Annotated in this window: 102 protein-coding genes, 1 tRNA gene, 1 other RNA gene and 3 pseudogenes (2 of these 107 running past the window's edge); 69 read left to right on the forward strand and 38 right to left on the reverse strand. The window is 61.5% G+C overall.

The genetic code is table 11. The features are described from left to right. Window positions 1-102, forward strand: the end of a protein-coding gene (locus FGK64_RS09735) for a cytochrome P450 (RefSeq protein ID WP_138863617.1). It extends 1,281 nt beyond the left edge of the window; only the last 102 of its 1,383 coding nucleotides appear in the window; the start codon falls outside the window, past its left edge; the stop codon is at window positions 100-102. A gap of 36 nt (window positions 103-138) precedes the next feature. Here the strand turns inward: FGK64_RS09735 and FGK64_RS09740 are convergent, their stop codons facing one another. The 4 genes from FGK64_RS09740 to fumC are packed head-to-tail and all read right to left on the reverse strand — an operon-like array spanning window position 139 to window position 2,172. After that, on the reverse strand, window positions 139-369 hold the full coding sequence (locus FGK64_RS09740; protein ID WP_138863618.1) for an N-(5'-phosphoribosyl)anthranilate isomerase: 231 nt from the start codon (window positions 367-369) through the stop codon (window positions 139-141). 23 nt (window positions 370-392) lie between these two features. Then, window positions 393-608, reverse strand: coding sequence for a ribbon-helix-helix domain-containing protein (locus tag FGK64_RS09745; protein WP_138863619.1), 216 nt, complete (start codon window positions 606-608; stop codon window positions 393-395). Further along, a complete protein-coding gene (locus tag FGK64_RS09750; RefSeq protein WP_138863620.1) occupies window positions 605-781 on the reverse strand; it encodes a DUF4169 family protein in 177 nt (58 codons plus the stop codon). Before FGK64_RS09750 ends, FGK64_RS09745 begins: the two co-directional genes overlap by 4 nt. Continuing rightward, the gene (fumC, locus tag FGK64_RS09755) at window positions 781-2,172 is read right to left on the reverse strand and encodes a class II fumarate hydratase (RefSeq protein ID WP_138863621.1); all 1,392 of its coding nucleotides are present in this window, start codon (window positions 2,170-2,172) and stop codon (window positions 781-783) included. Before fumC ends, FGK64_RS09750 begins: the two co-directional genes overlap by 1 nt. A 209-nt stretch (window positions 2,173-2,381) precedes the next feature. Here fumC and FGK64_RS09760 point away from each other — a divergent pair, with 209 nt between their 5' ends. After that, the gene (locus FGK64_RS09760) at window positions 2,382-2,921 is read left to right on the forward strand and encodes a hypothetical protein (protein ID WP_138863622.1); all 540 of its coding nucleotides are present in this window, start codon (window positions 2,382-2,384) and stop codon (window positions 2,919-2,921) included. A gap of 73 nt (window positions 2,922-2,994) precedes the next feature. Here the strand turns inward: FGK64_RS09760 and FGK64_RS09765 are convergent, their stop codons facing one another. From FGK64_RS09765 to FGK64_RS09780, 4 genes are all read right to left on the reverse strand, one after another. Then, window positions 2,995-3,471, reverse strand: coding sequence for an SspB family protein (locus FGK64_RS09765; protein ID WP_138863623.1), 477 nt, complete (start codon window positions 3,469-3,471; stop codon window positions 2,995-2,997). A gap of 121 nt (window positions 3,472-3,592) precedes the next feature. Next, window positions 3,593-3,994, reverse strand: coding sequence for a hypothetical protein (locus FGK64_RS09770; protein WP_138863624.1), 402 nt, complete (start codon window positions 3,992-3,994; stop codon window positions 3,593-3,595). Between the two features lie 123 nt (window positions 3,995-4,117). After that, window positions 4,118-4,467: a transfer-messenger RNA gene (gene ssrA / locus FGK64_RS09775) on the reverse strand. Further along, window positions 4,459-4,836: a DUF4345 family protein gene (locus tag FGK64_RS09780; protein WP_171054024.1), complete on the reverse strand. Its 378-nt coding sequence runs from the start codon at window positions 4,834-4,836 to the stop codon at window positions 4,459-4,461. The genes ssrA and FGK64_RS09780 overlap by 9 nt, the downstream gene beginning before the upstream one ends. A 95-nt stretch (window positions 4,837-4,931) precedes the next feature. Between FGK64_RS09780 and FGK64_RS09785 the strand changes: the two genes are divergently transcribed. From FGK64_RS09785 to FGK64_RS09845, 13 genes are all read left to right on the forward strand, one after another. Next, window positions 4,932-5,726: a DUF2182 domain-containing protein gene (locus FGK64_RS09785; protein WP_246057719.1), complete on the forward strand. Its 795-nt coding sequence runs from the start codon at window positions 4,932-4,934 to the stop codon at window positions 5,724-5,726. Window positions 5,727-5,748: 22 nt separating this feature from the next. Beyond that, window positions 5,749-6,456, forward strand: a complete 708-nt coding sequence (locus tag FGK64_RS09790; protein ID WP_138863625.1) for a DUF1326 domain-containing protein — start codon at window positions 5,749-5,751, stop codon at window positions 6,454-6,456. Then, entirely contained in the window at window positions 6,453-6,959 is a 507-nt protein-coding gene (locus FGK64_RS09795) for a DinB family protein (protein ID WP_138863626.1), read from the forward strand. Before FGK64_RS09790 ends, FGK64_RS09795 begins: the two co-directional genes overlap by 4 nt. Window positions 6,960-6,993: 34 nt before the next feature. Then, window positions 6,994-7,986 (forward strand): acryloyl-CoA reductase, encoded by a 993-nt coding sequence (gene acuI / locus FGK64_RS09800; protein ID WP_138863627.1) that lies wholly within the window; start codon window positions 6,994-6,996, stop codon window positions 7,984-7,986. 248 nt (window positions 7,987-8,234) lie between these two features. Next, entirely contained in the window at window positions 8,235-9,875 is a 1,641-nt protein-coding gene (locus tag FGK64_RS09805; protein WP_138863628.1) for a BCCT family transporter, read from the forward strand. Window positions 9,876-9,981: 106 nt separating this feature from the next. After that, window positions 9,982-11,205: an aminotransferase class V-fold PLP-dependent enzyme gene (locus FGK64_RS09810; protein WP_138863629.1), complete on the forward strand. Its 1,224-nt coding sequence runs from the start codon at window positions 9,982-9,984 to the stop codon at window positions 11,203-11,205. Window positions 11,206-11,262: 57 nt separating this feature from the next. Then, a complete protein-coding gene (locus FGK64_RS09815) occupies window positions 11,263-12,690 on the forward strand; it encodes a cryptochrome/photolyase family protein (RefSeq protein WP_138863630.1) in 1,428 nt (475 codons plus the stop codon). Between the two features lie 71 nt (window positions 12,691-12,761). Next, a complete protein-coding gene (locus FGK64_RS09820) occupies window positions 12,762-13,970 on the forward strand; it encodes an SAM-dependent methyltransferase (protein ID WP_138864278.1) in 1,209 nt (402 codons plus the stop codon). Window positions 13,971-13,981: 11 nt separating this feature from the next. Beyond that, window positions 13,982-14,422, forward strand: a complete 441-nt coding sequence (locus FGK64_RS09825) for a TrgA family protein (protein ID WP_138863631.1) — start codon at window positions 13,982-13,984, stop codon at window positions 14,420-14,422. Window positions 14,423-14,439: 17 nt separating this feature from the next. Further along, complete coding sequence (locus tag FGK64_RS09830) at window positions 14,440-15,558, forward strand: NUDIX domain-containing protein (protein ID WP_138863632.1); 1,119 nt, start codon at window positions 14,440-14,442, stop codon at window positions 15,556-15,558. Window positions 15,559-15,699: 141 nt separating this feature from the next. Then, window positions 15,700-16,734: a cysteine synthase A gene (locus tag FGK64_RS09835; protein WP_138863633.1), complete on the forward strand. Its 1,035-nt coding sequence runs from the start codon at window positions 15,700-15,702 to the stop codon at window positions 16,732-16,734. Beyond that, window positions 16,734-19,145, forward strand: coding sequence for a DUF3772 domain-containing protein (locus FGK64_RS09840; RefSeq protein ID WP_171054025.1), 2,412 nt, complete (start codon window positions 16,734-16,736; stop codon window positions 19,143-19,145). The genes FGK64_RS09835 and FGK64_RS09840 overlap by 1 nt, the downstream gene beginning before the upstream one ends. A 104-nt stretch (window positions 19,146-19,249) precedes the next feature. Continuing rightward, window positions 19,250-19,339 (forward strand) — tRNA-Ser (locus FGK64_RS09845). A gap of 389 nt (window positions 19,340-19,728) precedes the next feature. Here FGK64_RS09845 and FGK64_RS09850 read toward each other — a convergent pair. Together FGK64_RS09850 and FGK64_RS09855 are read right to left on the reverse strand one after the other, a co-directional pair. After that, window positions 19,729-20,589, reverse strand: coding sequence for an ImmA/IrrE family metallo-endopeptidase (locus FGK64_RS09850; RefSeq protein WP_138863635.1), 861 nt, complete (start codon window positions 20,587-20,589; stop codon window positions 19,729-19,731). Window positions 20,590-20,593: 4 nt separating this feature from the next. Beyond that, window positions 20,594-20,923, reverse strand: a complete 330-nt coding sequence (locus FGK64_RS09855) for a helix-turn-helix domain-containing protein (protein WP_138863636.1) — start codon at window positions 20,921-20,923, stop codon at window positions 20,594-20,596. 435 nt (window positions 20,924-21,358) lie between these two features. Here FGK64_RS09855 and FGK64_RS22490 point away from each other — a divergent pair, with 435 nt between their 5' ends. After that, window positions 21,359-21,496, forward strand: a complete 138-nt coding sequence (locus FGK64_RS22490) for a hypothetical protein (RefSeq protein ID WP_246057765.1) — start codon at window positions 21,359-21,361, stop codon at window positions 21,494-21,496. A gap of 6 nt (window positions 21,497-21,502) precedes the next feature. Here the strand turns inward: FGK64_RS22490 and FGK64_RS22710 are convergent. Both FGK64_RS22710 and FGK64_RS22715 read right to left on the reverse strand, forming a co-directional pair. Beyond that, window positions 21,503-21,712, reverse strand: a pseudogene (locus tag FGK64_RS22710) (oxidoreductase); the annotation flags it as partial. Then, complete coding sequence (locus FGK64_RS22715; RefSeq protein ID WP_281280399.1) at window positions 21,709-22,188, reverse strand: oxidoreductase; 480 nt, start codon at window positions 22,186-22,188, stop codon at window positions 21,709-21,711. The pseudogene FGK64_RS22710 and the gene FGK64_RS22715, both read right to left, overlap by 4 nt. Before the next feature lie 121 nt (window positions 22,189-22,309). On the opposite strand from FGK64_RS22715, the gene FGK64_RS22495 reads away from it, so the two are divergent. The 9 genes from FGK64_RS22495 (at window position 22,310) to FGK64_RS09905 (ending at window position 27,677) form a co-directional block, all read left to right on the forward strand. Next, the gene (locus FGK64_RS22495; protein ID WP_246057756.1) at window positions 22,310-22,543 is read left to right on the forward strand and encodes a MerR family transcriptional regulator; all 234 of its coding nucleotides are present in this window, start codon (window positions 22,310-22,312) and stop codon (window positions 22,541-22,543) included. Beyond that, a complete protein-coding gene (locus tag FGK64_RS22500; protein ID WP_171053999.1) occupies window positions 22,483-22,653 on the forward strand; it encodes a hypothetical protein in 171 nt (56 codons plus the stop codon). The genes FGK64_RS22495 and FGK64_RS22500 overlap by 61 nt, the downstream gene beginning before the upstream one ends. 240 nt (window positions 22,654-22,893) lie before the next feature. After that, window positions 22,894-23,718: a DUF6692 family protein gene (locus FGK64_RS09875; RefSeq protein ID WP_138863637.1), complete on the forward strand. Its 825-nt coding sequence runs from the start codon at window positions 22,894-22,896 to the stop codon at window positions 23,716-23,718. A gap of 10 nt (window positions 23,719-23,728) precedes the next feature. Next, complete coding sequence (locus tag FGK64_RS09880) at window positions 23,729-24,490, forward strand: glutaredoxin family protein (RefSeq protein WP_171054026.1); 762 nt, start codon at window positions 23,729-23,731, stop codon at window positions 24,488-24,490. Window positions 24,491-24,568: 78 nt separating this feature from the next. Further along, complete coding sequence (locus FGK64_RS09885; RefSeq protein WP_138863638.1) at window positions 24,569-24,886, forward strand: hypothetical protein; 318 nt, start codon at window positions 24,569-24,571, stop codon at window positions 24,884-24,886. A gap of 85 nt (window positions 24,887-24,971) precedes the next feature. After that, complete coding sequence (locus FGK64_RS09890; RefSeq protein ID WP_138863639.1) at window positions 24,972-25,400, forward strand: c-type cytochrome; 429 nt, start codon at window positions 24,972-24,974, stop codon at window positions 25,398-25,400. Between the two features lie 13 nt (window positions 25,401-25,413). Beyond that, window positions 25,414-26,793, forward strand: coding sequence for a multicopper oxidase family protein (locus FGK64_RS09895; protein WP_138863640.1), 1,380 nt, complete (start codon window positions 25,414-25,416; stop codon window positions 26,791-26,793). 24 nt (window positions 26,794-26,817) lie between these two features. Continuing rightward, window positions 26,818-27,252 carry a c-type cytochrome gene (locus FGK64_RS09900; protein ID WP_138863641.1) on the forward strand — a complete coding sequence of 145 codons (435 nt, stop codon included), beginning with the start codon at window positions 26,818-26,820 and terminating at the stop codon, window positions 27,250-27,252. After that, on the forward strand, window positions 27,249-27,677 hold the full coding sequence (locus FGK64_RS09905) for a c-type cytochrome (RefSeq protein ID WP_138863642.1): 429 nt from the start codon (window positions 27,249-27,251) through the stop codon (window positions 27,675-27,677). The genes FGK64_RS09900 and FGK64_RS09905 overlap by 4 nt, the downstream gene beginning before the upstream one ends. Window positions 27,678-27,710: 33 nt before the next feature. On the opposite strand, the gene FGK64_RS09910 is transcribed toward FGK64_RS09905, so the two are convergent. The 6 genes from FGK64_RS09910 to FGK64_RS09935 all read right to left on the reverse strand — a co-directional run bounded on the left by FGK64_RS09910 (window position 27,711) and on the right by FGK64_RS09935 (window position 32,132). Next, window positions 27,711-28,016 (reverse strand): copper-binding protein, encoded by a 306-nt coding sequence (locus FGK64_RS09910; RefSeq protein WP_138863643.1) that lies wholly within the window; start codon window positions 28,014-28,016, stop codon window positions 27,711-27,713. Between the two features lie 61 nt (window positions 28,017-28,077). Further along, a complete protein-coding gene (locus FGK64_RS09915) occupies window positions 28,078-29,430 on the reverse strand; it encodes a multicopper oxidase family protein (protein WP_138863644.1) in 1,353 nt (450 codons plus the stop codon). Further along, window positions 29,427-30,839 (reverse strand): TolC family protein, encoded by a 1,413-nt coding sequence (locus tag FGK64_RS09920; RefSeq protein WP_138863645.1) that lies wholly within the window; start codon window positions 30,837-30,839, stop codon window positions 29,427-29,429. Before FGK64_RS09920 ends, FGK64_RS09915 begins: the two co-directional genes overlap by 4 nt. Continuing rightward, window positions 30,836-31,054 carry a hypothetical protein gene (locus tag FGK64_RS09925; RefSeq protein WP_138863646.1) on the reverse strand — a complete coding sequence of 73 codons (219 nt, stop codon included), beginning with the start codon at window positions 31,052-31,054 and terminating at the stop codon, window positions 30,836-30,838. The genes FGK64_RS09920 and FGK64_RS09925 overlap by 4 nt, the downstream gene beginning before the upstream one ends. 60 nt (window positions 31,055-31,114) lie before the next feature. Further along, window positions 31,115-31,510 (reverse strand): hypothetical protein, encoded by a 396-nt coding sequence (locus FGK64_RS09930; protein WP_138863647.1) that lies wholly within the window; start codon window positions 31,508-31,510, stop codon window positions 31,115-31,117. 142 nt (window positions 31,511-31,652) lie between these two features. After that, window positions 31,653-32,132 carry a hypothetical protein gene (locus FGK64_RS09935; RefSeq protein WP_138863648.1) on the reverse strand — a complete coding sequence of 160 codons (480 nt, stop codon included), beginning with the start codon at window positions 32,130-32,132 and terminating at the stop codon, window positions 31,653-31,655. A gap of 457 nt (window positions 32,133-32,589) precedes the next feature. Here FGK64_RS09935 and FGK64_RS22800 point away from each other — a divergent pair, with 457 nt between their 5' ends. From FGK64_RS22800 to FGK64_RS22720, 3 genes are all read left to right on the forward strand, one after another. Then, complete coding sequence (locus FGK64_RS22800; protein ID WP_210236557.1) at window positions 32,590-33,117, forward strand: site-specific DNA-methyltransferase; 528 nt, start codon at window positions 32,590-32,592, stop codon at window positions 33,115-33,117. Next, on the forward strand, window positions 33,117-33,587 hold the full coding sequence (locus FGK64_RS09945; protein ID WP_138863649.1) for a phage terminase small subunit P27 family: 471 nt from the start codon (window positions 33,117-33,119) through the stop codon (window positions 33,585-33,587). Before FGK64_RS22800 ends, FGK64_RS09945 begins: the two co-directional genes overlap by 1 nt. Before the next feature lie 476 nt (window positions 33,588-34,063). Beyond that, the gene (locus FGK64_RS22720; protein WP_138863650.1) at window positions 34,064-39,766 is read left to right on the forward strand and encodes a calcium-binding protein; all 5,703 of its coding nucleotides are present in this window, start codon (window positions 34,064-34,066) and stop codon (window positions 39,764-39,766) included. Between the two features lie 171 nt (window positions 39,767-39,937). Here FGK64_RS22720 and FGK64_RS09955 read toward each other — a convergent pair. Continuing rightward, window positions 39,938-41,124: pseudogene (locus FGK64_RS09955) on the reverse strand (IS3 family transposase). A gap of 277 nt (window positions 41,125-41,401) precedes the next feature. Here FGK64_RS09955 and FGK64_RS09960 point away from each other — a divergent pair. Continuing rightward, the gene (locus FGK64_RS09960; RefSeq protein ID WP_138863651.1) at window positions 41,402-41,755 is read left to right on the forward strand and encodes a hypothetical protein; all 354 of its coding nucleotides are present in this window, start codon (window positions 41,402-41,404) and stop codon (window positions 41,753-41,755) included. Window positions 41,756-41,874: 119 nt separating this feature from the next. Then, a complete protein-coding gene (locus FGK64_RS09965) occupies window positions 41,875-43,383 on the forward strand; it encodes a bifunctional AfsR/SARP family transcriptional regulator/alpha/beta hydrolase (protein WP_246057721.1) in 1,509 nt (502 codons plus the stop codon). A 4-nt stretch (window positions 43,384-43,387) separates the two neighbouring features. On the opposite strand, the gene FGK64_RS09970 is transcribed toward FGK64_RS09965, so the two are convergent. Beyond that, window positions 43,388-44,536, reverse strand: coding sequence for a S8 family serine peptidase (locus FGK64_RS09970; protein WP_138863652.1), 1,149 nt, complete (start codon window positions 44,534-44,536; stop codon window positions 43,388-43,390). Between the two features lie 140 nt (window positions 44,537-44,676). On the opposite strand from FGK64_RS09970, the gene FGK64_RS09975 reads away from it, so the two are divergent. Further along, on the forward strand, window positions 44,677-45,255 hold the full coding sequence (locus FGK64_RS09975; RefSeq protein WP_138863653.1) for a hypothetical protein: 579 nt from the start codon (window positions 44,677-44,679) through the stop codon (window positions 45,253-45,255). A gap of 101 nt (window positions 45,256-45,356) precedes the next feature. On the opposite strand, the gene FGK64_RS09980 is transcribed toward FGK64_RS09975, so the two are convergent. Then, window positions 45,357-45,917: an RNA polymerase sigma factor gene (locus tag FGK64_RS09980; protein WP_246057722.1), complete on the reverse strand. Its 561-nt coding sequence runs from the start codon at window positions 45,915-45,917 to the stop codon at window positions 45,357-45,359. A 404-nt stretch (window positions 45,918-46,321) separates the two neighbouring features. Here FGK64_RS09980 and FGK64_RS09985 point away from each other — a divergent pair, with 404 nt between their 5' ends. Continuing rightward, complete coding sequence (locus tag FGK64_RS09985; protein WP_138863654.1) at window positions 46,322-49,729, forward strand: calcium-binding protein; 3,408 nt, start codon at window positions 46,322-46,324, stop codon at window positions 49,727-49,729. A gap of 242 nt (window positions 49,730-49,971) precedes the next feature. Continuing rightward, window positions 49,972-50,592 (forward strand): annotated as a pseudogene (locus FGK64_RS22525) (IS6 family transposase). Here the strand turns inward: FGK64_RS22525 and FGK64_RS09995 are convergent. Next, window positions 50,589-51,557: a GlxA family transcriptional regulator gene (locus FGK64_RS09995; RefSeq protein ID WP_138863655.1), complete on the reverse strand. Its 969-nt coding sequence runs from the start codon at window positions 51,555-51,557 to the stop codon at window positions 50,589-50,591. The pseudogene FGK64_RS22525 and the gene FGK64_RS09995 sit on opposite strands and share 4 nt — an antisense overlap. A 340-nt stretch (window positions 51,558-51,897) precedes the next feature. Here FGK64_RS09995 and FGK64_RS10000 point away from each other — a divergent pair, with 340 nt between their 5' ends. From FGK64_RS10000 to FGK64_RS10010, 3 genes are all read left to right on the forward strand, one after another. Further along, a complete protein-coding gene (locus FGK64_RS10000; RefSeq protein WP_138863656.1) occupies window positions 51,898-52,836 on the forward strand; it encodes an alpha/beta fold hydrolase in 939 nt (312 codons plus the stop codon). A gap of 79 nt (window positions 52,837-52,915) precedes the next feature. After that, window positions 52,916-53,713, forward strand: coding sequence for an alpha/beta fold hydrolase (locus FGK64_RS10005; protein ID WP_138863657.1), 798 nt, complete (start codon window positions 52,916-52,918; stop codon window positions 53,711-53,713). Between the two features lie 103 nt (window positions 53,714-53,816). Continuing rightward, window positions 53,817-54,242: an organic hydroperoxide resistance protein gene (locus FGK64_RS10010; RefSeq protein ID WP_138863658.1), complete on the forward strand. Its 426-nt coding sequence runs from the start codon at window positions 53,817-53,819 to the stop codon at window positions 54,240-54,242. Between the two features lie 60 nt (window positions 54,243-54,302). On the opposite strand, the gene FGK64_RS10015 is transcribed toward FGK64_RS10010, so the two are convergent. After that, entirely contained in the window at window positions 54,303-55,226 is a 924-nt protein-coding gene (locus FGK64_RS10015) for a LysR family transcriptional regulator (RefSeq protein ID WP_138863659.1), read from the reverse strand. A gap of 112 nt (window positions 55,227-55,338) precedes the next feature. Between FGK64_RS10015 and FGK64_RS10020 the strand changes: the two genes are divergently transcribed. Continuing rightward, window positions 55,339-55,668, forward strand: a complete 330-nt coding sequence (locus FGK64_RS10020) for a nuclear transport factor 2 family protein (protein ID WP_138863660.1) — start codon at window positions 55,339-55,341, stop codon at window positions 55,666-55,668. Then, entirely contained in the window at window positions 55,665-56,444 is a 780-nt protein-coding gene (locus FGK64_RS10025; protein WP_138863661.1) for an SDR family oxidoreductase, read from the forward strand. Before FGK64_RS10020 ends, FGK64_RS10025 begins: the two co-directional genes overlap by 4 nt. Before the next feature lie 192 nt (window positions 56,445-56,636). Here FGK64_RS10025 and FGK64_RS10030 read toward each other — a convergent pair whose 3' ends face one another. Further along, on the reverse strand, window positions 56,637-57,650 hold the full coding sequence (locus FGK64_RS10030) for an AraC family transcriptional regulator (RefSeq protein ID WP_138863662.1): 1,014 nt from the start codon (window positions 57,648-57,650) through the stop codon (window positions 56,637-56,639). Window positions 57,651-57,764: 114 nt separating this feature from the next. Here FGK64_RS10030 and FGK64_RS10035 point away from each other — a divergent pair, with 114 nt between their 5' ends. From FGK64_RS10035 to FGK64_RS10065, 7 genes are all read left to right on the forward strand, one after another. Then, window positions 57,765-59,528 (forward strand): acyl-CoA dehydrogenase family protein, encoded by a 1,764-nt coding sequence (locus FGK64_RS10035; RefSeq protein WP_138863663.1) that lies wholly within the window; start codon window positions 57,765-57,767, stop codon window positions 59,526-59,528. A 21-nt stretch (window positions 59,529-59,549) separates the two neighbouring features. Then, window positions 59,550-60,359, forward strand: coding sequence for a methylthioacryloyl-CoA hydratase (dmdD, locus tag FGK64_RS10040; protein ID WP_138863664.1), 810 nt, complete (start codon window positions 59,550-59,552; stop codon window positions 60,357-60,359). A 147-nt stretch (window positions 60,360-60,506) separates the two neighbouring features. Continuing rightward, complete coding sequence (locus FGK64_RS10045; RefSeq protein WP_138863665.1) at window positions 60,507-61,610, forward strand: dimethylsulfoniopropionate demethylase; 1,104 nt, start codon at window positions 60,507-60,509, stop codon at window positions 61,608-61,610. A gap of 478 nt (window positions 61,611-62,088) precedes the next feature. Next, complete coding sequence (locus FGK64_RS10050) at window positions 62,089-63,144, forward strand: type III polyketide synthase (RefSeq protein ID WP_138863666.1); 1,056 nt, start codon at window positions 62,089-62,091, stop codon at window positions 63,142-63,144. After that, window positions 63,141-63,638, forward strand: a complete 498-nt coding sequence (locus tag FGK64_RS10055; RefSeq protein WP_138863667.1) for an isoprenylcysteine carboxyl methyltransferase family protein — start codon at window positions 63,141-63,143, stop codon at window positions 63,636-63,638. Before FGK64_RS10050 ends, FGK64_RS10055 begins: the two co-directional genes overlap by 4 nt. A gap of 14 nt (window positions 63,639-63,652) precedes the next feature. After that, window positions 63,653-65,809: an efflux RND transporter permease subunit gene (locus FGK64_RS10060; protein ID WP_138863668.1), complete on the forward strand. Its 2,157-nt coding sequence runs from the start codon at window positions 63,653-63,655 to the stop codon at window positions 65,807-65,809. A gap of 245 nt (window positions 65,810-66,054) precedes the next feature. Beyond that, a complete protein-coding gene (locus FGK64_RS10065) occupies window positions 66,055-66,588 on the forward strand; it encodes a hypothetical protein (protein ID WP_138863669.1) in 534 nt (177 codons plus the stop codon). Window positions 66,589-67,148: 560 nt separating this feature from the next. Here FGK64_RS10065 and FGK64_RS10070 read toward each other — a convergent pair. Next, complete coding sequence (locus FGK64_RS10070; RefSeq protein WP_138863670.1) at window positions 67,149-68,033, reverse strand: LysR substrate-binding domain-containing protein; 885 nt, start codon at window positions 68,031-68,033, stop codon at window positions 67,149-67,151. Window positions 68,034-68,166: 133 nt separating this feature from the next. On the opposite strand from FGK64_RS10070, the gene FGK64_RS10075 reads away from it, so the two are divergent. Next, the gene (locus FGK64_RS10075; protein WP_138863671.1) at window positions 68,167-68,835 is read left to right on the forward strand and encodes an FMN-dependent NADH-azoreductase; all 669 of its coding nucleotides are present in this window, start codon (window positions 68,167-68,169) and stop codon (window positions 68,833-68,835) included. A gap of 74 nt (window positions 68,836-68,909) precedes the next feature. On the opposite strand, the gene FGK64_RS10080 is transcribed toward FGK64_RS10075, so the two are convergent. The 5 genes from FGK64_RS10080 to FGK64_RS10100 form a co-directional block, all read right to left on the reverse strand. After that, a complete protein-coding gene (locus tag FGK64_RS10080; protein WP_342773948.1) occupies window positions 68,910-69,689 on the reverse strand; it encodes a DUF1989 domain-containing protein in 780 nt (259 codons plus the stop codon). 208 nt (window positions 69,690-69,897) lie between these two features. After that, window positions 69,898-71,016: an ABC transporter ATP-binding protein gene (locus tag FGK64_RS10085; protein WP_138863672.1), complete on the reverse strand. Its 1,119-nt coding sequence runs from the start codon at window positions 71,014-71,016 to the stop codon at window positions 69,898-69,900. Further along, entirely contained in the window at window positions 71,013-71,834 is an 822-nt protein-coding gene (locus FGK64_RS10090; RefSeq protein WP_138863673.1) for an ABC transporter permease, read from the reverse strand. Before FGK64_RS10090 ends, FGK64_RS10085 begins: the two co-directional genes overlap by 4 nt. A 3-nt stretch (window positions 71,835-71,837) precedes the next feature. Beyond that, a complete protein-coding gene (locus FGK64_RS10095) occupies window positions 71,838-72,635 on the reverse strand; it encodes an ABC transporter permease (protein ID WP_246057723.1) in 798 nt (265 codons plus the stop codon). A 147-nt stretch (window positions 72,636-72,782) separates the two neighbouring features. Then, window positions 72,783-73,898 (reverse strand): polyamine ABC transporter substrate-binding protein, encoded by a 1,116-nt coding sequence (locus tag FGK64_RS10100; RefSeq protein ID WP_138863675.1) that lies wholly within the window; start codon window positions 73,896-73,898, stop codon window positions 72,783-72,785. 106 nt (window positions 73,899-74,004) lie between these two features. On the opposite strand from FGK64_RS10100, the gene FGK64_RS10105 reads away from it, so the two are divergent. After that, window positions 74,005-74,877 (forward strand): LysR substrate-binding domain-containing protein, encoded by an 873-nt coding sequence (locus tag FGK64_RS10105; RefSeq protein ID WP_138863676.1) that lies wholly within the window; start codon window positions 74,005-74,007, stop codon window positions 74,875-74,877. 442 nt (window positions 74,878-75,319) lie between these two features. On the opposite strand, the gene FGK64_RS10110 is transcribed toward FGK64_RS10105, so the two are convergent. The 3 genes from FGK64_RS10110 to FGK64_RS10120 all read right to left on the reverse strand — a co-directional run bounded on the left by FGK64_RS10110 (window position 75,320) and on the right by FGK64_RS10120 (window position 77,324). Then, window positions 75,320-76,213: a pyridoxamine 5'-phosphate oxidase family protein gene (locus tag FGK64_RS10110; protein WP_138864283.1), complete on the reverse strand. Its 894-nt coding sequence runs from the start codon at window positions 76,211-76,213 to the stop codon at window positions 75,320-75,322. Between the two features lie 18 nt (window positions 76,214-76,231). Next, a complete protein-coding gene (locus FGK64_RS10115) occupies window positions 76,232-76,696 on the reverse strand; it encodes a nuclear transport factor 2 family protein (RefSeq protein ID WP_138863677.1) in 465 nt (154 codons plus the stop codon). A 73-nt stretch (window positions 76,697-76,769) separates the two neighbouring features. Further along, the gene (locus FGK64_RS10120; protein ID WP_138863678.1) at window positions 76,770-77,324 is read right to left on the reverse strand and encodes a carboxymuconolactone decarboxylase family protein; all 555 of its coding nucleotides are present in this window, start codon (window positions 77,322-77,324) and stop codon (window positions 76,770-76,772) included. Between the two features lie 103 nt (window positions 77,325-77,427). Here FGK64_RS10120 and FGK64_RS10125 point away from each other — a divergent pair, with 103 nt between their 5' ends. The 5 genes from FGK64_RS10125 to FGK64_RS10145 all read left to right on the forward strand — a co-directional run bounded on the left by FGK64_RS10125 (window position 77,428) and on the right by FGK64_RS10145 (window position 81,818). Continuing rightward, a complete protein-coding gene (locus tag FGK64_RS10125; protein WP_138863679.1) occupies window positions 77,428-78,324 on the forward strand; it encodes a LysR family transcriptional regulator in 897 nt (298 codons plus the stop codon). A 360-nt stretch (window positions 78,325-78,684) separates the two neighbouring features. Beyond that, window positions 78,685-78,891 (forward strand): cold-shock protein, encoded by a 207-nt coding sequence (locus FGK64_RS10130; protein WP_138863680.1) that lies wholly within the window; start codon window positions 78,685-78,687, stop codon window positions 78,889-78,891. 70 nt (window positions 78,892-78,961) lie between these two features. Next, window positions 78,962-80,008, forward strand: coding sequence for a fatty acid desaturase (locus FGK64_RS10135; protein ID WP_138863681.1), 1,047 nt, complete (start codon window positions 78,962-78,964; stop codon window positions 80,006-80,008). Between the two features lie 278 nt (window positions 80,009-80,286). Then, a complete protein-coding gene (locus tag FGK64_RS10140) occupies window positions 80,287-81,183 on the forward strand; it encodes a class II glutamine amidotransferase (protein WP_246057724.1) in 897 nt (298 codons plus the stop codon). Between the two features lie 59 nt (window positions 81,184-81,242). Continuing rightward, the gene (locus FGK64_RS10145; RefSeq protein WP_138863683.1) at window positions 81,243-81,818 is read left to right on the forward strand and encodes a poly-gamma-glutamate hydrolase family protein; all 576 of its coding nucleotides are present in this window, start codon (window positions 81,243-81,245) and stop codon (window positions 81,816-81,818) included. An 89-nt stretch (window positions 81,819-81,907) separates the two neighbouring features. Here the strand turns inward: FGK64_RS10145 and FGK64_RS10150 are convergent, their stop codons facing one another. From FGK64_RS10150 to FGK64_RS10160, 3 genes are read right to left on the reverse strand one after another with little or no spacing between them, the layout of a single operon-like run. Beyond that, a complete protein-coding gene (locus FGK64_RS10150; RefSeq protein WP_138863684.1) occupies window positions 81,908-82,966 on the reverse strand; it encodes an acyl-CoA dehydrogenase family protein in 1,059 nt (352 codons plus the stop codon). 10 nt (window positions 82,967-82,976) lie between these two features. Beyond that, window positions 82,977-84,161, reverse strand: coding sequence for an acyl-CoA dehydrogenase family protein (locus tag FGK64_RS10155; protein WP_138863685.1), 1,185 nt, complete (start codon window positions 84,159-84,161; stop codon window positions 82,977-82,979). Then, window positions 84,158-85,375, reverse strand: coding sequence for a CaiB/BaiF CoA transferase family protein (locus FGK64_RS10160; protein WP_210236558.1), 1,218 nt, complete (start codon window positions 85,373-85,375; stop codon window positions 84,158-84,160). Before FGK64_RS10160 ends, FGK64_RS10155 begins: the two co-directional genes overlap by 4 nt. Before the next feature lie 350 nt (window positions 85,376-85,725). Between FGK64_RS10160 and FGK64_RS10165 the strand changes: the two genes are divergently transcribed. Beyond that, window positions 85,726-87,393, forward strand: a complete 1,668-nt coding sequence (locus FGK64_RS10165) for a tetratricopeptide repeat protein (protein WP_138863686.1) — start codon at window positions 85,726-85,728, stop codon at window positions 87,391-87,393. 261 nt (window positions 87,394-87,654) lie between these two features. Here FGK64_RS10165 and FGK64_RS10170 read toward each other — a convergent pair whose 3' ends face one another. Next, window positions 87,655-88,425 (reverse strand): histidine utilization transcriptional repressor HutC, encoded by a 771-nt coding sequence (locus FGK64_RS10170; protein ID WP_171054027.1) that lies wholly within the window; start codon window positions 88,423-88,425, stop codon window positions 87,655-87,657. Between the two features lie 186 nt (window positions 88,426-88,611). On the opposite strand from FGK64_RS10170, the gene FGK64_RS10175 reads away from it, so the two are divergent. The 3 genes from FGK64_RS10175 to FGK64_RS10185 all read left to right on the forward strand — a co-directional run bounded on the left by FGK64_RS10175 (window position 88,612) and on the right by FGK64_RS10185 (window position 91,586). Next, window positions 88,612-89,637, forward strand: a complete 1,026-nt coding sequence (locus FGK64_RS10175; protein WP_138863688.1) for a TRAP transporter substrate-binding protein — start codon at window positions 88,612-88,614, stop codon at window positions 89,635-89,637. A gap of 76 nt (window positions 89,638-89,713) precedes the next feature. Then, window positions 89,714-90,271, forward strand: coding sequence for a TRAP transporter small permease (locus FGK64_RS10180; RefSeq protein WP_171054028.1), 558 nt, complete (start codon window positions 89,714-89,716; stop codon window positions 90,269-90,271). Window positions 90,272-90,281: 10 nt separating this feature from the next. Beyond that, window positions 90,282-91,586, forward strand: a complete 1,305-nt coding sequence (locus tag FGK64_RS10185; RefSeq protein WP_138863690.1) for a TRAP transporter large permease — start codon at window positions 90,282-90,284, stop codon at window positions 91,584-91,586. Between the two features lie 51 nt (window positions 91,587-91,637). On the opposite strand, the gene FGK64_RS10190 is transcribed toward FGK64_RS10185, so the two are convergent. Further along, entirely contained in the window at window positions 91,638-92,459 is an 822-nt protein-coding gene (locus FGK64_RS10190; RefSeq protein WP_138863691.1) for an IclR family transcriptional regulator domain-containing protein, read from the reverse strand. A 165-nt stretch (window positions 92,460-92,624) separates the two neighbouring features. Here FGK64_RS10190 and FGK64_RS10195 point away from each other — a divergent pair, with 165 nt between their 5' ends. The 13 genes from FGK64_RS10195 to FGK64_RS22530 form a co-directional block, all read left to right on the forward strand. Next, window positions 92,625-93,104 carry a MaoC family dehydratase gene (locus FGK64_RS10195; protein ID WP_138863692.1) on the forward strand — a complete coding sequence of 160 codons (480 nt, stop codon included), beginning with the start codon at window positions 92,625-92,627 and terminating at the stop codon, window positions 93,102-93,104. Window positions 93,105-93,116: 12 nt separating this feature from the next. Next, window positions 93,117-93,572 carry a MaoC family dehydratase gene (locus FGK64_RS10200; RefSeq protein WP_138863693.1) on the forward strand — a complete coding sequence of 152 codons (456 nt, stop codon included), beginning with the start codon at window positions 93,117-93,119 and terminating at the stop codon, window positions 93,570-93,572. 63 nt (window positions 93,573-93,635) lie between these two features. Continuing rightward, window positions 93,636-94,619, forward strand: a complete 984-nt coding sequence (locus FGK64_RS10205; protein ID WP_138863694.1) for a TAXI family TRAP transporter solute-binding subunit — start codon at window positions 93,636-93,638, stop codon at window positions 94,617-94,619. A 42-nt stretch (window positions 94,620-94,661) separates the two neighbouring features. Then, window positions 94,662-96,587, forward strand: a complete 1,926-nt coding sequence (locus FGK64_RS10210) for a TRAP transporter permease (protein WP_138863695.1) — start codon at window positions 94,662-94,664, stop codon at window positions 96,585-96,587. Further along, window positions 96,580-96,765 (forward strand): hypothetical protein, encoded by a 186-nt coding sequence (locus tag FGK64_RS10215; RefSeq protein ID WP_138863696.1) that lies wholly within the window; start codon window positions 96,580-96,582, stop codon window positions 96,763-96,765. The genes FGK64_RS10210 and FGK64_RS10215 overlap by 8 nt, the downstream gene beginning before the upstream one ends. Then, complete coding sequence (locus tag FGK64_RS10220) at window positions 96,758-97,924, forward strand: CaiB/BaiF CoA transferase family protein (protein ID WP_138863697.1); 1,167 nt, start codon at window positions 96,758-96,760, stop codon at window positions 97,922-97,924. Before FGK64_RS10215 ends, FGK64_RS10220 begins: the two co-directional genes overlap by 8 nt. 557 nt (window positions 97,925-98,481) lie before the next feature. Beyond that, window positions 98,482-99,084: a superoxide dismutase gene (locus FGK64_RS10225; protein WP_138863698.1), complete on the forward strand. Its 603-nt coding sequence runs from the start codon at window positions 98,482-98,484 to the stop codon at window positions 99,082-99,084. Window positions 99,085-99,144: 60 nt separating this feature from the next. Next, window positions 99,145-99,516 carry a DoxX family protein gene (locus FGK64_RS10230; RefSeq protein ID WP_138863699.1) on the forward strand — a complete coding sequence of 124 codons (372 nt, stop codon included), beginning with the start codon at window positions 99,145-99,147 and terminating at the stop codon, window positions 99,514-99,516. Between the two features lie 103 nt (window positions 99,517-99,619). Beyond that, the gene (locus FGK64_RS10235; protein WP_138863700.1) at window positions 99,620-100,819 is read left to right on the forward strand and encodes an efflux RND transporter periplasmic adaptor subunit; all 1,200 of its coding nucleotides are present in this window, start codon (window positions 99,620-99,622) and stop codon (window positions 100,817-100,819) included. 9 nt (window positions 100,820-100,828) lie between these two features. Then, window positions 100,829-103,954, forward strand: coding sequence for an efflux RND transporter permease subunit (locus tag FGK64_RS10240; RefSeq protein WP_138863701.1), 3,126 nt, complete (start codon window positions 100,829-100,831; stop codon window positions 103,952-103,954). A 33-nt stretch (window positions 103,955-103,987) separates the two neighbouring features. Continuing rightward, window positions 103,988-105,349, forward strand: coding sequence for an efflux transporter outer membrane subunit (locus tag FGK64_RS10245; protein ID WP_138863702.1), 1,362 nt, complete (start codon window positions 103,988-103,990; stop codon window positions 105,347-105,349). Window positions 105,350-105,529: 180 nt separating this feature from the next. Next, complete coding sequence (locus tag FGK64_RS10250; RefSeq protein ID WP_138863703.1) at window positions 105,530-105,946, forward strand: hypothetical protein; 417 nt, start codon at window positions 105,530-105,532, stop codon at window positions 105,944-105,946. A 398-nt stretch (window positions 105,947-106,344) separates the two neighbouring features. Next, window positions 106,345-115,343, forward strand: the 5' portion of a protein-coding gene (locus FGK64_RS22530; protein ID WP_281280401.1) for a lectin-like protein. The gene runs 664 nt beyond the window's last position; only the first 8,999 of its 9,663 coding nucleotides appear in the window; it begins with the start codon at window positions 106,345-106,347; the stop codon falls past the right edge of the window.

Consider the following 115,343-nt stretch of genomic DNA (forward strand, 5'->3'; position numbering starts at 1 on the left):
CCCCACAAGCCCCCAGTGCCATCTGCACATCTGACCGTGCGCTCCAGAGACGGGATCCGGCTGACCGTAAGCCGCAGAACCGCGGGCGAAAACTTTCCCTGAAAGTTTTGACAAAAGTCTCGAAGAGACTTTTGGGTGTCACACCCAAAGACGGATAGGTTGATTGTTGCAGAAGATCACGACCTGATCGCCGTTCATCACAGCATGGTACCCACGTCTTTGCAGTTCGCGTTGAAAAGCCTCACGGCCCACAATAAGGTCGATGTCCTTGAGTGACCGACGCACAACTTGCCCCTGGCGCGCTGCTTTGGCTTCGAAGATGCGTTGCATCCAGATCGTCGGTGGCAGATGTGGCAAAATATGGGTCATGCGGCCACAATGGCGATTGTTGGTTAACGTTGCTTTAAGCGCTCAAGAACATAGAGCCGGATCGCCGATGCCAGTCCTGTACCCACATCGCGGCTGGCATCAATTTCTGCAGCAAGCACGTTGACAGGTTTGCCCTGATCGGCCGCGATCTCGCGGAAACTGTCCCAGAATGCGTCTTCGAGTGAGACGCTGGTGCGGTGGCCCCGTAAAGTCAGCGATCTTTTCCGTGGAGGGCTCATTCGTCGATCTTGTGTCCGTCCAACTTGCGATCCGCGCGCACGCGGTCGTGTTCCGCTGCCGATTTTTCTGCTTTGCTTCTGCCGAACTTGACCGAATTGGCATCCGCACGGGCCGTTTTTTCGGCCCGCGCCTTTTGCTTTCGAAACCGGTTCAGGTTGACCGGCTGGGCCATCACTTGGGCCCGATCATATCTTCTGGACGCACCACGCGGTCAAACGTCTCTTCATCCACGAATCCAAGGGCAATCGCCTCTTCCTTCAGCGTTGTGCCGTTCTTGTGCGCCGTCTTGGCCACCTTGGTCGCGTTGTCATAGCCAATGGTGGGCGCCAGCGCCGTGACCAGCATAAGCGACTCTTTCATCAGCTTCTCGATCCGGGCTTCATTGGCCTGAATGCCCACCACCATGTTGTCGGTGAAAGCGCTGGCCGAGTCGCCGAGCAACTGCATCGATTGCAGCACGTTGTAGCTCATCATCGGATTGTAGACGTTCAGCTCGAAATGACCCTGCGAGCCGGCCATGCCGACGGCGGCATCGTTGCCCATGACATGCGCGCAGACCATGGTGAGCGCTTCGGCCTGGGTCGGATTGACCTTGCCCGGCATGATCGAACTTCCGGGTTCGTTTTCCGGCAGGATCAACTCTCCCAGACCCGAGCGCGGGCCAGAGCCCAGCAGACGGATGTCGTTGGCGATCTTGAACAGGCTCGCCGCTACCGTCTTCAGCGCACCCGAGAACATGACCATCGCGTCATGCGCGGCCAGCGCCTCGAACTTGTTGGGCGCGGTGACAAAGGGGAGGCCGGTGATTTCGGCCATGTTGGCGGCCACGGCCTCGCCCCAGCCCTTTTTCGTGTTGAGCCCGGTGCCCACGGCGGTGCCGCCCTGCGCCAGTTCGTAGATGTCGGGCAGGCAGGCGTTGACCCGCGCGATTCCCTTGCGCACCTGATGCGCATATCCGGAAAACTCCTGCCCCAGCGTCAACGGGGTGGCGTCTTGGGTGTGGGTCCGGCCGATCTTGATGATATCCTTGAACTCGTCCCGCTTGGCTTCAAGCGCGGCGGCCAGTTTTTCCAGCCCCGGCAGCAGCACATCGCGGGCCTGCATGGCGATGCCCACATGCATCGCGGTCGGGAAGGTATCGTTCGACGATTGGCCCATGTTGCAGTGATCGTTCGGGTGCACGGGCTTTTTCGAACCCATCTCGCCGCCCAGCATCTCGATCGCGCGGTTGCCGATCACCTCGTTGGCATTCATGTTCGATTGCGTGCCCGATCCGGTCTGCCACACGACCAGCGGAAAATTGTCGTCGAACTTGCCCTCGATCACCTCGCCCGCGGCAGCAATGATGGCCTCGGCCAGCTCGGGCTCCAGCGCACCGTTGGCCTTGTTCGCCATGGCACAGGCCTGTTTCACCACGCCAAGCGCGCGGATGATCGGCACGGGTTGCTTTTCCCAGCCGATCGGGAAGTTCATGATCGACCGTTGGGTCTGCGCGCCCCAGTATTTATCCGCAGGAACCTCAAGCGGGCCAAAGCTGTCGGTCTCGGTACGGGTCTGTGCCATCTGTCGCTCCGTGAACTGTATCTCTGCGCCGTGATCTACCGCTCTGTGCACGCGCGCGCAATCGGCCTGTCCCCGGCATTGTCGTGAATTCGGGGCTATGTCTGTCGCTAACATCCGCGATTTGCCGTATTGCCCATCCTGCCTGCGCCGCTAAGATCGTTCAATGCCGCAGATATCCTGCGATCCGTCCCTGCACAGGAGCCCAGATCATGTCGTTCGTCCGCAGGCCCTTGTATCTTGCCCTTGCTCTGCTGGTCGGGCTTTGGGCCAACGCGCTTCACGCCGACATCGCGCGCTTCATCGGCGACTACTCCGGCACGGCCGAAGTTGAAACCTATGACGGAACGGTGGCCAAGCGTGACATGAGCGTGTCGATCTCTGCGACCGACAAAGGCTTCAGCCTGCGCTGGAACTCGACCACCTATCGTGACGGAACGGCCAAGACGAAATCCTACCGCATCGCCTTCGTTCCAAGCGATCGTCCAGATGTCTACGCCGCCGCGATGACCAAGAATGTCTTCGGGCATCAGGTTCCGTTGGACCCGATGAAGGGCGAACCCTATGTCTGGGCCCGCATCACGGGCGACACGTTGACGGTCTATTCGCTCTACGTGACCGACACTGGCGGATACGAGCTTCAGCAGTTCGACCGCACCCTTTCCGACGGTGGCCTGGATCTGGAATTCACCCGGCTGACGAACGGTGAGCCGGGGCGCACCATCTCGACGTTCCTGAAACGCGAAAACTGACTCTGGCATTCTCCAGGAAAAAAATATCCCGGAACCCCCCGCAGGGGTGGGGGCAGAGGCCCCAGCCACGTCTCTATTTGCGGAAACTGTCCAAAGAGACCACCTGACCGTCGCTCTTGGGTGCATCCTTCGAGGATGGCGCGTTTGCATCGCGGTCCGGGTCGGTATTGGTTGGCTCGGGCGACGGGTCGTCATCGGCACTCTCGAACCGCAGCCCGAATTCCACCGACGGATCGACGAAGGTCTTGATCGCGTCATAGGGCACATACAGGGGTTCGGGCGAGTCTCCGAAATTCAGCGTCACCGCGAATCCGTCTTCGCCGACTTCAAGGTTGTCGTACCAGTGCTGCATCACCACTGTCATCTCGCCCGGGTATCGGTCGGCCAGCCAGTCCGCCAGTTCGGCATCGGGGTGCGAGGTATCGAAGGTGATGAAGAAATGATGCTGGCCGGGCAGGCCGCCGCGCTCGGCGATATCCTGCAACACTGTCCTGATCAGGCCGCGCATGGCCGTGTGCATCAGGTTTCCGTAATCAATCCCGCGCGTCATCTGCGTAGTTCCCGATCCAAGTGGTCTCAGCATAGGCTAACGCGCCGCAGAGGAAAGGCCAAGGCACCGGATTTCGTCACCTTGCCGCGCGGGACCGCCCGGTCCGACGGCATTGCGCCCGTCAGCGGCCCAATGACTTGACCATCGCCTCGAGCCGGATCAGCCGCGCTTCCAGCTTTGATTTCTCGACCTGTTTCATGGCAGTCTGGGCATACGCTTCGGCCTCTTGCCGGACCCGCTCGACCTCCTTGTCCATTTCCTTTTTCGACTCCAGCGTCCGCGCCTTCAACAGCTTTTCCTGCAATTCCATCCGCCGCGTCGTCGATTTCATATCCTCGCTGCGGTCGCGGTCCAGCTTGTTGTAATGGGTTTCCAGCAGCTTCTCGATGTCCTTCTCGCTGGTCAGGCTGTCGGCCAGAACCTTGATCCGGTCTTCGTTGAATTTCAGTCGCTTGGTCACGTCGCCCAGTTGCTTTTCGACGGCAGTCAGCCGTTTGCCCAGGGATTTCACGTCGTCGGCCATTCAAAGTTCCTTCTCGAAATGCATGCGCCCCACGCTAGGGCGGGAACGCCGCCATGCCAAGGCTTCAGGCCGCGCGCCCGCTCAACGCAACTCCGGCCCCGGCAAAGGATCAAGAAAAGGGAAAGTGCAGGCTTCTGTTGCCAGGTGCCTGCGAACCCCGCCTTACGCTGCTAGGCGCAAGGGCTTAAGTTTCGGTCTTGTTACTGCTTACGCAGCAACGGCAACCGGAGCACGATTGTCATTTGCAATTGTACTTTTTTCGCCGGTAACGGTGGCAGACAGCCGGGACAAGGCAAAACCCCTTTAGACGTTCGTCGATCCTGTTTCGGCCCCATGATCCCCAAATGAAGGATGTTTGGTGGAGCCGCCGGGTACCGCCCCCGGGTCCGATCCGCTTATTACGAGCGCGTTTATGTCCATAGTCCCGAAGGACAGGATGCAATATAGAGCGGGCGCTGCCGGATTTAAAGCCCCGGCGTGTCACCCGATCGCGGAAGATTTGCGGCAATCAGCCAGGCGGCCAGCGCGATTTCGATCGCGGCAAAGGCGCCGGCCTTGCCCAGCGGCGGGTTATCCAGAATCAGCGACAGGCAGCGACCCGTCGCTGCACCGGCATAGACGAATCCCAGCATTGCATAGGCGATGGGGTTGCCCAGCCAGATCGCGGCAAGCGCGACCACGACGAATAGTCCGCCGGCCGAGGCGCGCAGCTCGCTATAGCCCATCGTCGAGCCGTTTGTTGTCAGGTCCAGCGCACCGGCGGCATAGGCGGGCGCCAGCAGGGCGATCAGCCCGAAAGCCACGGTCAGCAGCGCGGCAGCGATGTTCAGCGTATCTGTCATGCGAACGGATGTAACGCGGCGTCGGGCGGTGACAAGGCCAGTTTGCCCGCGCAGGCAAATCGTGCAATCTCGGCTCGAAGACGGGGAGGAGTTCGATGCGGCAATGGGGCAGGGTGCGGTCGGCGCTGTGGCTGGCGTTCTTCGGGGTGATCCTTTGGGCGTGGTGGCAGCTATTTGCCATGAGCACGGGCATGGGGCTGGATCTGCTGGGCCGCCCCAATGCGATGGCCGAGGCGATGCGGCGCATGGATCCGCGTATGGACATGCCGATGCCGATGGCCGAATTCCGGCCGCTGTTTGCGATGTGGGCGCTGATGATGGCGGCAATGATGCTGCCGACGCTGGTGCCGACCCTGCGCACCTATGACGACCTGATCCGAATCGCCGATGGCACGCGCGCCGGGTGGCTGGGGGTGCTGGCGGGCTATGCCCTGGTCTGGATCGGGATGGCCGCGCTGTTTGCCGGGGTGCAACAGGCGCTGTTGTTCGCGGGGGTGATCGACATGCTGGGAATCGCCACCTCGCGCTGGATCGGCGCGGCGCTGCTGGTGGCGACGGGCGCGTTTCAGTTCACCCGGCTCAAGGCCGTGTGCCATGGCGTGTGCCACAGCCCGATGATGTATTTTCTGGGCCACTGGTGGGCGGGCGGCGCGGGGGGCCTGCGCATGGGGTTGGGGCTGGGCGCATATTGTGCGGTCTGCTGCTGGGGCTTCATGGCGCTGGGCTTTGTCGGCGGGGTGATGAGCCTTGCGTGGATGGGCATTGCCACCTTGCTGATGATCGTGGAAAAATTGCCGCAAATTGGCCACTACATACTTAAGCCGGTCGGGGCGGTTCTGATCCTTGCCGGGGTCGCGCTGGCCGCGTGGCCTTTGATCGCCGGCGCATGACTAAGATGACAGGAGGAACCACATGGCCCTGACCCGACGCCCCGATGCCGACAAGCTGCCCGTCAGCCAGCGCATCGACCAGCGCATGCCCAACCCGGGCCGCACAAGGATGAGCCCGACCGACTGGGCCATCAAGGGAGAGCTGTTCCTGAACTGCTCGTGCGAGGTGTTCTGCCCCTGCGTGATTTCGCTGGGCGCGCACCCTCCGACCGAGGGCCATTGTCATGCCTGGATGGGGATCATCATCGACAGCGGCCATTACGAGGGCGAGGATCTCTCGGGCCTGAACGTGGGCCTGCTGGTCGATATTCCAGGCCGCATGGGCGAGGGCAACTGGAAGGTTGCCGCCTATGTTGACGAACGCGCCAGCGGGCGGGCCTATCACGGGCTGCTGCAAATCTTCTCGGGGCAGGCCGGGGGCACCACGGGGCTTTTCACCATGCTGGTGAGCGAAATCATCGGTGCCGAACGCGCGCCCGTGGCAATCGAGCGTGACGGGCGCAAGCGGCGCATCACCATCGGCCGAAAGATCCAGGGCGAGATCGAGATGATCGAGGGCCGCGACGCAGACCACCCCGTGATGGTATCGAATTCCAAATACTGGATGGGCCCCGACATTTTTGCCGCCAAGGGGCTGCGATCGAAGGTGCGCGATTACGGGCGGGTCTGGGACTTCGGCGGCAAATCGGCCGAGGTCTGCCCGATCGACTGGAAAGGCCCCAAGCCATGATCGACCGCGACTATTGCGTGACAATGGCGCGCTACAATCGCTGGCAGAACGACCAGCTGGAAACGCTGCTGGGGGCGCTCGGGTCTGCGGATCTGACGCAGGACAGGGGCGCGTTCTTCGGTTCGATGCTGGGAACGGTGAACCATATCTTCTGGGGCGACATGATGTGGATGTCGCGCTTTGACGGCGGTGCGGGGCCGGAACAGCCCGCAAGCGAAAGCGCGCAGGTGTTTCCCACACTGGCGGCATGGGCTGCCGAACGGTTCCGGCTGGACGGGCGCATCCGGCAATGGGCGCTGGGCATCCACGCGGTTGACCTTGCCGGGAATCTGACGTGGTATTCCGGATCGGCCGGGCGCGAGGTGACCGCGCCCATGGGACAGTTGGTCGTCCACTTTTTCAACCACCAGACACATCATCGGGGCCAGGTGCACGCGATGCTGACGGCGACCGGATCAAAAGCGCCTGTCAGTGACCTGTTCCTGATGCCCGAACAGACATAGCGGCACAGGGCCGCCGACTTAGAAAGGAACCCCAATGGTCAACGCCTTGATCGTGACGAAAGACGACGAAACCGGAAAGACACAGGCCAGTGTCGAACGGATCGACGACAGCCGCCTGCCTGCCGGAGAGGTCACGGTGGCCGTGGAGTATTCCACCGTCAATTACAAGGACGGACTGTGCCTTGGACCGGGCGGCGGGCTGGTGAGGAATTATCCGCATGTGCCCGGGATCGATTTCGCCGGAACAGTCGAAGCCTCTGACGACAACCGCTACAAACCCGGCGACAAGGTGGTGCTGACCGGCTGGCGCGTGGGCGAGGCGCATTGGGGTGGCTATGCCGAAAAGGCCCGTGTCAAAGCCGACTGGCTGGTGCCGCTGCCGGAAGGGCTGACGACACGGCAGGCTATGGCTGTGGGCACGGCCGGATTTACTGCGATGCTGTCGGTTCTGGCGTTGGAAGATCACGGGTTGGTGCCCGGCAATGGCCCGGTTCTGGTGACGGGTGCCGCGGGCGGTGTTGGCTCGGTCGCCACGGCGATCCTGGCGAAGCTGGGGCATGAAGTGGCGGCGGTCACCGGCCGTCCCGAGACGTCGGATTACCTGACATCGCTGGGGGCCACACAGATCGTCGCGCGCGAGGACATCAACGAAACCGTGAAACGCCCGCTGGAAAGCGAAACATGGGCCGGGTGTATCGACGCCGTCGGCGGGGCGATGCTGGCGCGGGTGCTCGGGCAGATGAAATACGGCGCCAGCGTTGCCGCCGTGGGGCTGGCCGGGGGCGCGGCGCTGCCGGCAACGGTAGTGCCCTTCCTGCTGCGCGGCGTGAACCTGCTTGGCATCGACAGCGTGATGCAGCCCTTCGACAACCGCCAGCGCGCTTGGGCACGGGTTGCCAGCGATCTGCCGCTCGAAAAGTTGGACGCGATGATCCAGCCTGCCACCCTGGCCGATCTGCCCGCGCTTGGGGCCGATATCCTTGCCGGAAAGGTGCGTGGCCGCGTCGTGGTCGACGTGCGCGCCTGACCTTCGGCCAATCACCCGACCGTGACGTATTTGTAACGGCATGAGTCGCGACTGTTTGCTTGCCCCGGCGAATTCCCGCTAGGTTGGGCGCGGGACGCTGCGGCAAGCTGCCGCAGGTTTCGGGGCCGCCGCCCGGCTGGGCGGGTGCGCGCGCAGGTCACTGGCGGCGCGTTCCGGGTTTCACGAGCAGACCGCATCGGCCAGGCCGCCACAAAGCCCAGTGACACGACAACGAGGGGGCCAGACACATGGCTGATGCGACAGACCCGCAGGGAATTCCCGAGCCCGAGGGCCACACGGTGCCGATCGACACCGATTACGAAGTGGGACAACACAATCTGGACGGGCAAGTCGGGCCGTTCGGCTTTGACATTCACAACCCCGTCTTCCTGATCTCCGGCCTGAGCATCGTTGCCTTTGTGGCCTATGCGCTGGTTGCGCCCGGTCAGGCGGCGGAATTCTTTGGCTGGCTCCGGCCCGCGCTGACCAGCACGTTCGACTGGTTTTTCCTATGGTCGGCCAACATTTTCGTGCTGTTCTGCCTATTCCTGATCGTCAGCCCCTGGGGCTCGGTCCGGTTGGGCGGGTCCGAAGCGGTGCCGGATTACGGCTATGTCGGCTGGTTCGCCATGCTGTTTGCCGCAGGCATGGGCATCGGGCTTATGTTCTTCGGCGTTCTGGAACCCGTCTATCACATGGCGATTTCCGAACCGCTGGGCGTGCCGTCGCCGATCGCCGAAGATGGTAGCATCATCGCAGCCAACGTCGACGCCGCACACAAGATGGGCCTTGCGGCAACGTCCTACCATTGGGCGCTGCACCCTTGGGCGATCTACGCGGTGGTGGCGCTGGCGCTGGCGTTGTTCACCTATAACAAGGGCCTGCCGCTGACCATTCGCTCGGCTTTTTACCCGATCTTCGGTGAACGGGTCTGGGGCTGGGTTGGTCATGTGATCGACACGCTGGCCGTGTTCGCAACGCTGTTCGGCCTTGCCACCTCGCTTGGGTTCGGGGCGCAGCAGGCCAATGCCGGCCTGAACTTTGTTTATGGCATCCCCAACTCGCTCACCGTGCAGGTCATCCTGATCCTTGCGATTACCGGCGTTGCAACTATCTCGGTCATTCGTGGCCTTGATGGCGGCGTGAAAATCCTGAGCGAAATCAACATGGGTCTGGCGGCGCTGCTGCTGTTGTTCGTGCTGTTCGCCGCGGGCGCCGGCACCATCCTGAGCGAGTTCTTCAACGGCCTTGTCACCTATGCCAAGACGGTGATCCCGCTGTCGAACCCGCATGGGCGCGAAGACACCGGGTACATGCAGGGCTGGACAGCCTTCTACTGGGCGTGGTGGATCAGCTGGTCACCCTTCGTTGGCATGTTCATCGCCCGCGTCAGCCGGGGCCGTACGGTACGGGAATTCATCATCTGCGTGCTGATCATCCCCTCGCTGGTGTGCCTGCTGTGGATGGCCGTGTTCGGCGGTGCCGCAATCCAGGACGTGCTGACCAGCCCGGAAACCAGCCAGGTCAAGGCGCAGGTGATCGATGCCTACAGCCCGGAACTGTCGCTGTTCGCGATGCTGGCCAGCCTGCCGTTGGCCGGGATCACCTCGACCATTGGGGTAATCCTCGTGATCGTGTTCTTCGTCACCTCGTCGGATTCCGGCTCGCTGGTGATCGACACGATCACGGCGGGCGGCAAGGTGGATGCGCCGCTGCCGCAGCGGGTGTTCTGGTGTACTTTCGAGGGGCTTGTCGCCATTGCGCTGCTGATCGGCGGTGGCCTCGGCGCGCTGCAGGCGATGGTGATCTCGACCGGGTTGCCGTTCACGGTGATCCTGCTGATGATCTGCTATGCAATCCTGCGCGGGCTGATGAGCGAAAAACGCTGATCGCGCCACACGCTGCAAAGGAAAGGCCCCGGATCGGTTCCGGGGCCTTTTTTCGTTGGGCGGCTGATGCTTGACGCCTGTTTCAAAGCCCGGCAAAGCTGGCGCCATGAAAATGGATACCGATTTTGTCCGGGCGCAATTCCCGGCCTTTCAACAGCCCTCTCTGGCGGATTATGCGAATTTCGAAAACGCCGGCGGGTCGTATACATGCGGCGCGGTGATCGACCGGCTGACGCGCTTCTACACCGAACGCAAGACCCAGCCCTATGGCCCGTCGGCGCCCAGCCGGGCGGGGGGCGAGGAAATTGATGACGCCCGCGCGCGTCTGTCTGCCATGCTGGGGATCGAAAGCGACGAACTCAGCTTTGGCCCATCGACCACGCAGAACACCTATGTGCTGTCGCAGGCATTTCGCAAATGGATGTCGCCGGGCGAGGCGATCATTGTCACCAATCAGGACCACGAGGCCAACTCCGGCCCGTGGCGGCGGCTGGCCGAAGACGGGATCGAGATTCGCGAATGGCGGATGGACCCGGCGACCGGCACGCTGAACCCCGAAGACCTTGAACCGCTGCTGGACGAAAAGGTGCGGCTGGTCTGTTTCCCGCATTGTTCCAACGTGATCGGTGAAATCAATCCGGTGACGGAGATCATCGCCATGGCCCATGCGGCGGGGGCCTTTGTCTGTGTCGATGGGGTGTCCTACGCGCCGCACGGGTTGCCCGATGTGGGCAGCTTGGGGCCCGATATCTACCTGTTTTCGGCTTATAAAACCTATGGACCCCATCTGGGCCTGATGGCGATACGGCGCAACTTGGGAGAGTTGCTGCCCAATCAAGGGCACCATTTCAACGGTGGCGTGCTGTACCAGCGGTTTACGCCTGCCGGGCCGGACCATGCCCAGATTGCCGCCTGCGCAGGGATGGCCGACTACTTTGACGCGCTCTGCGATCACCACGGTGGCCCGGCGACGGGGGCTGCCGCACGGGGGGCTTTCGTACACGACCTGATGCGCGCACGCGAAACCGAGCTGCTTCAGCCGCTTTTGGACGCGGTGAAATCGCGCAACGCGGTGCGCTTGCTGGGCCCTGATACGGCCGCGCACCGCGCGCCCACGGTTGCGCTGGCGCTGCACGGTGATCCGGTGGATGTGAACCGCGCGCTGGCCGAACGCGGCATCATCGCCAACGCCAGCAATTTCTATGCCGGGCGGGCGCTGTCGGGTGTCGGGCTGGACGAGGGGCAAGAGGTGCTGCGCCTCAGCTTCACACACTACACATCCGACGCGGAACTGTCGAAATTGCTCGATGCGGTCGACGCCCTACTTTGATTGTGATCCGTTGCGGGCTGGCCCCCGTATCGGAACGCAATTGAAGTTGGGGGCGCTGTGGCCGATCAGAATTCACCCGTTATCCTGTGGCTGCGCCGCGATCTGCGCCTGTCCGACCATCCCGCCCTTGATGCAGCCTGTTCCTCGGGGCGGCCGGTTATTCCGGTCTTCATCCTTGACGAGGTGACCGAGGCGATCGGAGCCGCGCCCAAGTGGCGGCTGGGGCTGGGTATCGGCCATCTGGCAAAGCGGCTGGAAGACAAAGGCAGCCGTCTGATCCTGCGCCGGGGCAAGGCGCGTGACGTCCTGCGCGATCTGATCGAGGACACCGGGGCAGGGGCTGTCTATTGGTCGCGTCTTTATGATCCCGACAGCATGGCACGGGACAAGTGGATCAAGCAGGCACTGAACGACGACGGGATCGAGGCGAAATCCTTTCGCGGCCACCTGCTGTTTGAACCTTGGGAGGTCGAAACCGGCACCGGCGGATTCTACAAGGTGTTCACACCGATGTGGAAAAACGTCCGCGAACGTTCAGTGCCCGAACCGCTGCGCGCGCCTGCGAAAATTCCGGCGCCGAGCAAATGGCCAAAGTCCGACGAGCTGGAGGGCTGGGCGCTGGGCGCCGCGATGAACCGGGGCGCGCATGTGATGCGCGCGCACATCCGGTTGGGCGAAGAGGCGGCGATGGACCGGCTGGATTACTTCATCGACGCGAAGGTGGCCGATTACGCCGATCAGCGCGATTTTCCCGCGCGCGATGGCACCTCGACCCTGTCCGAGCCGTTGACCTATGGCGAAATCAGCCCGGCGCGCTGCTGGCACGCGGCGCTGCGGGCCGAACACGGCGGCGATGCGGCGGGCGCGGTGACCTTCCGCAAGGAACTGGTCTGGCGCGAGTTTGCCTATCACCTGATGTACCACACGCCGCGCCTGACCACCGGCAACTGGCGCGAGGATTGGGACGCCTTCCCCTGGACCACCGACGAACGCCGCGCCGAGGTGCGCGCCTGGAAAGAGGGCCGCACCGGCATTCCCATCGTCGATGCGGGGATGCGTGAATTGCAGGTGACGGGGCGGATGCACAACCGCGTGCGCATGATCGTCGCCAGCTACCTGACGAAGCATCTGATGTGTCATTGGAAGATCGGGCAGGATTGGTTCGCCGATCAGCTGGTCGATTGGGATCCGGCCAGCAATGCGCTGGGCTGGCAATGGGTGGCCGGCTCTGGCCCCGATGCGGCGCCTTACTTCCGCGTGTTCAATCCGCTGACCCAGGCCGAGAAATTCGACCCGAAGGCGCGCTATCGCAACGCTTGGATCGCCGAGGGGCAGGCCGATCCCCCCGACACGGCGCTGGCTTATTTTGATGCGATCCCGCGGCGCTGGGCGCGCGCGGCCAGCGATGCCTACCCCGATCCCGTGGTCACCCACGAGGCGGGCAGAAAGGCAGCATTGAACGCTTACGAAAACCGGGAATTCTGAACCGGATGAACAAGATACTTGCCAGTGGTGGCAAAAGCGCCAAGACTTGGGCGCAGAAGTGGGAATGTGGGATGATCCTGACCGAAACCAGCGGCCAAAGCGGGCTGCCCCGTTATTTTGCGCCGGCCTTTGCCCAGATGAAGCGGCTGAAACACGGCCGCCTTGATGTTGTGCTGTCCGACGGTCGCGTGTTCCGCGCCGAAGGGCCGAACCCCGGGCCGGTGGCGGAGCTGCACGTGCATCATCACGATGTCTTTGCCCGGCTGATCCGCGAAGGCGACCTTGGGTTTTGCGATGCCTACCTTGAGGAATGGTGGAGCACGCCCGACCTGCAAGCCTTCATGGACCTTGTGCATCAGGACAACGATGAAATCTATGACGGCTTTCCCGGCATGGGGCTGGTGCGCTTTTATGAACGCGCGCGCGCGTGGCTGCGTCGCAACCATCGCGCGCAGGCGCGGCGCAACATTTCGTACCACTACGACCTGGGAAACGATTTTTACAAGCTGTGGCTTGACGATACGATGACATATTCAAGTGCCCTGTTCGAAACCGGGCAGGAGAGTACGGAAAAGGCACAGATCGCCAAATATGCCAGCATGGTCGATCAGATGGGCGCCCAGCCCGGCGATCATATCCTGGAAATCGGCTGCGGCTGGGGCGGCTTTGCGGAATACGCCGCGCGCGAACGCGGGTTGCGGGTAACGGGGCTGACCATCAGTCAGGAACAGTTCAACTACGCCACGCAGCGCATTGAAAAGGCGGGGCTATCCGATTTGGTGACGCTGAAGCTTCAGGACTATCGCGATGAAACTGGCACCTATGATGGTGTCGCCAGTATCGAGATGTTCGAAGCTGTCGGTCAGAAATACTGGCCGGTGTATTTCGACACGCTTCGCGAGCGGTTGAAGCCCGGGCGCAACGCCACGCTCCAAATCATCACGGTGGCCGACCGGCGTTGGGAGTTGTACCAGCAGGGGATTGATTTCATTCAGAAATACATCTTCCCCGGTGGCATGTTGCCTAGCCCCGGCGCGCTGCGTGAACAGATCGACGCCGCCGGACTTGGCATCGTGCGGTCGGTCGAATTCGGCAAGAGTTACGACATCACGCTGCGCCGCTGGCACGAAACCTTCAACGACAGGTGGGACCAGATCGCCGAGATGGGTTTTGACAACAGGTTCAAGCGGATGTGGAATTTCTATTTGACTTCATGTGCCGCCGCCTTCGACAGTGCCACTGTTGACGTGACGCAAATTACCGTGTCGCGACCTGCCTGAAGAGAACCCACATGCCTGACGCCGCCCGACTGGTTGCAGCACTTGGCCTTGCGATCACGGCCTTCATCGTGTCGGGGCAGATCATGCCGCTGATGCCCGAGGGGCTCGATTTCGGCTATTTCACCTATGTGAACATGGGGATCGGGGCGATCACCGGCTGGGTCGTCATGGGCAAGCGCGCCGGGCGCGGGGTCACGGCGGCCATCAACAACGGCATCACCGGCGTCGTTGCGATGGTATTCTGGGGGTTGTTCGTCCAGGGCTGCTACGAGATGTTCCGCATGGCGATGCGGAACCGATATGACGGGCCGTTCGATGCGGTGTTGGGTATCTTCGAAATCGGCGCCGACTATGGCATCATCATGTTCGAACCCAATATCATCTTAACGCTTCTGGTCGGTGGCGTCCTGACAGGGCTTGCCACCGAATACGCCTGGCGCACCTGGCGGTGACGGGGCAAAAACGGACGATGACCAACCTGTTCTTCTATGGCACCCTGTGCCATCTGCCGTTGCTGGAATGTGTTCTGGGCCGGCCACGCGCCAACCTGCATATCGCCGACGCCCGGCTTGTGGGTCACGCGGTTTGCAGCGTCGCGGGCGAGACTTTTCCGGCGATCACTGCCAGGCCGGGCGCGATAGCATGGGGCATCGTCGTGCGCGATCTGAGCGACGAAGATGTCGCGCGGCTGCGCTATTACGAAGGCGGGTTCGACTATGGCCAGACTCCGCTGCAGGTCGAAACCGCCGAAGGCATGGTCACCGCGCAGGTGTTCTTCCCCGAGCCCGGCCGCTGGGCGCTAACGGGCGCGTGGCACTTGGCCGACTGGCAGCGCGCGCATGCCCCGATGGTGATGGCCGCCGCCGAGGAGATCATGGCCTGGTATGGCCGAAAACTCGCCGAGGACATCGCTGCGCGCTATACGCCGATCAACATCCGCGCCCATGCCCGCGTGCTGGCCGGGCAACGCACCCCCGACCCGGACCGCGACCTGACCCGCGACGTGGTGGTGCAGGCGCGGCGCCACGCCTACATGAACTTCTTTTCCCTGCGCGAGGTCGATCTGCAATTTCGCCAGCACGACGGTTCCCTTGGGCCTGTGCTCAACCGGGGTGCGCTGTTCGTGGGCGAAGCGGTCGTGGTGCTGCCCTATGATCCGGTGCGCGATTGCGTGCTGCTGGTCGAACAGTTCCGCGCGCCGGTCTTCATGGCGGGCGATCCCGCGCCCTGGGTGTGGGAACCAGTGGCCGGGCTGATCGACCCGGGCGAAACCCCCGAACAAGCCGCCCGTCGCGAGGCGCAGGAAGAGGCGGGTCTGACGCTGGACAGGCTGTTGCCTGCAGGGCGCATGTATTCCTCGACCGGGTCATCCTCGGAATTCCTGAACCTGTTCATCGGACTGGCCGATCTGGGCGGGCACCATCCGCAGGATGGCGGGTTGGCCGAAGAGGGCGAGGATATTCGCAGCCGCCTTGTCAGTTTTGACAAGCTGATCGAAGGCGTCGACAATGACCGCTGGCGCGACATGCCGCTTGTCACCACCGCCCTGTGGCTGGCCCGGCATCGCGACCGGCTGCGGCAGGCGTAAAGACAGCGTTTCGCCAAACCGCGAAACCAAAGAACGATTGCCCTTCCTGCTGCAACGCCACGCGCGCGCCCGTTCTGTCCTGCGTGCTTGAGGTCGGGCCAAAGCGGCATTACAGCTAGGGGCATATATGGGAGTACCTTCATGCGCATCGCGAGCGATCTGGCTGACGCCATCGGCAACACCCCCCTGATCCGCCTGCGCCGGGTCAGCGAGGAAACCGGCTGCACCATTCTGGGCAAGGCCGAGTTCATGAATCCGGGCCAGTCGGTCAAGGACCGCGCGGCCCTGTTCATCATCAAGGACGCGCTGGAGAAGGGCACGCTGAAGCCGGGCGGCACCATCGTGGAAGGCACCGCCGGGAACACGGGCATCGGGCTGGCGCTGGTCGGGGCCTCGATGGGGTTCAAGACGGTGATCGTGATCCCCGAAACACAGAGCCAGGAAAAGAAGGACATGCTGCGCCTTGCGGGTGCCGAGCTGGTTCAGGTGCCTGCGGCGCCCTATAAAAATCCCAACAATTATGTGCGCTATTCACAGAGACTTGCCGAAGAGCTTGCACAAAGTGAACCAAATGGCGCGATCTGGGCCAATCAGTTCGACAACGTCGCCAACAAGCGCGCCCATATCGAAGGCACGGGCCCCGAGATCTGGGAACAGACCGGGGGCAAAGTGGATGGTTTCGTCGCAGCCGTCGGTTCGGGCGGAACGCTGGTGGGCGTGGCCGAGGTTCTGCAACCCAAGGGCGTGAAGGTTGCTCTGGCCGATCCGATGGGCGCGGCGCTGTACAGTTTCTACACCGAAGGCGAATTCAAGTCCGAAGGCAATTCGATCACCGAAGGGATCGGGCAGGGGCGGATCACCGAGAACCTGAAAGGCTTCACGCCGGATTACGCCTATCAAATCCCTGATGAAGAGGCGCTGCCTTACGTCTTTGACCTGCTGAGCGAAGAGGGGCTGTGCCTTGGCGGTTCCTCGGGCATCAACGTGGCCGGTGCCGTGCGGTTGGCGCGCGACCTGGGGCCAGGGCACACCATCGTCACGATCCTCTGCGATTATGGCAACCGCTATCAGTCGAAACTGTTCAACCCGGAATTCCTCGCCGAAAAGGGCCTGCCCGTGCCGACATGGCTGGATCGCGCACCTGCGTCGATCCCCGGCGTTTTCGTCGACGGCTGATGCGTCGGTCGCGCGTTCCTGTGCGGGGTCTGCTGGCAGGCCTGCTGTTGTGGATGGGGCTGGTGTTGCTGGCGCCCTTCGCGCTGGCGCAGGACGGCCCTGATTATACCGCGTGGTCGCGGGTTGCCTCGCGCGCCGAGGAATCGGTCGCCACGGGCCGCGCCTCTGACGACGCGCTGGAAGCATTGCGCGCCCAGATCGTCGAATGGCGGCAGCAGTTCCTGACAGCGCAGGGCCCCAACGCCGACCGGATCGCGACCTTGCAGGGGCAGATCGCCTCGCTTGGCCCGGCCCCCGATACCGAAGCAGGCGCGGCGCCCGAGGCCGAAGATGTTGCAGCCCGGCGCGAGGAACTGACCCGGCAACTGGCGGAATTGCGCGCGCCCGTTCAGGCCGCAGAGGAAGCCTATAGCCGGGCTGACGGGCTGATCCGCGAAATCGACACGCTGATCCGCGAACGCCGTACCGACAGGTTGCTGTCGCTGGGGCCATCGCCGCTGAACCCCACCCGCTGGCCCGAGGCTGGCGCGGCGCTGGGGGGCACAATGTCGGAAATCTGGCGCGAGGCAGGCGAAGCCCGGCGCTCGGCCTCGGTGGCGCGCACGCTGCGTGACAGGTTGCCGGTGATCCTGCTGCTGCTTGTCGGGGGACTTTTCCTGATCGTGCGCAGCCGTGGCTTTGTGAGCCGCATCGCCGAGGTGCTGCGCAACCGTGCGCGGCGCGGCGATCCGGTCTGGGCGTTTCTGCTGTCTTTGGGGCAGATCGTCCTGCCTCTGGTCGGGGTCTTGCTGGTTACGGTTGCCGTCCAGACAGCGGGGCTGTCGGGTGGGCGGCTTGGCGCGCTGATCGGGGCTCTCCCGGCCTGGGCGGCCTCGTTGCTGTTGATCTGGTGGCTGGGCGAACAGGTTTTTTCCGGCAACGACGCGGTGGCCACCATCCCCATCGACACCGGCCGGCGCCCCGAGGCGCGGCTGCATGTGGCCATTCTGGCAATCTGCATGGTGGCCCACGGGATCGTGCAGACCTTTGCTGGGCTCGACGATTACGCGGGCGATACCGAATTCCTGATTGAATTCCCGCTTGTCGTGATCGCTGGCGTCACCTTGTTTCGGCTGGGTCACCTGCTGGCAGGCCTGCGCCCGGATCAGAGCGACGAAGATGTCGAGCCGATGTTTGCGCATCGTGTGGTAAGGGCGATTGGCAAAGCCACGATGGCCGTCGGAATTGTGGCGCCGTTGCTGATGGCCATCGGCTATGGTGCCGCCGCGCTGGCGTTGGTCTATCCGACCGCCTCGACCTTGTTCCTGCTGGGTCTTATAACCGTCCTCCAGCGGTTCATCTACGATCTGTTCGACATGGCGTCCAAGGGCGACAGGGCAGGGCGCGGCGCGCTGATCCCCGTTTTGGCGGGCTTTGCCGTGTCGCTGGCGGCGATCCCGCTGCTGGCGCTGATCTGGGGTGCGCGCGTCACCGACCTGACCGAGGTCTGGGCCCGCTTCCAAGAGGGCTTTACTGTCGGCGACAGCCGCATTTCGCCCACCGATTTTCTGACCTTCGCGCTGGTCTTTGCTCTTGGCTACGGGCTGACCCGGCTGTTGCAAGGGGCGCTGCGCACGTCCGTTCTGCCCAAGACGCGGATTGGTGCGGGCGGGCAGACGGCCTTGCTGTCGGGCATCGGCTATGTCGGCATCTTCCTTGCGGCGCTGATAGCCATTACCTCGGCCGGAGTCGATCTTACGGCGCTTGGCTATGTCGCCGGTGCCCTCTCGGTCGGGATCGGTTTCGGCCTCCAGAACATCGTGTCGAACTTTGTCTCGGGCATCATCCTGCTGATCGAACGCCCGATCTCCAAGGGAGACTGGATCGAGGTCGGTGGCCAGCAGGGCTATGTGCGCGACATTTCGGTGCGCTCCACACGGATCGAAACCTTCGATCGGACCGATGTGATCGTGCCGAACTCGGATTTCATTTCCGGCACTGTCACCAACTATACGCGCGGCAATACGATCGGCCGCGTGATCGCGCCGGTGGGCGTGGCCTACGGCACCGACACGCGCAAGGTTGAAAAGCTTTTGGAAGAGATCGCGCGCGCGCATCCGATGGTTCTGGAGAACCCGCCGCCCGCGGTGGTGTTCCGCGGGTTTGGAGCTGACAGCCTCGATTTCGAGATCCGCGCCATCCTGCGCGACGTGAACTGGGTGCTGTCGGTGCATTCCGACATGAACCATGAAATCGCCCGGGTCTTTGCGGAAGAGGGGATCGAGATACCTTTTGCCCAGCGCGATGTCTGGCTGCGCAACCCCGAGACGCTGACGCGCAAAGCGCCCGAAGAGCCCGCCACTCCCAAGGTGGAACCCGTATCACGCGCCAACCCGCCAAGTTCGGCGGCCAAGGGCGAAGAACCGACCTGATTGGGCCCGTTGGGCGCAGCGTTCCGGCCCATCGCGGCGAAAGTGCAAACAGACCCACAAGCCCCTTGCCCTTGCCCAAGGTCCTTTGCTATGGGGTCGCGAACGGAGAGGTGGCCGAGTGGTCGAAGGCGCACGCCTGGAAAGTGTGTAGGCGGGAAACCGTCTCCAGGGTTCGAATCCCTGTCTCTCCGCCACCGATGCCAGTCTCGGTGAGACGTAAGGTTTTACCTTTAAATTATTCCCTGTTTCCGGCGGCTTAAGGACGTGTCCGTCGTACAGAGACGCATGATTTGGCCTTCTCCCTCTTACTGTCCGTTGAACGTCTCAAATCGGTTTTTGACCGGGGTCGCTTTGGCGCGGTTTGCGGATTTACAGGGAAAGAACAGGGAATTTTGATGTTTTTGCCTCGGTGATGGGCGAAATCACGTTTTTTGGTTCCTGTTTCTGACGTAATAGCAAAGGCTTGCAGGAATTTCCCTGTTCTTCTGAAAACAGGGAATTTGTTACACTTGATCAGGGATTTTTTGAGTGCCGAGCAGGGAATCTCCAAGCGCGAACAGGGAATGTGGTTTGGGTGCTGATCTTAGCGGAAGCGAGGTGTTCCAAGTTCGGCAAGCCCGCCATCGTCTTCATCCACCTCGTCGCGAAGATCGGCCCAGAGCAGTGTGACGGCGTGGCCGCTTTTTTCAACGCGCGTCTGTTCGCTCAACTCCACCTCCGGACGGCTGGTCCAGATCTGGGCGTGGGTCTCGTCCATTTCGGTAAAGCCTCTTGTGCCGTTGGCCACCGCGGCTGCGGCCAGATACGATTTAGGCAAGAGCTGTCCTCGGGAAACGGTCAGAAACGGAAACGCCCTGGTTTCGATGGCATATCGGATTTTGCCGTTTATGGACCAGATCGCCGCGAGGGGGTGCGGGGGCAGGTCGATGATCCGACGCAGCGAGGCTTCGAGGCTGAGATCGAGGTGTTCCCTCATCCGCTGTGCGCGGCGCAGGTCCGGATCGTCAGCCAGAAAGGAAGAGACGGTAGCAACCGGGGCCAAGACTTCGATGGCGAACAGATTGGCTTCGTTCTCTTGACGGAAATGCGAATTGGCGTTCCTTGCTTCCTTGAAGTCCTCTTGCATGCAACAAAAGCCGTCGTCGGAAAACAGGACGTGGCGCTCCATCAGGAAATGGCCGAGTTCGTGGGCGATGGTGAACCGGGCCCGGCGTTTGCAGTGACGTGTGTTTGCCAGGATTGACCCGGGGCGGCGCCGCTGATCCGTGAGCAACATCCCTTCGAACCCGTCGAACGTATCAAGGCGGATATTCTCGATGTCGAGCTGGTGGGCGATGTCTTCGATGGGCACAGGGCCATCGACGGGTCCCAAGAGCCGGTGCAGCGCCTGTCCCAGCCGAGGCGGCTTGTGGATGTCGGCGAGGTCCACCCTGTAAAGAGGCATGCGGTCAGGACTCTGCGTCTGTCTTGACGCTCATGGACGCGATCATCTGTTCGACGATGTTGCGATCGCGCTCCGTAAGTTCTTGGAGACTGCGATGGATCGGTTCGATCTGCATCTCAGTCTTGTTTGGTTCCTTTGCCTCGCCGTTCAGGACGTCGATTCTGACGCCAAAATGCGCGGCCAGCTTGCGGACCAGTTCGAAGGAGGGATTCTTGCTGCGACCCTTCTCCAACTCCGAGACATGAGCTTTGGATACGCCCACCTTGTCAGCGACCTGCTGCAGAGACTCGCCTGACTTTTGCCTCAGGCTGAACAACTGCTCCCCGATATCCATGACGCTCTCCCGTTTGATATGGCTACCCCGCCTATACGCTCGAAATTGACGATTGACCCATCGTAAGTTGCGTTTAACGGGCGAGGCCGATGGGCCAATTCCGCGGCGAGCAGTAAAAAACAAGGAGCCACCATATGGCCCAGCAGAATATCGATTTGATTTCCACGGGTGATCTGTCCGCCTGGGCGCGTGACGCGCGCACCCATTCGAAAAAGCAGGTCCGTTAGATTGCCGACAGTATCGAGACCTTCGGGTTCACCAATCCGGTGCTGATCGACGAGAGCCGCACCATCTTTGCGGATCATGGATGGGTTGCGGCCGCGCGCTTGCTGGGGATGGCCGAAGTGCCATGTCTTCGTCTTGATCATATGAGCGAGGCAGAAAAGCGTGCCTATGTGCTGGCCGACAACAAGCTGGCCTTGAACGCGGGGTGGGATGACGAACTTTTCGAGCATCGTGTCGAAGGTGCAGTTCTCGGCCATGCATGGCGAGGCTTTCGTAGCTGCCGCCGGAAATCTCGACCACCGCCACGGCGTCGGCGAGGTCGAAGCCTCCTTTCTGGAAATCGGCTGAATTCAGCTTCACCCCGACTCCGAAAGTGGACGCATCACGCGCACGGACCGCCCTAACGACCTCGGTCAGGACGCGGGCGCGATTCTCCAGTGAACCGCCCCACTGGTCGGTTCGACGGTTGGTGAGCGGCGAAAGGACCTGGCTCAGTAGGTAGCCATGCGCGGCATGGAGCTGCACACAGTCAAACCAAGCCTGCTCGGCCCGTGCGGCGGTCACGGCGAACTGGTCGATGACCTTTCGGATATCTGCCTCGGTATTGCGCGCGGCTCGAAAAAGAGCGAGGAGTGCTTGCCCATGTCCACCCGCGCCGCGGAGGGCGCGATCGCCGTGGCATGGGTGGCGACAAAAACCTGGCGGCCGGGGTGGCTTATCTGCATCCACATCCATGCGCCTTCGGCCTTGCCGGCCTCGGCCCACTCCCTGAAGGGTGCCACGGGTTGCTGCGCATCGAGGACCACGCCCCCGGGGCCGGTGACGGCGTCTGCCGCGACCATGACGTTCCCTGTGATGATGAGGCCAGCGCCGCCCGCGCCCCATGTCCTGTAGAGTTGTCGCAGCTGCGCTCCAGGCAGATGGGTCCCGTCGGCGAGATTCTCTTCCATCGCCACCTTGGCGATACGGTTCCGAATGATCTGCCCGCTTGGCAGAGCCAGCGGCGTTTCGAGGAGTGATGGTGACTGAGCGTCGAACATTTTAGCGATCCTTGATTTGTGGTCGCTACGAATATCGGGCTTTAACCTAAGTTTAAGGTCAAGGGGGCCGACAACGAAAATCGGGGAAATTGCCTAGGCGGCAGGCGTTACGACCTCCCGCATTCGCTTTTACGAGAAAAAGTGCATCATCGCGCCCGCCGATCGGGGCGAAAACGGATATTGGGACTACCCCGCTGAACTGGTCGACGTGCTGCGCTTCATCGAAAGGGCCCAGGAACTCGGCTTCTCGCTGAAGGAAAACGCCAGCATCGAGGTCGACGCGGGGACCACATCGTGTCGTGTGCAGACGCCCTGCCGATGCTCTCGGCGAAACTGGAGGCGATCACCGCGCTGATCGAAGAGGCAAAGGCGCGAAAGACGCGGATAGAAGCTCTCATGGCAGAGATGACAGCTGGAAAGCCTGAAGCTGCGGTGGCTCACCCCGCACGCCGCCGCCGCGCATGAAATTGAGCTTGGGCTGTTTTCAACTGGACGCGTGAATAGTGTGCACGACCTCTCCCGCGATTCACGGTCAAGATCGGCCCATTGCGGACCTTCGAGATGATCGCGAAGAATGACCGCTCCCAGCCCGATTGAAGACATCTGCGCAGAGCCGCTTCCATCCTCCTAGAGGTTTCATGACTTTTTCGGGAACATCCACCCACTGGAAGGTTGTTGACTCCGTGTAACAGCAGGAGATCCCCGATGGCCTACACCCGCTTTTTCCTCATGATCGCGACGTCGACCTTGTTGATGTTCGGGCTGATGTATCTGAACACCTACCTCGTCAGCCATGTTTTCTGGTCCGAAACGCGGGCCTACATGGCACTGGTCATGGGCGCGGTCATGGCCTTCGTCATGCTGGCCTTCATGCTCGGCATGTATAAGAACCGCACCGCCAATATCGCGATCTTCGCCGGGTCCATCCTCGTGTTCGCCGGGGCGCTGTGGCTCGTGCGCAGCCAGATTACGGTTCAGGACCGCTCCTACATGAGTGCCATGATCCCGCACCATTCGATTGCGATCATGACCTCCTCCCGCGCCAATCTGACCGATCCGCGGGTTCAGGAACTGGCGGACAGCATCATCTACGCGCAGGACAAGGAGATCGCCGAGATGCGCTACCTGCTCGGCGACATCACGTCCAATGGCGAAGCGCAGCCGGGGCCTGCTGCGCCCGCGCCGGAGTTGAAAGACGCAGCCGAGGCGCTCTCGACCGAGGTCGTCAAGACTATCGACCCGGAGTTCCTGACGGAAGACGACATCGCGAAGGCCTTCCCCGATGGCGCCGCCTGCCGCTTTTCCTACACCGAGACCAGTCCGCCGGTGCTCGTGACCGGCAACGACGGCGCGCTGATCCGGATCAGCGGCGACCTTGTCCGGCTTGAGGCCGACGGCGACGGATTTGCCGCCGACCCGCTGTCGGCGCAGGTCAACCAGACGGACGACGGCGATCTGCACGACCTGATTGTGACTGCCGGTCCTGACTACACCGCCGGGTTCCGCGGCCAGTTCACCTGCGCGAACTGAGGAGATCGACATGCCCAAGGACACCAAGCAGACCGCCGCCCTCTACCGCATGGTCATGCCCGAGCACACCTGCCCCTATGGCCTGAAGTCGAAGCATCTGCTCGAAACTCACGGCTACGAGGTGGAAGACCACCACCTCAAGACCCGGGAAGAAACCGACGCCTTCATGCGCGAGCATGATGTGAAGACGACTCCGCAAACCTTCATCGACGGCGAGCGGATCGGAGGCCACGACGACTTGCGCATCTTCCTCGGGATCGACCCGCCGAAGGAGGAACAGAGCGACACAAGTTACCGGCCCGTCATCGCGATCTTCACGGTGTGCGCGCTGCTGGCCCTGGGGCTGGCCTGGCACCAGTATGGCACCTTCCTGACCTGGCAGAGCTGCATCTGGTTCATCTCGCTGTCTATGACGGTTCTGGCGATCCAGAAGTTGCAGGATGTCGAGCAGTTCTCGACCATGTTCCTCAACTACGACCTGCTGGCGAAACGATGGGTGCCCTACGGCAAAATCTATCCCTACGGTGAGGCGCTGGCCGGCATCCTGATGACAGCTGGGATCCTGCCGTGGATATCGGCCCCGGTGGCGCTCGTCATCGGGACGATCGGCGCGGTGAGCGTGTTCAAGGCGGTCTACATCGACAAGCGCGAACTCAAGTGTGCCTGCGTAGGCGGGGACTCGAATGTGCCGCTTGGGTTCATCTCGCTGACCGAGAACCTGATGATGATGCTCATGGGGATCTGGATGGGCATCGTGGCTTTCGCGGGATGAACGGAAGTGTGATGGGCCGCCAGCGTTGACCTTTCACAGCGCATCGCGTCATACTCTGGCAACTCATCCGGAGGTTCTGTGCGGCATATCCTCGTCATTATCGCGTTGATCGTCACCGCCTGGGCGTTTCTGCCCGGCGCTGCGCAAGCGCACGAGATGTCATATGCCGAGTTGGAGGGCGACTGTGCCGACTGCCCTGGCATGGACGAGACTGGCGGGCACGCATCAGGCGTCGCCTGTCATCACGCCGCGGGCTGTGGTCCGGCACTCTACACACTGCCTGTCTTTGTGTCGCTTGCCGTGGAACCGGTGATCTTCCGCAGCACGCGCCTTCACGACACGATCGTCCTGCGATCGGTTTCCCTCTCCCGGGACCTGCCGCCCCCACGAGCCTGACTGCTTCGGAGCCGCGACTGCGACAGTGATCGCAGTTTACCGATATGCTGGGCCTTTTTGGCCAAGCCAGTCAGGATCATGACCAATGAACAAGATTTTGCCCGCCGCCTTGGCCGCAGTCGCTATTGCTGGCGGAGCGTATTACCTCGCCCGACCTAGTGCCCTTGAACCAAGCGCCCAGCCAGCTCAAGGCGAACCGCTCGTCTCGATCACTGTGCCCGAGGCGCTGTCTTCCGATGCCATGATAGGCAAGCGGGCCTTCGACGCGACCTGCGCCGCCTGCCACGGGGCCAACGCAAGCGGCAAGATGGGCTTCGGTCCGCCACTCGTGCACAAGATCTACGAACCGAACCACCATGCTGATATGGCCTTCGTGATGGCGGTGCAGAACGGGGTTCGCGCCCATCACTGGCCCTTCGGCGATATGCCCGCACAATCAGGGCTGACACAGGCCGATGTCGGCGCGATCATCACCTATGTCCGCGAGTTGCAACAGGCCAATGGGATTGAATGACATGTTCTTACGCATGACAAGACGCGCCTTCTGCGGCGCTATGGCGGGGACGGCAGGCTTGGCGACCCTTCCAGTTCGGGCGGCGGCACCAGAGACCCTGACAGCCCGCGTCGCCACTGCTCAGATCGCCCCGCCGAAATACGCTGCGACCAAGGTCTGGACCTATGACGGCGCTTTGCCCGGTCCGGTGCTGCGTGTGCCTCAGGGCGGGCGTGTGACCCGCCGCCTGGTAAACGACTTGCCGGTATCAACGACAATCCATTGGCATGGCATTCGCATCGACAATGCAATGGACGGCGTTGCGGGACTCACCCAGGATGCCGTGCCGCCCGGAGGGACATTCGACTACGACTTTTCGGTACCCGATGCGGGCACGTATTGGTACCACGCTCATACCAACTCGATGGAACAGGTGGCCCGAGGGCTGGCCGGGGCGCTTATCGTAGAGGAGTCCACCCCGCCTGACGTGGATCGGGACGAGGTGATCCTGTTCGACGACTGGCTACTGAACCCCGAAGATGCCCAGCTCATTGAGCCGATGCGCCACCCCATGCACCTTAGCCACGCGGGCCGTATCGGCAACCTGCTGGGGGCCAACGGCACCTATGATCCCGTCCTGGAGACACGTCCCAACGAACGGTTGCGCCTGCGGCTGATCAACGGGGCCAATGCGCGGATCTTCGTTTTGCGGCTGCACGGGATGCAAGGCTGGATGGTTGCGCTGGACGGAATGCCGTTGGCCAAGCCCGAACCGGTCAGCGGCGACATGGTTCTTGCACCGGCGCAAAGGATCGACCTGATTGTCGATGTGACCGCGAGCGACGGAAAGGAGGCCGCGTTGCTGCACCCCGCCGGCGACGACAGCTGGGAAGTGCTGGTACGAATGCCCGTCACGGGCGCCGCCAGTACCGATGCGCGCGACGCGCCCGCCGCGTTGCCGCCCAACCCACGCATGGACCTGCCTCAACTCGACAGCGCCCAGCGGCTGACGATGGCAATGCAGGGCGGAGCAATGTCAGGCATGGCGTCGGCCCGATTTGAAGGCCGAGACACCAACTTCCGCGAGTTGGCGGGGCGCGGGCAGTTCTGGGCTTTGTCAGGGCAAAGCGGAATGAGCGACACACCCTTTGCCAGCCTGTCCCTTGGTGAAACTGTTCATCTCACGTTGATGAATGACACCGCTTTTCCGCACGCCATGCATCTGCACGGAATGCACTTTCGTCAGGTTTACAGCGATGGCACATTCGGCCCGATGCGCGACACGATCCTCAGCCAGCCGAATGACCCGCTGGAAATCGCCTTTGTCGCTGATAATCCCGGCAAGTGGCTGTTCCACTGTCACATGCTCGCCCATGCGGCGTCCGGCATGACAACCTGGATCAATGTAAGCTGACCCCCCCAACAGGACGGAATGAACATGAAAAAATACATCGCCATCGCTCTTATCGCTGCCGGAACCGCGGCCTTTGCCCATAGTGGCGTGAAGGACCCTGATGTGATGAACCGCATGATGGGCATGTCGGAGCTGGCCAAGCAGATGAAGGCCATCGGCAGCATGGCCAAAGGTCAGACCACTTTCGACCCGGAGGCCCTTAACGCAGCGTTGGGCAAGATCTCCGAGGAGGCGGGCTATATCCCGTCACTCTTCGAAAACAAGGCGCTCGATCCGAAATCCGAGGCCCTGCCGGTGATCTGGGACAACTTCGACACATTCACGGCGCGCGCGACGGACCTCGAAGAGATTTCGGGCGGGCTGGTCGGCACCATCCAGACTTCGACCGACCTCGGACCGGCGATGCAGCAGATCGGGAAAGCCTGCAGTGCGTGCCACGCGGACTTCCGCGCGAAATGAGGCTGGTGACAGCTCTGTTCGCCTGCGCTGCAACGGTGGCGCAGGCTGAACACCGGCTTACGGATCGAGATATTGACGCCGGTGCCGCTCTCTATGCCGAGGCTTGCGCGTCCTGTCATGGTGCCGATCTCGAAGGTCAGCCCGACTGGCGCACGCCCGGAGAGGACGGCATCCTGCCCGCACCTCCGCATGATGTGACCGGCCACACCTGGCACCACGACACGCCGCTCCTTCTGGAATACACGCTGAAGGGTGGCCAGGCCGCGATGGAGGCCCGGGGTGTCACAGGGTTCAAGAGCGGGATGCCTGCCTTCGAGGGGACGCTAACCGAAGACGAGGCGCTCGATATCCTCGCCTTCATCCGGTCGACCTGGCCCGAGCGGGCGCAGGAGGTGCAGAGCCAGCAAACACATGCGTCGCAATGAGGGGCTACAACGACGCAGCCCCTCTGATATGTCTCATTCGCTCATGATCTCGGTCACGGTCAGCTTGCCTTTCACGCGATCGGCCGTGAACTCGACCTCCTGACCTTCGGACAGGCCTTCGAGCATCGCGGGGTCGGCGACTTCGAAGACCATTGTCATTGCGTCCATCTCGAGGTTGGCCAGCGGGCCGTGGTCAATGGTCAGGCGGTTCCACTGGGTGTCGATCTTGGTAATCGTGCCCATGCTCATCTCCATGTCGCCGTGATCGCCGGAATGGGTGCCCTCTGCGACGGCGGTGGTGGCGAAGAGAGCGAAAGCAAGGGTCATCAGGGTTTTCATACGGGGTGTCCTTTCAAGACAAGAGTGGACGCGACCGGACAGGCCGGGCGCCGGGGGGAAATCAGCCGCGACGCACATGATCGCGGGGAGAGATGATGGTGTCGGGGCGGTCGTTGCGGGCCTCCTCGGGAAGTTCGCCGGTCCATTCCCAGGCTTCGGTGCCCGGCGGGTTTTCATACCAGCCGGGATCAGAGTAATCGCCGGGCGCGATACCTTCGCGGACCTTCACGACAGAGAACATGCCGCCCATCTCAAGCGGGCCGTAGGGGCCCCAGCCGGTCATCATCGGAATCGTGTTGTCGGGCAGCTCCATCGACATTTCGCCCATGTCGGCCATGCCGGCGGTGCCCATGGGCATGTAGCCGCGCGTTTCCTTCCGGATCATGCCGGTCAGCTTTCGCTTGTCGGCCCCGATGAATGTGGGCAGGTCATGGCCCATGGCGTTCATAGTGTGGTGCGACTTGTGGCAGTGGATGGCCCAGTCGCCTTCGTGCACTGCGTCGAATTCATAGGCGCGCATGGCGCCGACGGGAATGTCGATGGACACCTCGGGCCAGCGGGCCGACTCTGGCACCCAGCCACCGTCGGTGCAGGTGACCTCGAAGTCATAGCCGTGCATGTGGATGGGGTGGTTCGTCATCGTCAGGTTGCCGCAGCGAACCCTGACGCGATCCCCCTTGTTGACGACCAGCGGGTCGATGTCCGGGAAGATCCGGCTGTTCCAGGTCCACATGTTGAAGTTGGTCATCTCGGCCACGCGCGGGATGTAGGTGCCCGGGTCGATGTCGTAGGCCGCGAGCAGGAAGGCGAAATCCCGATCCACCGGCATGTAGGCCGGATCGCGCGGGTGCACGATGAAAAGGCCCATCATCCCCATGGCCATCTGCACCATCTCATCCGCGTGCGGGTGATACATGAAGGTCCCGGACTTGGTCAGGTCGAATTCATAGACGAAGGTTTTGCCCGGCGGGATCGCCGGGTGCGACAGGCCGCCGACACCATCCATCCCCGAGGGCAGGATCAGCCCGTGCCAATGCACGGAGGTGTGTTCGGGCAGGCGGTTGGTGACGTAGATGCGCACCCGCTCTCCCTCCACCGCCTCGATGGTCGGGCCGGTGGACTGGCCGTTGTAGCCCCAGAGCCGCGCCATCATGCCGTTGGCCATGATCCTTTCGACCGGCTCGGCAACCAGGTGGAACTCCTTCACATTGCCGTTCATGCGCCAGGGCAGCGACCAGCCGTTCAGGGTGACGACCGGGTTGTAGTCCGGTCCGTTGGACGGGCGCGGCGGAACCTGCGTGTTCGGGCTGTCATAGCTGGCGGCTTCAGGAAGGTCCCGGAACCGGGTCTGGGCCTGAGCGGCCGAGGCCATGGCAAGGCCGGCCCCGCCGGCAAGAAGTTGTCTGCGGTTCATTCTACACCTCCTGTCGCACCACCCCAGATGGCGGCGGTCATGGCTGCCTCGGCGTGCCAGTAGTCGGCCTTTGCCTCGGCATAGCTGAGTTCGGCTTCAAGGCCCTCGCGGGCGTCGGTGATCAGCTCAAACGTCGAGGTGAGCATGCCGTTGTACGACTTCAGCGCCTCCTCATCTATCGTGCGGCGCAGCGGCAGCACCTCGTCGCGCCAGTGTCGGGCGATGTTGTATTTGCCGGTAACGGCAGCATGGGCCGAACGCGCCTCGGACCGGGCGTTCACCGCCGCCTGCGCCAGTTCGTTCGCCGCGCGCATGTAGACCAGCTCTCCACGGCGGTTGATCAACTTTCCGGTATCATAGAGCGGGATCTCGAAGCTCGCCTCAAGAACGCGCGAGGTCTCCGTCTCGCGTCCCGTGGGCGTGTTTGACCGCTCGACCTCGGCGCCCGCGGTGATCTCTATATCCGAGAGCATCCGCGTCTGACCTTCCAGCCGGTATTCCTGCGCGATGGATGTCAGCTCAAGTCGTCCAATGGCGAGGTCGGTGCGGTGCTCGAGCGCCAGCTTCTCGATATCCGACCGGCCCGGTCGGCGACCGGGCAGACCTGGCAGGCGATCCGGAACATAGAAGTCGATATCCGCACCCCAAAGCCCCATGAGCCGGGTCAGCCTCTCCTTCGCCAACTGCGCCTCCAGCCGGGCATCGGCGCGTTCGGCGGCGAGTTCGGCAGTAAACACATGCTCCCGCGCCTGATCGGCCCGGTTCATTGCCCCGGTGCGCCCCAGTTCGGCGGCAAGTTCCGATGCGGCATCAGCCGTGCCCTGCGCCCGCCCGATCAGCGCGGCGGCCTCGAAGGCCGCGACCGCGTCGATCCACGCCTGACGCGTCTCGGTCGCCAGCGCGATGGTCGCCCCGAGGGCGGCGAACTGCGCTTGCTGGAACTTTGTCTGCGCAATCGCCCGGCGGGGCTTCACGGTCGCCGCATCGAGGATCGCGCCCGTCACCACCGCCTCGAGCGAGCGGGCCAGCCCGACCTCGCCGATGCCCGAGATGGTGACGCCGAACGACGGCACCGGGCCAAGCGCGACCTCCCAGAGATCCGCCGCCGAGAGGCCCAGATCGGCATAGGCGGCCTGGAGACCGCGGTTGTTCATCAGCGCCACCTGCACGGCCGTGTCGGGTCCGATGGTCTTGCGGTGCACCAGGGCGCGGGCCCGGGCCTCGTTCGCGGCCAGTTCGGCAGCCGATTGCGCCCAGACGCCCGATGCGCCGGTGGCCTGTTTTGCCCCGCTGGACACCAGCGGGAACCCCGCGCCGGGGGCCGAGGCCCGGCCGACCAGCCCTGCATCCGCGCAGGCCGCAAGGGCCAGCGGCAGAAGTGCCGCTGCCATCTTGAGGGGTCTTTTCATGACGACCCTCCCGGCGCCTGCGCGTCGTTCAGCTGGCGCCAGTCACCCGGCGCCTCGATGGCCCGTGAGGTATGCGTGACAGCGGGCCCGGTCGGGGCGGCGCGTGCGGTCATTGGATCAGCGGCCCGCGTGAGCGGGTCGGCTAGAGGGGGCTCGAACGGCTGAGTGCAGCCCACAAGCGCCAGCGGCACGGCGGCCGCCAAAAGGAACTTCATGATGGGTCTCCGGAAGGGATCGGCAGAGCGGGCGCCGGAAAGCGCCCTACGACAGCTCGATCACGCCTTCGGAGGTCGTCGCAGCCCGTTCGGGCGCGCCAGTTCGGTCAGGTCGGACGATGACAGGTCATGCGGCGCACTCGATGCGATCCGGCCACTGCCCAGCACCATGGGCATCACCGTCAGCTCAGCCACGCAGGCGTGGTCACAGCATTTAGGGGCCGAGTCCGTCGAGGCTTCATCCGAAGTCGCGACCAGCTCATGTATGCCTTGGTCCGCTCCATGGTGGGAATGATCCATTGCGGCAGTCGCAGGCTGGTGCGCGGCGTGACCCATGGTAAGATTTGCCCGCTGTTCGCACAGCATGGTGCCGGACATGGCCATGACGGCGACCGGAGCGATCACCATCATCAGCCCGGTCAACGCCAGGAACAGTGCGAGCAGGTATTTCGTCATTGTGATCGCATCATCTTATAGGCTGGCCACCGTGACAAGTCACAAGCGCATCAGCTTGGCACGTTCCGGCACTACGACCAGAAACACCACTTTGAACGCCCTTTCTACTGATCGGATAAACAGCCCTTCTTGCTCAATGCAGCTAACGACCGTTTTCCGCCCATTCTGTTGAAAAGCATTTGCTCGCGACCGCGGTACTGGTTCGCTTGATGCGGCCTTTGGCTGCGTTTTTCGTCAGGCTTTCCAAGGTTGCTGTGGAGGGGTTATGACCACTCTTGCGGTGCCTGGTTTGGCAGCGGCCATGATCCGGAGGCGGCGAGTCGATCCAGGCATTTTGGCCGTACCGGTGTGACCGCAACCGGAGATAAGAACGATCATCAAAACCGAAGAGACGTTCCTGTTCGGACCAGTCTAGGGGAATTGTTATGCTGACCAAACGCTTCAGGGTTAGATCGGCCGGTTGGTAGCCCTTGAGCATTGCGGATTGTATCTTCGGGGACAGAAAGGCGAGCTGAGCACGGGTTCTGATATAGGACCCGAGAAGTTTCTCCTTCCTAGCAATGTCGGATACCTGGGTGCTGGATTTGAGCTGACGGGCCCAGCCATAGACGCGGATCAGCATAGCGCGGAGGACCGCACCGGACGTGGTTCGGAAGATGCTGCTGGCCGGTGTGGCTATCGACGCCCTGGTCGCGGGCGGGGCTGGCAGCAGCCCTGTTGGCTCGATGCCTTGGTGAGCGAATGTGAAGCGCGGGCGCAGCTTGAGCGGGCGCTTGGCGAAGTTTCCGGTTGGCGAGCCGACTAGGCAGTACGGTCTCCGTCTCCGGGATAACAGTCCCCTCGGCCTGCGCCTGAGCTGACAGGGACACCTGGGGACATTCTTTCATTATCTCCCTAGTGGAAAATACCGTTTACCAATCGGCAAAAGCAGCCAATGGCACAATACTCTCACTTGGTCTGGCATTTACGCCATCTCGCTGCATATTGCGAGAATCTATAAGCTTTTTCCTCGCTGAACACGCGCCAGCCTCCGATTCTATCGCAATGCCAAATCGTGTTTGCAACAGTCTCAATACGACTTGGACACCTACAGCCCCGTACACCTAAGTAAGCAAAGGGAGACAGGCGGTGAAGTACTTGATGATGGTGACATCCGCATTTTCGGCATCGGCACGAGAGCGTGTCGTCTGCACAATCGCGCAGGAGGTCGGGAAAACGTCTCCCATGATTTCGGGAGGCCAGTGCGAAGAGCGGATGTCATCCGCGTCAACGTTCAAGATCGCCATCAGCTTTATGAACCCTTCTCGGGGTCGGGGACGACCTTTATCGCGGCGCAGTCCTGCCAACGGGTCTGCCATGCCATGGAACTGGACCCGGCCTATGTCGATGTGGCGGTGCTGCGATGGCAGGCCTTTACCGAGCAAGTGGCGACGATCGAGGGGGCCGGGATGACATTCGACGAGGTGGCGCGCGAGCGGGGACGGCGCGGGGAGGCAAACTCCCACGCCCGCGAAATTGGCATGGGGGGTATCCGCGGCGTCCCCCCAACAAAACATGGCAAACTGCCACGTCCTTACGCGACCAACCCGGGGCCTGAGGTGAGTTGATGCGCGGACGCAAACCCAAACCCACGGCGCTGAAACTGATCGAGGGCAACCCCGGCAAGCGCCCGATCAACGGCCACGAGCCGAAGCCGTCGGCAGCGCGGCCGACCTGTCCTTCACATCTGTCGCCCACGGCCAAGGCGGAATGGAAGCGTCTCGCCGGGGGGCTGCACCGGATCGGCTTGCTCACGCAGGCGGATCGTACTGCGCTCGCGGCTTACTGCCAGGCCTATGGCAAATGGGTGGAGGCGGAGAAGAAGCTGGCCGGGACACCGACGCTGCTGAAGATGCCCTCGGGGTACATTCAGCTCTCGCCTTGGGTGACGATCAGCAACCAACATATGGAGTTGATGGCGAAGTACATGGTCGAACTGGGCCTGACACCCTCTTCTCGCTCGCGGATGAGGCATACTCACCCGCCGCGGTGGGCAGTGGCACGTGTCCAACGTAAGGAACCTCGTGGCGCGAATTGATCGGCTTGATGTTGAAAGCCAGCGAAGTCGGTAAGGTTGCGAACCGCCAATGCCTTGCTTGGAATGAATGCGGAGTTAGCAGAGGAAAGCAGCGGTCGGAGCTTGAGTTGACAGGCATTTTTGACCTTGAGCGCAATTTGACCTTTGGTCAGCACATCTAGCTGACCCGCGCCACCGCTCTCTCAGATTGCTGTCAATTCGGTGCCGCATCAAATGCAACCGCTCCGTCCTTGCAGAGTCCGGTTCGCATTCGTCTGATTGCATCAAGCTGCATGATGGCATTTCCGCCGAATCTGACAATCACCGCTTGAAATTTGTCACCGATTGTAGCGGAACCGGAGGGATCACTCGCGCCCAAGAAAAATATCCAAGTCTGTGATTGACACTGTCTATGTAGTCGCGTCTCCTGGAGTGCGGGGGCGGGTCGATCATTGCGTTTCGCCATATTTTTTGATGCGAAATCCAAGGATTTGTCCATGACATATATTTCCACCAAGTCCATGCGCAATGCACTGGCTCAGAATGAAATCGATAGTACCAGTAAAGCCGTAGCCGCTGCCGGCATATCTACCATGCTTAACAGCTACGTCACTACTCTTGATATTCTTATGGATAGGGCATTGGAAGACATGCCCAAAAACCCAGGGAGATTTCTTCAGGCGACACTCCCGGCAAAGGTTATGTCAGGCGTCTTCAATCTGGGCACCGCGTTCTTAGATAATCAATTCGAAGGCAGCGACCGGCGGATGATTGACAGTATTGTGGACGTCGCTGTTGGGGCTGGAGTTGGTGCGTTGGCGGGCGCGGTAGCTCCTTATGCGGTAGCCGCGCTTGCCGGAGCCGGTGTAACAGTTGGGAGCCCGGTCTTGGCCGCGATCCTCCTTGGTACGGTCATTACCATTGGTGTGGATGAAAGCGAGCTACTTGATCCAGTTAAAGATAAAATTGGCGATTTCATCGAAGGTTCGGGGCCTGTAATCAAAGAAGCGTGGGATGCAACGGCCGCAGCAATAGGAGATGCAGCAGATTCCATTACAGATTGGGGCGAGCAAAGGCTGAAAGACTTGGCAGAAGCCATAGATAAGGCTCCTGCAAAAGCCGCTGAGCTGATTGACGACTTTAAGAAGGGGTATGAGGCCGCCAAGAAAAAGCTGGCAGATGCGGCCGATGATGCCGTGCGTGACCTTGGGCTTGGACAGGATCTGGATGACCTCGTCGGTAAGGTGAAAGAAAAACTGAAGGATCTCTCTGACGCGCTGCCCAAGAATCCGGATGAGGCGCTGGAGAAGCTGGGCGAGGGCCTGAAAAAACTGGGCGATGCGGTGGGAGACGCCACCGGGAAGGTGGGCGATTGGCTAGAGGGCTTGCGCGATTGGTTCGAGCAGGCCATCGAGGATTCGATCCCGCGGCTGCGCGATCCCATCGTGCTTGACCTGAATGGTGATGGCGTTCAACTCGTCAGCCGCGCGGACGCAAATGTCCGGTTCGATTTCGATAACGACGGGTTTGCCGAGTCATCGGGCTGGCTGTCAGCACAGGATGGGTTCTTGGCCGCAGACTGGAATGGCGACGGTAATATCAACAACGTGACCGAGTTGTTTGGCGACGAATTCACCTCTGGTTTCGACGCCATGGCCGCTTTGGATACGAATGGCGACTCCGTTCTGGATGCGAATGATGCCCAATGGCGAAAATTGCGCGTCTGGCAGGATGCCAACAGCAATGGGCAGACTGACTCTGGGGAATTGCTGCGCCTGTCGGCTTTTGATATCGCCAGTATTGATCTGAATTTTACAACGGTCAATTTCAATGCCGGAGCAAATCTGATTTCTGAGAAGGGTGTCTATACAACGGATAACGGCAAAAGTTTCGAAATTGCCGATGTCTGGTTCGACTTTGACAATGTCAATAGTCGCAGTTTGAGTGTGGGTAGCGTTTCGGATAGTATCAAAGCGTTGCCCAACCTGCGAGGCTATGGCGACATAGCCGATCTGCATGTGGCAATGGAAACCGATGCGGCTTTGGCGCGTCGCGTCAAAAAACTGATGGAGATCACTCCCGATCAGATCATCGAAGCCAGCGGCCTGATCGAGGAAATCGTGTTCCGGTGGCTTGGCACCTTCAACGAAGACCGCAATGGCCGTGGCGAGAATTTTGACGGGCGGGTTCTTGCGACGCTGGAGGTGATCACGGGCACACCGTTTGATGTGAACGGTGTAACCAATCCCCCGGCCGAGGCCGTTGCTGCGCTGACGGGCGCGTGGCAGTCGGTTGTAAATTCAGCTGCGGCGAGGCTTTTGTTGCAGGGGCCGTTTGCCGGGGTTCTGTCCGGTCTGACCTATTCGGTTGAGACCGATACGCTCTACATGGTCGGCTCTGCCGAAACGATGCTGGCCGATTTCGCCGCAATAGCACCGGACGGCGACGGTGCAGATCAGATCGCATTTTTTGCAACGGTTTTGAGCCTTGTCGAGTCCGTAGGCGCAGACAACGGGTTCGATCTGGAAAATCCCGAGTTTGTTGCCTTGCGCGAGGTTCTACTGGAACCTCTGGGCTTGGTCGGGAATACCTTTGTCGATCTTGCGACAGAGGTCAGGATCCTAGGTGGTGCCGCGCCAGTGGTCGAGACGCACAATATCCGCGGGACGAGCGTTTACGGCGAATTTAACGATGACATCACCTTGACCGGCACGAACGAAAAGGCGGTGTTCGGAAATGGTGGCGACGACAGGATATACGCCGGGACCGCGGGTGCATCGGTGATGAATGGCGGCGAGGGCGACGACACGTTGCGTGGCGGCCGATACAACGACTGGCTCGATGGCGGCGCCGGGCACGACTTGTTGCTGGGCGGGTCGGGCAATGACACCTATGTTGTGGATTCGGCTTCAGATGTGATTATCGAGACGCTCTACGGTGGCATTGATACGGTGAGGGCGCATATCAACTTTTCGCTGGATTGGTCTCTCGAGAACCTGACTTTGCTGGGCGCCGCCAATCTAAGCGGGAAGGGCAACGACAACGGCAACCGTATCATTGGCAATGCGGGGAACAACGATCTGTATGGGTATGCCGGACGAGACTATCTGGATGGTGGTCTTGGGGCCGATACCATGACGGGAGGGAGCGATGACGATTCATATGTGGTCGACAGTCAGGGAGACCAAGTCGTTGAGCGCCGGAACGGTGGCACCGATCACGTCTATGCGTCGATCACCTTCACCCTTGGGCGCAATCTGGAAAATCTGACGCTGACGGGCGAAAGCGACCTGAATGCAACGGGCAATCGCTACAACAATTCGATTTATGGGAACGATGGGGATAATCGCCTGGATGGCGGGGCCGGCGGCTATGATCGGCTGTACGGCGGATTAGGCGATGATGTCTACATTCTGCGAAGCGGAGGAACCGCATCTGATGTTGCAGATGGTGGACATGATATCGTGAGGGCGTTTTTTTCGACCAGTCTTGGTGCCTACATTGAAGACCTCATTCTTGTCGGAGGTGACGCTATTGACGGTACCGGAAACGAGTTTTCCAACAAGATAACTGGTAATGGTTCGGCGAACCGCTTGGATGGGAGAGTGGGCGCTGATACCATGATTGGCGGCGGCGGAGACGACGTCTACGTCGTCGACGATTCAGGCGACAGCGTAGTGGAGCTTGACGGCGAAGGCCGCGATGAAGTTTTCAGCAGCATTTCAATCTCGATGTTCGCGAACACAGAAGTCCTTACGCTGACGGGCTATGAGGCGATCAATGCGACCGGTTCGCGGTCCGCTGACGAGATAAATGGTAACTCTTACGACAACACGATTTCAGGCAATCGGGGCAGCGACATCCTTCGCGGAAATTCCGGATTCGACTCGCTGGTCGGCGGGACCGGGAGCGACAGCCTTTTTGGCGGCAATGATGATGATGTGTTGAAGGGGGGAAATGGTAACGATCTTCTGGATGGCGGAACCGGTGCCGACAGGATGGTCGGCGGCGGCGGAAACGATACCTATGTCGTGGACAACCTCAAAGACCGGATTGTCGAACGCAAAGGCGTCGATACGGTCAACGCGATGATTGATTTCACCCTTGGGAAGGGGGTTGAAAACCTCGTCCTTCTTGAAACAAGCAATGCCCGTGCCGGAGTAGGCAATGGCGGTCGCAACGATCTGACGGGAAACCGCTACGATAACGTTCTGGACGGAAAAGTCGGGGCCGACACCATGAGCGGGCTCGCGGGTAACGATTTCTATTATGTGGACAATGCCGGTGACGTGGTTGTCGAACATGAAAATGCCGGAACCGATACGGTAATCGCATCGGTTGACTACGCGCTTGGCGAAAACGTCGAGCACCTTACGCTGACCGGTGAAGCCCACATTGACGGAACTGGCAACGCGGCTTCGAATGTCATTTATGGGAATGGTGGTCGTAACACGCTGACCGGCAATGACGGTAACGACACACTGGATGGAGGCCTTTTGGCCGACCGCATGATAGGAGGCACGGGGAACGACACATACTACGTCGATCACGGCAAAGATGTTGTGATCGAAAAGCTCGGCGAAGGCACGGATACAGTCTACTCCGGTGTCAACTTTAAAATGGAAGATGTGATCGAAGTTCTGCACCTGACCGGGAGCGGAAATCTGCGTGGATACGGTGGAGCATTTGACAGCACGATACACGGAAATGACGGGAATAACCGGCTGGATGGCGGTTCGGGTGGGCGAAATACTTTGCACGGTGGTAGCGGGAATGATACCTACGTCGCCCGCACTGCGGCGACCTACGGATATGAAAACGCTGATGCTGGCATTGACGAATGGATCACATATTTCTCGACCACGCTTGGTGCAAATTTTGAACGCCTCCGCCTGCAGGGCGACGAAAACCTGGATGGCACTGGGAATGCGCTCGACAACCGAATTCAAGGTAACTCGGGCGATAATACGCTGAACGGTGCTGCAGGTGCTGACCGTATGATCGGTCGCGCGGGCGATGACACCTACGTTGTAGATAACATCGGCGATGTCATAGTCGAAAAGAGCAATCAAGGTGTTGACTTGGTGCGTTCGTCTGTGTCGTTCGTTCTAGGTGCAAACATCGAAGATCTTGAACTGACTGGAAATGGCGCGATCGACGGAACAGGCAACTCTGAAGACAACGTTCTCCTTGGCACTGGCGCAGCGAACAGACTGACCGGTGGCAATGGTAGTGATTCACTGCGCGGTTATGCGGGTAATGATGCGCTGAACGGCGGAAATGGTGCCGATATACTTGATGGCGGAGTGGGTGATGACACCATGGCAGGCGGTAGTGGAAACGATATCTACTACGTGGACTCATCAGGCGATGAAGTGGTCGAATTAGCCGGAGAAGGCACAGACGAGGTGATTTCCACAGTCAGCTATCTGCTGGACGCCAATGTTGAAATTCTAAGATTGAGCGGAAATGGAACTTTGGACGCTGGTGGCAATGCTTTGGACAATACGATCTGGGGCAACGGCGCGAATAATGTGCTTGACGGGAAAGCCGGTGCCGACCTTCTTATCGGCGGTGGTGGGAATGACATATACCTCGTAGACAATATACGTGATGTGGTGATCGAGCTCTATGGCGAAGGTCTGGACGAAATTCGGTCTACGGTCAATTTCTCGCTTGACGAAGAAATCGAAAGGCTGACGCTGTTCGGCTCGAAATCCGTCGATGGAACCGGAAACCGCCTTGCAAACACGTTAACTGGTAATTCGGCCGCAAATACTCTCAGAGGTATGGGCGGAGACGACATTCTGAATGGGGAAGCGGGGGCTGACACCCTGATCGGAGGATTGGGCCGTGACACGCTGGATGGTGGGTTGGGCCACGATACATTCGTTTTTGAAACGGCACAAGACAGCGCCAACGGGTATTACGACGCGGATTGGATCAATAACTTCAGCGTGCTGGGCTCCGATAAGATCGACCTTTCCTTGATTGACGGAGATGTGTCGGTTGCCGGTGTGCAAGAGCTTGCATTTATCGAGGATCGTGCTTTCTCGAGTGCGGGGCAAATCCGTTTCGAGGCAAACGGATCGAGTGCTACTTCGATTCTGATTAACCTCGACGCTGATATCAATACGATCGAAATGCGGATAAACCTAGACCGCGTCTATTCACTTACGGCTCAAGATTTCATTTTGTAGTAGGTCGGATAAGCAAGTTTCACGGTCTTGTCAGAAGAAACGAAGTTGAAAGAGGCAGATGGGCCGTAGGCTCTCCCAATGGCCAGACGCTCCCCATTTCACTACTCCAAAGTGATCTGAGACCCGACTCTCCTCCGGTTTCCGGGAGAGTCCGCAGGTTGATGTCTGGGCCTATGCGGCGCGCATTGCCAGCCCCTTCTTTGCCACGAACTCGGCAGGCGTGATGTTCCCCAGTTCCGAGTGAGGGCGGTGGTATTTGTAGTCGTGCTGCCATATCCGGATCTGTTCGCGGGCATCGGTCAGAGACGAGAACAGCGTTTCGTTGAGAAACTCATCCCGGAAACGCCCGTTGAAGCTTTCGACGAAGCCATTCTGCATGGGCTTTCCTGGAGCGATGTTGTGCCATTCGACGCCTTTGCGCTGGCACCAGCTCAGGACAGTCATCGAGGTCAGTTCCGGTCCATTGTCCGAAACCACCATTGCAGGCTGGCCGCGGCGCAAAATCAACGCATCGAGCTCGCGCACGACGCGCAGGCCAAAGAGCGACGTGTCCGCCACCAGCGCCAGGCACTCCCGGCTGTAGTCGTCGACCACGGCCAGAACCCGGAACCGGCGGCCATCCGTCAGCGCATCACTGACGAAGTCGAGCCTCCAGCGCTGGTTGGGGGCATCCGGCACCAGCATCGGCCTGCGCGTTCCCAGGACCCGCTTCCGGCCGCCGCAGCGGCACACTTGGAGGGTCGTCGGGGAAACGTTCCCCCGGACCGCTTCCTGATCCTCCTCCATCCTCGCGGTAGAGCCGCCTGAGCTTCTTCAGGTTCATCCATTGCCGGGCAGGCGGTTTGGCAAAGCCAAATCTGCTGAGAAGGACGATCCCCTGCCGTTCCAGCATCACATGGATGCGCCGATAGCCAAACCGCCGCCGCTCGGCTGCCACTGCCTTCATCGCAGTCCTCGCCTCAGCATCATCCTGTTGCAGGCTGCGATAGCGCACGCTCGACCGATCCACCGCCAGGGCCCGGCACGCCCGACGCTGGCTCACCCCGTGGACCGCCACGACATGTGCCACCGCTTCCCGCTTCACGGATGCGTCCATTGTCCTCGGACCAATGGCGGAAATGGCCGCATCGCTACCACTTTCGCGAGGCGACATCCTTCAAAATCGCATTGTCCAGCATCGTTTTCGCCAGCAGCTTCTTCAGCTTCGAGTTCTCGTCCCCGAGCGCCTTTAACCGCCAGGCATCCAACACCTCGAACCCGCCGAACTGCGCCTTGTATTTGTAGAACGTCGCCGCGCTGACCCCGTGCTTGCGGCAGACATCGGCCTTCGCCATGCCCGCCTCCTGCTCCTTCAGCATCCCTACGATCTGGCCCCGATGGGCTTCCGCGGCCCCACTGGGGCCACGGTCCCAGCTCCAATCCGTAAACCTTGAACGCTTCAGTGTCCGTCTCCTGGTTGGAGCGGCCTCTACCTCAAATTGGAGGAAGATACGGGGCTCGGGTCACCGTCAATGCACACATCGGTTCGCGTTCGTCTGACAGCACCTCGACGAGGCCTGTCGCAAGTTCACCGCCCGGGACGGGGCGCGCAATGACAGCGTTCTGATAGCCTAGGCAATCGTACGTGCTCTGGCGGTGAATGCAGCTAAAGTTCAGCATCGCGTCGAACACCTGTTTGCCGAATCGCTGGCGGACACGCATCGGCAGAACAAGGCGTGCGCCGACGAATGGCTGAACACAGCGGCGCACTACAAGATCGAGTGGGAGCAGGTGCTGAACCGACGTATGATTCTTAAAATCAACACTCTGCCGCACCCGCACCGGGTCAAGATCGACATGAATACGGGCGCTGCATGTATCGAGGCCGCGGCATGTATCTTGCCTCATTCGGCGCCCGATAGCCGCCACCGAGCTTCGGGACCTGCGGCGTGCGCCAGGAATAGGAAAATTTCTGGATCGTCGGTGAACGCCTTCATTTTTTCCGGTTAAATCCGAGGCGCGCCGCGTGGTCGCGTGGGTTTACCACACGTGTTGGCACTCGACTTTGGCTCGTCATAGACAGATGCTTCAGTCGCATCGATAACTGGTGACCAATCCGGAGCGAGACCTTGACCGCGGACCTTGAAGTTTTTCTGCTTGGCGATCTGCGCGTGGTCTCTTCAGGCAATGAAATGGTGCTGCCCGCGTCACGCAAGGCACGCGCCTTGCTGGGCTTTCTGGTTGCGACAGGTCGGCCGCATCGGCGCGAACGGCTGTGCGACCTGCTCTGGGATCTTCCCAGCGATCCGAGGGCGGCGCTGCGTTGGGCGATGACAAAGCTGCGCAAGGTGGTCGATACGCCGGGCCGGTCGCGGATCGCGGCCGATCGCGAAAGGGTGGCTTTCGTCAAGGATTGCGTTCGGGTGGATACGCATCAGATTTACGCAAGGCTCGCAGAAGCCGGGGGAGGGGTGCCGTTTGCGGATCTCGAGGTGATGGCCGGCCAGTTGGAGGGCGTATTTCTTGACGGGCTCGACAATGCTGGCGACGACGACTTTGCCGCCTGGCTGATGGCCGAGCGGGAGGATGCCCGCCTTGCCCGACTCGACGTGTTGCGTCGGCTTGCTGCGCACCCCGATGCCGGGCCAGCGGCTGACAAGTGGCGCAAGTTGTGGCGCGCGGCTGATCCTTCCGCCAACATGGTTGACGATTCCGCTGCGCCGTCCAATCGGACCCAGAACAAACCCGCCGGGCGGCCTGACCATGCGGCGCGGGCGCGCAGGAATGCCCTGAAATCGCAACGCATCGGTTTCTGCGAGGCCGAAGACGGCGCCAAGATCGCCTTTGCCTCGGTCGGGGACGGACCGCCGCTGCTGAAGGCGGCGAACTGGCTCAACCATCTGGAGTTCGACTGGGCCAGCCCGATCTGGGGCCGCAGTTTCGCCGAGCTTGCCCGCTTTCGCAGCTTCATCCGTTACGACGAACGCGGCTGTGGCCTGTCGGACTGGGATGTCGCCGACCTTGGGTTCGATGCCTTCGTGTCGGACCTCGAAGCGGTGGCGGACAAGCTGGGTCTTGAGCGTTTCCCCCTGCTTGGCATTTCGCAAGGCTGTGCAGTGTCCATCGAATACGCCGTGCGCCACCCCGAGCGTGTTTCGGGCCTGATCCTGTTCGGAGGCTATGCCGCCGGTTGGCGCCATCTGGCCAGCCCCGAGGAACAGGCGCGGCGCGAGGCGGTTCTGACGCTGACCAAACTGGGCTGGGGCACCGACAACCCGGCCTATCGGCACATCTTTTCGAAAACCTTCATGCCCGACGCCGGACCCGAGGTGCTTGACTGGTTCGACGACTTCCAGCGTCAGACCGCATCGCCCGACAATGCGGCACGGTTTCAGGACGCGTTCGGCCACATCGACGTGCGCGACCGGCTGGCGCAGGTGCGCGTGCCGACGCTGGTTCTGCACTCGCGCCACGATCAGCGCATCCCTCTGGACATGGGACGCGCCATCGCCTCGGCCATTCCCGACGCGCAATTCGTCGTGCTGGAAAGCAAGAACCACATTCTGCTTGACCACGAACCGGCGTGGCGCAAGGCCTACCTGGCCATCGGCCGGTTTCTTGCCGAACACGGCATCTGACGCCTCAACCGGCGCCGCACCCGTTCCGAACCTGAACCAGTCCGCTGCCAAACAGGCGATCCGGTCCCGGCGCGCCCAGGTCGCGGGCACGGCTTGCGAGCCAGTCGCGTGCCGCAGCGGCAGACCCCAGCCGGGCTGCCATGGGATCGGCGGCGAGCAAGGCCGTGACGAAGGGCGCGGCCACCGAGGTGCCCGACAGATACACGCCACCGTCGCGCGGCACGAAAACGTCCACGCCCGGCGCAGCGATGTCGACATGCCCGCCTTCCGGCGCCTCCGCGTATAGCGCGAGGGCGGCGTCAAGCGCGGTCACCCCGATTGTCTGGCGGAAGGCGGCGGGATAGCGCGGCGGGCCGTCCCGGCCGGTATTGCCCACCGCCGCCACGACGATCAGACCGCGCCGTTCGGCCGCTTGAACTGCGCGGTCAAGTATCTTGTTGTACGGTCCGGCCAAGCTGACATTGACGATCCCGACGCCGCTGTCCTGCATCCAGTCGAGCGCGCGCACCAGCGTATCGACCCCGGCCGCAGGGGCGCCGCCCTCGGTTCGTCCGATCACCGCCGCATGATACAGACGTGCCCCGGTCAGCCGCCCCGGTCCGGCGATGAGCTGGGCGATGGCGGTGCCGTGGGCGGTATCTCTGCCAGCGGCGACGAACTGACGCCGCACGATATCGACGCCGGCAAGGCCCATCGCCTTGGGATCGATGTCGGTATCAAGGGTCCCAATCGGGACTTGCGCGGCGCAGCCCGCCTCTGGCCAGCCGATCAGCGCATTTGCGTATTCGCGGCCCTTGGGCAATGACGCGGCAACTGGCGCGCTATAGGCGTGATTGACGCCAGCAGTCGCGCCCGGCTCGATCGTTTCGATCTGCCGGATCGCCTCCGCGCCACTGACGTCGGGCGGCAGGCGGAACACCAGCATTTCCTGCCCCAGTCCTTCCAGCGTTTCGCGGCTTAGCAGATCGAAGGTCGCGACACTTGTCAGGCGGTCGGCGCTGGCGGCGCTGTCGGTCAGCACGACGAGGCTTGTGGTATCGTAGAGGGTGCCTGCGTCCGCGGCGATGACCTCGGCGGGTGGCGGATCAAGCACGACACCCTGCGCAAGGGCAGGACAGGCGAGAAGAGCGAAGAATGCGGCAAGCCGGATCACGGTGCTGATCCTTTCCTGTTGAGGATGCGTTCCGCCGGAAAATTTTTCCCGACGATTGAACCGTTGCACCAACTGGCGCGACGAAGAAAGACAGGCAGGCCGGACGCGGCCCGCCACAAGACCACAGAGGAGCCCCAGCCATGGCACAAAATACGGATTTCCCAGGCGACGACGACCTGCTTGACCATATCGCCGGACGCGCCGCGCCCGAGGTTTCCGCCCGGATCGAGGCGGCCGCCGAACACGATCCGCATCTTGCCGCCGACATCGCCCTGATGCGCGGGGCCAAGGCGGCGCTGGCCGATGCGACCACAGAGTCTCCGCCGGGCGCGCTTGGCTGGGCGCGGCTCGAACGTTCGATTGACCGCACCTCGTTTCCGGCGCGCTGGCCTGCCTGGCAGGTGGCCGCGGCCAGCGCGGTTGCGGCTGTCCTGCTGTGGCAATTCGCTGTCGTGCCGGCCTTTGTTGCCGGATCGGGCGGCGGCTACGTCACCGCGACAGGCACCGTAAAAGGCGTATCCGCAACCGTCGCCTTTGCGCCGGGCGCGACCGAGGCGCAGGTCCGCGCGGTATTGCTCGCCGCTGGCGCCACGATGACCGGCGGGCCGAGTGCGCTGGGGCTGTGGACGCTCGGGTTCGCAGACGAGGCCGCGCGCGATGCGGCGTTGGTGCGGATGCGATCCGCCACGGGCGTGGTGGAAAGCATTCAGGGCAACTGACCGTTGGTCGCCAGTAACTGACACAAGGGTATGCGACGACGCCCAAGGGCCTTGCCGTCGCCCCCTTGGGGAGGGGCGACACGACCTGCAAAACGGGAAGGTCAAATTGCTGCGTCCCGCGTCAGGCAGTGCATCAGCAGTTTCTTCGCGTGGTGAATCCGCGTCTTGATGGTGCCGACGGGCACACCTTCGACCGTGGCCGCCTCGGGGTAGGACAGATCTTCGAAAAACGTCAACCGGACTGCGGCCTGCTGCGCCGGGGTCAGCTTGCCGATGCAGGCGCGCAGGCGCTCGGCGTCCGACGCGGCCTCAATCACAGCAAGGGGCGAGGGCGCCTCGTCGGGGATGGTGTCGTCGGGAAGGTCGCGCAGCGTAGTGCGGCGGCTTCGGCGCAGGCGATCCACGGCCTTGTTGCGCGCGATCCCATATAGCCAGGTCCTGGGCGCGGAGGCCCCGCGAAAGCGGACTGCGTTGCGCCAGACCTCAAGAAACGTCTCTTGCAGGATATCCGACGCCTCGATGGCATCGCCGATGCGGAGACGGATAAAGCGGTGCAGCCCGGCTTGGTGGCGGTCGTAAAACGCCCTCATCGCCGTTCTGTCTCCGCGCCCGATGCGGTCGATAAGGTCAACATCGCCGTCCCGCAGGGGTCCGTCTTGCACGTGAGAGTCGCGCGGATGTGGGCCGGGTGCCGCCCGCTCCGCGAATTCGGGATTGGTCACGACCCTCAACGAAACCGTCGAAGCGGACGACGGCCCGTCGATGGGTCTGGTCTGTCGCCGGGTCACAGGCCTGTCCCTCCCTCTTCGCTGTCGGTTCAATAACCGGACAGGGCACGGGCGCAGGCGCCGTGCGACATCGATAACTCATCCCGTTTCGCGCGCGCGCGTTGACGCCAGCGTTGTCACCAGCGTTGTAATTTGCGCATTTGGCCGTTGTTTTCGTCGCTCACGTCCAATGCAAAAAAATGTTCCGCTGAAATTGAACCGTTGCGCCTGTCCAACCGACCCATCTGCAATCCGGCCGATCTGGCTGGGCATTTTTTGCAAAGGCAGAGGACAATCCAATGGCTGACCAGAACGGAACTGCAGGCGACGACATCCTGAACGGCACGGACGAGACCGACCGCATCAAGGGACTCGGGGGCAACGACACGATCAACGGCCTTGGCGGCAACGACCGGCTGGAAGGCGGTGACGGCAACGACATTCTGGATGGCGGCGCAGGTGTCGACGTCATCATCGGCGGCGACGGAGACGACACCATCCTTGGCACCGGCTTCGTCGACGGCGAGACGTTTCAGGGCAACGGCGGCACCGATTTCCTTGATCTGTCCGGCGAAGACCGCGACGTCGAGGTCCGCCTGAACTCCAGCAACCAGCGCCTGCTGGCCGATGGCGTGACCGTGGTGTTGCAGAGTATCGAGGGCGTGGCGACCGGCGATGGCGACGATATCGTGCGGGGGACTGACGGCGCCAACCTGATCCGCACAGGCGGCGGCAACGACTTCGTGAACGCCGGGAATGGCATCGACGATGTTGATCTGGGCGCTGGCAATGACACCGTTCAGGATGGCGGTAATGGCGCCGATACCTACACCGGCGGGAGCGGGCGCGATACGCTCGACTACTCGCAGTCGGTCGATGGCATTTCGATCACACGCGACATCGGCGGTGCGGTAATCGTGACAGGAGGCCGGGCGGCCGGTGACATTTTTACGGGGTTCGAGATCATTCGCGGCTCGAACAGCGCCGACACCATCGAGATGGTCAATGGTCTTGACACGGTCGAAGGCCTGGGCGGGAACGACGTGTTCATCGCCGGGGCGGCGGCCGCAACCTTTGACGGCGGCAGCGGCACCGATGCGGTCGACTATATCGCGGCCACCGGGGGCGTGGTCGCCGATCTGAGCGATCAGTCCAACAACAGCGGTTTTGCCGCGGGTGACACCTATGTGTCGATCGAAGAGCTCCGGGGCTCGCTTTTCGACGACACGCTTGCAGGCTCTGCGGGCAATGACCGGCTTTTCGGCAAGGAAGGCGACGATCTGCTGATCGGCGGCGCCGGGGCCGACCGTCTGGATGGGGGCGACGGCATCGACACCGTGGACTATTCCGCCTCCGCAACGGGCGTCACGGTCAAACTGAACACGAACTCTGGCAGCGGCGGCGATGCGCAGGGCGACGTCATCGTCGACGTCGAGAATGTCATCGGGTCCGCGCATGACGACGCGATCACGGGCAACAACGCAGACAACCTGATCGAAACCGGCGCAGGGGATGACATTGTCAACGCCTTGGGCGGCAATGACATCATCCGCACCGGCGCGGGCGACGACGTGATCCGGGCCTCGGCCGGGGCCGACCTGATCGACGGTGGCGCCGGGTTCGACGAGCTTGATTATTCCAATGCGGGCGCGGCGCTGTTCATCGGTCGCGAAGGCCCGGTCCGTGGCGGACTTGCGGACGGCGACACCTTCCGCAACATCGAACAGATCACCGGCACCGGCGCAGGCGACGTCATGGCGTTGCAGGAGGGTGTCGAGGTACTGTCCGGCCGCAACGGCAACGACCATCTGACCGCCTTCGGGGGCACTTTCGAGCTGGTTGGCGGTGGCGACAGCGACACGCTCGAGCTTGTTCTGGGTGAAGCGGCCGCAACGCGCGCCACCTTCAATGGCGGGTCGGGCACCGACACCCTGCTGATCTCGGGCCAGGCGGGCGCCGAGGACTTCCGCGACGACACGTTGTCCGGCCTCGACCGGCTGGCCTTCAGCACCGGACTTGGCCAGGATTACGATGTGACGTTTCTCGGCACGCAGTGGGGCTTTGGCAACGTCCGTAGCAACACGCCGTTCCGTGGCAGCGAAGCGATCACCATCAGGATCGACATGGGCGATCGCACCAGCCTCAACCTCGACAACACCTCGCTGACCGGCATGGTCGCTGGAACCGACCGTTTCGTGATCACCGGCGATGCCGATGACGAGGCGGTGAACGGCACCGCTCTGAACGATCAGATCGCGCTGGGCGACGGGGACGACACGATCCGGGGGCGTGCGGGCGATGACGTTCTCGACGGCGGCAACGGCAATGATTTTCTGCAAGGCGACCGTGGCAACGATATCATCTTCGGTGGCGATGGTGACGATACCATCTCTGGTGGTGACGGCGACGATGTGATCTCGGGCGGCGATGGCGCTGACCGGATCAACGGTGATGGCGGCAACGACATCATCGACTATTCCGCCTCGGACGCGGCGGTGATCGTGAACCTCGACGCCCGCAGCGCGACCGGAGGCCACGCATCGGGCGACGTTCTGTCGGGCATCGACGGCATCACCGGCAGCGACTTCGACGATGTGCTGACGGGCCAGGGAGCCGGCAACCAGATCAACGGGGGCCGGGGCAACGACGTGATCGACGGCCTTGGCGGCGATGACGTGCTCGACGGCGGGGGCAACAACGACACCGTGAACGGCGGTTCGGGCAATGACATTCTCCGGGGCGGGTTTGGCCGCGACATCCTTTCGGGCGGAGCCGGGGCGGACCTTATCGACGGTGGAAACGGACGCGATCTGGCCAGCTACGAGACATCTAACGCAGCAGTTCGGATCGACCTGAGCGGCCAGGAACGCGCCTTTGGTGGCGACGCCACGGGCGACCTGCTTGTCAATATCGAGGACGCACTTGGTTCGCGCTTTGGCGATACGATTGCCGGGTCCGCCGTGGCCAACGTCCTGAGCGGTGGCGAGGGCAACGACATCTTGATGGGTCGGGCCGGACACGACACCCTGAATGGCGACGAAGGCGATGATGATCTGATCGGCGGCGCGGGCAACGACCAGCTCGATGGTGGCGCAGGTCTGGACCGGGCGATTTTTTCGGGCGCCTTCGCCGAGTTTACCGTCACCGTGAATGCGGATGACAGCGTGACTGTCGTCGGACAGGGAACCGATACCCTGCGCGAAATCGAGACTCTTGTGTTCGACGACCAAACGGTTGCCGTTTCCAGCCTCCCGCGCGTTATCGTCGCCGACAGCGCCGACAATGTCCTGATCGGCGGCGACGGCGATGACCTGCTTGACGGCGGAGGCGGCGCAGACGTTGTCCGAGGCGGCGATGGCGACGATCAGGTGTCGGGCGGCAAGGGGGCCGACATCGTCGGCGGCGGGACCGGAGATGACATCCTCTTCGGCGGTCCGGGCCTCGACACCTTTGTCTTTGGAGAGGGGTTCGACCGCGATATCATTCGCGACTATCGCCAAGGGCGCGACAGCATCGAATTGGACCTCGGGTTGTTTGACGAATTGGGGTTCACGCCATCCGGTCAGGAGGTCGTCGACATATTTGGCACGCTGAACAGCACGGGTAAGGCGTTGACCTTCGATTTCGGCGATGGCGATAGCCTTAAGGTTCGCGATAAGTTCGGCATCGACCTGACGACCTTTGGGGATGATCTCTTCCTGGTCTGAGGTCGCCCGAGCGATGTGGGCCCACCGTTGCCCGATCTGTCGCGGCGGTGGGGCAGCAGCGTAAAGCGGCTGTTCGGGTTGCGTCTCTTTGGCTTGGAAGCGTAGCCTTCGGTCTTCATGCATGCATCCATGCTCGGGTTCTGCGCAACCCGAGCCTTCGAGTTGGCACTGTCAGAAGAACCTGGCGTGAGCCGGAGCAGTGTGTTGGCCAGTGTCCTTTCACGTAAAGGCGCTCTCCTTTCATATACTTCAAGACAAGCTCCAAGATCATTCGCCTTGCGGTGATGAAATTGGCGAGGTTTCCCGCTCCCCTCCGCGACGTGGAGCATATGCATCACGCGCGGCGCGGCGATATCGGTCACGAAACCATCGGAAAATGGTGGCACAGGTTCGGTTCAATATTCGCCTTGGAAATCCGAAAACGGCGGAGCGAGGAGATACAATCAAGTCCATGGCGTTGGCACGGTCGGCCTGAGGCGGTCGTCACGGACAGACTCTGCTCGTAAGGCGCTGCTTTGCGTGATATCGGAGCAGCTGATCGCCAGAAAACGGGCCGGTGGGTGAACAAACGCGCTGAGACCTCAACCTGCCATTCCGACGACGTAATCGGGCGAAGCTCCGCTTTCGGAGGTTGCAAAGTCTTCAGAAATTCGCCTCCGTCCACGCCTCGAATTACAACCTGTTCAACGCGAAGCGCAGCCTCTCCTCGCAAGCCAGTTTCAGGAACAAACCCCGCCGCCGCTCTCGCCGAGTTGCGCGGCCTCTGCCCGACAAAAAGGGCCGCCATTCTGCGTTTGCCGAAATCGGTTCGCATTCGTCTGACAGCACCGTTTGTCAGCACCCGACTGGTCGCCGAGCGCTAACCCTCCGCCGCCGCTATGCCAAAGCGCTGGCGGTAGGCAGCAGGGGCGGTTCCAACGAGCTTGTGAAAGATCTTTCGAAAGGCCGCAGGGTCGGAATAGCCGACATCCCAGGCGATCCGATCAACTGGATCGATCGTACGCTCAAGGCACTCGCGCGCCTTGGCAATGCGAACCTGCTGGAGGTAGGTGTTCGGGCGATGCCCGGTGGCGGCGGTAAAACGGCGCAGGAAGGTTCGCTCTGTCAGCCCGGCCACGGCGTGAAGATCGGCCTGCTGAAGCGGTTCGGAGAGATGCGCGTGCAGGTGGTGCTGGGCCCGGCGGATGGCGACGTCACCGTGGTCGAAACGTGGCACAAAGGCCGCGAAGGGCCGCTGGCTGGAACGGGGCGGGTCGATCAGCAGAAAGCGCGCCGTGGCGAGCATTGTGGCCGGTCCGAGGAAACGCTCGACCAGGGTGAGGCCGAGGTCGGTCCACGCAAGGATGCCACCCGCGGTCACGATATCGCCGTCGTCCAGAACCATCCTGTCGTCGGCGACATGGATATCCGGAAAGCGGCGCGCGAGCTGTTCGGCGAAGGCCCAGTGTGTGGTGGCGCGACGTCCGTTCATCAGCCCGGTTTCGGCCAGCACGAAGGCCCCCGCACAGACCGACCCCAGCACGGTGCCCTCGCTGTGGCGCGCCCGCAACCAGTCGGCGGCGGCGGGATAGGGTTCCATTTTCTCGGGCATCACCAAACTGGGCGGCGCGATGGCGTGGCTGAGGCGGTGCGGCCGGCCCGGGTGGCTATCCCATGTGCAGGCCACCTCCTTGTCGGTGGACTGCCAGTGCGACACCCGGATCACCCGCCCGTCCGCCCATTCACCGGCAATGCGGAAGAGGTCGGTCATGCCGTAGATCGCCGAGAGCTGGCAGTCGGGGTAGATCAGCAAGCCGATTTCAGCCACGGGGGCTGCAGCGCGAGACATATTTTGGTTCACCTTCATGATTGCGGTTTGTCCAACTTTGCGCGAGTTGATTTATCCTGAAAATCGCAATTCCACATCTCTTTTTGTCCTCCTTATCGGAATGACGGTTAGGTCGTAGCTTCCATTCATAATCTGAACGGAGTGAAACCCACACGCACCTGACAAAGCGACCGGCGGGGCCGCCACCGCCGACCAGGCATCAATTGAACTGGGCCATGTCGCCCATGGGGGCGCGGTTGTTAGCATCGTCAGTTTTGCCTCGAAGGATGTCAATTTCGCCACGTCCCTTGATGCCGCGACCCATCTATCTCTGTCCACATCGAAACCGAAAGGACTGGCAATGACACCCGATCTTACACGGCGGGAAATTCTCAAGGGCGCAACGGCTGCGGCCGCGCTCTTCACCTTGCCGACCTCCATCCTGGCTCAAATCGAAGGACACCTCACGATGGCTACGATCACCACCCGCGACGGCACCGAAATCTTCTACAAGGACTGGGGCCCGAAGGACGCCCAGCCTGTGGTCTTCCACCACGGCTGGCCGCTCTCCGGAGACGACTGGGACAACCAGATGCTGTTCTTTCTCGGCGAGGGCTACCGCGTCATTGCCCATGACCGCCGCGGCCACGGTCGCTCCGAGCAGGTCTCGGACGGTCACGACATGGACCATTACGCTGCCGACGTTGCAGACTTGGCCCGCGCACTCGACCTGCGCGATGCCATCCATATCGGCCACTCCACCGGCGGCGGCGAGGTGGCGCGCTACGTCGCCATTTCCGAGCCTGGACGGGTGGCCAAGGCTGCGCTGCTGGGCGCGGTACCTCCGATCATGGTGGCCTCCGAGACCAACCCCGACGGCGTGCCGCCGGAGGTTTTCGATGGCTTCCGCGCCGCCCTGGCCGCCAACCGCGCCCAGTTCTTTCTCGATGTGCCCTCCGGCCCCTTCTACGGATTCAACCGCGAGGGTGCCGAGGTCAGCGAGGGCCTGATCCGCAACTGGTGGCGGCAGGGCATGAGCGGCGGCGCCAAGGCGCATTACGACGGCATCAGGGCCTTCTCGGAAACCGACTTCACCGAGGACCTGAAGGCCATCACCCAGCCGGTGCTGGTGCTGCACGGCGAGGATGACCAGGTCGTGCCGATCGACAACTCGGCACACAAGGCGATCAAGCTGCTGCGGAACGGCACGCTGAAGACCTATCCGGGCCTGTCGCACGGCTTCTTCGCCACGCACCCCGACCTGATCAACGCCGATCTGTTGGCCTTCGCCCGCAGCTGAGGCCGCGACGGGCCGCGCCCGCCCCTTGGCGCGGACCGACACAAGCCCACCCAATCTTCCAACCAAAAGGACCGATCCGATGACCAAGTTTCAGAATCTCATCGCCGCAGCCGCTGCGGCCGCCACCGCGGGGACCATCGGCATCACCGATGCCTCCGCTCAGACCCGCATCCCCGATGACCAGACCATCCGCAACGTTGTTTTGGTGCATGGCGCCTTCGCCGACGCATCCGGCTGGCGCGGCGTCTACGACGACCTGACAGCGCGCGGCTACAATGTGACGATGGTGCAGAACCCGCTGACATCGCTGGCCGATGACGTGGCCGCCACCAACCGGGCGCTGGGCAGGCAGGACGGACCGGCGATCCTCGTCGGCCACTCCTGGGGCGGCACGGTCATCACAGAGGCGGGCATTCACCCCAATGTGGCCGGGCTTGTCTATGTCTCTGCGTTGTCGCCTGACGCGGGCGAAACCACCGCACAGCTGTACGACGGCTTCACCTCGCCGCCCGAGTTCAAGCTCGACATCGGCGAGGACGGCTACGGTTTCGTCGCGCCCGCCAGCTTCCAAGCCGGGTTCGCTCATGACGTGAGCGATGCCGATGTGGCCTTCATGCGCGATGCTCAGGTGCCGATCAACATGGAGGTCTTCGGGACCGTTCTGGAGAACGCTGCATGGCGCACCAAGCCGAGCTGGGCCGTGATCGCCACCGAGGACAAGGCCTTCGCCCAAGAGATGCTGCACCACATGGCTGCCCGCATCGGGGCCAAGGTCACTGAGGTTGCTGCCAGCCACGCGGTCTTCATGACCCGGCCTGCCGAGGTGGCGGCTACCATCGACGAGGCCGCCCGCGAGGCGCTGCTTCCTGCCAACTGAACCACCTGCCCGCGACCGAAGGCCCAGCGTCTGCGGCTGCGGGCGACTACCACCCCAAGGGCCATGACACCCGCGAAACGAACATTACATCAAGGAGCCGAACATGAAGATCCTCTACGAAACCCACGCCACCGCCAGCGGCAACGGCCGCGACGGCACCGCCTCAATCGAAGACGGTGCGCTCACCCTGTCGCTGTCGACACCCAAGGCCCTGGGCGGACCGGGCGGCGAAGGCACCAACCCCGAGCAACTCTTCGCCAGCGGCTACGCGGCCTGCTTCCTCAGTGCTCTGCGCTTCATCGCCGGTCGTCAGAAGCAGAAATTATCCGAGGACACCAGCGTGACCGCCACCGTGGGCATCGGCCCCCGGGACAACGGGGCGGGCTTTGCGCTGGACATTGCACTGTCCGCAAGCCTGCCCGGCCTCGAGGGAGAGCTCGCCAGGAAACTGGTGGAAGAGGCCCATGCCACATGCCCCTATTCGCACCTGGCGCGTGAAGGCGCGCAGGTGCGGCTGAGTGTTGCCTGAGCCGCTTTCTCAAATCTCATCTCAAGGGCACCGTGGGCAGATCCGCTCCCGGTGCCTTTTTCATGAACCAGTCGTCTGACGCCCGCGAGACGACCGGGCGAGCTCGCGCGCCAGGTCCACGAAGACCTTGAAGGCCGCGGGTGGGTTCCGCCGGCTGGGGTAGTACAGGCAAAGTGGGGACAAAGGCGGGGTCCACTCGTCAAGCACCCGCACCAGCCGCCCCGCGTCTATATCGGCCTGAACATCCGATTCCATGAAATAGCCGATCCCGACCGACTCGAGCGCGGCAATGCGCGCGATGCTTGCCTCATCGAGCGTGATCGGGCCGTCAACGTCCACTTGCACCGGCTCGCCCTCGGATTCGAATTGCCAGCGGAACATGCCCCCGTTGGGGAGCCGCGTGCGGATGCAGGCATGGGACAGCAGGTCAGACGGAACGTGCGGCGGCTTGTGGCTGGCAAAATAAGCCGGGCTTCCGACAACTGCGTAGCGCCGCGCGGGGCCGATCGGAATAGCGATCATATCGCTTGGCACAAGCGGCTGGCTGCGAATCCCGAAATCGAAGCCGTCGGCGACGATATCCACGAGGTTCCCCTCGGTGACAACGTCGACGCGAACCTCGGGAAACCGCCGGAGAAACTCTAGGACCAGCGGTGCCAGGATCTCGCGCCCTGCCGTGGCAAAAGTGTTGATCCGCAGCGCGCCCGAGGGCGTTTCCTGCTGCGAACGGACCGTGTCGAGTGCCTGGTGGATGTCGCGCAGGGCCGGACTCACCTGATCGACGAACCTGCGTCCGGCCCCGGTCAGCGACACGCTGCGGGTGGTCCGGTTGAACAGGCGCACGCCAAGCTGCTCCTCAAGCTTGGCGATGGCATTGCTCAGTGCGCTGGTCGACATACCCAGATCAAGCGCGGCTGCCCTGAAGGAGCCCCTGCGGCTGATTGCCAGAACCGCATCGAAATCCGTGAGCTTGTAGATGGCCATTGTCCTGAAATCCGCAATTCCACATCTCATTTTGTCCCGGTTATCGGCATTCCGTCAACGTCCTAGATTTGGGGTGATCAGCAACGGAGCTGAGAAGAACAGGAGAATGATCATGAGTATCGACCTTCCGGACGTCATCGACACCTACTTCAAAGCCGACAAGAAGAGCGACGCCCAAGCGATCTCGGAGTGCTTCACACAGGACGCCGTGGTCGTCGACGAAGGCAACACCTATACCGGGCGCGACGCGATCCGGCAGTGGATGGCGAATGCTTCGACCAAGTACACCTACACCGTCGAACCCTTCGCCCTGGCAAAGGAGGCCGGGCATACCGTCGTCAACAGCCACCTCGTCGGCAACTTTCCCGGCAGCCCGGTGGACCTGAGGTACTTTTTTGTGCTGAAGGACGGGATGATCACCGAGCTGGAGATCGTGCCATGAACTCCTTCATAACGCTTGAAGGCAAGCGCGCGCTTGTCACCTCCGGCACGCGCGGTGCCGGGGCTGCCACGGTTCGGCTCTTCGAGGAATTGGGCGCGCGGGTGTTGACCACTGCCCGCACGCGGCCTCCAGAGATGTCCGAGGCACAGTTCGTGGCGGCCGACCTGACCGACTCCGGCGGTTGCGCTGAGGTGGCCGAGGCGGTGCGCGAAAGACTGGGCGGCGTGGACGTGGTGGTGCATATGCTGGGCGGCTCTTCCGCCCCGGCGGGCGGTTACCGGGCGCTGGATGATGTGGAGTGGCAGAAGGAGATTGACCTGAACCTGATGCCGGCAATCCGGCTCGACCGCGCGCTGCTGCCCGGCATGGAAGCGCAGGGCGCCGGCGTGGTGATCCATGTCACCTCGATCCAGAGCCAGTTGCCGCTTCCGGAGGCAACGACGGCCTACGCAGCCGCGAAGGCAGCGCTCTCAACCTACAGCAAAAGTCTGTCGAAGCAGGTCTCGCCCAACGGCGTACGTGTAGTGCGGGTGTCTCCGGGATGGATCGAAACGGAGTCCGCCGTGGAGCTGGCAAGGCGCCTTGCCTCGGAGCACGGGGTAGATGTCCAGCAGGGCAAGCAGATGATCATGGACTCGCTTGGCGGCGTGCCTATTGGGCGACCATCAACGCCGGACGAGATCGCCAATCTGATCGCCTTTATCGCGTCAGACCGCGCGGGCACGATCACAGGCACGGAATACGTGATTGACGGCGGTACCGTGCCGACGGCTTAAATTCCTAAGAGGACCGAGCAGCAAACCGCGCCGCCGCACTTTCCGGGTGGCGTGGTCTTTGCGCGATAAGAAGGGCAGCCGTCCTGCCCTTGCGGAGTCTGGCCCGCGTTTGTCTGACAACCCCGGGGTGCATTCCATGCAAATCTGTATAGGGCCGGTCGTGCCGTTCCCACAGGCGGGCGAACGCCGAATTTACAACCGGTATGATCCGGGCGTCCGGTTGGTCCATCTGTAAAAGGCGCGGTGGAAGTTCGACGGAGCGGAATAACCGGTGTCAAAAGCGATCTGTTCGATGCTCTCCGTCCCGAGCTGAAGCGCGCGGATCGCGATGTCGCGGCGCAGGGCGTCCTTTATGCTTTGAAAAGAGGTGCCTTCTTCCTTCAACCGTCGGTTCAGCGTCCGGGGCGTGACTTTCAGGGCCCGGGCCGCATCGGGAAGCTGACAGCTCTGCCAAGTCGCTCCGTAAAGGAAGGCGCGCACGCGCAGGCTGTTCGTATGGGCCCGCGAGCCGGTGAAGATCCAGTCAAGCGGCGCACGCTGGAGGAACGTGGAGGCTTCGGCGGGGCTGCGCGTGACCGGACGGTCAAAGTTGCGTGGGTCGAACAGGATGCTGGTATGCGTGGCGTCGAACGCGAGCGTGCAGGGAAACACCACCGAATAATCCGCTGCGAAGTCTGGACGGGCAAAGGCAAGGCGCACCTCCTTCACCGGGGTTTCGGACCCACCCAGCCAGGACAGCAGGCCATGCGCCAATTTGAGGATCAGCATGTGGCCGAAACGCTGGGGCTTGGTGTCGGGGGCGTAGGGCAGCAAGGCCAGTTCCACGTCTTGCGGATTGCTGCGCAACTCCAGGCGAAAGTCATCCAGCAGCAGGTTCCAGAATGTCGAAAACCGAAACAGCGCCGAGACCATGCTGCGTGCCTCACGCTGCACGGTCAGGAGATGCTGCAGGGCGCGCGGGCGGATCGGGCGGCTCCAGAGGCCCATCATTTCATCGCCGGTCGCCGGCGCGGCCAACTGGTACAGGGTTGCGATGTCCTCGAGCGTGATGCGCTGTGTCGGCACCATCGGGCCAGTTGGCAGACCGGAGCGCTCCAGAAGGGAGATCATTTCCTCCGGGGTGCAGCGAGACCGCAACGCATCAAGCCAGTCCTGGATGAACGCTGCTGATACGGTCGTCAGGGAGATCGGGTCGTGACCGGTCATGGAGGGCCTTGGCCGTGGCGTGATCGGATAAGAGTTTGGCAAGATATGAGATTATTGGCAAGGCATGGAACGGCTATGAGGCGACAAGTCATAATTCATGATCAAGAGTGTCGCATGTCCTATCAGCCGCCCGTGCAGGATTTGATGTTCTGCATAGAACACCTGTCCCACTGGCAAAGTGTGTGCTTGCTCGACGCTTATGAGGACTGCGAGCTGTCGGATATCGGCGCCGCGCTGGAGGGCCATGCCCGGTTCTGCGCCGAACAGGTCGCGCCGCTCTCGCAGGAGGGTGACCGGCGCGGCGCCCGCTTTGACAATGGCTGGGTGACCCTGCCAGAGGGCCACGCGCGGGCCTATGCGCAGTTCGTCGAGATGGGCTGGCAGGCGCTGACCCATCCGGCGGAATTTGGTGGCATCGGGATGCCCCGCGCCGTTGGTGCGGCGGCGGTCGAGATGTTGAATGCCGCCGACATGAGCTTTGGCCTCTGTCCCCTTCTGACCGACGGGGCGATCGAGGCGCTGCTGCTGACCGGCTCGGACGAGCAGAAGGCCATCTACCTTCCGCCGCTGATCGCAGGGCGCTGGTCGGGCACGATGAACCTGACCGAGCCGCAGGCGGGCAGCGATCTGGGCCGGGTGACGACAAAGGCGATGCAACGCGCTGACCGTACTTACGGCGTCACTGGTACCAAGATCTTCATTACCTACGGCGCCCATGACCTGACCGAGAACATCATCCACCTCGTGCTGGCGCGCACGCCCGATGCGCCGGCCGGGCCGAAGGGGTTGAGCCTTTTCATCGTGCCGCAGAAACTCGTGAAACCGGACGGAACGCCCGGCGCCGCGAACGCTGTCACCTGCGTGAGCATCGAACACAAGTTGGGGGTGCGTGCGAGCCCGACTGCCGTGCTGGATTACGACGATGCCACCGGTTTCCTGATCGGTGAAGAAAACCGGGGCCTCGAATACATGTTCATCATGATGAACGCTGCGCGGTTTTCCGTGGGCGTGCAGGGCGTTGCGATTTCCGAGCGGGCCTATCAGTGCGCCTTGGCCTACGCGCGCGATCGCGTGCAAAGCCGCCCGATGAACGGGAGCGCCAAGGACGCGGTGCCGATCATCCAGCATCCGGACGTGCGCCGGATGCTGATGCGGATGCGCAGCCTCACCGAAGGCGGGCGGGCGATGGCGATGGCAACCGCTGGGTTACTGGACCTTGCGCATCATGGCGATGACCGCGAGGCGCTTGCGCTGGCCGAGTTCATGGTGCCGCTGGTCAAGAGCTTTTGCACGGAACGCGCGGTCGATGTTACCTCGCTGGGGCTTCAGGTTCATGGCGGCATGGGTTTCATCGAGGAGACCGGCGCCGCGCAATTCTACCGCGACGCCCGCATCCTGCCGATCTACGAGGGCACCACGGCCATTCAGGCCAACGACTTCGTGGGGCGAAAGGTGATGCGTGACGGCGGCGAAACCGCGCGACGCTTCGCGGCAGACATCAGGCAGACCGAAGCCCGGCTGGGCCGGGGCGACGCTTCGGCGCAGGCGATCAGTGCGGCCCTCGCCGAGGCGCGGGGCGCCTTCGAGGCGGCGCTGGGCTGGATGCTGGAGACCGACCGCAAGGATATCGACGCGGTCTATGCCGGTTCTGTCCCGTTTCTGATGCTGGCGGGCAACCTCGCGGCGGGCTGGCAGCTCGCCCGGGGCGCGCTGGCGGCGCAGGCGGCGCTGGGGGACGGACAGGACAGTGCCTTCCTCTCCGGCAAGGTCGCCAGCGCGTTGTTCTACGCCCGCCACATTCTGCCCGAATGCGCCACCGATAAGGCCCGTATCCTGCACGGCGCGCCAAGCCTGCTCGACGTGGCCTTCCCCGAATAACCCCCTGAAAGGACTTGCCCCATGAATGACGTCGTGAACTCCGACAGCTACGAACGCCTCACGATTTCCGAGCGTGACAACGGCCTGTATGTCGTATCGCTGAACCGCCCGGAAAAGCGCAACGCGCTGGATGTGGTGACGATCGAAGAACTGATCCGCTTTTTCAGTGGCGCGCGGATGGCAGGCGTCCGTGCGGTGTTGCTGGCGGGCGAGGGCGATCACTTCTGCGCGGGTCTCGACCTGGTCGAACACTGGAAGGCCGACCGCAGCCCCGATGATTTCATGCACGTCTGTCTGCGCTGGCACGAGGCCTTCAACAAGATGGAATATGGCGGGGTGCCCATCATTGCAGCACTTCAGGGCGCGGTTGTTGGTGGCGGGCTGGAACTGGCCAGCGCTGCTCATGTGCGGGTGATCGACCCCGGCACCTATTTCGCCCTGCCCGAAGGCCAGCGCGGTATCTTTACCGGCGGCGGCGCGACGATCCGGGTGTCGGACATGATCGGCAAGTACCGCATGATCGACATGATCCTGACGGGCCGCGTCTATCAGGGGCAGGAGGCGGTTGACCTCGGTCTGGCGCAATACATCACAGAGGACGGCGGCAGTTTTGCCAAGGCGATGGAACTCGCGGACAAGGTCGCGCAGAACCTGCCGCTGACGAACTTTGCCATCTGTTCGGCGGTCAGCCACATGAACAACATGTCCGGCATGGACGCCGCTTATGCAGAGGCCTTTGTCGGGGGCATCGTCAATACGCAACCGGCGGCGCGTGAACGGCTCGAGGCCTTTGCCAACAAAACCGCCGCCCGCGTGCGGCCCAACAGCTGACCCGGGCCGCCCCGTCATGCGCCGCACCCCTCCGTCCGATCTCAAAGATACAAGGCCGTCATGGTCGAAGCCCTGCCCGAATCACCCCACGGCACGATCCGGAAGTTACAGCTTCGCAATCGCGCCACAGAACCGGAGTATCCTCCAATGGCCCTGATCTCCCCGTCGCGCCGCCTGCGGCGCACCCCATTCTCCGATGGCGTCGAAGCCTCCGGGGTAAAAGCGTACACCGTCTACAACCACATGCTGTTGCCGACGGCTTTCCGTTCGATCGAAGAGGACTATCACCACCTTAAGCAAGCTGTGCAGGTCTGGGACGTTGCCTGCGAACGTCAGGTCGAGCTACGCGGCCCCGATGCCGGGCGTCTGGTTCAGTTGCTGACACCTCGCGACCTGCGGTCGATGTTGCCAGGTCAGTGCTACTATGTGCCCATCGTCGACGAGACCGGCGGCATGTTGAACGACCCGGTGGCGGTGAAGCTGGCCGAGGATCGCTGGTGGATCTCGATTGCCGACAGCGATCTGCTCTATTGGATAAAGGGGTTGGCCTACGGCTATCGCCTTGACGTGCTGGTAGACGAACCCGACGTGTCACCGCTCGCCGTGCAGGGTCCGCGCGCCGATGATCTCATGGCGGCGGTTTTCGGCGACGCTGTGCGAAACATACGCTTCTTCCGTTTTGCTCATCTGGATTTTCAAGGGCACGATATGGTCGTCGCGCGGTCGGGCTATTCCAAGCAAGGCGGATTCGAGATTTATGTCGAAGGCGAACAGCTTGGCATGCCGCTTTGGAATGCCTTGATGGAAGCCGGCAAATCACTGGACGTTCATGCCGGCTGTCCCAATCTGATAGAACGGATCGAGAGCGGTTTGCTGTCCTACGGCAACGACATGACCGACGACAACACGCCCCACGAATGCGGGCTGGGGAGGTTCTGCAACACACAGACGGCGATCGGCTGCATCGGTCGGGACGCGTTGCTGCGCGTGGCGAAGGAAGGCCCGGTCAAGCAGATCCGCGCGCTGGAGATAGATGGACCAGCCGTGCCCGGCTGCGATCGCTGGTGGCCGCTGAAACATGGGGCGGACATGGTTGGCCGCGTTTCGTCGGCAGCGTGGTCGCCGGACTTCCAAACGAATGTCGCCATCGGCATGGTACGCATGACCCACTGGGACGCTGGCGCCGAGCTGACTGTCGAGACGCCCGCCGGGCAGCGACAGGTCAGAGTCCGTGAGGGTTTCTGGGCCTAGCTGCCTGGCGCAGATGATGAATCTGCGTTTCCCTCTATTGGATTGTGTTCTTGCGCAAAGGACCGCCAGCTTGAAATGGCGGCGCACAGGTCGCGCTGCAAAGGCAGGCGTTCCGCAATGAGGGAAGAGCCAAACACAAAGGCCAACCTAGCCAGCTGGATGCGAATGCTCTGGGCGAATATTGGGTTTTAGGCCTTCTTGCAGAACGAAGCAGGTTCACACGTCCAGCCCGAAGCTGCCCTCGAACCGACGCTTTGCCCAACGGACAAGCTCATGCAAACTGGGCAGGAAGCAGTCGTTCGCTGCGCAGGTTGCGAACGACTGCTTGCGAGAGGGACGGTTTAGGCCGGCCGGCTGTGGCGCTTGCGAAAGTTTTTGTCTGGAGGGAACTTAATTGGCGTTATGAACGTGAGTCACATGAAGGCGGCATTGCTCGGCAAAAATGACCGACCCATCTTCGCTGGAGCATCTAGCTGGAATGACCACATATCTACACAGCCTCGGGACCGCAGTTCCTGCGCACGTCCTCTCTCAGGATGTCGTTCTCTCTCTCGCCGAGGAAGTTCTCGGCCCCAGATATCCTCAGTTCGAGCGGTTACGTCCGACGTTTCAGTCCGCAGGGATTAAGCGGCGCTATTCTGTTGTACCCCCGGAATGGTTTCTGGAGGATCATGGCTGGAAAGATCGCAATGACGCGTATCTTGCTGGTGCGACCTCTCTGTTCATGGATGCCGCAAGTCGTGCCTTGGCGGCTGCGGGTTGGAGCGCCGCAGAGATTGATTGCATCGTGACAGTATCGTCCACCGGCATCGCAACGCCCACGCTGGAGGCACGCGCTATGGCGCAGATGGGTTTCCGCTCTGACGTGCGCCGAGTGCCGGTTTTCGGCCTTGGCTGCGGCGGCGGGGTTGCGGGGCTTTCGATTGCTCAGTCCCTGGCCGAAGCACGGTCGACGGACCGAATTCTTCTGGTTGTCGTCGAAGCCTGTTCCATATCGTTCCGTAACGATCGCCTTCAAAAGGCGGACATCATCGCGACAGTCCTGTTCGGTGACGGTGCCGCTGCAGCCTGTCTGTCGGGACGAGAAGCGCCGGGACAACGCATAACATTGGAGCCCGGTGCCCAGATCACATGGCCCGATACGCTTGGCATCATGGGCTGGGATGTAGATGATGCCGCACTTGGAGTTGTTTTCGACCGCGCGATCCCCGATTTCGTCGACGAACATCTGTCGGCTGCTGCAAGCACGGCTCTGTCGAACTGTGGCATGACGTACGACGACGTGGATCGGTTTGTCTGTCATCCCGGAGGCGCAAAGGTTGTCACCGCGATTGAACGCGCGTTGCGTCTCGAGCAAGGCGTTCTTGTGGCTGAACGCGAAGTTCTGCGCGATGTCGGGAACATGTCGGCGCCGACCGTCCTGTTTGTCTTGAATCGGGTTCTTGAGTCGGGGCAGACGGGTCGGTTTATGACCTCGGCGCTCGGACCGGGCTTTACCGGATCCTTTTTACCAATGACGGTGGAAGCGGCATGACGATCGGGGCCTCGCTGTTCATCGCCTTTCTGGTGGTGCAACGCCTGTCGGAACTTCTGATTGCGCGGCGTAACACCTCTGCTTTGCTGGCCGCAGGCGCACGGGAAGTGGGCGCGGGACATTACCCGGCAATAGTTGCGCTCCACGCGGCATGGCTCGTCTGCATCGTCGTCTTCGGATACGATGAGCAGGTCCGAGGTATCTGGCTGGTCCTGTTCGCCATCCTTCAGGCTTTGCGGCTGTGGATCCTCATGTCGCTTGGGTCGCGCTGGACGACACGGATCATCGTCACCGATACACCCCTTGTGCGGCGCGGTCCCTATCGCTGGATCAACCACCCGAACTATGTGCTCGTGGTGCTAGAGATCGCCATAGCGCCGATGGTTCTGGGGCTGTGGCAGATTGCGTTGGCGTTTTCGGCGCTGAACGCGTTGATGCTGACAATTCGCATTCGTTCTGAAAACGCGGCGCTTGCCGCGATGCGGTCCGCGTGATCTGGCTCTCTCGCTTGACCGGGCGCCCCTGGAGCCTCGTCATTGCCCTGATCCTTCTGTTCGCAGGCGTGATGGCGCGGGTTGGCGATCTTGAGTTTGATGCAGATATCAACCGTGCATTCTACACCGACAGCCCCTTGTCGCAGGCACAGGAACGATTTGAGGACAGCGTTCCCGGGCGTCAAACCGAAGTGGCGTTGCTGATTGAAGCCGAAAGTGGCTTTACCTCGGACGACATGGAAGAAGGGCGTAATCTGGCAGACGGGATAGCTGAAACGGCTGGTGTCGCGGCGGTCGTCTCTCCCTTCTCGCTGATGTTTCCGCCCGGCCATCCAGAGTTCGCGGATGAACCCGTGATCCTGCCGAATGCCGACCCGGAGGTGACAGCAGACCGCCTTGAAGCATTCCGGGCGCTCGGGACGGGCCTGCCGACCCTGTTTGAGGATGACGCCATGTTGATCATGGCGTCGGTCAACACTGCAGAGCGCCCATTGCCGGAGACACTGAGCGCGCTCGATACCCTCATCTCTGCAAAGAAAATCCTGTCGGTCACCGTTACCGGACCGGATGTTATGGGGCTCGCAATCAGCGAAGGGTTGAAGGGTGACCTGTTGCGGCTCAACGCGATTGGGGCGGCGCTTGTCGTGATTGCGACACTGGCATTTCTCGGCGATGTGAAGCTTGCAGTCGCGGCGATCGTGCCAGCGCTGTTGGGCATGATCGGCACGGTCGGTTTGGCGGCGTGGATGGGCATCCCGATCACCGTTCTGAACAACGTCATTCCGATGCTGATCCTCGTGATCGGCGTGGCAAACGGATTGCATCTGGCTGTGAATCTGGCGGATGCCGAGGGCGCAATGCAAGACCGGGTAACATCAACGCTGCAGACAGTCGGTCCTGCCAGCCTGCTAACCGCCGGGACAACCGCGATTGCATTCGGGTCCATCCTGACCTCATCGAACGCACAACTGGTCGATTTCGCATGGCTCGGCGCGGCAGCCATGGTGCTGTCGGTCGTCTTTCTGCTGCCCGGCTTTGCCGCGCTCGCCTTGCTTCTTGCGCCCCGACCGCGCCAGATTGGCGGTGTCGCGTCAGGGTGGGCCACTGCGATCGGCACGGCATCCGCGCGGCGACCGAAAGTTGTGGTCGCCTGCGCTTTCGTGCTTCTCCTCGCCTCCGGAGCCGCCTTCGCCACCACAACCGCCTGGTTCCCGCTAAGCCGCTATTTGCCCGATGACAGCCCCCTTGCAGCCGCGAATGATCGCATCTCGGACAAATTCACCGGCGTCTTTACCGCTTGGGTCGAACTGCCGCCGGACGCGGAATGGCCTGAATTCGCTCGGGTTGTCGAAGCGGTAGAGGCTGTGACGGTGGAAGGGGCGGTAGGCTCCGAACTCTCGTTGGCGCGCTGGATTGGGACCGAAAGCGAGGCGCCACCTGACGCGCTGTTCAATCGTTTTCCTGCCACCCTTGTCCAGCGGCTTCACGGCAGCGATACCGGAGTTCGCCGCTTTGCCGTCTCGCTTCCAGATCCCATGCAATCGGACACGACGCTGGCCTATTTCGACCGCGTCGAGGCCGCCGCTCTGCAAGCGGGGGCCGCGAGAGTGATCGGAATGCCGGCGATCTTGCGTCATGGGTCTGTCGACCTGATCGGCGCGCTTTCAACGGGGCTGGTTCTGGCCAGTATTGGCGGCGCCATCATCGTGGCCCTGGCGTTTCAAAGCTTTCGCCTCATGCCGTTGGTTTTGTTCGTTAATCTTCTTCCCGTACTGATTGTCGGCTCGGCGCCGCATCTGCTCAATGCCGGCCATATGACACCACCCTTGGGATTGGCCCTGACCATCGCGTTCGGTATCGCCATCGACGATACCGTGCATCTGCTGACGCGATATCGGCAATCCGTGCGGGTCGGCCTGCCACCGGGACCGGCCTTGAGGCACGCCTTGAAAACCGCTGGAGGCGTGATGATCATGACGACACTCCTTTTGAGCATCGGCCTCGCAGTGACTGCGTTCAGTGCGTTTGAACCCGTCCGACTGTTCGGAGCCACGCTGATCATCAGCTTGATTGCAGCGTTACTGACGGACCTGATCCTGCTCCCCGCTCTATTGGCGATGAGACGCAGAGAAAATTACTTTGATGAAGGCAATTCCAGTCTGCGAAGGTGAAACACCGAACACTCATTGCGGTGAATCTGCGTGGTCGCTTAGGGCCGGAAGTGACGGTAACACATCTGTAGTCAGCCGACTTGCGAGATTCACTGCCGCATGTCCGCTTGGAGCCCAATGTGGATATTGATACTGTTATGTCGTAATCTCTTTATAGCAGTTTAACACTGTCGAAACTTCTGGGGTTTCTGGTCGCTCTACCACATCATTCCAGTGTTCTTTTTCAATTCCCGTAAGTGTTTCCCATGCCGAAACCGTTTGATCGTAAAGAAGCGAGACGCGACATAGAGTTGCTCTTGAGAGGGCTGTCTTATTACCGCGAATGGCGAATTCTCGTCCTCAGCCTGGCACATCCCTATTCAACTGAGGAGGAGATCGAGAATCAAGTTGTGGTGCCAGCCGCGACATGGCTGGCCATCTTCGACAGTACCAAGGGTTCTCGTTGCACTCAGGTCACTGATGAGGTGCGACAATGGTACGCTCATACGCTCGCGGAGCTTTTCCAAATCAGGCAATCAAGTAGCGAGGCACGCGACATAGTGGACAGCTTCCTGCTACAGTTTGAAGCCGAGGTCGGATACAGCTTCCAATCCAAAAGCGGTGCGGTACATAGGGTAGGGAAGGTGGCGCTGAAGCGCGGCAGGATCACAACCGAGATGCAGTATTACATACTAAAAGAGATCGACGTCGATCCGACATCGAGCATCTTCACAGAGGAAGAAGTTTTGAAGATCCTGAACATGCTGAGTACCTTCGAGAACCGACAGCAACTGATGTAGGTCTCGCAACGATAGATGTTTGGCCGAACGCCCGCTTCGTCCGTATCGCCGACAGTCACCCACGAGTGTCTTGTCAGAAGAAGAGACGTTGAGACGGGCAGGGTGCCTTCATAGGTTCGCTTGATGAACCGACGTTCCCCATTTCGCGACTTCAAAACCAGCCCCGAAATCATCCGTCTGGCGGATTATAAATGTGCAGTTTCCTTGGTTGCCACTGGTGATGCGCACGTATTGTACCCGAACTTCGGGGTCGGACGATGATCCGGCGCAGCGAGGCTTCGAGGCTGAGATGAGATGGTCCCGTATCTGCTGCGCGCGGCGTGGGAATACGCGCCGCAGCGCCGCACGTTTGCTTGAGCCATTTTTTCGAGCGAGTAGGTGCAGTCTTTCGCAGTCACGGCGAAATTCAGTAAGAAAGATCGGCTTTGACCGCAATTCTGCCGTCTCTTCAAAGTGCCGCACAGCGGCCCGTTGAACAACACCTTTGCTGCCGCTGCGCGACCAAACGCCTCGAAGCCGTCCGTGGCGCAGAATATTCCGGCATTGCGCGCGTTTAGGCGCTATGCCGATGTATGCGCCCATGAAACAAAGCGCTCCACTTCGGCTAGGCGCGGATGTTCGCCGCGGGTCACGGCCCAAAAGGTTCTGCCGGGCAAATCCGTGCCCGACAGGCGTATCAGGTGCCCGGCTGCGACAGCGGCGCCAGCCAGCACGCTGGACGCCAATACCACGCCCTGACCTGCAAGCGCGGAGTCGATGGCATTGATTTCCTCGGAAAAGTGCTGGGCGATCTCTGGCGCCGCATGCCCAAGACCGGCTGCGTGAGACCAGCGCTGCCAGCTGGGCGACGTTTCCGCGCCACAATTCCAGCGGTACTGGATCAGCGGCAGGCGCAAGACACCGGCGTCATCGTTGATCGGAGTCCGGCGCAGCAATTCCGGAGCGCAGAGCGGGATCAGTCGGTCTTCGAACAGCGGGAGCCAGTGACCTTCGGGCTGCGACCGGACCGCATAGCGTATGGCAAAGTCGATATCACTGCCCGACAGGTCTACTGGCAGATTGTCGGCCTCGACTTTCAGGTTCAGCCCGGTCTGACTGCGCAATGCGGGCAGACGCCGCATGAGCCAGAGGCTGGCGAAGGCCACCGTAACGGAAACCGTCAGCGGACGGTCCGTATCCGGCTGCGAAATCCCTGCGATGGCACTGCTCATGCGGTCGAAACTATCACGCAGCACCGGGTACAATGCCGCGCCTTCCGCTGACAGGCGGATTGGGCGCGGATAGCGGTGGAAGAGTTTCACCTGCAGGATCTCCTCCAAGTGTCGGATCTGGTGGCTTATCGCGGTTGGCGTCAGGTGAAGTTCGGCCGCAGCTCGGGCAAAATGCAGATGCCGGGCGGCGGCTTCAAAAGCGCGTAGTGCGTGGAGCGGAGGCAGGCGCCGCATCGGTTCAATCCCTTTCGTTCGGCGTGGTGCCAGGGTGAATTTCTCTCATCCTGGACATGAAAAATTCGCCTTCGCCAGAGGATTGGCCGCTTGGTACGCACAGTGCGCAGCGCATAAACTCAGGAGATTGCCCATGCCCACTCTGTTGCGAATTGATGCAAGCGCCCAGCTTGAAGAACGTTCTCTTACACGTCATCTGACCGGGTTGTTCACGCAAAACTTTCTGGCTCACGCGCCGGGTACGAAGGTGATCATCCGAGATGTCGGCCTGAACCCGATTCCCGCGATCGACCATAAATTCATCCATGCCGCCTTTACCCCGCCCGACGCACGTGAGCCTTGGATGAACGAGCGTCTGGCGCTTTCCGACGCGTTGATCGATGAGGTGATCGCGGCGGATATCGTCGTCCTGGGGGCGCCGATGTACAATTACGGAATGCCGAGCGCCCTGAAAGGTTGGATCGACCACATCGCGCGGATCGGCCGGACCTTTTCCTTTGACCTTGCCCGCGGCGACACGCCGATCGAGCCGATCCTTTCGGGAAAGCGGCTGGTGGTGCTGTCTTCGCGTGGTGAATTTGGCTTTGCTCCCGGTGGCGTGCGGGCCCATCTCAACGCGCTTGACCCGGCTCTGGCGGCTTGTGCACATTACTTCGGCGTAGCGCAGGCGGATATCGAAACGATCGCCATCGAGTATCAGGAATTCAAAGACGCGCGTCACGAGGCGTCGGTTAAATCGGCAGAGGCCCGCGCCGCTAGCCTGGCCGTGAAACTGGCGGGTGGAGCAGCGCAAGCGGCCTGAAACAAACCTTTGAAACGATACTGCAAGGCGGCGCGGACCGAAATTCGCGCCGCTATTTTTTTGTGCCGTCAGGTTCACTCGGGGTCTCGGTGTAGCATGACTTCCAGCGCTTGCGGCCGCGCATCTGTGCCATTGATCGGCAACAGGTCCATCGGGCAGCAGGAGATAACCACCACAGCATCCATTTCAGCGCGGAACAGCACATGATCCCCTTTTGTCGAGACAGGGGGCCGCCACTCCATCGCGCCACCTTCGACGACAGGCGTGTTCATCCAGAGATTCAGCGGGCAAGGCACTGATGTTGGACGTACACCGATTGCCCCCAGCGCCATGCGCAGGTTGTCGGTGCAATTGTCGTGATAACCGTGATGTCCAAGCTGGGCATACCGGTGAATATCGCAGGACGCGACAAGCGTGTCATGAACGCCGGGCGAGCTGTCTTCAACCAGTGTCAGGATAGGGCGCCGCCGGTTGGTCACCAGCGCGTCGCCGGGGCGGGGCGACACGCGCCGCAGCGTCGGGCGCAGATGTTCCATCGACAGATATTCGTTGCAGTCGCCTTCTGCAAAAGCCCAGAAATCGCCAATCTGGCTGCCGTGGCAGTTGATAACCGAAAGCAGCTCCCGCTTTTTCAGGCGCATCGCCCGGCCCTGACGGGCGGGAATTGTGTAGGTCGTATCCGGGCTGATGCGGCCATGCTCTGCAAGAGTCTGATATGCGCTTGGGTTTTTACCGTCGGGCCGTGCGGCATCAAAGGGAGTCTTGAGGGTATCCATCTGTGTTTCTCCATCAGGACGGAATGTGTGTAGGGCGAAGCGGGGCTTGTTCGGCCCTTGGACCGGTTGGCCGATCATGTCAGAGGCTCAGATCTGGCACGCTTAGTGACGCCCTTGATTGCGACAATAGCCTTCCAGGAGACAGTTCTCCCATCCAATGGGGGCATTCTTTCGGTGCGACTATCGCTGTGACGCGCTTGCGCGCGGGCCGTTAACAGGGGCGGGGAAGCCTCCGATTGCCGTGCCGCTCGTTTCAGAGCATTCATGGTATTGTCGAGAACGGATTTCACGCAGCCCTCACCTTAGTACCCGGCAAGGACTGTCGCGCACGGTCCAGAAGGAAACCGTCGTCAGAGTGCCAGGACGCATAGACCCGGGCGCCGATGCTTGCGTCCAGCTGCTCCAGATCTCGCTGCTGAAGCTGCGCAACAAGGCTGTGGCCAGATGCGGTTTCCAGGTGCAAATTCACCACGGCTCCGGCAAACTCCTCTGATACCAACGTACAGGCGATTTCGTTTTCACCCCAGCCCGGCGTAATCGTCACAGAGATCCTGTCAGCCCGTACAGCCAGGACTGCGGCTGCGCCTTCGGCCAATCCGCAGCTGTGGGATAGCCGGACTTTGCCGTCGCGTGTGTTCAGGAAGCGTTTGCTGTCCTCCCGGCCCAAAACCTTGCCTTCCAGCAGGCTGATCCCACCGACAAACTGCGCCACAAATTTGCTGCGGGGCCGCAGGAATATGTCCTGCGGGCTGCCTATCTGCTCCACTTTTCCCAGGTTCATGATGACAACCCGATCGGCGAGCGAAAAGGCCTCTGAATGGCTATGGGTGACATAGACAAACGTGATGCCAAGCTCGCGTTGGAGTTTTTTCAGTTCGCCCTGCATCTTGATTGCCATATGGGCGTCCAGTGCCGAAAGCGGCTCGTCCAAGAGCAGCACTTTGGGTTCCAGCACCAGGCTGCGGGCAAGGGCAACGCGCTGGCGCTGACCGCCTGACAGACGCGCGACATTGCGGTCTGCGTAGGTGGATATCCCCAATCGCTCAAGCCAGTCGTCGGCGCGGCGGCGACGTTCTGCCCTGGCAACGCCACGCATCTGCAGACCGAACTCGACGTTTTCACGCACGGTCATGAAGGGGAACAGCGCCAGGCTTTGCCAAACCATGGGGGTTTCCCGCTCCCAGACCGGCAGCTGATCGATGCGTTTGCCCGCAAGGGTGATTTCACCGCGGTCTGCGGTTTCAAGTCCGGCCAGCATACGCAGGCTTGTGGTCTTGCCACAGCCGGACGGCCCCATGATTGCGATGAACTCTCCTTCGCAAATATCCAGCGAAAACTCTTCCACGGCGATGAAGTTGCCATAGGACTTGGCAAGCCCGTCAAGTTTCAGATGCGTGTTGGTCATGATGTCTCCTCCTTGGACATGGCGCCGCCGCTCTGGCGCAGGACCACGGCAAGCGCGATCAGAACCAGCGTCAGTGTGACGGTAAAACTCAATGTGCCGATGACGTGGATGGTCGGGTCGACCTGCCCCTGAAGCGTGGTCAGAACCGCAACGGGAATGGTCTGGTTCAATCCGCCGGTGAACCAAGAGATCACATATTCGTCGAATGACACGGCAAAGGTGATCAAGAAGGCCGCGAGGATGGCGGGAACCGTATGCGGCAACACGATACGGCCAAGCGCGGAATGCGGCGGCGCACCAAGGTTCTGGGCTGCGGTTTCCAGCGTCCGATCCAGTTGCGCCAGCCGCAGACGGCAGACCGCCATCGCAAAGGGCGCGGCGATGACAACATGCGCGGCAACGACTGCCGCAAGCGTGCCGGCAATTCCAATGCGGGAGAAAAAGGCCAGCATCGCCAGACCCAGGATAACCAGCGGCACCGTCGGCGGAAGCAAAGCCAGCGCCAGCACGGCTTTCTGCCCAAAGAACCTGAAACGGTAGTCCGCATAGGCTGCGGCAAATCCCAGGGCTGTGGCAATCAGGGCGGTGAATCCGGCAACCGTCAGGCTGTTCCAGAGGGCCTCCAACATGGCCCGGTCGGTCAGGACCTGCGCATACCATTGGGTGCTGAACCCGGACATGCTGAGGCTTGGGAAGCGGTCCGCGCTGAAGGAAAACAGGACCGCCGACAGGATCGGTGCGTAGAGCAGGATGAAAACCAACGCGAGTCCGGCAACCCAGAAGGCTATTGGCAAAGCGTGTTTCAGATGTGGTGGCATGTCTTATCCTTTCTCGCGGTAGGCCCAGAGGACGGTGACGAAGGCGGTGACCAGAAGGCTGGCGATCATCAAGAGCGACACCACGGCGGCGCGCGGCCATTGCTGACCGGCCCGAACAAGGTCAGTCACGAGGATCGGCAGGGTTTGGAAGGCACCGCCACCCAGATAGGAGGCGCTGACAAACTCGGCATAGGACAACAGGAACGCAAACAGCAGCCCCAGAGTCAGCCCCGGTCGGGCCGCGGGCAGGATAACGCGGAACAGGATCGCCCGGGGACGTGCGCCCAGGTTGGCAGCGGCCGAAATTCCGGTCCGGTCCACATTGGCGAGGGCGATGGTCTGCAGGATCAGAACCACCGGCAGCGCGAGCGTTGCATGGCCAAGAAACAGAGCGAAATAGGTGTTGAGCAGGCTGTCCCCCTTGCCACCGAACGCCTGAACGATGGAGGAGATCACACCGCCTTCAGTCAGGAAGACCTGCCAGGAGTAGATGCGGACGAGATAGCTTGTGAAAAACGGCGCAATCGCAAGGCCCAGCAGGATCAGCCGTTGGCGCGGGGCTGCGACAAAGGCCATCGCGTAGGAGGCCGGAAAGGCCAGAAGCGAAATCACGACCGCGCTCGCCATCGACAGCCCATAGCTGCGCCAGAAACTGGCCCAGAGGAAATCAAGGCCCAGAACATGACGCCAGGCCGCCAGCGTGGCGTCCGGCGTCAGACGATAGTTCACCACGGACCAGAATGAAATCGCCACCAGCAAGCCAAGCGGCACTGCGAAGAAAAGCAGCAGCCAGACGGGCATCGGAAGGATCCAGAGCGCCGGCCAGGTACGGCGAAAAAGGAAGGGCAGTCGGCGCCCCGAAGTGCGGGCCGGTAAAGCAGGGGAGTTCATGTCGATATCTCCGATAGGGCTGCGGCCCCGACGATTGTGCCGGGGCCGGACCGGACATCAGGCGTTTTTGTAACGCGTCCAGGCGTCGTTCCAGATTTCCAGCGATTGCTGTACCGGAAGCTCTCGCAGCCGGATGCGCCCGGCGCGGATCTCGTCGAGTGCGTTGGGTCCGTTCAGTGCCATGTTCTGGCGCCGCGCCTCTCCCGGCAGTTCATCATTCAGCTTCGCCCAGCCTGCCCGCGTCGGGATCATCGCCGGATACGCCTTGAGCGTCGCGGTTTTCACCTGTCCTTCTGGCGACAGCATGTACTGAATGAATGATCGGGCCAGATCCTGGTTTCCTGACCGCGCGCCGATTGATAGCGACTCGGTCCATTGCAGGCCGCCTTCCTCGGGGATGGTCGTCGTGACATCCGCACCATCGCGGGCAAGCACGCCGGTGATCCAGTCGCCGATGCCGGGAATAGCGGAAACCTCGCCAGAACGCAGCGCTGACAGCATCCCGCCGTAATCGTAGAAGCCGCGCACCTGGGGCCGGAGCGACATCATCGTTCCGGTCAAATCCGCCCAGTGCGCCTCGTCAAGGTCAAAAGGCGACGGATTGCCATTGAGGAGGCTCAAGGTGCCCAGATTGGGCAGATGCCAGTCGAAATGGCCAATGCGTCCCTGATGCCGAGGCTCCCACATGGTGCGATAGCTGCGGGCCTCCGCTTCACTCATCGCTGTGCGGTTATGGGACAGCCCGAGAAAACCGAACCGCAGGAAAACCGCATAGGGCTGACCGTCGAACCAGTGGCCGCGAAAATTCTGAAACTCCGGAAAAAAGTCGTCGAACGGGTAGTCCTCGGGCGCCAACGGTTCAATGAATCCAGCTTGCTGCAATTGCACGACGTATTCTGCGTCTGACAGGATCAAATCGTAGGTTCCGGCCGGGGACTGTGCCATTTGCGCGAGCATCTGGTCGCCGCCCACATATTCCTTGGCGCGGATGCGAACGTTGTGCGTCTCCTCGAACGCGCCAATCACGTCGGGGTCGGCATGGCCTGCCCAGGTGAGTATCGACAGGTCGCGGCGGCCCTGTGCGCGCAGGATGGCCGGGGTGGCGATCGAGGCTGCGACCGCAAGCCCCCCCTTGATCAACCGCCGCCGGGTGGTGATACTGTTGTGTGTCATTTTTAACCTCCCTTTTCATTTCACAAGCTTCAGAAAGAGAAGGCCAAAAAACAAATGACCATTCGTCAGGCCGTGCTGAGATTTTTTTGCGCAATTGGCTTTTGCCATGCGTAAACTTCCGCCGTTAAACGCAATTCGAGCCTTCGAAGCGGTCGCCAGAAGGCTCAGTTTTGCCGAGGCCGCGGAAGAGCTGAGCGTCACTGCCACCGCCATCAGCCACCAGATCAGACATTTGGAGGCCTACCTTGGATTCCAGGTGGTCGAACGCCGCCCCCGTCAGATCGCCCTTACACCCGCGGGGCAGGAGTTGTTCCCCAAGCTGCAGTCGGCGTTTGATATTCTGGGCGAGGCCTTTGCAATGCTCGACAAGGACGTCGAGCAATCGCTGGTTCGGGTCACGACAACATATGCCTTTGCGGAGCGCTGGCTGGTTCCACGCCTGCCGGACTTTTTCGACAAACATGGCGAGATCAGGGTTGAGGTCGAGACCAGTGACAACCTTCTGGACTTGCGGGCAGACCGGTTGGACCTGACGATCCGATATGGCCCCCAGAGCTCTGCGACTGAAGATGCGGAGGTTTTGTTCTCGGATCGCTATGTCCCCGTCAGTCTGGCTGACCGCCCGGAAACCGGCTTGCAGGACGACCGGCTTCTGGGCTTCCGCTGGCGTAACCCGGACATGGGCGGCCCGACCTGGGAAGAATGGTTCAAGGAAGCCGGGGAACCGTTCCCGTCGGGCCGCATTACCCGTTTCAGCGATGAATGTGCGGCTTTTAATGCGCTGGATCAGGGACTGGGACTGCTTTTGTCCAGCAGTGCGCTGGTCGATCAGGGTCTGCAGTCAGGCCGCTACCGACAAATCCCTGGCCCTGAGTTGCGCGGATTTGTCTATTACCTTGTGCTCAATCCGCTGTCGCGCAACAAGCACGGGGTCAAAGTTTTCGCCGATTGGGTTAGGCGCGCCGCCACACATCAATGAGCCCGACCACCTCTGCATCGACAGCGTTCATTATTCCGCGTTCTACATTTAGCTGAGTATAAACCACAGGCACAAAGCGCGCTATCGGACCGGGTAGCAAACAGCTCACGCATCTCAATGATGCTTTGATCCACATGCCACGACACCGATCATTCAATTTGGAAATGCTTTCGCGGATTAAAGCAATGTCTGCCTAGTGTCGAACGATTGACTCCATCATCGTTGGCGTCTGTATTGCGGTGGCCTTGAAATACGCTTTTACCGGTATGAAACCTCTGTAGCGTGAGTTTCTTGGCCGGGTTCCATCCGGTCGGAACATGAATTCCAAGGCTTTTTACCAACGCGCGACCATTCGGAAACCACGCAGCGCTGCAAGCCGCCGAGCTGGCATTTGTCTCTACGCGGGAAAAGGTACTTCCGGCAGCATCAGGGATACGTTGGGTTACCAATCCAATGCATCGGCGTAGGCGTCGCGCGGCAATGCGTGCCGGGCGTACCAAACATCCTCGGGGTAGATGTCTAGGATGCGTTCGGCTTGCTCGTACTCTGCGGCCCGGGCCGGCGACCAATCAATCCCGGCCTTGCCGGTCAGCAATATTGCCTCGCCACTGGTGAAATCCGGAATGAACAGCCCGGCTCGGCCGCTAACCTCGATATTGCCAAGCGTGTTGTAGAACCGGTTACCGGCATAATCCGGGAAGGAAAGGGAGCCGCCCGCATTCTGGCGAAGGACGCCAGGCCGCCCTCCGCGGTGGGAAACATCCGCACCATCTTTCGCGTAAGTCGCGATGAAGAATGTGTCCGCTGAAGAGATGATCCGCCGGGCAGCCGCATCGCCGAGTGCAACCCGAACACCTTCGGCGGGCGGCAATGGCCCGGCAGTCAGGTCGAGATCGCGCGTTCGGATGTATTTCGGGCAGTTGCCAAAGCTCTGTTCGACGTCGATCGACAGAACGTCCACTGCTGCGGCAGTGACAACGCCATTCATCCGGTTGCGCCGCCGCGTCGCGAAGTCCAGCCCAAGCACTGCCGCCTTGCTGCCCGCCCGCAGATCCAGGCCGAGCGGTTCGGCCAGCACCGGGCGGGTGCGCATCGTCAGCCGGGTGGACGTCGCCTGCGCCTGCGTTGGCAGTGGGCAAATCGTGGCCCAGGGCCGGCCCTGCATATCCCGCAGGCCTGCAAACAGGAGAGGCAGACTTTCGAAGAAGGCTTGATGCTGCGCCGGCAAACTCGCCTGGATGGCGCGGGCGGCGCGTAGCCGCCATTCTGCTGGCACACCGGCGCGGTCCTGCACCGTGCGTTCACCGGCGTGAAAGACATGATCGGGCCGGGCCATAGGATTGTTCTTCATGGGTCAAAGACCAAGCTCGGACAGGCCCGGGTGATCGTCAGGTCGGCGGCCAAGCGGCCAGCGAAGTTTCCGCTCGTCCTCGCGGATCGGGAGTTCGTTGATGCTGGCATGGCGATGCGCCATCAAACCGTCCTCGGCGAATTCCCAGTTCTCGTTGCCATAGGCTCGAAACCATTGCCCGCTGTCATCGCGGTATTCATACGCATAGCGCACGGCGATGCGGTTGCCCGCATAGGCCCAGAGTTCCTTGATCAGGCGATACTCCATTTCACGAGCCCATTTGCGGGTCAGAAAGGCCTCAATCTCGGCGCGGCCCACCGGGAATTCGGCGCGGTTGCGCCAGCGGCTGCCGGGCGTATAGGCCAGCGCAACCTGGGCCGGATCGCGGGAATTCCAGCCGTCCTCGGCCAGACGGATCTTTTCCTTCGCGCTGTCTTTGGTAAACGGGGGAAGCGGGGGGCGGCTCATCGGCATGACCTTTCCTGTTTGGGGCATTGGTGGAGGAGGCAGGCGGCCAGAAAAAACCCGGCCGCCGCCAGGGTCAGGCTGCGATCTCGGCCGCATCGATCGCGGGGAAATCGATCTCGGTCTGGGCGAGTTCGTTCAGGTAGTTGGTCCAGATGTTCAGGGCGACATGCTGCACGATCTCGATGATTTGGCCGTCGTCATAGCCTGCATCGCGGATTTCATTCAGATCACTGGCAGCAACGCGGCCACGCGCGTTGAGAACCTTGACTGCGAACCGCACCGCAGCATCAGCCTTGACATCGTTCGACCGGCCAGCACGGTTGGCCGCGATTTCGGCGGCGTCGAGCTTGGCGAGGTTTTTGCCAAGATAGGTGTGGGCCGAGAGGCAGTAGTTGCACCCGTTCGCTTGCGCCACGGCCAAGGCTATGCGTTCGCGGGTGGCAGCCGGCAGGCGGCCTTTGCCAAGGGCGCCGAAAATGCCGAGATACCCTTCCAGCGCAGCCGGGCTGACACTGGCCAGGCGGAACAAATTCGGGACAGACCCCAACTGCTTCTCGACGGCTTGCAACAGCGGCTGCGATGCTCCGGGCGCGGCTGCAATGCTGGATGGATAGGTGATGCGGGACATGGGAGAACTCCTTTGTTTGCTGAGTGAGGCAGACTTAGGGGCTTCCATGAAACGGGTGTAGATTGTAATTTCGGAACATACATTCTCAAAATTTGGAAGCAGTATGACCGACCGGCTTGAGACAATGTCGATTTTCGTGCGCGTCGTGGACGAAGGGAGCCTGACAGCCGGCGCCCGTGCTTTGGCGATGCCGATGGCCACCGTCAGCCGCCGGATTTCCGAGCTCGAGGACAAGCTCGGGGCTGAGTTGTTGCTTCGGTCTCCCCGGGGGCTGACGCTCACGGATACCGGCCAGACCTATGTCGCGGACTGCCGCAGGATTCTCGAAGAGGTTGCAGAGGCAGAGCGCAATGCCAGTGGTGAATTTACGGCCCCGCGGGGTACACTGACCATGACCGCGCCCATCGTCTTTGGCCGGTTGCACGTGCTGCCCGTGGTGAGCGCCTTCCTGAGGACTTTCCCGGATATCGACATACGGCTGGAACTGACGGACCGTTCTGTCAACCTGCACGAGGAACACCTTGATTTGGCGGTGCGTATCGGCCCGCTTTTGGACAGTATGTTCATTGCCCGTAAAGTGGGCGAGGTGCGCCGCATCATTTGCGCCAGTCCCTCTTATCTGGAGAAACACGAAACTCCCAAGACTCCCGGCGACTTGGCTCAGCTGGACGCCATTACCTTTCAGCGCCTCATGTCGCCGCAGAACTGGCGGTCCGGAACCGAGCCGCCGCAGAAAGCCATACCAATGCGTTCGCGGCTGATCGTGAATACTGCCGAAGCGGCGATTGACGCTGCCATTGACGGGCTGGGCGTCACGCGGGTCCTGTCCTACCAGGCCGCTCAGGCGATCAAGGCCGGGAGGCTCGTGCCGCTTCTGCAGGATTTCGAACCGGCCCCCTGGCCGGTCCACCTCCTCTACGAGCCCCGCGCCCTGATCCCGCAGAAACTCCGCGCGTTCCTCGATTTTGCCGCGCCAAGAATTGCAACTGGCATGGCCTGACCCTCTCGCACAGGCGGTCGCTGCGATGGCATGGCGGGTCGCTTAAAAGTCGTTGCGAAGGTCTGCTTCCAAGGCGTCGCGGACGATTTCTGTCGATCGCGGCGAATTCACACGCTGCCGCTGGTCCTTCCGGTGTCTAGGCAGATGCAGGAACGCCCGCTTCAGTCGGTCACTCGTGGCTCAGAGCGACTTGCTGAAGGCTTCCTGCTTGCTTTCCGGCCGGGAAATCTTCACATGAGCTCAGCTAACGTTTTTCTGCGACCCTCGGCCTCCGTTCTCCCGGCTTCAGTCGATCAATCAGTCTGACATTGCCGGGCTGCCGCATCCTGCGGGCAGCACCCAGAGCAGGAGATCACGGATATGGCCAATGGCACCGTGAAATGCTTCACCACAAAGAAAGGTTTTGGCTCTATCGAGCCAGAGAACGGCGGTCGGGACGTCTTTGCCAACATCTCGGTCGTTAACCGGGCGGGCCTGACCGGCCTCGCAGATGCTCAGAAGGTCACTTTCAAAATTGAAGAAGGCCGCAACAACACAGAGAGCGCGACCAATCTCATACTCGGCTGAGCCACACCTCCTCGCGTGCCCTGAGGGGCCCCCGGCGACGGAATCCCCAAGACTTTCAGAAGTTTGGCCGATGGACCCAGATCCAATCAAAGCGCCTGATACTGCACAGTCGTGGACGCGACGCCTCGCGGCTTATCGCACGCCGATCCCGTCGCGCAGTCGTTTTGAACTGGCGGTCACGGCACTCCCTTTTGCGATAATCTTTGCCTTGTCATGGTGGTCTTTGGCGATCAGCCCGTGGCTTTCTGTCGGTTTGTCGCTTATCAACGCAGCTTTCGTGATCCGGCTCTTTGTCATACAGCATGACTGCGGCCACGGTGCATTTTTCGCGTCCCGGTTCTGGAACGGTTGGTGCGGGCGGATCATTGGCGTGCTGACGCTTACGCCGTACGGTATGTGGAAACAGAACCATGCGCTTCACCACGCGACGACCGGCAACCTTGACCAACGCGGCACCGGGGATATCCCGACTCTGACGATCGAGGAATATCGCGCCAAGCCGCTGATCGCGCGGATCGGATACCGGCTGCTGCGGAACCCGGTCATCCTCTTCGGTGTGATTGCGGCCTTTAATTTCCTGATCTGGAACCGTGTGCCGCCCAACCCCCTGAACGCGCGGCGGGGCGAGTGGAAAAGCGCCCTGGGTAACGATGCGGCGGTCATCGTTCTTCTTGGGCTGCTTTACAGTCTGGGCGGTGTTCCGGTGCTGATATGCGTCTACCTGCCGATGATGGTGCTCGCGTCAATCGTCGGCACCTGGCTATTCTACGTCCAGCATCAGTTCGAAGAAACTTCCTGGGACCAGGACACCGACTGGACCGTTCAGGACGCGGCGTTTCACGGGTCGTCCTTTTACGTGCTGCCGCCGGTCCTGACCTGGATTACGGCGAACATCGGGGCGCACCATATCCATCACCTGGCCAGTCGCATCCCCTTTTACCGGCTTCCCGAAGTTCTTCGGGACCACGGAGAACTCAACCAGATTGGACGCATCACGATCCGCGAAAGTCTTGGCTGCGCGAGGCTCGCGCTATGGGACGAGTCTGAACGCCGACTCGTGTCCTTCAGGGATGCCCGCAAGGTGTTGACAGAACCGCACCCCAACCCGGCCCGTTGATGTACTTCGACGGTAGCCCAAAGGTGATCGGGCTGGGTGCCAATAGCGAAGGTTTGGTTGTCGGGGGCCGTCTGCAACTCGCTGCGGTGCCGGATGAACACGATAAGCGCATCGTTGCACACTGCACCGCAAGGCCGAACAGTGAAATGCGCTTTTGAAGAGCTATCTACAAATAAAATCCGGGACCGCTTGATCGCCAGTAGGACCGGCATAGCCCCAACTGAGAGGTCGAACTCAATATGTGCCGCGTCTTTGCCTACATCGGGCAGGAAATACCGTTGTCGAGCCTTCTTCTGGAGCCGGAGAACAGTCTGATCAATCAGAGCCTGGATCCGGAGTTGCATCCGAACCTCCAGCTGGCGGGCTGGGGCTTTGGAGCCTGGAGCGAGCACCTTCTGAAGCCAGAAGAACCGCTGCTTTATCACAGGCCCAAGGCGGCGTTTTATGACGACAATGCCAAGGGCATCCTTCCGAGCTTGCAGGCCAGCACCTTGCTGGCGCATGTGCGGGCGTCGGGGTACGATGCTGGCGTCGTCCAGGCGGACGAGAACTGTCACCCGTTTTCCTTTGACGAAACCCCCTGGATCATAGCCCAGAACGGCGCCTTGCCGAACTGGAGAGTGTTGCAGAGGGAATTGCTGGTATATTGCGAAGATCGCTATCTCAAGCAGATGCGCGGCACGACGGATACGGAATTCCTGTACGTTTTGCTTTTGTCGCTGCTCGATGGAGATAGCGATGACGACGTGAAGCAGGGGTTCGAAAAACTGCTCAAGGTTATTGTCGAGGCAATGAAAAAGCTTGATCTGGCGGCGCTGACAAAGCTGAAAGTTGCACTGGTCAGTCCCGATCGGATCATCGGCGTCAATTATGGCTGCGGCCACAAAGGCGATACGGATGTGACCGGCGACTGGAAGAAACTTCGGGAGGAGGATTTGCCTCTCTCGATGTTGCTGGAGCCCATGTATCTGCTCCTCGGCAAGAACTTCCAGAATTACGAAAATTCATACGAGGTTGACGCCTGTCCGGCAGACGAAGCGACATCCGCCATTTTTGCGTCCGAGCCTCTTACCGAAGATGGGGACGAATGGATGACGATCGAATTCGGCGAAATCGTCGCGCTTGAGAACAAGGGCGGAGCCATTTCGAAAACGGTAAGCAAGTTGAATGTATGACCGGCGGGTTCCGACACGCCGTTCCCACCGCATGGCACAGGTCGCCGGAGCAATGACGCGTGGCTGATCGTTACCAAAATTTCCAAGAACTCTCCGAGGCATCGTCGGCTGAGGTCGACTTTCGCATCCGGTCCAAGGACCGAGGCTCCTCCGTCGTGATCCTCGCACCGCACGGCGGCACGATCGAACCTGAAACCGCTGAAATCGCGATAGCGATCGCGGGGTCCGATTATTCCTATTACGTCTTCGAAGCACTGAAGGCCGGGGCGCATGGTGATTTCCATATCACCTCTCATCGCTTCGACGAGCCGACCGCGCTTGACCTTGTCAGCAGATCCGAGACCGCGATTGCGATTCACGGGCGGAAAGACGACGGGAGCAACTCTGTCTGGCTTGGTGGGCGGGCGACCGTTTTGCGCGATGCCATAGGTGCCGCGCTGCAGCACGCAGGTTTCGACGCGGAACCAAACAAGAAGCTGCCGGGCGTACATGAGCTCAATATCTGCAACCGAACGCGGTCTGGCGAGGGCGTGCAGCTGGAGCTTTCGCGGTCTTTCCGAAGCAAGCTGAAAATGGAGCCGCCGCTCCTCGGGAGGTTCTGCAAGGCCATCCGCGACGGTATCCAGTCAAGTTAAGAAACCAGACACGAAGCGAGGTGGGGCAGAGCCGTTGATGATGAAGACGCTGCGGCCGCAAAGCGGGGTGACGCGCGCGGCCGCCCTGCTTATTCCGCCTGCGCTGCAAGCATTCCGAGATGCAGATCGGCATGGCCGCCGACCACTATATTGGCGGTCAGCCGCTTGACGAAGAAGCCGACCTGACACTCCGATGTCATGCCGATCGCGCCATGCATCTGCACCGCTTCCTCGGCAATGCGGCGACCCGACCAGCAGGCCTGCACCCAGGCCTTGCGGGCCAGCGTTGGGGCTTCTGACGCCCCGGCATCAGTCGCCATCGCTGCGGCAAGCATCAGTGCACGGGCTTCGTCAAGCGCCACATGCATGTCGGTATAGCGATGCTGCAGCGCCTGAAAGGTGCCGATGGCGCGCCCGAACTGTTGCCGGGTCTCAAGCTGTGTTCGGGTCATCTGGGTGAGCCGGTGCATCGCACCGCAGGAATCCGCGGCCAAGGCGATGTGGAGCGCGGCTTGCAGGCGCGCAGTCAGAGCCGGGTCCGCCTCGATGCGGTCGCCTTCAGCCACGGCCACACCCTTCAGTGAGAGGCGCGCCACGTCCCTTTCGTCTGGCCCGGGATACGGGAGGACATTCAGACCGGGCGCATCCGCCGGCACCGCGAAAAAGCAGGCGTCTCCGGTCGGGCCGACCGCGCTGACAACGATCAGCCCGGCATCGCGGCAGCCAAGGGTAGGGGCCTTGACCCCATCCAATTTCCAGCCTGCATCGGTGCGGGTTGCCGTCGTGGCCTGCGTGCCCAGATCGTGGCGGAAGTCGGCCTCGGCGAAGGCCGCGCCCAGTTTCAGGTCTCCGGCGAGTGCGCGGGACAGCAATTCGGCGTGACGAGGCGACCCGGCCAAGGCGGTGGCGCCCAGAATGGAGTGCCCCAGCATCCCGTCCGACAACCCGGCACGTCCGATTGCCTGCATCAGGATTGCCGCGCCAGACATGCCAAGACCCGCCCCTCCGGCAGCTTCGTCCAGATGACAACCGAGCCAGCCCATTTCGGCCATTTCGATCCAGCGGCTCTCGCCCGAAGTGCAGCCATTGGTGAACTTCTCGGCCATCGTGGCCAGAAGCGCTTCATCTTCGTCAAGTTCGAAATCCATTTCGCTCTCCTCAGAGGTCCAGCAACGCGGTGGCAAGGATGGTTCGCTGGATCTCGTTAGATCCGCCCCAGATGCTCAGCTTGCGCATGTTGAGGTAGTCTGCCAGCGCCGCACCGTGCCGCTGGTCCTTGGGACTATCGCCGAGGCCATTGAGCCAATTCTGATCGAGACACAGCCCGTCGATACCTGCCAGATCGAGTGCAAGCTGTGACAGCGCCTGCGAGATCTCGGTGCCGCGCAGCTTCAGCTTGGCTGCATCATTGCCGATGTCGCGCCCGGCGTTCAGCGCGCTGAGAATGCGCAGCTCCATAAGTTCAAGCGCCGAAAGTTCAACGTCGAGCGTGGCAAGCCGGGTCGCGATGCGCGCGCGTTCGCCAGCGACAGGGTGCGGCTTGGCCCGTGCATCGGCCGCAAGGCGTTTCAGATGCCGGCGCGAGCGCGCCGCGTTCGACATATTCAGCCGCTCATGCGACAGCAGGAACTTGGCATAGGTCCAGCCCTTGTTCTCTTCGCCGATCCGGTTCTCGACCGGAACCCGCACTTCGTCGAGAAAGACTTCGTTCAGTTCCTTGTCGCCGTCCATCATCGGGATTTGCCGAACCGTGACACCCGGCGATGTCATGTCGATCAGCAGAAAGGTGATCCCGGCCTGCTTCTTGACGTCGGGGTCGGTCCGCACGAGGCAGAACATCCAGTCGGCCCATTGCGCATACGTGGTCCAGACTTTCTGACCTGTCACCACATATTCGTCGCCATCGCGCACTGCGCGGGTCTTGAGGCTGGCAAGGTCGGATCCGGCGCCGGGTTCCGAAAACCCCTGGCACCACCAGTCGCGGCTGTCCCGGATACCGGGCAGAAACCGCCGTTTCTGGTTGTCATTGCCGAAGGTGTAGATGACCGGCCCGATCATCCCGATCCCGAACTGCTTGAGCCGGGGGGTTGGCAGGTTGCTGTATTCCTGCTCGAACAGATAGCGCTGCGTCGCGGAAAAGCCGGGTCCTCCCTCGGCTGCAGGCCAGCCGACGGTCAGCCAGTTGCGGGTGGCAAGAATCTTTTCCCAGCGTTGGAAATCCGATTTCGCCAGCCGCTGCCCAAGCTCGGATTTGCGCGCGATATCCTCGGGCAAGTTGGCGGTCAGAAAGGCGCGGACATCGGCGCGAAACGCACGGTCGGCTTCGGAGAATGCATATCTCATGACGGGGTGCCTGCTGTCTTTCCGGGGTTTAGTCGGCTGCGTTGGGTATCGTTCAACCCGGGCAGATCCCGCAGGATCGCTTCGGTATCGGCTCCGCGGGCCGGGGCGCGGGTCAAGACGCCGCGTGGGCTTCCGGCAAAATGCACCGGCTGTTCCGGCGCGCGCAGCGTGTCAAAAACATCATGGGCCAGTGGGCGGAAAACACCCCGTTGTGCGCAGTGCTCGCTTTCGACCGCCTCGGCGACATCCCAGATCGGCGAACTGGGCACCTGCGCAGCCAGCAACGTGGTTACGACCTCATCGACGTTGCGATCTGCGGCCCAGGCTTCCAGCGCGGCAGCGATCTCGGCCCGGTTGGCGGTCCTGCTTTGCACGCTGGAAAAACGCGGATCTGTCGCCCAGTCGGCGCGGCCGATCGCCTCGGCCAAGCGCGCGAAAAGCTGGTTGTTGGCCACGGCGACGATGAAATGGCCGTCGCGGGCCGCATAGGTGCCGAAGGGTTCGGTCAGCGCATGACGGTTGCCGTGACGCATTGGCGCGACGCCCTGGCCCTGATAACGCGAAAGCGCGGTCGGCATCATAGCAATCAGCGAATCCAGCATGGCCACATCCAGATAACGGCCCTCGCCGGTGCGCGCCCGGTGGAACAGGGCGGTGGAAATGCCGAAAGCCGCGAATATTCCAGCGCTGACATCGGCGACGGAATCGCCAACCAGCATGGGCGGGCCATCGGCGGCGCCGGTGATGCTCATCAGCCCGCTCATAGCCTGAGCGATCACGTCATAACTGGGCCGGCGCGACAGCGGGCCTTTCTGGCCGAAGCCGGAGATCGAGCAATAGACCAGATCGGGTTTCAGCGCGCGGAGGTCGTCATAGCCGATGCCCAGCCGCGCTGCCACACCGGGGCGAAAATTCTCGATCACCACGTCGGCGGTGGCCACCAGCTTGCGGGCGGCGTCCAGCGCGTCCGGGTCCTTCAGGTCGAGGCAGACGCTTTTCTTGCCGCGATTGATCAGCGCAAAATTCACGCTTTCACCGTCCCGTATCACGCCCATCATCCGCTGGTCATCGCCCTGTGGCGGCTCAACCTTGATGACGTCGGCCCCAAGGTCGGCCAGCATGGCCGTGCAATAGGGGCCAGCCAGCACACGTGAGAAATCAATGATGCGGATGCCGCCGAGCAAGCGGGGTGCGCGCGTGATGTCTGGTTCCAAGGTCGTCTCCTGTCACAACAAAAACAACTTGTATATATGTGTATAGTCAATAAGGTGAATGCGTCAACATTGATGGCGCCGAGACCCGTGTACCGGCGTCGCGGGCAAACCCCGAAGCACGCAAAGGACGGAAGCTGATGTCCTCAAAGCTGGCCCGACGGCGCAATGGCACAGTGGGCAGGGTGCGCGACAGCCAGACTTCGGGCCACAGGCGTGATGACGAAACGTACCTGTTTCGGTGTTCGCGCTGGTTGGTGCGTGACGTTGCGCTGCACGCTGAGTTGGTTGAAAAAACAAAGGCTACGGGAGTTAGTCCGGGTTTTTGGTTCAGGTAAAAGGAAAGGCAGAAGGTGTCACAGGACTATCCATTCGAAACCAACGCCTGGACCCGTCGGGTCACCACGGGCTCGGCGCAGGCGCAAACCTGGTTCAATCGGGGGCTCGCCTGGACCTATGGCTACAACCACGAAGAAGCGGTGTTTTGCTTCCGTCAGGCGTTGGCCCACGATCCCGGCTGCGCCATGGCGTGGTGGGGCATCGCCTATGCCAGTGGCCCCTTTTACAACCGCCCGTGGATCCGGTTCACTCCGGCGGAGGTGGCGGCGACCCTGCCAACCTGCAACGAGGCGGCGGCGCGGGCCGTGGCCTGTTCTGATGGCGCGACGCCGCAAGAACAGGCGCTGATCCGATCAATCATCCTGCGCTACCCGCAGTCCGAAGCTGCCCCGCAAGCCGAGCTGGCGCACTGGCACGACGCCTATACCGACGCGATGCGCGCCGCCCACGGCCAGTTTGGCGACGATCTGGATATCGCCGCGCTTTTCGTCGAGGCGGCGGTGACGCGAACCCCGCGCAGGCTGTGGGATATCCGCACCGGCGCGCCGCTGCCGGGGGCGGATATCCGGGAATGCTGTGATGTGCTGGAACGGGCGCTTCAGCAGATGGCCCGCCAGGGCGGCACACCCCATCCGGGCGTTCTGCATATGTATCTGCACGCTCTTGAAATGTCGCAGACGCCGGAAGATGCGCTGGTCGCCGCTGACATGATGCGCGATCTGGCGCGGGACGAGGGCCATTTCCACCACATGCCTGCGCATATCTATGTTCAGTGCGGCGACTACGCCCAGTCGGTGGCGGTCAGCAAGCGCGCGATCGCGGTCGATGATCGCTATCTGGCAGAGCGCGGCGCGCGCAACTTCTACACCACTGCGCGCTGCCACGATCTGCATCTTGGCATGTTCTCGGCGATGATGCTGGGCCACTATGGCGAGGCTATCCATGCCGCCGACCGGATCTGTACCACGGCCACCCCCGATCTGATCGGCGGCAGCTTTCCCTTCATGGCGGCGATCCTTGATGGCTACTCGGCGATGCGCACCCATGTACAGGTGCGCTTTGGCAAATGGCGCGAGCTGGCCGCCGAACCCGCACCCGAGACGCCCGAGCTGACTCCGATCCGGGTTGCGATGCATGCCTATGGGCAGGGGGTCGCCAATTCGGCTCTCGGCCGCATCGAAGAGGCTGAAGCGGCAAGGCGGCGGCTTGATACCGCCATGTCGAATATTCCGTCTGATGCCATCTTCCTCAGCAATCCCATCGTCGAGATGCTGGCCGTGGGCGAGGCAATGCTGGAAGGCGAGCTGGAATACCGCAAGCGCAACTACGATCAGGCCTTCCGTGCCCTGCGTCTGGCGGCCGAGCGCGACGACAATCTGGCCTACACCGAGCCATGGGCCTGGATGCATCCGCCGCGTCACGCGCTGGGCGCGCTGCTGGCCGAGCAGGGGCGTTTGACCGAGGCTGAAGATGTCTATCGCGCTGATCTGGGGCTGAACGATCAGGTTGCCCGGTGCACTCAGCATCCCGATAATGTCTGGGCGCTGAGTGGCCTGCTGGAATGTGTGACGGCGCGGGGCGACTCTGACGCGGTGGCGATGATCGCGCAAAAGCTGAAGATTGCGCAGGCGCGGACCGATATTCCCGTCACCTCTGCCTGCTGTTGCCGTGGCGGTCCGTGACGACAGGTCTTTATCCCATCAGTCAGGCCGGTGCAGGCTGACCCCTTCGGGTATTTTGCCCCGGCGATCTGATATAAAACGGATGCAGGGGCACTGACCCAACAGAACCCGCCAAGGGCGTTTCAGCAGGCTTACGCGCGCAGCAACTTTCGCGACGTTGTGCATCTCAATCGAACTCGCGCTCTTGGCCTCTTTGCGTTCAATCGCTTCCTGCCGATGCTCCGCAACCTTTGGGCCCGGTCACACGCGCCTGGAAATCGGTCAGAATGGCACGTCTGTGACGTTGCCTGGCCCTTTGAAGCGGCCGGTAAACCGGAAGGCGCCGCCGGGGTGAATGAGTTGGACGTACGTGATGATATCGTCGCGCAGCCAGGTACGGCGCACCAGCCGCAGGCAGGGTGTGATCTCGTCAATTTCCAGCAGCCGACCGAACTCGGGTCCGGCCGCCACCGCGTCGAGCTTGTGTTCGACTTCGGTGAATTGAACGGTCCGCTGCAAATAATCCGACGCGGTTGTTTCGCTGTAATCCTGATCAAGGAACTCGGGCGCGAACTTTGGCACCACGAGCCGCGCCTCGATCTGGATCGGTTTGCCGTCGCTGAGGTGCAGAACCTGAAGCTTCAGGATCTCGGTTCCAACCGGCACTTCCAGCCGCCCGGCTTCCTGCTTGGTCGCCGGCCCGCGCTCTGACTTGAGCGGGATGCTCGAATGTTCGTGCCCCTGATCGGCGATTTCCTTGGCGATGCTCCGCACCTCGAACAGCGGCGCCAGTGGCTTGAATTCGGCGACAAAGGTGCCAAGGCCCTGAACCCGGTTCAGCCGACCTTCGACCGTCAGTTCCGACACCGCCCGGTTCACCGTCATCCGCGAGGCCGAGAACTGTTTTGCCAGCTCGGCCTCCGACGGGATTCGGTCGCCCGGCGCCAGTTCACCGCTCGACACACCGTCGATGATGAAATCCTTGATCTGACGGCTCAGCGGAACCTGGGATAGTTTTGCCGGTCGCTTCATCTTGTGCCTCGTATCAGCCATGCGCCTCATTCTTAAGCTCTTTTTTCGACCAATGCAGCCTCGTATCGAGACCCGGCGGAATTTGTTTGCAATAATTGTATATACCAGCATAGACTTGTCAATCATGTCAGGCCGTTTGCCGGTCGAAGGCATGGGGCAAAGCGGTCGACGGGGGCGCTTTGCGGATATGGAACAGGGAGTCTGAGCATGTTGGACAACTTCAAGAAAATCTCGATGGTCGTGGGGCTCGCGGCAATGACTGCGGCCTCTCCGGTGCTGGCGCAGGACACCGTGAGATTGCGGTTTGCAAGCGCCTTTTCACCGATGAGCGCGAACAATCGCGTCAGCGTTCCGGCCTTCATCAAGGCGGTCGAGGACGCGTCGGAAGGCACGCTGAAAATCGAGCATTACCCGGGCGGTTCGCTGGGCAAGAGCCCGGTGCAGCAATTGTCGATGGTTGAAAACGGCATCACCGACATCGCCGAAGTGGTGACCGCCTATACCCCGGGCCGTTTCCCGGAACTGTCGGTTTTTGAATTGCCGTTCCTGGCAGACACGAACGTAGAAGCCGGTCTGGCTGCCTACCAGATGTACGACAAGGGCCTGGTGTCCGACTTTGACGATCTGATGCTCGTCGGGATCATCATGACAGGGCCCTATGCGCTCGACGCGACTGCACCGCTGGCGAATATCGACGACCTCGCAGGCAAGCGCCTGCGTGTCGCCGGGCCGATCCAGACCGAAATGGCCAGCCTGCTGGGCGCCACGCCGGTGGGCAATGTCCCGGCTCCGCAGATTGCCGAGAATATCTCGCGCGGGCTGCTCGAAGGGTCGATGATGGCGCCCGGTAACCTGTACAATTTCCGGATTGCGGACGCCGCCAAGCATCACGTCTGGGATCTCAAGCTTGGCTCGGTTGCGGTGATCTTCCCGATGCGGCGCGACACCTACGAAAAGCTTCCGCCCAAGGCCAAGGCCGCGTTTGATACCTACTCGGGCGAGTGGTTCACCCGCGTTCTTGGCGAGGGGCTGGACAAGCAGCAGGACGAGGCCAAGGCCAAGATAGAGGCCGACAGCGAACACACCGTCTATAGCTGGACCGACGCGCAGATCGAAGAAGCCCGTGCGCTGCTGCAACCTGTCGTCGATGAATGGAACAAGCCCAACGATAACGGTGTGAACCTCTACGAAGAGGCGAACGCGGCTCTGGAAGAGGTTCGCGCCGGAAACTGAAGTTCGGAGCGACATGAACAGGGGCAGGGCGGCACAATGCGTCGCCCTGCCAATCTCATCACATGGAGACGTCGGAATGTCGGCAAGTTCACTGATCCTGAGATTGCTGAAACAAAGCGAGGGCGTGGCCGCTGTCGGGTTGCTGGGATTGCTGGCACTGTCCGTCGCAACTTTTGCCGATGTGATCATGCGCGGCGTGTTCAACGAACCGATCTACGGCCTGAGCGATCTCGTCGAAATCGTAACGCCGCCTATCGTTGCATCATGTTTCCCCGTGGCCCTCGCGGCACGGCAGAATATCACCATACGGTTTCTGGGGCGCGCCTTGCCGCCGCGCGGCGGTCAGGCCATCGAACTCTTCGGGCAGATCATCGTGCTGCTTGTGCTGATCGGCATCACCTGGCGCGTCGGCGACTATGCCTATGACATCTTCCGCAATGATCAGGTGACCTGGCTGCTACATCTGCCGGCCTGGCCCACCTGGTTCCTGACGACCTTGCTGCTGGCGCTCTGTGTGCCGATGCAGTGCCTGATTCTGGCAGAGAATGTCCAGAATTTGCGGCTGGGCAATCCGTTGATGTCGGACCATCCCGAATTCGACGGCGACGTCGAAACCACGAAAAACGTGCAGTAGGACGAAATACATGGATCCGCTACTTATTGGATTGCTCGGCTTTGCCGGAATGCTCGTTCTGATCGCGCTCCACGTGCCGATCGGGATCGCCATGGCGGCGGCGGGTGTGATCGGCTTTGCGGCCCTGACCGGCAACGTGAATGCCGCCATCGCCATGTTCGGCACCGAGACCGCGGGTGCGATTTCCAGCCCCGAGTTGGTGATTATCCCGATGTTTCTTCTGATGGGGTCTTTTGCCGGGACTTCGGGTTTGGCCGGGGATCTTTACCGCCTTGCCAATGCGCTGATCGGTCACCGCAGGGGCGGCCTTGCAATGGCGACCATTGCCGGTTGCGGGGGCTTTGGCGCGGCCTGCGGTTCATCCATCGCGACCACGGCCACCATGGCCCGGATCGCCTTGCCGGAAATGGAAAGCCGCAAGTATGCACAGAGCCTTGGCGCCGGAAGCATCGCCGCTGGTGGCACGCTGGGGTCGCTGATCCCGCCGTCGTCGATCATGCTGATCTACGCTTTCCTGACCGAGCAATTCGTCGTTGATATGTTCATCGCCGGGATTCTGCCGGGCATTCTGACCATCGCGATCTACGTGTTGGCGATCTATGTCATTGTGCGCCGCGATCCCTCGCTGGGTCCGGCGGGGCCTCGGGTGTCCTGGGGCCAGGCTGGCCGTGTGGCGCTGTCGACCTGGGGCATCATCCTTGTCATCTCGATCATGACGGTAGGACTCTATGGCGGCATCTTCACCGTGACTGAAGCTGCGGCAGCCGGGGTTCTGGTGACGATGCTGTTCGCCTACGCCCGGGGCAAGCTCAACTGGGCCAACCTGCGCAGTGCGGTGGCCGAGACGGCCCATAGCGTTGGGATGCTTTATACCATCCTGATCGGTGCGCATATCTTCTCGAACTTCGTCACCCTGACCCAACTGCCCTCTGCCATGGTCGGGTGGATCGTTTCGCTTGATCTTGCGCCGTTGATGGTGATCCTGGTTCTGGCGGTAATGTATATCGCGCTGGGCGCGATCTTTGACGCCATTGCCGCGATGGTGATCACTCTGCCCTTTGTCTTTCCCCTGGTGACCGAAGGCCTTGGCTACGATCCCATCTGGTGGGGCATCGTGATGATCGTGGTGATCGAGATCGGGATGATCACACCGCCCATTGGCATCAATGTCTTCGTGATGCATGGCGTCCGGCGCGACATTCCGCTGAGTACGATTTTCAAGGGGATTGTGCCGTTTTTCGGAGCGGATATCGTGCGCTTGCTGCTGATCATCCTGTTCCCCGCGATTTCGATATGGTTGCCGCAATCGATGTGACGATCGCCGGCCCGGTCAGTTCAAACAATCCCGGCCGGAGGCGTGGCGGGTCTAGCGGGCTTGAACGGGCCTGTCCGCCTCTGCCGGGGTGCGCCCGGATCGCCCTTCGAGCAGATGGGCCTGAATTTTTTCGGCGGTCTCCTGGAGCGCTTGGAGGAGTTCTTCCTTGCGACCGGGTTCCTTCAGGCGCACGGGCGCAAGCGAGATATTCGCCGCTGCGATCACGCGGCCGCCTGCGGCCCGTATCGGGACCGCAAGGCCAGCGATGCCCTCTTCCAGTTCGCGATACACCATCGACCAGCCTTGGGCCTTGTCACTCACAATCGCCGCCTTCAGGCGGTCCGGTTCCGTGATTGTCCAAGGGGTAAACGCGTCGAGCCGGACCGTCTCGAGGTAGTGTTTGAGTTCTCTATCAGAGAGTTCTGCAAGTTGGATCCGGCCCATGGAATTTGCATGGGCGGGGACCCGGCTGCCCACGTTCAGCGAATTCTTCAGAATGCGCTGGGTCTGCACCCGAAGCACGTAGACGATATCGTGCCCATCCAGCACCGAAATGGATGAACTTTCGCCAACCCTGGAGGCCAGCGCCTGAATATCTGCCTCGGCAAAGCGCCAGATTTCAGATGACGACAGGTAGGCAAAACCAAGATCAAGGATTTTTGGTGTCAGGGAAAAGTATTTCCCATCGGTGGCTGCATAGCCAAGCGTGACCAGCGTATGAAGCAGCCGCCTTGCCGTGGATCGCGTGACACCTGTTCGCTCTGCAACGTCCGACAGGGTCAGTACACGCGAACCTTCGTCGAAGGTCGTGATTACCTTCAGTCCGCGGGCAAAGGTTTGGGCGTAGGTGTTCGATGGTTCGTTCTCGGACATCGGCCCTCCTGTTCTCTATTCAAACAAATGCAGCGCTTCGCGCTTTCGGACGGATTTCCCGAGTTGACGCACGGCTGAACCGTGTCTCAGGTTTTACATCAGTTGTTTGAATAATGCGCAAGATGTTTGAATAGAAAACATTTTGGGCAAGTAGGAGGCGAGCGCATGAATGTAATGGGCGAAAATTTTGAAACGGATTTCTGGAAGGAAGTGAACGACCGCGCGACATGGGATATGATCGTTCCGGGCGAGCTGCGCGAAACCCGGCCAGTCACGCTGACAAAGCAAATCATCCAGGATTTTGCCCGCAAGGTTGGCGAAGACAATCCGCTGTACTTCGACGAAGACTATGCCAAGTCGACGCCCTATGGCGGCATCGTTGCGCCCCCGTCGATCCACATCCTGCTGATGTTCGCATGCACAACGTCGAAAGACTGGATGCGCTCGCCGGGCACGATCAACGCAGGCCAGAACTGGTACTACAACGCGCCGATCCGGCCCGACGACACGATCACCATGCGTGGCACGGCGCTGGACAAGTTTATCAAGAAGGATCGGCTTTTCGCGGTTCACGAGAACCTCTTTACCAACCAGCACGGGCAGGTGGTCTGCACGGGCCGCGGCCAGACCATTCGGCCCGTATGAGGAGACACGATTATGAACGCGCAGGAAAACTATGAGAAAATCCAGACTGGCGATGTTGTCGAGGGGCGGCCCTTTACGGTGACAACGGACACGATCCAGGATTTCGGCGATGCGTCGCTGGACTATAACCCGCTGCATTTTGATCCGAACTGGATGGAAAAGAACGACTTTGGCGGAACCTCGTTCAATGGGGTCATCATGCACGGGATGCAGAATTTCGCGCTGATCACCCGCACCCTGACAGATTGGTTGGTGCCGCGCGGTGGCTATCACCGGCGGCTGGAAACGCGCTGGATCAAGCCAGTGAAACTGGGTGACACCATCACCCCCGAAGCCAAGGTGATCCGCAAGAACCCGACCGACGGTGGGCTTTGGGTGCAATTCGACATCATCGTCAAGAACCAGCAGGGCGAACCCGTAGCGACAGGGCAGGCTCTGGCTGAATTCCGCGACACGATCCCGGCCTGAGGAGCAGGCAGGCCATCGCCTGCCTGATCGGGATTTTGTTTGAAACCAAAGGGAGGAACGACAATGTTCAAGTCAATAACACGGCGCGGAGCGCTGGCTATGGCCATCGCGATGCTGCCGGCCATGGGAATGGCGCAGGACGTACCGAAATTCTTTAAGATCGTGTCAACGTCCCCCGGCGGCCTGTGGCACACCTTCGGCACGCAGTTGGCAGACAAGCTGGGCAAGGCGTTTCCAGAGATGGCGGTCAGCCACGTGCCCGGCGGGTCGAACGTAAACCACAAGCTGGTCAGCTCTGGCGATGCCCAGATGGGGTTCAGTTTCTCCCCGACGTCGATTGAGGCGTGGAACGGGGAAGGCGGGTTTGACCAGCAGTGGCAGGACGCGCGCGTTGTCGGCACGTTCTATCCTGCCTATCTGCATGCCGTGGCGCGCAAAGGCGCGGGCATCGAAAAGATGGAAGATCTTCAGGGGAAAGTCATTAGCCCTGGCAAGCGCGAGTGGTCCACCGCGGCCATCGCAATGCAGATTCTTAACGACTTCGGCATCACCGAGGAAAGCCTTTCGGAAAACGGCGGGCAGATGCAGTACCTTGGGTTTGGCGATGTGACCAACATGATGGCCGACCGTCGGCTGGACGCCTTCATGTATTATTCCTCGGTGCCCAGCCCGCTGTTGCTGAAGCTGAATGAGCAGCCGGGAATCACCATCGTGCCCTATACGCAGGAAGAGGTTGACCGGATCCTGCCGACCCTGACTCCCAAGGGCGCCTATGTTGAAATGACCTATCCGGCCGATCCGTACAAAGACAGCGCAGGCAATTTTCCGGTGCCGACGATGTGGTCGATCTTTCTTGTGAACAAGGATGTGCCGGACGCCGTTGTGTATGAGCTGACAAAGATCCTCTACGAAGATACGGACCTTAAAAAGTTCATGGGGGCCGATCCGTCCCTGGCGCTCGACTATGCAACAACCGGTCTTAAGGGCGGCGCAATTCCGTTTCATCCGGGCGCGCAGAAGTACCTCGAGGAGAAGGGCGCATACTGAATACGCCCTTTGACGAACCAGCTTTCCTGAAGGACTGCAGACGTGTCGGATAGACGTAGGTTTGAAACCGCGACGGATGCCTATGTGTCAGGGCAGGCGCTGCCTGTCCCGTCATGGCTGGTTGCCATCATCATCGCGGTCTCGCTTGGGACCGCGATGTATCATTTGCTTGGCGGATTGTTCGGAACCGCCGAAGCCTTCCGGCATCGCACAGCCCATATCACGCTGTTTCTTGTGCTTGGCTTCCTGTTCTTTCCGCTTGGGCGATCTGATTGGCAGGAAAAACTGCGCTGGACGACCGTGATCGACTTTGCGCTGATCTCAGCCGCAGTCGGCGTGTTCATCTACCGAATGCAGGACGTTGACGCCTTGGCGTCGCGGTCGAGTTTTCCAAACCAGGGCGATGTCATCAGCGGGGCTATTCTGGTGCTGCTGGTGCTCGAGGCGGTGCGGCGGACCGTGGGCCTTTCCCTTGTCGTTCTGCCGGCGATGTTCATGTTCCACGCCCTCTATTCCGATCACTTCCCGTCCATTTTTCTGGCCGCGCCAACGCGGTTTTCATCGCTGATCGGGTATCTGACTGTCGATCTTGACGGGATGCTGGGCGTTCCGATTGCTGTATCTTCTTCGTTTATCGTAATTTTCATGATGTACGGCGCGGTTCTGGTGCGCTCTGGCGCGGGTACGTTTTTTACCGATCTTGCCTTTGCCGCGACCGGGTGGATGTCGGGTGGGGCAGCCAAGGCCGCCGCCCTGGCGTCCGGTCTTTACGGAACGCTGTCGGGCAGCACGACGGCGAATGTCGTGACGACCGGGTCCTTTACCATTCCGCTCATGAAAAGTTCGGGATTCAATCCGCGCTTTGCAGCGTCAGTCGAGGCGATGGCATCGAATGGTGGCCAGATAGTGCCGCCGGTCATGGGCGCGGCCGCGTTCATCATTCCAATGTATATTCCCGGCGCCAGCTATCGTGACGTCGTGCTGGCAGCCGCCATTCCAGCAGTTCTGTATTATATCTCGATCCTCGCCATGATCCATTTCCAGGCCAAGCGCGCCGGGCTGACCGGCGTTGCGCGGAAAGATTTGCCAAGCGCGTGGATCACCTTGCGGAAAGGCTGGCCGATCCTGATCGCGTTCGGCGCGATTATCGGGTTTCTCTTGTCGGGGTTCACCCCGATGATTGCGGGTGCGACTGCGCTTGTGCTGACGGTTGTTGTCACGATGTTCCGGGCGGAAACGCGCCTGACGCCACAGGATCTTTGCGCCGCGCTCGAGGTAGGCATTCGCGCAACGATCCCGATTGTCATGGCCTGTGCCGCAGCTGGGATCATCATCGGGTCGATGGATTTGTCAGGACTTGCCGGGCGCGTGTCCGGGGCGGTGACCCTACTGGCAGATGGCAAACTGGCGCTGGCGCTTGTCATCACCGCGATCGTCTGCGTCATCCTTGGCATGGGGATGACGACAACCATCGTCTACATCACCCTTGCTGCCTTGGTTGCGCCGTCGATCACCGAAATGGGGGCGCCGGTGATGGCCGCCAACCTGTTCATCTTTTACTTCGGGTGCCTGTCCGGTGTCACTCCGCCGGTGGCTTTGACCACCTATGCTGCTGCCGGGATTGCCGGATCCAACCCGTGGTCAACCGGTATCGAGGCCGTGAAAGTCGGGATCGCCTCGTTCCTGATCCCATTCATGTTCATCTACACCCCGAGCCTGCTTCTGGACGGTGCGTGGTACAGGATCGCGATCGACAGTGTCACGGCGGCGATCGGGATCATTTGCCTCGCTGCCGCCGTGCAAGGGTATTTCCGGCGCCTGCTTGGGCCTTGGGAACGCAAGGCGCTTGGGGCCACGGCGCTTTTGTTCATCGTGCCGACCTGGGAAACCATGCTGGCGGCCGGCGCGGTTCTGATCCTGCTGTGGTTCAGCGGGCGCAGCGATCAGGAGGAGAGGGCCGGTGCATAGACTGATATTCCAATGGGCCGCCTTCGCGCTCGTGCTGGCCGTGGCGGTCGTGCCTGCGTGGCTGGGCCTCCATTTCCGGCACTTCTTGCCCTACATGGGCGCGATGGTATCGTTTGCGATCCTGGCCGTGATCTGGCTGCGCCTGTTTCGTCGCGACAGGGATGTAGCCGATGAATGACCACCACGCGGCCTTCGCTGGGCTCAAGGTTCTCGATTTTACCGCTGGTGTTGCGGGGCCACATGCCACCCAGATCATGGCGCTTCACGGCGCCGAGGTCATAAAGGTCGAGCCGCTGAAGGGCGAGTGGGGGCGGACCCTGGGCCGCGCCTATGGAAGCCATACGGCGCATTCGATTGCCTTCAATCGCGGCAAGAAAAGTCTCGCCGTCGATTTGAAGAACCCCGAGATTCTGGCTGCTGTGAAATCCCTTGCCCGGTCGGCAGACATCATCGCCGAGAGTTTCAGGCCCGGCGTGATGGCACGCTTCGGATTGTCGTACGACCAACTGACGCGGGACAATACTGGCCTTATATATCTGTCCATCTCCGGCTTCGGTCAAACTGGCCCTTATGTGGAGCGTCCGGTCACTGACGCGGTGATTCAGGCCTTCTCGGGCTGGATGACAATGAATGCCGACAGCCGGGGGGTGCCGCAGCGCTCGCGGATGGTGGCGATGGATGTGATGACCGGCCTTTATGGCTGCAACGCCGTGGCCATGGCCATGATTGCCAAACTGCGCTTTGGTCACGGGAAATGGATCGACTGTAGCCTCATGCAGTCTGCCGCGGCCTTTCAGACCCCCAAGATGATTGAATACCATCTTCAAAACGGCGACACCGGCAACCTTTATGCCCCCGTCGGTGCCTTTCCGACCCGCGATGGGCAGATCAATATTACGACCATGCGGGATGATCATTTTGCGGCGCTCTGCCGGGTACTGGAGCGAGAGCAACTGGCGGACGAGCCAAGGTTCAAGACGGCGACCGATCGGCTTGAACACGAAACGGAACTGAACGCGATCCTGTTCGAAGCGTTCGCGGAACGAGATTCCGAAGACTGGGCCGCTCGGTTGACCAAGGCGGACCTGATGAACTCGGTTGTGTACAGCTATTCGGACTACTTCCAGGATAAGCATGTGACTCAGGTTGGTTCGTACGATTGGCTCGATCACCCCCGTGTCGGACCCGTACCTGTCCCGGGTGTTCCCGGCGCGCCTGAGTCCTTCGCTGCAAGCCCGGAGATCGGACAGCACAGCGTGGATGTGTTGCATGGTGCCGGGCTTCACGTGACCGAAATCGAGCGGTTGTCAGAAGCCGGAGCCGTGACAATAGGTTGAACCTAGGGGCCCATCGCCGTTTCGCGGCATTTGGTCTTTTCCAGAATTAATCCGGCTTGTCGTCAGACTGCCTGTGTAACGACCGTCTTTGCGCCGCGAAGCGGGGGCTGAGTCATGAACGTGGCGTCAATATCGGCGGCCACATCTTTCGATATGCGGGCGCAGCTCGGCCGGCTTGTTCAGCCTGTCATGCACACCGGTGCCATCAGATATCGTGGCGGCAGGACCACGTCAGTTTGGCGGCTTCGCGTGCCGCGATGATGTGATCCGGCACCTCGCGGACCGGCATATTATAAAAAATTCAAAGGCTTATTTTGCGCGGCTTTGCCCGTGATCTTCTGGGCTGCTCCACTCCGTCCGAGGTTCGCGGCCTGCGTATCTTGGGCGTCATCAAGAGGCGTTCCAGCAGGGCGTGCAGAGGCTACGATTGTTTTTCCAAGTTATCGCTTGACATAATAGCCTCAATGTTTTTCAAAGATATCGCTTGTTTTAATAATCCGACTGGCCACACAGCCAATGCACCGTGACCGCCGGACCCATGAAAAGGAGACCGTAATATGGCTTTTGAACTGCCCGCACTGTCCTACTCCCACTCGGCCCTGGCCGAGCGCGGCATGAGCCAGGAAACGCTGGAACTGCACCATGATAAGCACCACCAGGCCTATGTGACGGCGCTCAACGGCTTCGTCGAGGGCAACGCGGCCCTGCAGGGCAAGTCGCTGGAAGAGATCATCGCACTGTCTTACGGCGATGATGCGCTGGCAGGCGTGTTCAACCAGGCGGGCCAGCACTGGAACCACATCCATTTCTGGAACGCGCTGTCGCCCAACGGTGGCGGCATCCCCGGCGGGCTCGAGGCCAAGCTGGTCGAGAGCTTCGGCTCGGTCGATGACTTCAAGACCGCCTTCAAGACCGCCGCGACCACGCAGTTCGGCTCGGGCTGGGCATGGCTGATCCAGAAGGCTGACGGGTCTCTGGGCGTGACCAAAACGCCCAATGGGGTCAACCCGCTGGCCACCGGCGAAGGCACCGCGCTGCTTGGGCTCGACGTGTGGGAACACAGCTACTACGTCGATTTCCGCAACCGCCGCCCGGACTACGTGACGAACTTCCTCGACAAGCTGGCGAATTACGAATTCGCCGAAGCCAACCTGGCCTGATCGCCAGCGGCCTGCCTCCCCGGGAGGAGGGGGCAGGCACCGCGCAAAAGGATCACCCTGATGACATCTCTTCCCTGGCGCGCCATCCTTGCCTGGCTGCTCGCTGCGTTCTTCCTGCTTGGTGGCACGCTCAACATCTTCCCCTCGGCCACAATCCTCGCCGATTATGAACGCTGGGGCTATCCGGATGGCTTCAACCGGGTCACCGGGCTGCTTGAATGGACCGCCGCGCTGCTGATCCTGCTGCGTCGTACCCGCTTCTACGGCAGCCTGCTTGGCGCGACGGTCATGGCTGCTGCTGCGCTGACGGTGATGCTGCACGGCGAATTCGGCCACGCAGGCCTGCCGCTGATCGTGCTGTCCGTGTCCCTGCTGACGGCGGCGCTGTGGCGCCCCGAGCGGGGCTCGAAAGGCTTCCGCCCCGGCGGTTGACGCCACTTTAAGTTTCCCAAGACCTGCGCCGCCCGCGAAACCAACGCACCGGCCTTCCGGAAGGGAAGGGCCGGACGGTGGCCCCTTTCTCAGGAGTTCCGAAATGCCCCCGATCTCTCGGCCCGCTCGCCGTGCCGCTTTCTCATTGTTTGTACTTGGCGCAGCCGTGCTCAACCCTGCCATGTCCTGCGCCCAGGGTTATCCTCCGCCGTCCGTCGGTGTCGTCATCGTCGAGCCGCAGCGCGTCGAGGTCGCGTCGGAGCTGCCCGGCCGCATCAGCCCCACCCGCGTTGCCGAGGTGCGCCCTCGCATCGGCGGCATCGTCGAGCGGCGCGTTTTCACGCAAGGCAGCACGGTTCAGGCCGGTGACGTGCTGTATGAACTTGATCGTTTGCCCTACGAGGTCGCCGTCGATGCCGCCCGTGCCAGTGTTGCGCGGGCCGAGGCGGGGCGCGCCGATGCCCGCCAGACAGAGACGCGCCTGACCTCGCTGCGGGCGCGCAACGTCGCCAGCCAGGCCGACCTCGATTCCGCTGAAACTGCCGTGTTGCAGGCCAATGCAGCACTGGCCGAGGCGCAGGCGCAGTTGCGTGCCGCCGAGATCAACCTTGGCTACACAGAGGTGCGCGCCCCCATCGCCGGACGCACCGGCCGGGCGCTGACCACCGAAGGCGCACTGGTGAGCGCGCAGGGCGAGGTGATGACCACGATCCAGGCGCTCGATACCGTCTATGCCGACATGCAGCAGCCGGTGTCGGAACTGCTGCGTCTGCGCCGCGCCTTGGACGCGGGCGAAATCACCGAGCTGGCCCCCGGCGCTGCTGCGGTGCAGCTCTATCTTGATGACGGATCCCTGTACCCGCATCCCGGCAAGCTGCTGTTCTCCGAGGTGTCGGTTGAACGCTCCAGCGGGCAGGTGACCCTGCGCGCCGAGGTGCCGAACCCGGAAGGCACGCTGCTGCCCGGAATGTACGTGCGCGTCTGGGTCGATCAGGCAGTGCGCGAGGAGGCGCTTATCGTTCCGGCTCAGGCGCTGCGGCGCGATGCGTCGGGTCAGGCCCAACTGATGCTGGTCGAAGATGGTGTGGTCGCCGCACGTTCCGTGACCGAGGGGCGCAGCACCGGCACCGCGCTCACCATCCAGGAGGGGCTCGCCCCGGGCGACATGGTGATTGTCGACGGCTTTCAGAAGATCGGGCCCGGAGCGCCGGTCACCCCGGTCTGCTGGACCGATCCCGCCGCCGAGGGCGCGCCTTCCGACATCTGCGCGCGCGCCGTCGACGCGCTTACTCCCGCGAACTGAGGCCCGACCATGGCACGTTTCTTCATCGACAACCCGGTGCTGGCCTGGGTCATCGCGATCTTCATCACCCTGGCGGGCGCGCTGTCGCTGCCCTCGCTTCCGGTGGCCCAGTACCCCAATGTTGCCCCGCCGCAGGTCACCATCTCGACCCGCTTCGCCGGGGCCTCGCCCGAGGATCTGTATCAGCAGGTCACCCGCCCCATCGAGGAAGAGCTGAACGGCATTCCCGGCCTTCTCTATTTCGAATCCACCTCCGAGGCGACGGGCGCTGTGACGATCACCGTCACATTCGCGTCTGGCAGCAGTATTTCACAGGCCGTGGTAGAAACGCAGAACCGCCTGCGGCGGGTCGAATCCTCGCTGCCGCCCCAGGTTCAGCAGCAGGGTGTTCTGGTCGAAGAGGCCGGCAGCAGCTACCTGATGTTCGTCTCTCTCGCCGCAGCGCCCGAGGCAGGCTATGATTCCGTGGGACTGGCGGACTATGCCACCCGCTTCGTGCTGAACGAGATCCGACGGGTCGAGGGCGTCGGCAAGGCGCAGCTGTTCTCGGCCGAGCGGGCGATGCGGGTCTGGATCGACCCGGCAAAGCTCGTGGGGCTTGACCTGTCGGTCACCGACATCACCGCCGCCATCGCAGAACAGAACGCGCAGGTCTCGGCCGGCTCCGTCGGCGTGGACCCGGCGACCGAGGGCCAGCAGACCCAGGCGACGCTTCTGGTCACCGGCCAGCTGCGCACGCCCGAGGAATTTGGCCAGATCGTCCTGCGGGCAGGCGAGGACGGCTCTATCGTGCGCTTGTCTGACGTGGCGCGCATCGAAATGGATGCCGAGTTCTATTCCTTCAAGTCCTATCTCAACGGCGAGGAAGCCGCGCAGATCGGCATCCAGTTGTCGCCCTCGGGAAATGCGCTCGACACCGCCGAAGCCGTGCGGACGCTGCTGGACGAGCTGTCGGCGGGCTTCCCCGAAGGCGTGGTGGCGTCGATCCCCTATGACACCACCCCATTCGTGTCGGCCTCGATCGAGAAGGTGGTGCACACGCTGATCGAAGCGGTCGCGCTGGTCTTCGTGGTGATGCTGATCTTCCTTCAGAACCTGCGCTACACCATCATCCCGATGCTGGTGGTTCCGATCGCGCTGGCGGGCACGCTGGCGGTGATGCTGGCGGCGGGGTTTTCGATCAACGTGCTGACCATGTTCGCAATGATCCTCGCCATCGGCATCCTTGTGGACGACGCAATCGTTGTCGTGGAAAACGTCGAGCGCATCATGTCCGAAGAGGGGCTCTCGCCCCGCGAGGCGTCGAAAAAGGCAATGGGCCAGATCTCCGGGGCCATTATCGGCATCACGCTGGCGCTGATGGCGGTGTTCATCCCGCTGGCGTTCTTCCCCGGCTCGGTGGGCATCATCTATCAGCAGTTCTCTCTGACGATGGTGGTGTCGATCTTCTTTTCGGCCTTCCTTGCGTTGTCGCTGACGCCTGCGCTCTGCGCGACCTTCCTGAAACCCATTCCAAAGGGCCACGGCCATGCCCGGAAAGGCCCGGCGGGCTGGTTCAACCGCAACTTCGACCGCGCGTCGAAAGGCTACGCCGGGGGCGTGCGGGGGCTGGTGCGCCGTTCGGGGCGGATGATGTTGATCTATGCCGCGCTGGTGGCGGGGCTGGGCTATGTCTACGTGCAGATCCCCGCCGCCTTCCTGCCGCAAGAGGATCAGGGCTATCTTATCGCATCGTTGCAATCGCCGCCCGAGGCGACGTCGTTTCGGATGCGCGAAGTGACCAAGCAGGCCGAGGCGTTTGCGCTGGGCACAAAGGGCGTGGCCGACGTGGTAACGGTTCAGGGCTTTTCCTTCTCGGGGCAGGGGCCGAACTCCGCCGTCAGTTTCCTGACACTGGAGGATTGGGCCAAACGTGAAAGCCCTGAACTGGGCGCGGCAGCGCTTGCAGGGCAACTGTCGGGGATGCTGTTCTCGATCCGCGACAGCTTTGCCTTCGCCATCTCGCCGCCGCCCATCCAGGGGCTCGGCACCGGCTCGGGCTTCAGCTTCCGTCTTCAGGACCGCGCGAACCTGGGTAACGCCGCGCTGCAACAGGCCGCGGGCCAGATCATGGGCGCGGGCGCAGAAAGCCCGATCCTTGGCCAGATGTATATCGAGGGGCTGCAACCGGGACCGCAGCTGCGCCTCGACGTGGACCGCGAAAAAGCCAATGCCTTCGGCGTCACCTTCGGCGAGATCAACCGCACCATCTCGGTCGCGCTGGGGTCGGGCTACGTTAATGATTTCCCCAACGACGGCAAGATGCAGAGCGTCATCGTGCAGGCCGAGGCCGAGGCGCGCAGCAGTATCGAAGAGGTGCTGAAGCTCAATGTCCGCAACGTGCAGGGCGGGATGGTGCCGCTGTCGTCCTTCGCGCGGGCTGAATGGGGCTTCGGCCCGTCGCAGATCGTCGGGTACAACGGTTACCCGTCGATCCGCATCAATGGCGAGGCAGCGCCGGGCTATTCCTCGGGCGAGGCGTTGGCCGAGATGCAGCGCATCGCAGGCGATCTGCCGCCGGGCTTTGGCTACGAATGGACCGGGCAATCCTTGCAGGAGATCGAGAGCGGCAGCCAGGCACCGATCCTGATCGGGCTGTCGGTGCTGTTCGTCTTCCTCTGCCTCGCGGGGCTGTATGGCAGCTGGTCAATCCCGCTGGCGGTGATGCTGATCGTGCCGATGGGCGCCATCGGGGCGGTGGCGGCAGTGACGCTGGCGGGCCTGTCGAACGACGTGTTCTTTACCGTGGGCCTTATCACCATCGTCGGGCTGTCGGCCAAGAACGCCATCCTGATCGTCGAGGTCGCCAAGGACCTGATCACCGAAGGCAAGGGCCTCATCGACGCCACGGTCGAGGCCTGCCGCCTGCGCTTCCGTCCGATCCTGATGACCTCGCTCGCCTTCACCATGGGGGTGATCCCGATGGCCATCGCCACGGGCCCCTCGGCGGCCAGCCAGAACGCCATCGGCATCAACGTGGTGGGTGGCATGATCTCGGCCACGGTGCTGGGGGTGATCTTCGCGCCAGTGTTCTTCGTTTTCGTAATGAAGCTCACCGGCACCCACAAGCGCCTTGGCAGCCCGGAGCGGGGCTGACCGCCTTGCCCATTCCCTCCTGAAAGACAGACCATGATACGTTTCTCCCTCATCCCGGCCGTGCTTGCGCTGTGCGCCTGCACCGTCGGCCCCGACCACGTTCCCCCAATCCAGCCGCTTGCCGCACAGTTCGCCGAAGGCGATGCGCGGCCAGCCGGCGACGCCGCGATGCAATTGTGGTGGCGGTCCTACAACGACCGGCTGCTGAATGATCTGGTTCAGGCCGGGCTGCGCCAAAACCTTGATATCAAGACGGCGCTAAGCCGCGTGGCAGAGGCGCAGGCCGCCGCCCGCGCGACCGGTCTGCCGGCACAGATCAGCGGATCGCTTGTGGCCGACAGCATCCGGTCTGGCGGGAACGGTGTCGCGGGCACGGTCACGACCTCTGGAGCCAGCGCGATGCCCGCGCTGATGCTGGACCTGTTCGGTGGTGAACGCCGCGCACGGGAAACGGCTTTGGCCTCGCTGCAATCGGCAGAACTTGGCGTTGGCACGGCGCAACTTGCCCTGCTCTCGTCGCTTGTCAGCAACTACATCGATCTGCGCTACTATCAGAACGCAATGGCCATCACCCAACAGACCCTTGAAACACGGCGCGATACGCTGCGCCTCGTGCAGGGGCAGCGCGAGGCAGGTGCCGCGACGGCGCTTGACGAGGCACAGGCACAGGCGGCACTGGACGAGGCGCAAGCGGTTTTGCCCAACCTTGAACAGGGCTACTACGCATCTTCCTACGCCATCGCGACGCTGCTCGCGCAGCCGGTGCAGGCGATTGGTTCCCGGCTTCAACGCGGTGCCGCCCAACCTCGTCCCGGGCGCAGTGCCGCTGCCGGAATACCCGCCGACCTGCTGCGCAACCGTCCCGATTTGCGTGCCGCCGAAGCCGAACTTGCCGCTGCGACCGCCCGCGTCGGGGTCAGCGCGGCGCAGCTTTATCCGTCGCTGCAACTTGGCGGCACGGTTTCGATATCCGATGGGGTGACCAGCTGGAGCTACGGGCCGCAGCTGTCGATCCCGGTGCTGAGCCGGGGCGTGCTGAAGGCCAACCGCGACGCCGCCATCGCCCGGGCTGACCAAGCTAGACTCGCTTGGCGCGGCGCGGTGCTGGGGGCGGTCGAGGAGGTGCAGGCCGCGCAAAGCGATTACCTCCGCAACCGCCGTGCCGTCGCCGCCTATCAGCGCAGTGTGGCATCATTCGAGCGGGTCGTGTCACTGTCACGCGAAACCTATGAAGGCGGCACGACGACGCTGCTCGACTACCTGGAGGTTCAACGCTCTCTTGCCGCCGCCCGAATGACGCTGGCATCCGGGCTACGCGATCTTGCAGCCAGTTGGGCCCGCTTGCAGGTCGCTGCGGGCAAGGGGTGGTCGCTTGCGCCCACCTCCGCAGGCTGAAGAACGCCACCACAAGCCGTCGGCAGCGATCGGAATTTCGGGTGGCTGCTATGCGGCGACTTGAGTTCGCGTCACAAAGCCGCTCTGGGCCGAAATGTTCCAATCTGCTACATGTCGGCGCATGTCTTCTGCCAAAGTGTTTCCAGAGCGCTCAAAAAGTCGAGGGACATTGTTAGTGCCATGATCGCACCCCCATTCCGCTTTCCGACCAATTCAGCAATCGAATTTATCGCGATCCGACTTGGTCTTCGTAACGATCCACACATGCAGGATTGGGCGATTGAAGTTGCGGAGGCGTCAGATATTCCAAGGTATCTGGCCCTATTTCAAGACGCCGGAATCAATGAAGAGGTACGTTTTGCCCTTGCCGAAATGACCATCCAGGCCTTCGAGGACTGGACATATGAGGCGCGAAATCCGGACCTGAATTCAAATCCGGAATGGGCGTGGTTTCTGTCTTACCTTGCCGAGAATGCAAAGGTTCATGAATGGCAAATCTGGTACTGGGCAGGTTGGGACAATAGCCTGGACGATACCTGGCAGGTCGCGCCGTACATGCGTCGCTTGTATCAGGGCTACCTGGCGGCCAGCGCGTAGCAGGCAAGCTTTCCAGGCGGGCCTTCGCCTTGTCCAGTACGGCAACGGTGGGAAGGCGCGCGCTGGGGCAGATTAGAATCGCCGTGCGTATCCTTCGAACATGGCCTCGCGCCAGAGGGGGGATCGCGGGGGGCTTTACCTTCGGGAAATCACTCAAATCTGCAATCAGAAGGCGAGCGCCCAGGCGGCGATTCCGTCTGCAGGATATGTCCCACAGTGAGAAGGAAAGCTCTGCGACCTGTTAGCGTTTGAAAAGGGTTCTGCGAACTTGACAGGTGATGCTGTTCTGATCAGTGATCTAAGGCAGGGGGTGGACGATCGTCCGCACAATAAAAAATTCAGCGCTCGGCATCCTGTTCCTTTTGCCGTGTTAGATAGTTTTTGTTTATGGGGGCGTTATGGCCGCTAAGTTGGAAACGGTTACGTTTGAGTCCAAAAGCCTGCTGCCGTGGAATTTTGGCAGCGATACATATTACGGCGTTCGCAACGCCAGTCTGGGCAATCTCAGCCTCGACTCTGGCGATATGCTCTCCACAAGCGGCAAGTTAAGCCACAGCTTCGATATCGGTGGTCGCTGGAGCCCTGTGGACGCCTCGGGAACGGCCTATTTCAACTACAAGATCGGGTTGCAACCCTACGTCGAATCCAACTCGGTCGGCAGTTTCACCACCAGTCTTAGCGGCACAATGGATGTCAGCTATGGCAACGCCAATTTGCGTAGCGAGGCGACCGACGCCTTCACCTTTGACGTTCTGTCTTACGAATCCACCACGGCCGAGCTCAATTACGAAAGCTTTCGGGCGAAGACGTTCGAGGCGGGAATCAAGCTGCTTTATGACATCGATGTCGGCATTAAAAACTTGCGCCTTGATGTTGTCTTCTTTGATGAGAAGAAAGAGGATCTGGTTCAGTTTATTGGCGATGTGAACAACGTACCCGAGCCAATAAAGCTGTTCCAGTTTTCCAGCCCATCGCAAAGCTTCGAGATTTTCGACTGGCTCGAGCTGAGCTTGAACCAGCCCAATGGCGCAGACATCGAAGCGAGTTGGTCGAGCGACGGACAGGGCAGTGCCCCCGTGGTCAGCGGCAGGGGAACTGCCGATGATTTCTTCATCAACCTGCGGGCCGATCTTGATAAGCTGGGCACATCATTCCTGAAGAAGTTCGGCGGGCCGAACGGAATCAGCATTGCCACGACGCTGGAGGAAACCGTTTTCCTCGACGCCGACCTCGACCTGCACGAATTTTTCAAGGCGGTTCCGGAAGACTGGTTCAGTATCGAAGCAACGGCAATCAACCTTTACGCCGACGGTGGTTTGAAGGTTGGAGAGGCGATGACGGTCGACTACCGGTCGAAGAAGGCCGGGATGACGGATGCGAACCTTCCCGACGTTACGGTGACGGTGACGGTCACGGATCCGGGAACCGGCTGGACAAGCACCCAGACCTCGACGCTTGATGCGCTGCTTGCCGGTTCGGCGGATGCCAACCGGATCGAAATCGAAGCGCCCGATTTGCCGAGTGGCGAGCGGCTGCGCGATGCAAAGATGTCGGTAACCTATTCGCTGAACCAGGCCGCGGTACAGCACAGGGCCGGCGTAGACATTGGCATGGCCATCGGGGTCGAGGGCTTGACGCTGGATCTGAAGGGCAAAGGGGCCACGCTGATCAACGTCGGACCTTACCTTGATTTCAAGCTCGAGCAGGACATCCAACTTCCGCTGCCGTTCTCGAACAGCTTCAACCTGACGTCGAAGGAATTCAAAAGCGTCACCAAGACCTATGACGTGGTCTACACGGATGCAGCGCCAAGCGATCTGGATGTAGGCGATCCGGAATTCAAGACCAAGGTTTTGAAGGCGCTGAACGGGCTGAGCGAGCAGACATTGCACGCAGTTCAAGGCGCCGACTACCTGTGGGCGGACAACGTCAAGAACGGTGTCTCCCAGCAGAAACTGTACAAGGTCAAGGATGGCGAAAATCAGTTCGGGCTGCAGGGCGGTTCCCCAACTTCGGGGACCGCATCGACCTATATCTGGCAGGGTGACACCGACGCCACCGTGAACGTTGACAGGGGCCAGACGACCGACGGCGTGTTCCACGAGAATTACGTGGTCCTGGTGGCAAGCGACGACCCGCAGGCGACCAGCGGGTTGCGGGCCCAGTTCGATCTGACCAACGGATCGCATATTTTGCATGCCGGGTCATCGACGATCGAGAAGTACAATTTCCTGTCGTTCCTGCCTCAGGCCAAATCCGCCAAGTACACGCAGTATGTCGGGTCCTGGCCCAACATACTCGAGACAGACCGCAACATCGGCGCCATTGTTGGCAGCAAGAACGCCGACGTTCTGGCCCTGATTGCGCCGCAGGGCCAGCAGCAGGGCGGCCAGTTCTTTGACGGCGGCAGCAATGGCACCCAGGTTGGCGATATCCACCAGTCCGACTTTGACATCTTCGTCGCCAACCTGCGCGGTTTGATGCCAGACACCAGGATCGTGTGGGACATTCACGCAGCACAACGGGCAACGTTCAACAACGATCCGAATGCCTTTGTCCGCATCGACCAGGGCACCGGGCCCAATTCCGAAGGGATCGTTGTCGGCAACGTGGAATCCGTTGTTCTGTCGACCGGCCGGCGCGACGACGCGATCGTTCTTGGCTTCGGCGCAGACTACCTGCAAACCAATGAAGGCGCCGATTACGTGCAGTCGGTCTGGGATTCCGCAAACGATACCGTTGATCTTGGAAACGGCGACGATTGGATCGAGCTGAAGAGCGAGTTTGCAATAGTTGCCGACCATGGCAATCGTGATCGCAGCACGCCTCAGGGGGCAACGCACATCACTTCTGTCGATACCATTTATGGCGGCCGCGGCATCGACGAGGCGATCGTGGAAGCGCCGGCGTACGATGAAGACGGAATCCCGCAGTACGACGAAAATAACCAGCCGTTTCAGATCACAGAAGACGCCAGAACTCGAGAGGCCGAGGATGGCGGCCTGATGATCCAGATTGGCGGCAGGTTCGAAAATCCGGTTTCTGCCAAGGCGGATATCAATGCCCTGCGTGCCGTGTTGGAGCAACAAAAGGCCGTCGTGCCCACGCAGGGCAAGACCCTTGTGCTGGGCGAGGCGCGGCACGAAATTTCATACATCCGCGATGACCTTGTGGCTTATAAGGACGCCAACAACTATCGCTACGCCCGAGACGTCATAAAATTTGATGCGTCGCTTGAGCGGATTTCGGTGATCGGCAGTGCCGACAAGGCCGATGTGGCGCTGTACACCGGCGGCATGATCTATGACGGCAAAGGCAACACGACGGCCGGTCAGCCGGGCGATGTGTTCATCGCGAACCTGGGGCTTTATGAGGATCTGATCGGCCCCGATGGCGTGTACCTGGATGCGGGCCAGCGCAGCAACATCGGGCCCTCGGTGGTGCAGAATTTTTCCCGGCTGATCGTGGACGGAACATCCAAGGATGACATCATCGTCGGCGGCTCCGGCGCGAATTCGATCAAGGGTGGCGCGGGCAATGACCGGCTTGAAGATGGCGGCCGCGGTGGAGAGCGTAGCGTGCTGGCGGGAGAAGCCGGAGACGATACCGTCACCTGGAGGTCGGGCGATGCCGACTGGCTTTATGGCGATGGTTCCTACGCGCTTGCTACCGGAACCGACCACGACCTGCTTGTCGTCCGATCCAGCGGCAATGAAACCCAGGGCCTGCGCTGGGTTCTGAACCGCCCGTTCCACGCGCCCGGCGCGGAGGGCGGAACCCTGTTGTCGGCCAGCAGTACGTCCCACGACCTGCTTCAGAACTTCGACAACCTGCACAACGCGCTCAAGGGGATCGCCTACAACTATGTCGCCTTCGACATGACCACAGGTGTCAAGGCGAACTGGTCGAATGAAATGGCGCGCTTCAACGCCTTCGAGGCGGTAGACATCGTCGCAACAGACGCCCATGACGATCTGCTGTTGTATCTTGGCGGCACCTATTATGACGGTGGCGAGCGCGCTGGCGACAACGACGTCTTCATGGCGGATTTCAACGAAACGAAAACCGGCATCGCCCTGCAGATCACCGATGACGGCATGACCCAGGTGATCGGCGACGGGATTACCGTCAAGGGGATCGACAGCGCCTATATTCGTGGGTCGCAGGCCCGCGATGTTCTGATCGGCGGGTCTTTCGACGACTGGTTCCATGGCTACAAGGGCAACGATACGATCTCGGTCGGCGCGGGCAAGGATACGGCCTATGGTGGCGACGGCGATGATCGCCTGATCTGGGATGTCAGCATGGGTCTTGGCGCCACGGACGGCGAAGACACGATCACCGGCGGGAACGGCATCGATACGCTGGTGATGATCACCTCGCACACGACGGCGCACTTCCCGTTCTCGTACAAGATCAACGGTGTAAGTTATGGCGCCGATCTTGGATGGTCGGGCACCGCCGAATCCTATGCCTTCAGCGAGGCGCTGAAGCTGGCCCAAGTCTACCATGTCGGCGAAGATTTCGCCTTTGGCATCGGCGGAACCTATCAGGGCGCAACGGTCAAGGACATCGAGCGGGTCGAATTCTACGGCTCGCGGTACTTCAGTGATCTCGCCCTGATGACCGAAGTCGGCCACTACCAGGCCATGGAACCGCTGTCGATGAAGGACGAGGGCATCAACGATGCCGAGCACTTCGAGAGCGGAGAGGCCGACACCTTCGTCGCCAACCTCAGCCATTTGACAACCGGCTGGACGGTTGAACTGAACGCGGGTCTTGCCGGAGTTTCGAAGATTGGCACCGATACCACGGTGCTTGGGTTCGAGGATTATGTGCTGCTGATGGGCTCGGGCAACGATACCGTCATGGGCAGCAGCGGGTTTGAATATATCGATGGGGGCGCGGGCGACGATTACCTGTCGACCGGCGGCCATCGTCGCACCAATGATACAACGGGCGTGCTGCGCGACAAGCTGTTTGGCGGCGCCGGAAACGACAGGCTGGAAATCATCGCCAACGAAGGCGACCTTGACGGCGGAACGGGCGTGGACACCGCGATTTTCCACTACGATCCGAACGGGCGCGAGGGTGGCGGCACGACGCTTACGGCCAGTGTGACCTACGGGGGCAACCAAACATTTGCCATCCCCAGCACCAACGTCTGGACCGCGGCCAAGATGATGGAAACCGCGACGGCCATGTACCGCGATGCGCTGCCCGGTATGACGCAGTTGCATTATGGCGGCATCGCCGATGTGACCCTCACGGGGGTCGAGCATCTGAACATCGGCCGCAATCGTCCGCTGACCAAAGACGAGAGGGACCCGGTGCTGAGCCTGGTCGCTCTTTCCGGCTCCAGCACCCTGTCGGGCGGGAACAATGTCGACGTTCTGTTCTCGAACACCGGCGACGACACGCTGTCGGGCGAAGGCGGCAAGGATGTCTATTTCTTCGGACTGAATTCCGGGCACGACACGATCCTTGGCGAAGGCCAGTACGGCGGCAGCCTGGTCTTCTACGGCAGCACGCAGAACGACATCACCTGGAAAGCGGCGGACGATGACCCTTGGTCGTTGCTTCTCACCCACAAGGGCGGCACGGTTCTGATCAAGAACTACTGGATTTACACGGCCGGGTTGAATTTCGACGTGATCGTCAGCAACGGCAGCGGCGGAACCACGACGTTCACCATCAAGACGAAGACGTCGGCAACCATGGCCGAGTCGGGCCCGGCGTTCCGTGGTGCGGATCTGTTGGCCAGTCTGGGATCATCGGCGCAGACCGATCCCACATCGGGGTCGAATGATGCCGAGGCGCAAGACCTGCGTGTCATCGACGGCACCGCCGGGGATGACGAGGTGCACGGCACCGGCAAGGCCGAGATCGTACACGGCTATGATGGCGACGATATCCTGATGGGCGGCGGCGGCGGCGATCTGCTGAATGGCGGCGCTGGCAATGACGGCGTAAGCTATCATGATGAAACAGGTTTCGAATATGAGGCGACAATCGTCGATCTTGCCCGCGGGCAAGGTCTGGGCGGTGCGGCCCTGCGGGACAGCTATGTCAACATCGAGAACGCCTATGGCGTCCTTACGTCGAACAACTGGCTGATCGGGAATGCCGGGGCCAACCGGTTGTTCGGTGGCAACGTCGAAGACCAGCTGGAAGGTGGCGCAGGCGACGATACCCTGGCTGGGTTCGGCGGCGACGACTATCTTGACGGCGGGGCGGGTGACGACACGTTGATCGGCGGCGACGGCGGCGATGCGCTGTTTGGCGGCGATGGAAACGACACACTTGACGGTGGCGCAGGCAACGACGCGCTGTCCGGCGGTGCGGGCGACGATGTTATCGAGGGCGACGCCGGCAACGACACGGCCAACGGCGGCGAAGGCGACGACACCTACATCTACGGTGGGTACGATAACCCTGATGTGCTGTTCGAAGACGGGTTCGACAGCTTCGATGGCGGCGAAGGCGGTGAAACCGTTGGCGATACACTGGACCTGTCGAAATACGGGCACGGCGTCATGATCCGCTACGACACGGAACACGCCGCGAATGTGGCCAGCGACGATGGCGCCGGGCTGGCGCTCGAGGACTGGTCCGAGATCGTCAAGGCCGTGAATGTCGAACGTTTCGTGGCAACGGACCAAAGCGATTACGTGGTCGACTCGCTTGGCGGCGTCTTCCACATGGCAGGCGGGGCAGACATCGTCCGGATCGAGGATGGGGCCAGCGGTGGCATCTATCACGGTGGCGATGGCACCGATGCGCTGATCAGTCTGGCCGATGCCGAGGCCGGGGTGGTCATCAATCTGGACAGCGCGGATCTGGCCCGTGGCACGACGGGAATCCTGACCGATGGCAACGGCATATCAAGCTACTTCACTGGTTTTGAACTGTTTGCCGGCACGCGCTTTGCCGACAGCTTCACCGGCGACGCCGGGGCCAACGTCTTCGAAGATGGCGCCGGAGCGGACACGTTCGACGGCGGCGCAGGATCGGACATCCTGCTGGCGGGCGTGTCTCGTGCCAAGTTCAACGACACCTACGCAGGTGGCGAGGGTCAGGATCGCATCAGCTATGCCGACGCGACCCGCGACATTGATGTGAACCTTGCCAAAGGGCTTGCGAGCAACATCGGCAAGGGCAAAGGGCTTGGCATCGGGCGTGACACGATTTCGGGCTTCGAGCATGTGATAACCGGCCGCGGCGACGACCGGCTGACCGGCAGCGACGGGGATGACATTCTTGACGCGGGCGCGGGTCACGACATCGTAAAAGGTGGCCGTGGCAACGACATGATCATCGGCGGGATCGGCAACGACACGATCAACGGCGACACCGGCAAGAACCTGAAGAAATTCACCGATACCGTTGATTACAGCGGCATCAACAAGGGGCTTCGGGTTGAATTCGGCGGGGCCACCGACACGGTCAAGACCAAGGCCAAAAACGGTTGGACAGACACGCTCAAGAACGTCGAGGCGATTGTCGGCGGCGCAGCCAACGATTTGTTCATCGGCAGCGCCAAGGCCGATCACGTGGTCTATGGCGGCGCGGCGGGCACCGGCGGGTTTGACATCTTCCGTGGCAAGGGCGGCATCGACACATTCGATCTGTCGACCTTCGGCGCGGCCGTTCGAATGGATCTGGCGGCCAAAGTCGAAATCAGAACCAACGACACGCGCGATGCGACGTCCGGTGGGTCATTCCGAAAGGTCGCAGACCTGACAAGCGTCGAAAACGTTGTTCTGACGGATTACGATGACCTCGCATTTGGCACCGCGAAGAAAGACACGATCCGCGGCCGCGACGGCAACGATGTGATGGTGGGCCGAGCCGGTGATGACCTGCTGTTCGGCGACCTGGGCAACGACACAGTCGACTACTCGCAAGAGGAAGGCACTGTCGCCCATCGCCTGAAAGGTGGCACCATCTTTGAAAACGCGCGCACGTTCAGTGGCGTGATCGTCGATCTGAGCCACGCGGTCGGGCTGTTCCAGAACAGTGCGCAGACGGCTTTCGACACCTATGGCGATATCGATACGCTGGTGCAGATCGAGAACGTGATCGGAACGAACCGCGGCGACCTGATCGTCGGTACGGCGTCTGCAAACCGGCTTGTCAGTATGGGTGGCAACGACTTTCTCTTCGGGGTCAATGGCGACAACTATCTGGATGCCGGTGCAGGTCGCGATCAGGTTCTGGGCGGGGTTGGCAACGATACCATCCTTGGTGGATCGGGCAACGACAAGCTGTACGGCGATCTGGGCGACGATCTGATCGACGGCGGCACCGGACGCGACATCATGGTCGGCGGAGCGGGCGACGATATCTATGTCGTCGACAACCGCCGCGACAAGGTGCGCGAGATTGCCGGGAATGGCGTCGATACCGTGCTGTCGTCAATCAAGTTCAAGCTCAGCGCTACGCTTGAGGTGCTGGAACTGACCGGCAAGGCCAACGTGGGGGGGATCGGCGCAGCCGGGGTCGACAACGTCCTGATCGGCAATGACGGCAACAACCGTCTGGACGGCCGTGGCGGCGCGAACACGATCTATGGCGGCGATGGCAACGACAGGCTGATCGATCTGGATGGCGGCGACGACCTTTACGGCGGCGATGGCGACGACCACTATGTTCTGGGCGCGTCGGATACCCTGGTCATGGAGTATCGCGACCACGGTATCGACACCGTCGAGACCTCGGCCAGCTTCATCCTTGGCGCCAATATCGAGAACCTTGTCCAGACCGGAACGGCCGATATCGACGGGGTCGGGAATCGTGAAGACAACACGATCACCGGCAACGCCGGGGCCAACATGCTGGTCGGCGCCGATGGCGACGACACCATCGACGGCGGCGCGGGCAACGACGAAATCTGGGGCGACGATGGCGACGACGTTCTGAAAGGCGGCGCGGGCGACGACGTGATCGACGGCGGGCTTGGCGACGATCATCTTCAGGGCCAGCTGGGAGACGACGTGCTGTATGGCGGCGGCGGTGCCGACGTTTTGGAAGGCGGCGAAGGCGATGACATTCTGCTGGTCGAGCTTGGCTTTTCCGAAGCACGGGGCGACGCCGGGGTGGATACGCTTGCGGTGCTGAATGCAACCGGCGGCATATTCGTCGACCTCGGCTCGACCGTGGTGCCAGTCAGCGACCTGCCCATGATGGGCCTGATGGATCAGGCGGTGTTCTTCGGCGGATCGTATTACGCGCAGCTGGCGCTTCGGGACAATTTCGACGATGCCGTCGCCCGTGCAGCTGCCCAAGGTGGCACGATGCTGCAAATCGACAGCCATGTCGAAAACCAGTTTATCGCCGGCCAATACACACCTTCGTATTTCGATCCGGTGTGGATCGGGGCCACGGATGTTCAGGA

The organism is Arenibacterium halophilum (genome assembly GCF_005938225.1).
Taxonomy (GTDB): Bacteria; Pseudomonadota; Alphaproteobacteria; order Rhodobacterales; family Rhodobacteraceae; genus Arenibacterium; species Arenibacterium halophilum.

Excerpts from the sequence above, each read along its gene's own strand:
- FGK64_RS09740 (WP_138863618.1), bottom strand. The coding sequence starts at position 369 with ATGACCCATATTTTGCCACATCTGCCACCGACGATCTGGATGCAACGC.
- FGK64_RS09745 (WP_138863619.1), bottom strand. The coding sequence starts at position 608 with ATGAGCCCTCCACGGAAAAGATCGCTGACTTTACGGGGCCACCGCACC.
- FGK64_RS09750 (WP_138863620.1), bottom strand. The coding sequence starts at position 781 with ATGGCCCAGCCGGTCAACCTGAACCGGTTTCGAAAGCAAAAGGCGCGG.
- fumC (WP_138863621.1), bottom strand. The coding sequence starts at position 2,172 with ATGGCACAGACCCGTACCGAGACCGACAGCTTTGGCCCGCTTGAGGTT.
- FGK64_RS09760 (WP_138863622.1), top strand. The coding sequence starts at position 2,382 with ATGTCGTTCGTCCGCAGGCCCTTGTATCTTGCCCTTGCTCTGCTGGTC.
- FGK64_RS09765 (WP_138863623.1), bottom strand. The coding sequence starts at position 3,471 with ATGACGCGCGGGATTGATTACGGAAACCTGATGCACACGGCCATGCGC.
- FGK64_RS09770 (WP_138863624.1), bottom strand. The coding sequence starts at position 3,994 with ATGGCCGACGACGTGAAATCCCTGGGCAAACGGCTGACTGCCGTCGAA.
- FGK64_RS09780 (WP_171054024.1), bottom strand. The coding sequence starts at position 4,836 with ATGACAGATACGCTGAACATCGCTGCCGCGCTGCTGACCGTGGCTTTC.
- FGK64_RS09785 (WP_246057719.1), top strand. The coding sequence starts at position 4,932 with ATGCGGCAATGGGGCAGGGTGCGGTCGGCGCTGTGGCTGGCGTTCTTC.
- FGK64_RS09790 (WP_138863625.1), top strand. The coding sequence starts at position 5,749 with ATGGCCCTGACCCGACGCCCCGATGCCGACAAGCTGCCCGTCAGCCAG.
- FGK64_RS09795 (WP_138863626.1), top strand. The coding sequence starts at position 6,453 with ATGATCGACCGCGACTATTGCGTGACAATGGCGCGCTACAATCGCTGG.
- acuI (WP_138863627.1), top strand. The coding sequence starts at position 6,994 with ATGGTCAACGCCTTGATCGTGACGAAAGACGACGAAACCGGAAAGACA.
- FGK64_RS09805 (WP_138863628.1), top strand. The coding sequence starts at position 8,235 with ATGGCTGATGCGACAGACCCGCAGGGAATTCCCGAGCCCGAGGGCCAC.
- FGK64_RS09810 (WP_138863629.1), top strand. The coding sequence starts at position 9,982 with ATGAAAATGGATACCGATTTTGTCCGGGCGCAATTCCCGGCCTTTCAA.
- FGK64_RS09820 (WP_138864278.1), top strand. The coding sequence starts at position 12,762 with ATGATCCTGACCGAAACCAGCGGCCAAAGCGGGCTGCCCCGTTATTTT.
- FGK64_RS09825 (WP_138863631.1), top strand. The coding sequence starts at position 13,982 with ATGCCTGACGCCGCCCGACTGGTTGCAGCACTTGGCCTTGCGATCACG.
- FGK64_RS09830 (WP_138863632.1), top strand. The coding sequence starts at position 14,440 with ATGACCAACCTGTTCTTCTATGGCACCCTGTGCCATCTGCCGTTGCTG.
- FGK64_RS09835 (WP_138863633.1), top strand. The coding sequence starts at position 15,700 with ATGCGCATCGCGAGCGATCTGGCTGACGCCATCGGCAACACCCCCCTG.
- FGK64_RS09840 (WP_171054025.1), top strand. The coding sequence starts at position 16,734 with ATGCGTCGGTCGCGCGTTCCTGTGCGGGGTCTGCTGGCAGGCCTGCTG.
- FGK64_RS09850 (WP_138863635.1), bottom strand. The coding sequence starts at position 20,589 with ATGCCTCTTTACAGGGTGGACCTCGCCGACATCCACAAGCCGCCTCGG.
- FGK64_RS09855 (WP_138863636.1), bottom strand. The coding sequence starts at position 20,923 with ATGGATATCGGGGAGCAGTTGTTCAGCCTGAGGCAAAAGTCAGGCGAG.
- FGK64_RS22490 (WP_246057765.1), top strand. The coding sequence starts at position 21,359 with ATGACGAACTTTTCGAGCATCGTGTCGAAGGTGCAGTTCTCGGCCATG.
- FGK64_RS22715 (WP_281280399.1), bottom strand. The coding sequence starts at position 22,188 with ATGTTCGACGCTCAGTCACCATCACTCCTCGAAACGCCGCTGGCTCTG.
- FGK64_RS09875 (WP_138863637.1), top strand. The coding sequence starts at position 22,894 with ATGGCCTACACCCGCTTTTTCCTCATGATCGCGACGTCGACCTTGTTG.
- FGK64_RS09880 (WP_171054026.1), top strand. The coding sequence starts at position 23,729 with ATGCCCAAGGACACCAAGCAGACCGCCGCCCTCTACCGCATGGTCATG.
- FGK64_RS09890 (WP_138863639.1), top strand. The coding sequence starts at position 24,972 with ATGAACAAGATTTTGCCCGCCGCCTTGGCCGCAGTCGCTATTGCTGGC.
- FGK64_RS09895 (WP_138863640.1), top strand. The coding sequence starts at position 25,414 with ATGACAAGACGCGCCTTCTGCGGCGCTATGGCGGGGACGGCAGGCTTG.
- FGK64_RS09900 (WP_138863641.1), top strand. The coding sequence starts at position 26,818 with ATGAAAAAATACATCGCCATCGCTCTTATCGCTGCCGGAACCGCGGCC.
- FGK64_RS09905 (WP_138863642.1), top strand. The coding sequence starts at position 27,249 with ATGAGGCTGGTGACAGCTCTGTTCGCCTGCGCTGCAACGGTGGCGCAG.
- FGK64_RS09910 (WP_138863643.1), bottom strand. The coding sequence starts at position 28,016 with ATGAAAACCCTGATGACCCTTGCTTTCGCTCTCTTCGCCACCACCGCC.
- FGK64_RS09915 (WP_138863644.1), bottom strand. The coding sequence starts at position 29,430 with ATGAACCGCAGACAACTTCTTGCCGGCGGGGCCGGCCTTGCCATGGCC.
- FGK64_RS09920 (WP_138863645.1), bottom strand. The coding sequence starts at position 30,839 with ATGAAAAGACCCCTCAAGATGGCAGCGGCACTTCTGCCGCTGGCCCTT.
- FGK64_RS09925 (WP_138863646.1), bottom strand. The coding sequence starts at position 31,054 with ATGAAGTTCCTTTTGGCGGCCGCCGTGCCGCTGGCGCTTGTGGGCTGC.
- FGK64_RS09930 (WP_138863647.1), bottom strand. The coding sequence starts at position 31,510 with ATGACGAAATACCTGCTCGCACTGTTCCTGGCGTTGACCGGGCTGATG.
- FGK64_RS09935 (WP_138863648.1), bottom strand. The coding sequence starts at position 32,132 with ATGCTGATCCGCGTCTATGGCTGGGCCCGTCAGCTCAAATCCAGCACC.
- FGK64_RS09945 (WP_138863649.1), top strand. The coding sequence starts at position 33,117 with ATGCGCGGACGCAAACCCAAACCCACGGCGCTGAAACTGATCGAGGGC.
- FGK64_RS22720 (WP_138863650.1), top strand. The coding sequence starts at position 34,064 with ATGACATATATTTCCACCAAGTCCATGCGCAATGCACTGGCTCAGAAT.
- FGK64_RS09975 (WP_138863653.1), top strand. The coding sequence starts at position 44,677 with ATGGCACAAAATACGGATTTCCCAGGCGACGACGACCTGCTTGACCAT.
- FGK64_RS09985 (WP_138863654.1), top strand. The coding sequence starts at position 46,322 with ATGGCTGACCAGAACGGAACTGCAGGCGACGACATCCTGAACGGCACG.
- FGK64_RS09995 (WP_138863655.1), bottom strand. The coding sequence starts at position 51,557 with ATGTCTCGCGCTGCAGCCCCCGTGGCTGAAATCGGCTTGCTGATCTAC.
- FGK64_RS10000 (WP_138863656.1), top strand. The coding sequence starts at position 51,898 with ATGACACCCGATCTTACACGGCGGGAAATTCTCAAGGGCGCAACGGCT.
- FGK64_RS10005 (WP_138863657.1), top strand. The coding sequence starts at position 52,916 with ATGACCAAGTTTCAGAATCTCATCGCCGCAGCCGCTGCGGCCGCCACC.
- FGK64_RS10010 (WP_138863658.1), top strand. The coding sequence starts at position 53,817 with ATGAAGATCCTCTACGAAACCCACGCCACCGCCAGCGGCAACGGCCGC.
- FGK64_RS10015 (WP_138863659.1), bottom strand. The coding sequence starts at position 55,226 with ATGGCCATCTACAAGCTCACGGATTTCGATGCGGTTCTGGCAATCAGC.
- FGK64_RS10020 (WP_138863660.1), top strand. The coding sequence starts at position 55,339 with ATGAGTATCGACCTTCCGGACGTCATCGACACCTACTTCAAAGCCGAC.
- FGK64_RS10025 (WP_138863661.1), top strand. The coding sequence starts at position 55,665 with ATGAACTCCTTCATAACGCTTGAAGGCAAGCGCGCGCTTGTCACCTCC.
- FGK64_RS10030 (WP_138863662.1), bottom strand. The coding sequence starts at position 57,650 with ATGACCGGTCACGACCCGATCTCCCTGACGACCGTATCAGCAGCGTTC.
- FGK64_RS10035 (WP_138863663.1), top strand. The coding sequence starts at position 57,765 with ATGTCCTATCAGCCGCCCGTGCAGGATTTGATGTTCTGCATAGAACAC.
- dmdD (WP_138863664.1), top strand. The coding sequence starts at position 59,550 with ATGAATGACGTCGTGAACTCCGACAGCTACGAACGCCTCACGATTTCC.
- FGK64_RS10045 (WP_138863665.1), top strand. The coding sequence starts at position 60,507 with ATGGCCCTGATCTCCCCGTCGCGCCGCCTGCGGCGCACCCCATTCTCC.
- FGK64_RS10050 (WP_138863666.1), top strand. The coding sequence starts at position 62,089 with ATGACCACATATCTACACAGCCTCGGGACCGCAGTTCCTGCGCACGTC.
- FGK64_RS10055 (WP_138863667.1), top strand. The coding sequence starts at position 63,141 with ATGACGATCGGGGCCTCGCTGTTCATCGCCTTTCTGGTGGTGCAACGC.
- FGK64_RS10065 (WP_138863669.1), top strand. The coding sequence starts at position 66,055 with ATGCCGAAACCGTTTGATCGTAAAGAAGCGAGACGCGACATAGAGTTG.
- FGK64_RS10070 (WP_138863670.1), bottom strand. The coding sequence starts at position 68,033 with ATGCGGCGCCTGCCTCCGCTCCACGCACTACGCGCTTTTGAAGCCGCC.
- FGK64_RS10075 (WP_138863671.1), top strand. The coding sequence starts at position 68,167 with ATGCCCACTCTGTTGCGAATTGATGCAAGCGCCCAGCTTGAAGAACGT.
- FGK64_RS10080 (WP_342773948.1), bottom strand. The coding sequence starts at position 69,689 with ATGATCGGCCAACCGGTCCAAGGGCCGAACAAGCCCCGCTTCGCCCTA.
- FGK64_RS10085 (WP_138863672.1), bottom strand. The coding sequence starts at position 71,016 with ATGACCAACACGCATCTGAAACTTGACGGGCTTGCCAAGTCCTATGGC.
- FGK64_RS10090 (WP_138863673.1), bottom strand. The coding sequence starts at position 71,834 with ATGCCACCACATCTGAAACACGCTTTGCCAATAGCCTTCTGGGTTGCC.
- FGK64_RS10095 (WP_246057723.1), bottom strand. The coding sequence starts at position 72,635 with ATGCCCGTCTGGCTGCTGCTTTTCTTCGCAGTGCCGCTTGGCTTGCTG.
- FGK64_RS10100 (WP_138863675.1), bottom strand. The coding sequence starts at position 73,898 with ATGACACACAACAGTATCACCACCCGGCGGCGGTTGATCAAGGGGGGG.
- FGK64_RS10105 (WP_138863676.1), top strand. The coding sequence starts at position 74,005 with ATGCGTAAACTTCCGCCGTTAAACGCAATTCGAGCCTTCGAAGCGGTC.
- FGK64_RS10110 (WP_138864283.1), bottom strand. The coding sequence starts at position 76,213 with ATGGCCCGGCCCGATCATGTCTTTCACGCCGGTGAACGCACGGTGCAG.
- FGK64_RS10115 (WP_138863677.1), bottom strand. The coding sequence starts at position 76,696 with ATGAGCCGCCCCCCGCTTCCCCCGTTTACCAAAGACAGCGCGAAGGAA.
- FGK64_RS10120 (WP_138863678.1), bottom strand. The coding sequence starts at position 77,324 with ATGTCCCGCATCACCTATCCATCCAGCATTGCAGCCGCGCCCGGAGCA.
- FGK64_RS10125 (WP_138863679.1), top strand. The coding sequence starts at position 77,428 with ATGACCGACCGGCTTGAGACAATGTCGATTTTCGTGCGCGTCGTGGAC.
- FGK64_RS10130 (WP_138863680.1), top strand. The coding sequence starts at position 78,685 with ATGGCCAATGGCACCGTGAAATGCTTCACCACAAAGAAAGGTTTTGGC.
- FGK64_RS10135 (WP_138863681.1), top strand. The coding sequence starts at position 78,962 with ATGGACCCAGATCCAATCAAAGCGCCTGATACTGCACAGTCGTGGACG.
- FGK64_RS10150 (WP_138863684.1), bottom strand. The coding sequence starts at position 82,966 with ATGGATTTCGAACTTGACGAAGATGAAGCGCTTCTGGCCACGATGGCC.
- FGK64_RS10155 (WP_138863685.1), bottom strand. The coding sequence starts at position 84,161 with ATGAGATATGCATTCTCCGAAGCCGACCGTGCGTTTCGCGCCGATGTC.
- FGK64_RS10170 (WP_171054027.1), bottom strand. The coding sequence starts at position 88,425 with ATGGCTGATACGAGGCACAAGATGAAGCGACCGGCAAAACTATCCCAG.
- FGK64_RS10175 (WP_138863688.1), top strand. The coding sequence starts at position 88,612 with ATGTTGGACAACTTCAAGAAAATCTCGATGGTCGTGGGGCTCGCGGCA.
- FGK64_RS10180 (WP_171054028.1), top strand. The coding sequence starts at position 89,714 with ATGTCGGCAAGTTCACTGATCCTGAGATTGCTGAAACAAAGCGAGGGC.
- FGK64_RS10185 (WP_138863690.1), top strand. The coding sequence starts at position 90,282 with ATGGATCCGCTACTTATTGGATTGCTCGGCTTTGCCGGAATGCTCGTT.
- FGK64_RS10190 (WP_138863691.1), bottom strand. The coding sequence starts at position 92,459 with ATGTCCGAGAACGAACCATCGAACACCTACGCCCAAACCTTTGCCCGC.
- FGK64_RS10195 (WP_138863692.1), top strand. The coding sequence starts at position 92,625 with ATGAATGTAATGGGCGAAAATTTTGAAACGGATTTCTGGAAGGAAGTG.
- FGK64_RS10200 (WP_138863693.1), top strand. The coding sequence starts at position 93,117 with ATGAACGCGCAGGAAAACTATGAGAAAATCCAGACTGGCGATGTTGTC.
- FGK64_RS10205 (WP_138863694.1), top strand. The coding sequence starts at position 93,636 with ATGTTCAAGTCAATAACACGGCGCGGAGCGCTGGCTATGGCCATCGCG.
- FGK64_RS10220 (WP_138863697.1), top strand. The coding sequence starts at position 96,758 with ATGAATGACCACCACGCGGCCTTCGCTGGGCTCAAGGTTCTCGATTTT.
- FGK64_RS10225 (WP_138863698.1), top strand. The coding sequence starts at position 98,482 with ATGGCTTTTGAACTGCCCGCACTGTCCTACTCCCACTCGGCCCTGGCC.
- FGK64_RS10230 (WP_138863699.1), top strand. The coding sequence starts at position 99,145 with ATGACATCTCTTCCCTGGCGCGCCATCCTTGCCTGGCTGCTCGCTGCG.
- FGK64_RS10235 (WP_138863700.1), top strand. The coding sequence starts at position 99,620 with ATGCCCCCGATCTCTCGGCCCGCTCGCCGTGCCGCTTTCTCATTGTTT.
- FGK64_RS10240 (WP_138863701.1), top strand. The coding sequence starts at position 100,829 with ATGGCACGTTTCTTCATCGACAACCCGGTGCTGGCCTGGGTCATCGCG.
- FGK64_RS10245 (WP_138863702.1), top strand. The coding sequence starts at position 103,988 with ATGATACGTTTCTCCCTCATCCCGGCCGTGCTTGCGCTGTGCGCCTGC.
- FGK64_RS10250 (WP_138863703.1), top strand. The coding sequence starts at position 105,530 with ATGATCGCACCCCCATTCCGCTTTCCGACCAATTCAGCAATCGAATTT.